General features: G+C 73.6%; 67 protein-coding genes, 1 pseudogene and 1 riboswitch (1 of these 69 running past the window's edge). Of the genes and pseudogenes, 28 read left to right on the top strand and 40 right to left on the bottom strand.

The annotated features are described in order from the left end of the window. Window positions 1-146 precede the first annotated feature (146 nt). Genes LPA42_RS19400 through rhaI form a run of 3 tightly spaced genes read right to left on the bottom strand, consistent with a single transcriptional unit; the run spans window position 147 to window position 4133 of the window. A complete protein-coding gene (locus tag LPA42_RS19400) occupies window positions 147-1163 on the bottom strand; it encodes an aldo/keto reductase (protein WP_077939672.1) in 1017 nt (338 codons plus the stop codon). Beyond that, the gene (locus tag LPA42_RS19395; protein WP_077939671.1) at window positions 1160-2959 is read right to left on the bottom strand and encodes a hypothetical protein; all 1800 of its coding nucleotides are present in this window, start codon (window positions 2957-2959) and stop codon (window positions 1160-1162) included. Before LPA42_RS19395 ends, LPA42_RS19400 begins: the two co-directional genes overlap by 4 nt. Continuing rightward, entirely contained in the window at window positions 2952-4133 is a 1182-nt protein-coding gene (gene rhaI / locus LPA42_RS19390) for an L-rhamnose isomerase (RefSeq protein WP_077939670.1), read from the bottom strand. Before rhaI ends, LPA42_RS19395 begins: the two co-directional genes overlap by 8 nt. Before the next feature lie 310 nt (window positions 4134-4443). Here rhaI and LPA42_RS19385 point away from each other — a divergent pair, with 310 nt between their 5' ends. Continuing rightward, window positions 4444-5484 carry a LacI family DNA-binding transcriptional regulator gene (locus tag LPA42_RS19385; protein ID WP_077939669.1) on the top strand — a complete coding sequence of 347 codons (1041 nt, stop codon included), beginning with the start codon at window positions 4444-4446 and terminating at the stop codon, window positions 5482-5484. Between the two features lie 26 nt (window positions 5485-5510). Here LPA42_RS19385 and LPA42_RS19380 read toward each other — a convergent pair whose 3' ends face one another. The 3 genes from LPA42_RS19380 to LPA42_RS19370 all read right to left on the bottom strand — a co-directional run bounded on the left by LPA42_RS19380 (window position 5511) and on the right by LPA42_RS19370 (window position 12571). Next, window positions 5511-6488 carry a ribonucleotide-diphosphate reductase subunit beta gene (locus tag LPA42_RS19380; RefSeq protein ID WP_228986740.1) on the bottom strand — a complete coding sequence of 326 codons (978 nt, stop codon included), beginning with the start codon at window positions 6486-6488 and terminating at the stop codon, window positions 5511-5513. A gap of 59 nt (window positions 6489-6547) precedes the next feature. Next, window positions 6548-8923 (bottom strand): ribonucleoside-diphosphate reductase subunit alpha, encoded by a 2376-nt coding sequence (locus LPA42_RS19375; protein ID WP_077939667.1) that lies wholly within the window; start codon window positions 8921-8923, stop codon window positions 6548-6550. Window positions 8924-9058: 135 nt separating this feature from the next. Then, a riboswitch (cobalamin riboswitch) is annotated at window positions 9059-9270 on the bottom strand. 166 nt (window positions 9271-9436) lie between these two features. Continuing rightward, a complete protein-coding gene (locus LPA42_RS19370; RefSeq protein ID WP_158229489.1) occupies window positions 9437-12571 on the bottom strand; it encodes a glycoside hydrolase family 2 TIM barrel-domain containing protein in 3135 nt (1044 codons plus the stop codon). 280 nt (window positions 12572-12851) lie between these two features. Here LPA42_RS19370 and LPA42_RS19365 point away from each other — a divergent pair, with 280 nt between their 5' ends. Next, complete coding sequence (locus LPA42_RS19365) at window positions 12852-13196, top strand: hypothetical protein (protein ID WP_077939665.1); 345 nt, start codon at window positions 12852-12854, stop codon at window positions 13194-13196. 12 nt (window positions 13197-13208) lie between these two features. Here the strand turns inward: LPA42_RS19365 and LPA42_RS19360 are convergent, their stop codons facing one another. Together LPA42_RS19360 and LPA42_RS19355 are read right to left on the bottom strand one after the other, a co-directional pair. Beyond that, window positions 13209-14228 carry a phosphotransferase family protein gene (locus tag LPA42_RS19360; RefSeq protein ID WP_077939664.1) on the bottom strand — a complete coding sequence of 340 codons (1020 nt, stop codon included), beginning with the start codon at window positions 14226-14228 and terminating at the stop codon, window positions 13209-13211. After that, the gene (locus tag LPA42_RS19355; protein ID WP_077939663.1) at window positions 14225-15448 is read right to left on the bottom strand and encodes an acyl-CoA dehydrogenase family protein; all 1224 of its coding nucleotides are present in this window, start codon (window positions 15446-15448) and stop codon (window positions 14225-14227) included. Before LPA42_RS19355 ends, LPA42_RS19360 begins: the two co-directional genes overlap by 4 nt. Window positions 15449-15534: 86 nt before the next feature. Here LPA42_RS19355 and LPA42_RS19350 point away from each other — a divergent pair, with 86 nt between their 5' ends. Both LPA42_RS19350 and LPA42_RS19345 read left to right on the top strand, forming a co-directional pair. After that, a complete protein-coding gene (locus LPA42_RS19350; protein WP_198956728.1) occupies window positions 15535-16188 on the top strand; it encodes a TetR/AcrR family transcriptional regulator in 654 nt (217 codons plus the stop codon). A 74-nt stretch (window positions 16189-16262) separates the two neighbouring features. Then, on the top strand, window positions 16263-17843 hold the full coding sequence (locus tag LPA42_RS19345; RefSeq protein WP_077939661.1) for a long-chain-fatty-acid--CoA ligase: 1581 nt from the start codon (window positions 16263-16265) through the stop codon (window positions 17841-17843). A 48-nt stretch (window positions 17844-17891) separates the two neighbouring features. Here the strand turns inward: LPA42_RS19345 and LPA42_RS19340 are convergent, their stop codons facing one another. Genes LPA42_RS19340 through LPA42_RS19330 form a run of 3 tightly spaced genes read right to left on the bottom strand, consistent with a single transcriptional unit; the run spans window position 17892 to window position 20778 of the window. Continuing rightward, entirely contained in the window at window positions 17892-18563 is a 672-nt protein-coding gene (locus LPA42_RS19340) for an LUD domain-containing protein (RefSeq protein ID WP_228986737.1), read from the bottom strand. Continuing rightward, window positions 18560-20008: a LutB/LldF family L-lactate oxidation iron-sulfur protein gene (locus LPA42_RS19335; RefSeq protein ID WP_077939681.1), complete on the bottom strand. Its 1449-nt coding sequence runs from the start codon at window positions 20006-20008 to the stop codon at window positions 18560-18562. Before LPA42_RS19335 ends, LPA42_RS19340 begins: the two co-directional genes overlap by 4 nt. Further along, window positions 20005-20778, bottom strand: a complete 774-nt coding sequence (locus LPA42_RS19330; protein ID WP_228986736.1) for a (Fe-S)-binding protein — start codon at window positions 20776-20778, stop codon at window positions 20005-20007. The genes LPA42_RS19335 and LPA42_RS19330 overlap by 4 nt, the downstream gene beginning before the upstream one ends. Window positions 20779-20947: 169 nt before the next feature. On the opposite strand from LPA42_RS19330, the gene LPA42_RS19325 reads away from it, so the two are divergent. Both LPA42_RS19325 and LPA42_RS19320 read left to right on the top strand, forming a co-directional pair. Then, window positions 20948-21736 (top strand): IclR family transcriptional regulator, encoded by a 789-nt coding sequence (locus LPA42_RS19325; protein WP_158229488.1) that lies wholly within the window; start codon window positions 20948-20950, stop codon window positions 21734-21736. 1 nt (window position 21737) lies between these two features. Then, window positions 21738-22595: a fumarylacetoacetate hydrolase family protein gene (locus LPA42_RS19320; protein ID WP_077939659.1), complete on the top strand. Its 858-nt coding sequence runs from the start codon at window positions 21738-21740 to the stop codon at window positions 22593-22595. 58 nt (window positions 22596-22653) lie between these two features. Here the strand turns inward: LPA42_RS19320 and LPA42_RS19315 are convergent, their stop codons facing one another. From LPA42_RS19315 to LPA42_RS19270, 10 genes are all read right to left on the bottom strand, one after another. Further along, window positions 22654-23373, bottom strand: coding sequence for a hypothetical protein (locus tag LPA42_RS19315; protein WP_228986735.1), 720 nt, complete (start codon window positions 23371-23373; stop codon window positions 22654-22656). A 111-nt stretch (window positions 23374-23484) separates the two neighbouring features. Then, window positions 23485-24417 carry a zinc-binding dehydrogenase gene (locus LPA42_RS19310; protein ID WP_043968337.1) on the bottom strand — a complete coding sequence of 311 codons (933 nt, stop codon included), beginning with the start codon at window positions 24415-24417 and terminating at the stop codon, window positions 23485-23487. 3 nt (window positions 24418-24420) lie between these two features. Next, window positions 24421-25350 (bottom strand): NAD(P)-dependent oxidoreductase, encoded by a 930-nt coding sequence (locus LPA42_RS19305; RefSeq protein ID WP_158229487.1) that lies wholly within the window; start codon window positions 25348-25350, stop codon window positions 24421-24423. 48 nt (window positions 25351-25398) lie between these two features. Continuing rightward, window positions 25399-26196 carry an SDR family oxidoreductase gene (locus LPA42_RS19300; RefSeq protein ID WP_077939657.1) on the bottom strand — a complete coding sequence of 266 codons (798 nt, stop codon included), beginning with the start codon at window positions 26194-26196 and terminating at the stop codon, window positions 25399-25401. A 47-nt stretch (window positions 26197-26243) separates the two neighbouring features. Next, window positions 26244-27836: an ABC transporter substrate-binding protein gene (locus LPA42_RS19295; protein WP_077939656.1), complete on the bottom strand. Its 1593-nt coding sequence runs from the start codon at window positions 27834-27836 to the stop codon at window positions 26244-26246. 79 nt (window positions 27837-27915) lie between these two features. After that, window positions 27916-28908 (bottom strand): ABC transporter ATP-binding protein, encoded by a 993-nt coding sequence (locus LPA42_RS19290; protein WP_077939655.1) that lies wholly within the window; start codon window positions 28906-28908, stop codon window positions 27916-27918. Beyond that, window positions 28905-29936: an ABC transporter ATP-binding protein gene (locus LPA42_RS19285; RefSeq protein WP_077939654.1), complete on the bottom strand. Its 1032-nt coding sequence runs from the start codon at window positions 29934-29936 to the stop codon at window positions 28905-28907. The genes LPA42_RS19290 and LPA42_RS19285 overlap by 4 nt, the downstream gene beginning before the upstream one ends. Further along, the gene (locus LPA42_RS19280) at window positions 29933-30823 is read right to left on the bottom strand and encodes an ABC transporter permease (protein WP_077939653.1); all 891 of its coding nucleotides are present in this window, start codon (window positions 30821-30823) and stop codon (window positions 29933-29935) included. Before LPA42_RS19280 ends, LPA42_RS19285 begins: the two co-directional genes overlap by 4 nt. Further along, on the bottom strand, window positions 30820-31800 hold the full coding sequence (locus LPA42_RS19275) for an ABC transporter permease (RefSeq protein ID WP_141723664.1): 981 nt from the start codon (window positions 31798-31800) through the stop codon (window positions 30820-30822). Before LPA42_RS19275 ends, LPA42_RS19280 begins: the two co-directional genes overlap by 4 nt. Further along, on the bottom strand, window positions 31797-34508 hold the full coding sequence (locus tag LPA42_RS19270; protein WP_158229486.1) for a family 78 glycoside hydrolase catalytic domain: 2712 nt from the start codon (window positions 34506-34508) through the stop codon (window positions 31797-31799). Before LPA42_RS19270 ends, LPA42_RS19275 begins: the two co-directional genes overlap by 4 nt. A gap of 300 nt (window positions 34509-34808) precedes the next feature. On the opposite strand from LPA42_RS19270, the gene LPA42_RS19265 reads away from it, so the two are divergent. Further along, window positions 34809-35180, top strand: a complete 372-nt coding sequence (locus LPA42_RS19265) for a helix-turn-helix transcriptional regulator (RefSeq protein WP_077939650.1) — start codon at window positions 34809-34811, stop codon at window positions 35178-35180. 67 nt (window positions 35181-35247) lie between these two features. On the opposite strand, the gene LPA42_RS19260 is transcribed toward LPA42_RS19265, so the two are convergent. Then, window positions 35248-36627 carry a hypothetical protein gene (locus LPA42_RS19260; protein ID WP_077939649.1) on the bottom strand — a complete coding sequence of 460 codons (1380 nt, stop codon included), beginning with the start codon at window positions 36625-36627 and terminating at the stop codon, window positions 35248-35250. Further along, window positions 36624-37673, bottom strand: coding sequence for an NAD(P)-dependent oxidoreductase (locus LPA42_RS19255; RefSeq protein WP_228986734.1), 1050 nt, complete (start codon window positions 37671-37673; stop codon window positions 36624-36626). Before LPA42_RS19255 ends, LPA42_RS19260 begins: the two co-directional genes overlap by 4 nt. Window positions 37674-37827: 154 nt before the next feature. On the opposite strand from LPA42_RS19255, the gene LPA42_RS19250 reads away from it, so the two are divergent. The 7 genes from LPA42_RS19250 to LPA42_RS19220 are packed head-to-tail and all read left to right on the top strand — an operon-like array spanning window position 37828 to window position 43232. Then, entirely contained in the window at window positions 37828-38487 is a 660-nt protein-coding gene (locus tag LPA42_RS19250) for a glycosyltransferase family 2 protein (protein WP_043968320.1), read from the top strand. Next, window positions 38484-39161: a DUF2064 domain-containing protein gene (locus tag LPA42_RS19245; RefSeq protein ID WP_077939647.1), complete on the top strand. Its 678-nt coding sequence runs from the start codon at window positions 38484-38486 to the stop codon at window positions 39159-39161. The genes LPA42_RS19250 and LPA42_RS19245 overlap by 4 nt, the downstream gene beginning before the upstream one ends. Next, the gene (locus tag LPA42_RS34180) at window positions 39158-39799 is read left to right on the top strand and encodes a class I SAM-dependent methyltransferase (protein WP_228986733.1); all 642 of its coding nucleotides are present in this window, start codon (window positions 39158-39160) and stop codon (window positions 39797-39799) included. Before LPA42_RS19245 ends, LPA42_RS34180 begins: the two co-directional genes overlap by 4 nt. Then, on the top strand, window positions 39796-41010 hold the full coding sequence (locus LPA42_RS19235; RefSeq protein WP_228986732.1) for a molybdopterin-dependent oxidoreductase: 1215 nt from the start codon (window positions 39796-39798) through the stop codon (window positions 41008-41010). The genes LPA42_RS34180 and LPA42_RS19235 overlap by 4 nt, the downstream gene beginning before the upstream one ends. Then, the gene (locus tag LPA42_RS19230) at window positions 41007-41498 is read left to right on the top strand and encodes a hypothetical protein (protein ID WP_144082778.1); all 492 of its coding nucleotides are present in this window, start codon (window positions 41007-41009) and stop codon (window positions 41496-41498) included. Before LPA42_RS19235 ends, LPA42_RS19230 begins: the two co-directional genes overlap by 4 nt. 10 nt (window positions 41499-41508) lie before the next feature. Continuing rightward, entirely contained in the window at window positions 41509-42219 is a 711-nt protein-coding gene (locus LPA42_RS19225; protein WP_077939679.1) for a response regulator transcription factor, read from the top strand. Between the two features lie 5 nt (window positions 42220-42224). Then, window positions 42225-43232 (top strand): sensor histidine kinase KdpD, encoded by a 1008-nt coding sequence (locus LPA42_RS19220; protein WP_096761713.1) that lies wholly within the window; start codon window positions 42225-42227, stop codon window positions 43230-43232. A gap of 33 nt (window positions 43233-43265) precedes the next feature. Here the strand turns inward: LPA42_RS19220 and LPA42_RS19215 are convergent, their stop codons facing one another. Genes LPA42_RS19215 through LPA42_RS19205 form a run of 3 tightly spaced genes read right to left on the bottom strand, consistent with a single transcriptional unit; the run spans window position 43266 to window position 46704 of the window. Next, window positions 43266-45053: a hypothetical protein gene (locus tag LPA42_RS19215; protein ID WP_077939643.1), complete on the bottom strand. Its 1788-nt coding sequence runs from the start codon at window positions 45051-45053 to the stop codon at window positions 43266-43268. Next, window positions 45050-46096 carry a macro domain-containing protein gene (locus tag LPA42_RS19210; RefSeq protein ID WP_077939642.1) on the bottom strand — a complete coding sequence of 349 codons (1047 nt, stop codon included), beginning with the start codon at window positions 46094-46096 and terminating at the stop codon, window positions 45050-45052. The genes LPA42_RS19215 and LPA42_RS19210 overlap by 4 nt, the downstream gene beginning before the upstream one ends. After that, on the bottom strand, window positions 46093-46704 hold the full coding sequence (locus LPA42_RS19205; RefSeq protein WP_077939641.1) for an NUDIX domain-containing protein: 612 nt from the start codon (window positions 46702-46704) through the stop codon (window positions 46093-46095). Before LPA42_RS19205 ends, LPA42_RS19210 begins: the two co-directional genes overlap by 4 nt. A 135-nt stretch (window positions 46705-46839) precedes the next feature. Here LPA42_RS19205 and LPA42_RS19200 point away from each other — a divergent pair, with 135 nt between their 5' ends. From LPA42_RS19200 to LPA42_RS19170, 7 genes are all read left to right on the top strand, one after another. Next, the gene (locus LPA42_RS19200) at window positions 46840-48969 is read left to right on the top strand and encodes a TIR domain-containing protein (protein ID WP_077939640.1); all 2130 of its coding nucleotides are present in this window, start codon (window positions 46840-46842) and stop codon (window positions 48967-48969) included. Next, window positions 48947-49234, top strand: coding sequence for a RyR domain-containing protein (locus LPA42_RS19195; protein ID WP_077939639.1), 288 nt, complete (start codon window positions 48947-48949; stop codon window positions 49232-49234). The genes LPA42_RS19200 and LPA42_RS19195 overlap by 23 nt, the downstream gene beginning before the upstream one ends. Window positions 49235-49341: 107 nt before the next feature. Further along, entirely contained in the window at window positions 49342-49602 is a 261-nt protein-coding gene (locus tag LPA42_RS19190) for a hypothetical protein (RefSeq protein ID WP_077939638.1), read from the top strand. Between the two features lie 191 nt (window positions 49603-49793). Beyond that, complete coding sequence (locus LPA42_RS19185) at window positions 49794-50183, top strand: hypothetical protein (protein WP_077939637.1); 390 nt, start codon at window positions 49794-49796, stop codon at window positions 50181-50183. Between the two features lie 106 nt (window positions 50184-50289). After that, the gene (locus tag LPA42_RS19180; protein WP_077939636.1) at window positions 50290-51753 is read left to right on the top strand and encodes a family 43 glycosylhydrolase; all 1464 of its coding nucleotides are present in this window, start codon (window positions 50290-50292) and stop codon (window positions 51751-51753) included. A 113-nt stretch (window positions 51754-51866) separates the two neighbouring features. Continuing rightward, window positions 51867-53237, top strand: coding sequence for a PQQ-binding-like beta-propeller repeat protein (locus LPA42_RS19175; protein WP_158229485.1), 1371 nt, complete (start codon window positions 51867-51869; stop codon window positions 53235-53237). 281 nt (window positions 53238-53518) lie between these two features. Then, window positions 53519-54097 carry a hypothetical protein gene (locus LPA42_RS19170; protein WP_077939634.1) on the top strand — a complete coding sequence of 193 codons (579 nt, stop codon included), beginning with the start codon at window positions 53519-53521 and terminating at the stop codon, window positions 54095-54097. Between the two features lie 60 nt (window positions 54098-54157). Here the strand turns inward: LPA42_RS19170 and LPA42_RS19165 are convergent, their stop codons facing one another. The 4 genes from LPA42_RS19165 to LPA42_RS19150 all read right to left on the bottom strand — a co-directional run bounded on the left by LPA42_RS19165 (window position 54158) and on the right by LPA42_RS19150 (window position 59654). Further along, window positions 54158-55387, bottom strand: a complete 1230-nt coding sequence (locus tag LPA42_RS19165) for an MFS transporter (protein WP_077939633.1) — start codon at window positions 55385-55387, stop codon at window positions 54158-54160. Between the two features lies 1 nt (window position 55388). Then, on the bottom strand, window positions 55389-56759 hold the full coding sequence (locus tag LPA42_RS19160; RefSeq protein ID WP_158229484.1) for a condensation domain-containing protein: 1371 nt from the start codon (window positions 56757-56759) through the stop codon (window positions 55389-55391). Continuing rightward, window positions 56756-59260 carry a tetratricopeptide repeat protein gene (locus LPA42_RS19155; RefSeq protein WP_158229483.1) on the bottom strand — a complete coding sequence of 835 codons (2505 nt, stop codon included), beginning with the start codon at window positions 59258-59260 and terminating at the stop codon, window positions 56756-56758. The genes LPA42_RS19160 and LPA42_RS19155 overlap by 4 nt, the downstream gene beginning before the upstream one ends. 94 nt (window positions 59261-59354) lie before the next feature. Next, entirely contained in the window at window positions 59355-59654 is a 300-nt protein-coding gene (locus LPA42_RS19150) for a hypothetical protein (RefSeq protein ID WP_144082777.1), read from the bottom strand. Window positions 59655-59804: 150 nt separating this feature from the next. Between LPA42_RS19150 and LPA42_RS19145 the strand changes: the two genes are divergently transcribed. Then, on the top strand, window positions 59805-61967 hold the full coding sequence (locus LPA42_RS19145; RefSeq protein WP_077939631.1) for a sigma-70 family RNA polymerase sigma factor: 2163 nt from the start codon (window positions 59805-59807) through the stop codon (window positions 61965-61967). Window positions 61968-62046: 79 nt separating this feature from the next. On the opposite strand, the gene LPA42_RS19140 is transcribed toward LPA42_RS19145, so the two are convergent. Next, window positions 62047-62382, bottom strand: a complete 336-nt coding sequence (locus LPA42_RS19140) for a hypothetical protein (protein ID WP_144082776.1) — start codon at window positions 62380-62382, stop codon at window positions 62047-62049. A 186-nt stretch (window positions 62383-62568) separates the two neighbouring features. On the opposite strand from LPA42_RS19140, the gene LPA42_RS19135 reads away from it, so the two are divergent. The 3 genes from LPA42_RS19135 (at window position 62569) to LPA42_RS19125 (ending at window position 65998) form a co-directional block, all read left to right on the top strand. Next, entirely contained in the window at window positions 62569-64059 is a 1491-nt protein-coding gene (locus tag LPA42_RS19135; RefSeq protein ID WP_077939630.1) for an RICIN domain-containing protein, read from the top strand. A gap of 97 nt (window positions 64060-64156) precedes the next feature. Next, window positions 64157-65635 (top strand): pectinesterase family protein, encoded by a 1479-nt coding sequence (locus LPA42_RS19130; RefSeq protein ID WP_077939629.1) that lies wholly within the window; start codon window positions 64157-64159, stop codon window positions 65633-65635. Between the two features lie 123 nt (window positions 65636-65758). Continuing rightward, window positions 65759-65998 (top strand): zinc-binding dehydrogenase, encoded by a 240-nt coding sequence (locus LPA42_RS19125; protein ID WP_077939628.1) that lies wholly within the window; start codon window positions 65759-65761, stop codon window positions 65996-65998. Between the two features lie 565 nt (window positions 65999-66563). On the opposite strand, the pseudogene LPA42_RS19120 reads toward LPA42_RS19125, so the two are convergent. From LPA42_RS19120 to LPA42_RS19080, 9 genes and pseudogenes are all read right to left on the bottom strand, one after another. Next, window positions 66564-66704: pseudogene (locus LPA42_RS19120) on the bottom strand (IS256 family transposase); the annotation flags it as partial. A gap of 52 nt (window positions 66705-66756) precedes the next feature. Then, entirely contained in the window at window positions 66757-68874 is a 2118-nt protein-coding gene (locus LPA42_RS19115; protein ID WP_077939626.1) for an amino acid adenylation domain-containing protein, read from the bottom strand. Then, window positions 68871-71762, bottom strand: coding sequence for a type I polyketide synthase (locus tag LPA42_RS19110; protein WP_077939625.1), 2892 nt, complete (start codon window positions 71760-71762; stop codon window positions 68871-68873). Before LPA42_RS19110 ends, LPA42_RS19115 begins: the two co-directional genes overlap by 4 nt. Then, window positions 71759-75196, bottom strand: coding sequence for a non-ribosomal peptide synthetase (locus LPA42_RS19105; protein ID WP_077939624.1), 3438 nt, complete (start codon window positions 75194-75196; stop codon window positions 71759-71761). Before LPA42_RS19105 ends, LPA42_RS19110 begins: the two co-directional genes overlap by 4 nt. Next, on the bottom strand, window positions 75196-75462 hold the full coding sequence (locus LPA42_RS19100; RefSeq protein ID WP_077939623.1) for a phosphopantetheine-binding protein: 267 nt from the start codon (window positions 75460-75462) through the stop codon (window positions 75196-75198). Before LPA42_RS19100 ends, LPA42_RS19105 begins: the two co-directional genes overlap by 1 nt. Beyond that, a complete protein-coding gene (locus LPA42_RS34535; RefSeq protein ID WP_158229482.1) occupies window positions 75462-77756 on the bottom strand; it encodes a polyketide synthase in 2295 nt (764 codons plus the stop codon). Before LPA42_RS34535 ends, LPA42_RS19100 begins: the two co-directional genes overlap by 1 nt. Further along, window positions 77749-80976, bottom strand: coding sequence for a non-ribosomal peptide synthetase (locus tag LPA42_RS19090; RefSeq protein WP_077939621.1), 3228 nt, complete (start codon window positions 80974-80976; stop codon window positions 77749-77751). Before LPA42_RS19090 ends, LPA42_RS34535 begins: the two co-directional genes overlap by 8 nt. Window positions 80977-81193: 217 nt before the next feature. Continuing rightward, window positions 81194-82033 (bottom strand): aminoglycoside phosphotransferase family protein, encoded by an 840-nt coding sequence (locus tag LPA42_RS19085; RefSeq protein ID WP_077939620.1) that lies wholly within the window; start codon window positions 82031-82033, stop codon window positions 81194-81196. After that, window positions 82030-82845 (bottom strand): response regulator transcription factor, encoded by an 816-nt coding sequence (locus LPA42_RS19080; RefSeq protein ID WP_077939619.1) that lies wholly within the window; start codon window positions 82843-82845, stop codon window positions 82030-82032. The genes LPA42_RS19085 and LPA42_RS19080 overlap by 4 nt, the downstream gene beginning before the upstream one ends. A 488-nt stretch (window positions 82846-83333) precedes the next feature. On the opposite strand from LPA42_RS19080, the gene LPA42_RS19075 reads away from it, so the two are divergent. From LPA42_RS19075 to LPA42_RS19065, 3 genes are all read left to right on the top strand, one after another. Further along, window positions 83334-84581: an MFS transporter gene (locus LPA42_RS19075; protein ID WP_077939618.1), complete on the top strand. Its 1248-nt coding sequence runs from the start codon at window positions 83334-83336 to the stop codon at window positions 84579-84581. A 129-nt stretch (window positions 84582-84710) separates the two neighbouring features. Then, a complete protein-coding gene (locus LPA42_RS19070; RefSeq protein ID WP_158229481.1) occupies window positions 84711-85499 on the top strand; it encodes a class I SAM-dependent methyltransferase in 789 nt (262 codons plus the stop codon). 20 nt (window positions 85500-85519) lie between these two features. After that, on the top strand, window positions 85520-86521 hold the 5' portion of the coding sequence (locus tag LPA42_RS19065; protein ID WP_077939616.1) for an MFS transporter. It continues 447 nt past the right edge of the window; the window shows 1002 of its 1449 coding nt (coding positions 1-1002); the start codon lies at window positions 85520-85522; its stop codon lies beyond the right edge, outside the window.

The following is an 86521-nucleotide window of genomic DNA, read 5'->3' as shown; positions in this document are numbered from 1 at the left end:
GCGCGAAGGCGTTCGTCGACCTGGTCGACCAGCGGGCCGGCGCGGACCACCTGTGGGACAGCGGCTACCAGCTCGGCGACTGGCTCGACCCGACCGCCCCGCCGCACGCCCCGCCCCGGCGGGCGCGACACGTGGTCGAGGGTCGGTCAGAGGCCCGGTGCGGTGGGCCGAGCCGTCCGGGGCTTCGGCTCGCGGATCTCGGCCACGTCGATCGCGTCGAGGCGGGCCAGCACCTCCGCGTCCGGGATCAGGGCGGCAGCGCGACCGGCGGCGGCCACCTCCTCGGGGTTCTCCGCGCCGACGATCGCGGCGGCCACCGTGGGCCGGGACAGCAGCCAGGCGACGGCCAGCTCGTCGGCGCGGTGCCCGGCGGCGGCGGCGATCTCCTCCACCTGCGCGGCGGCGGCCTGCTGGGACGGGGTGAACGCGCCGCCGCCCCACCGGGACTCCCCCGCGTGCGCCCTGGTGCGGGCCGCCGCCCCGGCGAGCAGCCCCCCGGCGAGCGGGCTGAACGCCACCACCGACAGCCCGAACCTGTCGGCGAGGGGGACGATCTCCGCCTCCACGCCCCGCGCGAACAGGTGGTAGCGCACCTGGAGGGCGACGGGTGGGTGCAGCCGCCGGTCGTCGCAGATCCACAGCGCGTGCACGGTCTGCCAGGCCGGGAACGTCGACAGCGCACAGTGCCGGGCCTTGCCGGCGCGGACCAGGTCGTCCAGCGCGGCGAGGGTGGTCTCCAACGGGGTGGCCGGGTCGGGATGGTGGGCGTAGAAGACGTCGACGTGGTCGGTGCGCAGCCGGCGCAGGCTGCGGTCGAGCTGGGCGAACAGGTGCCGGCGGGACAGTCCCCGGTCGTTGACGCCCGGGCCGACCGGCTCCTGCGCCTTGGTGCACAGCACCACGTCGTCGCGGCGGCCGGCCAGGGCCCGGCCGAGGATCTCCTCCGCCGACTCCCGCTCGGCCGCCGGGGGCACGCCGGGGCGGTCGAAGTGCGGCAGGTTGCCGTACGCGTTGGCGGTGTCGACCAGGTTGATGCCGGCGTCGAGGGCGGCGCCGACGACGGCGTCGGCGCGGGTGGCGTCGGGCGCCACGCCGAAGGTCGCCGTGCCCAGGGCGATCCGGGAGACCCGGATACCGGACGGGCCGAGCAGCGCGTACCTCATGGTTGTCCTCCTCGTGGCTGCCGGTCGACCACCACGCAGGGGGTGGGCGTGCCGGCGGTGCGGGCCGGTTCGCGGCGCAGCGTGCCGGCCACGGCGTGCAGCACCTCGGCGGTGGGCGGGAAACCGCTGGCGGGCGGGTCGTCGGCGAGGCAGGCCAGCAGGTCCAGCCCGCCGGCCGGGCCGCGCAGCCGCAGCCCGGTGGTGCCCGGCGGCGGCGTCCCGGGCAGCCGCCGCCAGCCGGCCGTGCCGGCCAGCTCCCGCAGCGCGAACCACAAGGGGTACGCGGCGAACGCGTCGCCGGCCGGCTCGCCGACGCCGCGCAGGCCGGTGGTGTGGCACAGCGACACGCGGGCCACCCCGGCGGCGGCGAAGCCGGCGAGCGCGGCCACCGTCCAGGCGGCATGGAACACCGACCGCTGCCGGGCGAGCCCCGGCCCCCAGCCGTACGCGGGGCCGGGCGTGGCCGCCCCCCACGAGTCCCAGTACGGCAGGTGACCGACCGGGCCGACCAACAGCGGCCGGCCGCCCGCCAACTCGGTGGCGGCGGCCAGCACGGCGGGGTGGCTGTCGAGCGACGATCGCACGGCGGCCCGGTCGACGTCGTGCGCGCAGGACGCGATCGGGAACGTGACGACGTCCAGCTCGTCGACCGGCGGCGCGGCGAGCAGGGCGGCCAGGTGGGCGCGGCTGCCGCCGCCGATCGTCACGCCCGCGCCGAGGCGGGGGCGCAGGGCGCGCACCAGCGCGGCGGAGGTGCGGGCGGTGCCCGCGTCGAACGCGAGGACGGTGGTCAGCCGGCCGTCGAGCAGGCCGGGCAGCTCGGCGGCGGGCCCGGGATCGGTGGGGTCGGCGACGAGGGTGAGGACGACCGGCACGTCCAGGGCACGGGCTGCCGTGGCGTCGGCGGCCAGCAGCTCCCGCCACCGGGGGTGAGCGAGGTCGGTGGTCAGGTGGAGGAAGGCCGGCCGCAGCTCGGCGACGGCCGCGAGGGCGGCCGACGGAAGCGCTCCCCCGGAGTGCTGCAGCCCCAGCGGAGGCATGACGCCGGCCGGGGTGGCCACGTCGGGCCGGCGGGGGCGGGCGCGGGCCGGCCCCGGGGCGGTTGGAGCGGCGGTGATCCGGAGCCGGTGGCGCAGCACGTCGCCGGGGCGCAGGACGATCGGACGGGGCGCGGCCAGCGGCGGCGTGTAGGTCTTGAAGCCGTCGTCGGACCAGTCGCGGTGGTCCTCCACCTCGAACTCGCCGCCGTCGAGTTCCAGCACGACGCCGGTGGGGGCGAGGTCCAGCTCCATCCGAGCGCCGGCGGCGAACACCGGCGACCGGGCGACGTGCCGGGGAAACGCGAACCCGGCCGGGAGCCCGCCCGGGTGCCCGCGCACCGGGCGTCCGGCCTGGTCCCCGGGGTGCAGGACGGCCGGGCCGACCCGGTTGACCCGCACCGTGCGGGTGCCGGCGGGCCGGGACTCGAACGCGACGTCGAAGCCGTCGGGGACGGCCCGGATCTCGCCGCGCAGGTCGAGACCGTGCCCCGGGTAGCGCGCCGTGAACGTGGCGGCGGGCCCGTCCCGGCCGGACGGGGCGAGGGTGTACGTCAGCGCCGCCCGCTCGGTCGACCAGTCGGTGGCCCGCACGGTGTGCAGGACGCGGGTGAGCACCCGCCGCCCGTCGAGCCGGACGTCCTCGATCCCGCGCACCGTGAGCCGGGCCGACCACCGCCCCAGCGCGAGGTCGTGCCACGGTTCGGCCGACTCCCGGTCCCCCCACGCCAGTTCGTCGGCCCCGCCGGTGTCAGGCACCCCAGCCGGCCTGCTGTCCGCCGGCCCGTTCGGCGCGGATCTTCTCGAAGTAGCCGGAGCGGGCGTATGCGCCCATCGGGTCCGGGTCCAGACCCGCGTCGGCGCGAAGCTCGGCGAGCAGCGGCCGCACGTCGGTGTGGTAGGCGTCCATCAACACCGCGTTCGCCGCGAGCACGTCACCGGCGTCCTGAGCGGCCCGCAACGCGGCCCGGTCGACCAGCAGCGCCTTCGCGGTGGCCTCCTGCACATTCATCACCGACCGGATGACCGCCGGAATCTTCGGCTCGATGTTGTGACACTGATCGAGCATGAACGCGACACCCGCCTCCGGACGCAGAGCGTCCGCGAGCACGATCTCGTGCATGATCCGGAACAGCTGGAACGGGTCCGCTGCGCCGGCCATCAGATCGTCGTCGGCGTAGAAGCGAGAGTTGAAGTCGAAACCGCCCAGCTTCCCGGCCCGCAGCAGAATCGCCACGATGAACTCGATGTTGGTTCCAGGGGCGTGGTGCCCGGTGTCGATGACGACCTGCGCCTTCGGCCCGAGTTCGAGGCAATGCGCGTACGCGGTGCCCCAGTTCGGCACGTCCGTGGCATAGAACGCCGGCTCGAACAACTTGTACTCCACCAACATCCGCTGCCCGTCCCCCAGCCGGTCGTACGCCTCCCGCAGCGCCTCCGCGAGACGATCCTGCCGGGCACGCACATCGTCCTGACCCGGATAGTTGATGCCATCGGAGAACCACAACTTCAGATCGCGCGAACCAGTGGCGTCCATGACGTCCACGCACTCCAACAGATGGTCCACCGCCTTGCGCCGCACACCCGGGTCGGGGTTGGTCACGCTGCCCAACTTGTAGTCATCGTCCTGGAAGACGTTGGCATTGACCGCACCGAGAGCCACGCCCTGCTCCTTGGCGTGGCGGGCCAGGTCGGCGTAGTCGTCGACCCGGTCCCACGGAATGTGCAGAGCCACCGACGGGGCCACCCCGGTGAACCGGTGCACGACAGCCGCATCCGCGACCTTCTCGTACGGATCCCGCGGCACACCCTCCTGCGCGAACACCTTGAACCGCGTACCGGAATTGGCATACGCCCAAGAGGCCGTCTCGATGCGCTGGGCACGCAGCGCCGCCGCCACCCGGGCCCGGGTGCTTGGGGACAGCTCAGGCATCGGGTGCCTCCCCCGGTGCGAGGGCGCCGGGGGATCCCGGGCCCGTTCCGGGCAGCAGCGGATTGGCCACCATCGCTCCGATCTCGGCAAACACGTCGTGAAACGTTTCATACACCTGTTACGCTCACGGTAGGTCGCCACGCACGGCACGTCAAGGAGTTCGGCCAACTCGCCCTGCGTGTAACCTGGGGGACGGCGTTTTTCCGCCCGACCGTAGTTGACACGTTTTAGAAGGCGGCTCCCTGCCGGGGTCGCACCGGTGCCGCCGTCCGACGGCGACCGGCTGGCAAGGCGACGAGGAGCGAGGGCGATGACGGCCAGCATCAAGGAGGTCGCGCGCCACGCCGGGGTGTCCATCGGCACGGTGAGCAACGTGCTGAACCGGCCCGACCTGGTCGCCGAGGCCACCCGGCGGCGCGTCCTGAACGCCATCGCCGAGCTGGGGTACGTCCGCAACGACTCGGCGCGGCAGCTCCGCGCCGGGCGCAGCCGCCAGATCGCCATCGTGGTGCTCGACGTCACCAACCCGTTCTTCACCGACGTGATCCGGGGCGCCGAGGCCGCCGTCGACAAGCACGGCGTGATGGTCGTCGTGTGCAACAGCGGCGACGACGACGAGCGCGAGCGCCGGCACCTGGAGCTGCTGGAGGAGCAGCGCGTACGCGGGGTGCTGATCACCCCCGTGGACGACTCGCGTGGCTCCCGGCTGGAGCAGCTCATCCGCCGGGGCACCCCCGTCGTGCTGGTGGACCGGGGAGCCGGCCGACACAGCCTGTGCTCGGTGGCGGTCGACGACGTGCTCGGCGGTCGCCTCGCCGGCGACCACCTGGTCGAGCAGGGGCACCGGCGGATCGCCTTCGTCGGCGGCCCGCTCAGCATCGCGCAGGTCGCCGACCGGCGCGCGGGCGTCACCCAGGCGCTGGAGGGCAACGCGGAGCTGATCAACGTCACGACCCCGAACCTGACCGTCGGCGCGGGCCGGTCCGCCGCCCGCGAGCTCACCGCCCTGCCCGCGGCCGACCGGCCCACCGCCGTGATGTGCGCCAACGACCTGATCGCCCTCGGCGTGCTCCAGGAGCTGACCCGGCAGGGCATCCGGGTCCCCCAGGACATCGCCATCGTCGGCTACGACGACATCGAGTACGCGGCCGCCGCGGCGGTGCCGCTGTCCTCGGTGCGGCAGCCCCGCGAGCAGCTCGGCCGCACGGCCGCCCAGTTGCTCCTGGAGGAGGTCGACAACGCCGGGCAGCACCAGCACCGGCACGTGGTCTTCCAGCCGGAGCTCGTCGTGCGGGAGTCCAGCGCACGGCCCGCGCGGCGGCGACCGCGGCAGCCGTCGATCGCCTCCTAGCGGCGGTCGCCGCCGCGCAGGCCCGGTCAGAAGTCCTCGTCGAAGCCGACCGTGCCGGTCACCCCCACCTGGTAGGCCGACACCCGTCGTTCGAAGAAGTTCGACAGCTCCTGCACGTCCTGCAGCTCCATGAACGCGAACGGGTTGCGGCTGTGGTACATCGGCTCGATGCCGAGCGTGGCCAGCCGCCGGTCGGCCACGTGCTGCAGGTACTCGCGCATGTCGACCAGCGACAGCCCGGACACCCCCTGCTCCAGCAGGTCGGCGGCGAACTGCACCTCGCACTCCACGGCCTCGGCCAGCATCTGCCGCACCTGCCGTTCCAGCTCCGCGTCGAACAGCTCCGGCTCCTCGGCGCGTACGGTGTCCACCACGTCGAAGGCGAACTCCATGTGCATCGACTCGTCGCGGAACACCCAGTTGGTGCCGGACGCCAGCCCGTGCAGCAGCCCCCGCGAGCGCAGGAAGTACACGTAGGCGAAGGCGCCGTAGAAGAACAGCCCCTCGATGCAGGCGGCGAAGCAGATCAGGTTGAGCAGGAACGCCCGCCGGTCCTCGCGCGTCCGCAGCTCCCGCAGGTCGTGGATCGAGTTGATCCAGGTGAAGCAGAACTCGGCCTTGCGGGCGATCGACGGGATGTTCTCCACCGCCGCGAACGCCGCGAACCGTTCCCGCTCGTCCGGCACGTAGGTGTCCAGCAGGTTGAGGTAGAACTGGACGTGCACCGCCTCCTCGAACAGCTGCCGGGACAGGTAGAGCCGGCCCTCCGGGGAGTTGACGTGCTGGTAGAGGTTGAGCACGAGGTTGTTGGCGACGATCGTGTCGCCGGTGGCGAAGAACGCGACCAGCCGGGACACCAGGTGCTGCTCCGCCGGGGAGAGCCGGGCGAGGTCGGCGAGGTCGGAGTGCAGGTCGACCTCCTCGACGGTCCAGGTGTTCTTGATCGCGTCCTTGAACCGGTCGAAGAACCGGGGGTAGCGCATCGGCCGCAGGGTCAGGTCCATCCCGGGGTCGAGCAGCAGGTGCCGCTGGCCGGCGGTGGAGCGGGGTTCGGAAACGGTCGTCACTGGCACGCCTCGCAGCTCTCGGGGTTCTCCAGGGAGCAGGCCAGCGCCTCGTCGGCGCTCACGGCGACGACCGGCCCGGCGGCCGGGGTGACCGCGACGGTGGCCTGCTGGATGCGGGTCGCGGGACGCGAGCGCAGGTAGTAGGTGGTCTTGAGCCCGGACTTCCAGGCGTACAGGTACATCGAGGAGAGCTTGCCGATGGTCGGCGCGCTCAGGAACAGGTTGAGCGACTGCGACTGGTCGACGTACGGGGCGCGGGCGGCGGCCAGGTCGATCAGCGCGCGCTGCGGCAGCTCCCACGCCGTGCGGAACAGGCTCCGCACCGCCTCGGGCAGCTCGGTGACGCCCTGCACCGAGCCCTCGTCCCGCTTGATCCGCTCGCGGATCGCCGGGGTCCACAGCCCGCGCGCCTTCAGCTCACGGACCAGGTACGTGTTGACCTGGAGGAACTCGCCGGACATGGTCTCGCGCTTGAACAGGTTGGACACCTGGGGCTCGATGCACTCGTAGCAGCCGGCGATCGAGGCGATGGTGGCGGTCGGCGCGATCGCGACCAGCAGCGAGTTGCGCAGGCCGTGCGCGGCGATCCGCGCGCGCAGCGCGGCCCACCGCGACGGCTGTGTGACCCGCGCTCCCCACAGGTCCGGGTGCAGCTCGCCCTTGGCGGCCCGGGTCTGGGCGTACGCCGGGTGCGGGCCGAACCGCTCGGCGAGCCCGGCGGAGGTCTCCAGCGCGGTCAGGAAGATCTCCTCCTGCACCCGGGTCGACAGCTCGCGGGCCTCGGGCGAGTCGAACGGCAGGCGCAGGGTGAACAGCGCGTCCTGCAAGCCCATCAGCCCGAGCCCGACCGGCCGCCAGCGCGGGTTAGACGCCGCCGCCTGCTCGGCCGGGTAGTAGTTGATGTCGATCACCCGGTCGAGGAACACCACCGCCGTGCGGACGGTCGCGCGCAGCCGGTCCCAGTCGACGCCGTCGGCACCCACGTGTGCACCCAGGTTGACCGAGCCGAGGTTGCACACCGCCGTCTCGGCGTCGTCGTTGACCTCCAGGATCTCGGTGCACAGGTTCGACAGGTGGATCACGTTGCCCGGCTCGCCGGTCTGGTTGGACAGCCGGTTGGACGCGTCCTTGAACGTCATCCACCCGTTGCCGGTCTGCGCGAGCGTGCGCATCATCCGCCCGTACAGGTCGCGGGCCCGGACCGTGCGGACGGCCTTCTTCTCCGCCGCCCGGTACGCGGAGTCGAACGCCTCGCCGTACAGGTCGGGCAGCTCGGGGGCGTCGGACGGGTCGATCAGCGACCAGTCGCCGTCGGCCTCGACCCGGCGCATGAACTCGTCCGGGATCCAGTTGGCCAGGTTCAGGTTGTGGGTGCGCCGGGACTCCTCGCCGGTGTTGTCCCGCAGCTCCAGGAACTCCTCGATGTCCGGGTGCCACGGCTCCAGGTAGACGCAGGCCGCGCCCTTGCGCCGGCCGCCCTGGTTGACCGCCGCAACCCCGGCGTCGAGCGTCTTGAGAAACGGCACGATCCCGTTCGAGCGCCCGTTGGTGCCCCGGATCAACGCGCCCCGGCCGCGCACCCGCGACCAGGAGATGCCGATGCCGCCGGAGAACTTCGACAGCTTCGCCACCTGGTGGTAGCGCTCGTAGATGGAGTCGAGTTCGTCGCGCGGCGAGTCGACCAGGAAGCACGACGACATCTGGGTGTGCCGGGTGCCGGAGTTGAACAGCGTCGGCGAGCTGGGCAGGTACGCCAGGGTGGACATCAGGCGGTAGAAGTCGACCGCCTCCCCCGCCGTCTGCGACAGCCCGCAGGCCACCCGCAGCAGCCAGTACTGCGGCGTCTCCACCACGAGCCGGGTCTGCGGGTGCCGCAGCAGGTAACGGTCGGCGACCGTGCGCAGGCCGAAGTACTCGAACCGCAGGTCCCCGGCCGGGTCGACGGCGTCGTCCAGCTCGCGGGCGTGGGCGGCCACGAAGGCGGCCGTGCCGTCGCCGATCAGGCCCAGGCCGTGGGCGTACCGGATGGACTGGCTGAAGCTGTCCACCTCCTGCCCGCGGACCTCCTCGGCCACGTACGCGGCCAGCAGCCGCGCCGCCAGCTTCGAGTACTGCGGTTCCTCGCCGATCAGCTCCGCCGCCGTCTGGATCGACAGCTTGTCCAGCTCGGCCGTGGTCGCCCCGTCGTACAGGCCGCTGATCGTCTTCGTCGCCACCCGCAGCGGGTCGACCTCGTCCAGGTCGGCGACCCAGCGCTGCACCGCTTCGACGATCTTGTTGACGTCCACCGGCTCGGTGTCGCCGTCCCGCTTACGGACCTGCATGACGTGCCGGCGTTGCCCCGGCCTCGCCTGCTCGCGCGTCGCGCTCATGTTCGCCCTCCTCAAGCCCGTCCCCGAGGTCGAGGGCGCGCGGGAGGACGCCGCCGGACACCCGCGACGGCACAACCCGCCGCCGCTGCCGGCTGATGGCGTCGGCCGTCCCACGCGGCCTTCGACCGCCGCACGCGTCGCGTGCGGCACGCTGGCAGGTCTTCGGACTCGCGGGCGTCGTGCTCGGTGCCTACTGGCCGTCGCTTCCCAGGCCCGGCCGGACCCAGTGCTTCGTTGACGGCGGTCGTTCCCACTCACCGCTGCGGGGCAGCCCCGGAATCACACCGGGTTCCCTCTTGCCTCGACCATCGTGGACCGATGGCCGAACCAGCTACGGGTGACACCATATATGGGCGCAAGGCGAAGATGGCAACACCAGATGATGTGTCGGGCGAGTCGCCGCGCAGCGTGACTCCACCCTCGCACCGGGTGAGCGGCGACCGCGGGCCACCGGCCGGACGACGGGCCAGCCCGCAGGTGCGCGGGCTGGCCCGGATCCGGGGTGGCGGGCGGCTAGGAGGTCTTCAGGCTCCACTGCTGGTTCGCGCCGCCGTTGCACGACCACAGGACGATCTTCGTGCCGTTGGCGGTGGCGGCGCCGCTGGCATCCAGGCAGAGCCCCGACGCGACGCCCGTGATGCTGCCGTTGGCGTTGACGTTCCACTGCTGGTTGCTGCCGCCGTTGCAGTCCCAGATCACGACCGTGGTGCCGTTGCTAATGCCCTGGCCGTAGGCGTCCAGGCACTTGTTGCCGTACACCTGGAGCTGGCGGCTCGACGTGTAGGTCCACCGCTGGTTGCTGCCGCCGCCGCAGTCGAAGAGCTGCACCTGGGTGCCGTTGGTCGTCGTCGAGTTCGGCACGTCCACGCAGCGGTTGGACTGGGTGCCGACGATGGTGCCCTGCTGGCCGTTGCCGCCGTTCGCCGGGGGCGGCGGCGCCACCACGGCCGGCGCGGCCGACACGACGGTCGCCCGGTCCAGCGCGACGGAGCCGTTGCCGACGACCCGCACCCGCACGACGTGCTGCCCCTGGGTGAGGGTGCCGCTGTTGAAGAGCGCCACGTTGCCGCGACGGGCGGACGCCTGGAAGCTGACCGTCTGCTCCGGGCCGCCGTCGACCGAGACGGCGGCCGAGCCGTGCGACGGGTCCTGCACCCCGAACAGCACCACGCGGTTGCCGGTGACGGTGAGGGTGGCCGTGTCACCGGCCGTGCCGCTGCGGGTGTAGTCCTTGCTGAAGGTCTGGTTGTCCCCGACGGCCTGCCAGCTCCCCGCGTAGGTGAAGCTCTGCCGGTCATTGACGTCGACCGGGAAGCCGAACGTGTACGCGCCGCTGGTCGGCACGATCGGGTCGGTGAACGCGGTCGTGTTCACGGTGACGTTCGCCGACGTCAGGCCCGGCGCCGACGCCGTCAGCGTCACCGCGCCGGTCTGGCCCAGCGCGCTCTTGAGGTACACCGCGCCGGTGCCGGCCTCCAGGGCCAGCGGGCTCTCCCCCACGACCGCCCCGGGCCCGGTGACGGTGAACGACACGGGGGCGCTGTTGGTGGGTACCACCTGGTTGTTGCTGTCGAGGGCCTTGACCACGACGCGGGTCATGTCCCCGCCGTCGGCCTTGATCGCGGAGTCGTCGGCCGTCAGCGTCAGCCGGGTCGCCGCGCCCGGGGTGTGCCGGGTGTCGGTGGCCACGACCTGCCCGCCGATCCAGCAGTCGGCCCGCAGTTGCCCGCTGCTCACGGTGATCCCGGTGAACTGGAACATCGGGTGCGGCAGGCTCGTGTACGCGTTGGGGTTGATGCGCCCGCGGGACGCGCCGTTGACGAACAGCTCGACCTGCTGGCAGTTGCCGCCGACGTAGACGGTGCCGCTGGAGACGCCGGGCGTCCACTGGCTGGCGATCGACACGTACGGCCCGTACAACGCCGGGTCGCGCTGCGAGGCGTACGCGGCGGCGGCGATCTTCGGGATCCGGAAGATGTCCGAGACGCCGTGGTAGCAGGTGTAGTCCTGGCAGGACGGCGGGGTCACGAACGTGGTGTTGTAGTCGAAGGCCGCCCAGCCCAGCGCGCCGGCCATGTTCGACCTGCCGGCGGCGGTGTTCTGCACGTTCAGGTGCACCCGCATCGTGTTGACCTGCGTCTGCTCCGGGTCCCACGACTTGTGCGGGGAGGTGTGCCCGACCGCCTCGGTGACCAGCCACGGCAGCACGGTCGGCGCTTCCGCGGTGCCGGAGAAGTCGTTGTAGGTGTAGACGTCCTCCAGCAGCTCGCTGCCCTTGAAGTTGCGCACGCCGCCGGTGGGACGCGACGGGTCGAGCTGCCGGGCCAGGTTGTTGGTGCGGGTGTAGAAGTTGTGGTTGTCGCCGGACTCGTTGATCCGCACCCCCCACAGCACGACCGACGGGTGGTTACGGTCGCGCATCACCATCTCGCGGACGTTCTCCACCGCGATGTCCTGCCACGCGGTGTTGCCGATGTGCTGCCAGCCGGGGATCTCCTCCATCACCAGCAGACCGATCTCGTCGGCGCGGTCGAGGAACTCCGGATCCTGCGGGTAGTGCGAGGTCCGCACGATGTTCGCGCCGAGTTCGTACTTGATGATGTCGGCGTCCTTGGCCTGGAGCCGGTTGGGCGCGGCCCGGCCGATGTAGGGGTAGGACTCGTGCCGGTTGAGCCCGCGCAGCTTCAGCGCCTGGCCGTTGATGTAGAACTTGCCGTCGCTCTTGTTGAACTGGATGCTCCGGATGCCGATCCGGGTCTTGTGCTCGTCCACGTAGGTGGAGCCGTCGCGCACCTGCGTGTAGACGGTGTAGAGGTACGGGCGGTCCGGGTGCCAGGCGGTGGGGTTGGCGATCGTGCTGGTGTTGTAGGCGAACTCGACGGCCGACTGCGCGCCGATGGTCTGGGTGGCCGTGCCGGTGGCCACGACGTTGTTGGTGGCGTCGACGACCTGGGTGACGACGGTGACCGACCGGGACTGTGCGCTGTCGTTGCGCACCCGGGTCCGCGCGTTCACCGTGTTGGTGTTCGGCGTGGTGAGGTACGTCCAGTCCACGTGCACGGGGTCGGCGACGATCATGTTGACGTCACGGACGATCCCGCCCCAGACGTAGTAGTCAATCGCGCCGCCCTCCGGCGGGATGTCGTTGCGGGTCATGGAGTCGACCTTCACCGCGATCACGTTGTCGGCGCCGCCGATGTTGAGGTACGGCGTGACGTCGTACGTGAAGGACGTGTAGGCGCCCTTGTGCTGGCCGACGAAGGTGCCGTTGACGTAGACGTCGGCGACCTTCGCGACGCCCTGGAACTCGACGGCGATCCGGCGGCCGGCGTACTGGGTGGGCAGCGTGAAGTGGCGGCGGTACCACGAGGCGGGCACCTCGAAGTCGCCCTTGGGGAAGCCCTTGTGCGGATGGGTCCGGAAGTAGGGCAGGGTCACGGGGACGAAGCCGCTCTCGTCGAGCCCCACGGCCTGCCCGGCCCCGCCGGGCACGTCACCGGAGAACAGCCAGTTGGTGTTGAAGTTGAGCACGGACCGGTTGGACCCCTGCGGAACGTAGGGGGCGGCGGACGCCGGTCCCGGCGGCCCGATCAGCACGAGCGCGGCGGCGGTGACCAGCGCCGTGAGGGCAGCGGCTAGCTTTCGCATTGTCCTCCCCATCTCTCGGGAATGCGGGTTGAAGAACCGGGCCGTCCGGGTGCAGGCAGGGCTGCTGCGGCACGTGCGCTCCCCCGCCTGGCGGAGGGTGACGGGAGCATCGCCAACGTAATTCGTATGACATCTGATGTCAATATCGTTACATGGGAGTACGTCGATGAATAGCGCAGCTCGTCCTGCGGTCCGGGCTGGCGGGCCGTACGGTCGGTTCAGGCGCGGTCACGCCGCGCCACACCGTCCGGACGTGAACGCATGTCGATCGGAGGCCCCGATGAGCCTGATCACGACAGTCGCCGCCGGCCTGGCCGCGACCGTACTGGGTGGCACGATGGTCGGCGCGCCGGCCGCCACCACCACGCTGACCGTCGACGGCCGGTGCAAGGCACAGTTCGGCATCGGCCAGTGGCGCGACTTCGACTGCACCGCGTCGGCCACCGGCGGCGACGGCGACTACCGCTACACGTGGCAGCCGCTGATCCCGATCACGGTCTTCCACGCCGACCAGGGCCCGTCGAGCAGCGGATACTGCACGGCGTACGCCGACACCGTCGTGCGGGTGACGGTCGTCAGCGGCGCCGAGACCGCCAGCGCAAACATCCCGTTCCCCTGCTTCTGAGGTGCGCCCGGATCACCCGCCGAGCCGAGCCAGCCCGGCGGCGAGCAGGCCGGGCACGGCACCGCCCACCGTCTCGAAACCGGAGCCGACGGTCATCCCCTCCACGAACCGGCGGTGCACGCCCTCCGCGATCACGGCCAGCTTGTAGTAGCCCAGCGCCTCGTAGAAGGTCAGATGGATGAGGTCGCGGGACGTGCCGGCGGCGTAGCCCGCCACCAGCTCGTCGCGGGTCGGGAAGTGGTCGCTGCCGGTCACCGGGCAGCCGTGCGGCAGCACGGGCGCGCACACCGGGTCGGTGTAGACCAGCAGCAGACCCAGGTCGGCGAGCGGGTCGCCGATCGTGGCCATCTCCCAGTCGAGCAGCGCGGCCGCCCCGGACAGGTCCGCCGCGTAGATGATGTTGTCCAGCCGGAAGTCGCCGTGCACGATGCCCGGCGCGGACTGCGGCGGCACGGCGGCCGCCAGGCGTCGGTGCAGTTCGTCGGCGTCGGCGGACGGCCGGGTCGCCACGACGTCCCACTGCCGCTTCCAGCGGTGCACCTGTCGCAGCAGGAAGCCCTCCGGTCGGCCGAAGGCGTCGAGGCCGACGCTCGCGGGCGCCACGGAGTGCAGCCGCAGCAACAGGTCGACCATCGAACGCCCGACGGCGCGCACGGTCGACGGCGCGAGGACGGCGAGTTGCCCGGGGTCGCGGATCACCACGCCGTCCACCCAGGCCGCGAGGCTGAACGGCGCCCCGATCACGGCCGGGTCCGCGCAGTACAGCACGGGTGCCGCGACCGGAACGGTCGAGCCGGCCAGGGCGGCGGTGACCCGGAACTCGCGGTGGATGTCGTTCGCCGAGGGCGCGATGGTGCCGAACGGAGGACGCCGAAGCGCCCACGACCGGTCGCCGGCGTGGACGGCGTACGTCAGGTTGGAACGCCCACCGTCCACGAAGTCCACCCGCAGGCCCTCGGTGAGGCCCGGGATGCGGTCGGCCAGGTACGCCTCCAGCGCGGGCAGGTCCAGCGAACGCAGGTCGGCGGTCATGCCGGCAGCGCTCCCCGCACCGCCGCGTCGCGCTCCTGGACCCGGCGCTTGACCGCCCGGCGGGAGATCGCCCAGCGATGGGTCTCGCTCGGCCCGTCGTAGATCCGGAACGGACGCACCTCCCGCAGGTAGCGCCCGAGCATGAGGTCGCCCGAGACGCCGAGGGAGCCGCAGATCTGCAGCGACCGGTCGACGATCCGCCACACCGCCTCCGCGACGAACGCCTTCGCGACGGAGGTGGACTGCGCGGCGCGGCCCCCGGAGTCGAGCTCCCACGCCGCCCGCAGGATGAGGGCGCGGCTGGCCTCGATCTCGATCTCGCTGTCGGCGAGCATCTGCTGGATCATGCCCAGGTCGGCCAGCGCCGACCCGAAGGCCCGCCGGTCGGCCGCGCGGTCCAGCGCGATGTCCTGGGCGTGGCGGGCCAGGCCGAGCCACCGCATGCAGTGCGTCAGGCGTGCCGGCGCGAGCCGGACCTGGGCGTTGTCGAACCCCTGGTCCACCGCGCCGAGGACCCGGTCGGCCGGGACGAAGCAGTCCTGTAGCACGAACTCGCCGTGCCCGCCGACCATCGCCTCGTCGAGGGTCTCGATCGTCCGGACCAGCTCCAGCCCGGGGGCGTCGGTGTCGACCAGGAACATCGTCGCCCCACCCCGGTCGCCGGGCTGGCCGGACGTGCGGGCCATGACGATGGCGAACGCCGCCCCGTCGGCGCCGGTGGTGAACCACTTGCGCCCGTTCAGGACCCACCCACCCGACACCGGGCGGGCCGTGGTGGCGAGCGCGCTCGGGTCGGATCCCGCCCCCGGCGCCGGCTCGGTCATGGCGAAGCAGGAGCGGATCAGCCCGGCCGCGAGCGGGCGGAGGTAGCGCTCCTGCTGGTCGGGGTCGGCCACCGCCGCCAGCAGGTGCATGTTGCCCTCGTCGGGGGCCGCGATGTTGAGCGCCAGCGGGCCGAACAGCGAGTAGCCGGCCTCCTCGAACACGAGCGCCTGCCCGCGCCGGTCGATGCCCAGGCCGCCCCACCGCGGGGGCAGGTGCGGGCAGAAGACGCCCGCCTGTCTCGCCGCGGCCTGCAGATCGCGCCGCACCTGCTCCGGCAGCGCATGGGCGCTGCCCCGGTGCTCGCGCTCGACGGCGAGCACCGTGCCCCGGACGAACGCCCGGGTGCGTTCGGCGACGGTGCGGGCCGCGTCGTCGGGGGTGAGATCCACGGCCATGGCTGCCTCCGATGCCATCAACCTGAGCTAACGCTCACTAGCCGATCCAGGGAAGCAGTCCCGCGCAGGCGTGTCAACATGTGCCGGTGGAATCCCGGAAGATGGACGACCAGGCACGCCCGCACGGCCCCGCCCCCACCCCTGCGGGCGGGCGGCCGGATCGGGGCGAGCGGGTCCGGGCCGCGGCGCTCGACCTGTTCGCCGCCCGCGGCTACCAGCTCACCACCATGGACGAGATCGGCGAACGCGCCGGAATTCGAGGCCCCAGCGTGTACAAGCACGTGCGCTCGAAGCAGGACCTGCTCGCCGGGATCATGCTGCGCACCATGACGGCACTGCTGGAGGACCAGCAGGTCGCCCTGGATGGCGGCACCGACGTCGAGAGCCGGCTGCGCCGGGCCGCCGAGGCCCACGTGCGATACCACGCCCGGCATGCGGCGGAGGCGTTCGTCGGCAACCGGGAGATCAACAGCCTGGACGAGCCGCACCGCAGCGACGTTCTCGACCGGCGCGCCACCTACGAGCGGCGGCTGCGTCAGCTCATCACCGACGGCGTCGACCTCGGCCGGTTCCGGGTCCCGTCGGCCCGGCTCGCCTCGTACGCGATTCTCGACATGGGCATCGGCGTGGCGATGTGGTTCCGGCCCGACGGCGAGTTCACCGAGGACGAGGTCGTCCGCCAGTACGGGGAGATGGCCCTGCGGATCGCGGGGCACCACCAGGACGGTTCACATATTTGAACCTGTTGACAGCATATGGAACAGGTGGAAACAATGGCCGGACTCTCCAGCCGAGCGAGACGGAACCCTCTGTTATGGCGAGCAGCGCCCGAGCGGGCCGTGCCGACCGGGACGGGCCCCACAGCAGCCTCAGCTTCGAACCCCTGACCCCGACCGCCTTCCTCGACCGGGCCGCGGCGGTGCACGCCGACCGGTTGGCGGTGGTCGACGGCGCGCTACGGCTGACGTACCACCAGTTCCACGACCGGTGCCTGCGCCTGGCCGGTGCGCTGGCCGACCTCGGCGTCCGGCCGGGTGACCGGGTCGCCGTCCTGGCACCGAACACGCACCTCATGCTGGAGGCGCACTTCGGGGTCCTCTACGGCGGCGCGGTCCTCGTCACGCTGAACACCCGGCTCTCCGCCGACGAACTGCGCTACATCCTCGACCACGCCGGCTGCCGGGTCCTGCTGCACGACCCGGATCTCGCCGGGTTCGCCGCCACGATCGTCCGGGCGCTGCCCGGGGTGCGGCTGGTCGACGGCGGCGCGGAGTACGAGCGGCTGCTCGCCGCCGCAGCGCCGCGCCGGGTGCCGGTGACCGACGAGCGGGCGCTGATGGCGTTGAACTACACCAGCGGCACCACCGGCCGCCCCAAGGGGGTGATGTACCACCACCGGGGCGCCTACCTCCAGTCGCTGGCGATGGTCGCTCACTTCGGACTGGGCGCCGGCACCGTCCACCTGTGGACGCTGCCGATGTTCCACTGCAACGGCTGGTGCTTCACCTGGGCGGTGACCGCGGCCGGTGGCACCCACGTCTGCCTGCCCAGGGTCGCGCCGGATCGGGTCTGGGAACTGATCCGCGACGAGCGGGTCACCATGCTGTGCGCCGCGCCCACGGTGCTTGTGTCCCTCGCCGAGGCGGACGCGGCCGGCGCCGTCGCGGGCCGGCAGGTCACGGTCGCGGTCGGCGGCGCGCCGCCGTCGCCCAGCCTGCTGCGCCGGTGCGCGACGCTCGGCTTCGACGTCACGCACCTCTACGGACTGACCGAGACCTTCGGCCCGGCGGCGATCTGCGACTGGCGGCCGGAGTGGGATGACCGGCCGGCTGCGGAGCAGGCGGCGCTGCGCGCCCGGCAGGGCGTGGCCAACGTGGTCTCGTGCGAGCTGCGGGTGCTGGACGCCGACGGACACGACGTCCCCGCCGACGGCGAGACGGTCGGCGAGGTCGCGATCCGCGGCAACAACGTCATGCTCGGCTACTACCGGGACGAGGCGGCGACCCGGGAGGCCGGACCGGGCGGCTGGTTCCGCACCGGCGACCTCGGGGTCCGGCACCGGGACGGCTACCTCCAACTGCGCGACCGCGCCAAGGACGTGATCATCTCGGGCGGGGAGAACATCTCGTCCATAGAGGTCGAGGCGGTGCTGTGCAGCCATCCCGCGGTGCTGGAGGCCGCGGTGGTCGCGGTGCCCGACGAGCGCTGGGGCGAGCGGCCGGTGGCCTTCGTGACGCTGCGGCCCGGCGCGCCCGCCGACCCGGACGCGCTGCGCGCCCACGTGCGGGCCCACCTGGCCGCCTTCAAGGTGCCCGACCGCATCGAGTTCGGCGACCTGCCCAAGACGGCCTCCGGCAAGGTTCGCAAGGTCGAGCTGCGCGCCACCGCCCGGTAGGGCGGGACCTGCCGGCACTCGACAGGGCCCCGCCCGGCCGGGCGGGGCCTACCGGCCCTCGGCCACCACCAGCACGTCCAGGGTGCGCGGACCGTGCACCCCCTCGACCCGGTCGAACTCGATGTCGCTCGTGGCGCTGGGCCCGCTGATCCAGGTCATCGGCCGGGTGGCGTCGAGTCGGGCGATCGCGTCCGGCACGGCCGGCACGATCTGGTCGGCACGCACCACCACCAGGTGGTAGTCGGGAACCAGGGTGACCGCGCGCCAGCCCTGGCCCGGCCCCGAGTCGAGCACGATCGTGCCGGTGAGCGCGATCGCCAGGGCGCAACCGGAGACCACGCCGTCGAAGGCGTCGAGCGCGACCGGGTCCGGTGGCGCGTCGCCGCCGACCACCTGCCAACCGGGCGCGGTCCATTGCGCGGGCAGGCCGTGGGGGACGCAGATCCGGGTCCGGCCGCGCTCGCCCAGGATGCCGGCGATCGTCGTGCCGACCTCGTCCGCACCGCACTGGTACGCGCTCGCCCGGTAGTCGGTCAGCCGTTCCACGAACAACCCGACCGGGTCGTCGGCCGGGCGCGCGCCGACGCCCCGGTAGTCCCGGGACACCCCGCCGCCGGGCGGCTGCGTCCCGACGGCGAGCCGGACCCGGCGCAGCACCTCGGCCCGCGCGGCGTCGGCGTCGCGTCCGGTCCCGCCGGCGGGCAGCATGTCGCGGCTCACCGCCGCCTCCCCCGGGCCCGGAACGGGCGGCGCGGCGGGCGGGGCGCGTCCCGCGACCTCGTCCACGCCGACATCGGCGGCGGCAACCGGCGGATCCAACCGGTACGCCGGCCCAGGACCCGCCCCAGCCACAGCGCCCGTAGGGCGGCGGACCAGCGCCCCGGGCTGGACATGAGCCAGCCGAGCACCGACATCGCGGCGGCCTCGGACGTCGGCAGCCGCCGCTGCCGCGCGCCCGCCGCCACCGCCTGCGCCCGCAGGTGCACCAGCATGCGCGGGATGTCGATCGCCACCGGACAGGCGTCGAAGCAGGCCCCGCACAGGGTCGACGCGAACGGCAGGTGAGGGTGGTCGGCCACCCCGGTCAGTTGCGGGGTGAGCACCGCGCCGATCGGCCCGGGATAGACCGAGCCGTACGCGTGCCCGCCCGTGCGCTCGTAGACCGGGCAGACGTTCAGGCAGGCCGAGCACCGGATGCAGCGGAGAGCCGCCCGACCAGCCGGGTCGGCCAGGGTCGCGGTGCGCCCGTTGTCGAGCAGCACGAGGTGGAACTCCTGCCCCTCCACCGCGCCGGTCCACATCGACGTGTACGGGTTCATCCGCTCGGCGGTCGACGAACGGGGCAGCAGTTGCAGGAACACCTCGAGGTCGCGCCAGCTGGGCAGGACCTTCTCGATCCCCATGACGGTGATCAGGGTGCGGGGCAGGGTGAGGCACATCCGCCCGTTGCCCTCGGACTCGACGACCGCCAGGGTGCCCGTCTCGGCGATCGCGAAGTTCGCCCCGGAGACGGCCACCCGCGCCGTGAGGAACCGCTGCCGCAGGTGGGCCCGTGCCGCCTCGACCAGCTCGGCCGGCTCGTCGCCGAGCGCGGGGTCCACCCCGGCCATCTCGCGCCGGAAGATGTCGCGGATCTCCCGCCGGTTGCGGTGGATGGCGGGCACGAGGATGTGACTGGGGTGGTCCCGGCCGAGTTGCACGATCAGCTCGGCCAGGTCGGTCTCGACGGCATCGATGCCGCCCTGGGCCAGGGCCTCGTTGAGGCCGATCTCGGCGGTGACCATCGACTTGACCTTGACCACCTCGGTCGCGCCGGCCTGCCGGACCAGGTCGACGACGATGGCGTTGGCCTCCGCCGCGTCCCGGGCCCAGTGCACCGCGCCGCCCCGGGCGGTCACCGCCTGTTCGAGCTGGAGCAGGTAGCGGTCGAGGTGGTCGAGCACGTCGTCCTTGATGGCGGCTCCGGCGGCCCGGAGCTGCTCCCAGTCGTCGAGCTCGGCGACCGTCTGCAGTCGCCGGCCACGGATGGTGCGGGTGGCGTGCGAGAGGTTGCGCCGCAGCTGGTCGTCGCGCAGCGCCTCGGCGGCGGCGGTCGGGAACGGCGTCGCGGCGTGCAGGTTGCCGACGCCGGGCGACGCGGTGGGCAGGCCCAGGAACACCGTCACGGTCGTCTCCTCGGGTGCGGTGGAGCACCGGGCGGTGCCCACGGTCGATCTCGGGTCGCGGCCAGGATCTCGGCCAGGTGCACGGTGCGGGCCCCCGCCGCCGCGCGGGAGAGCCCGCCGCCGAGGTGCGTGAGGCACGAGGCGTCCCCTGCGGTGACGACGGTCGCGCCGGTCGCGTCGACCGCCCGCAGCTTGTCGGCGAGCATGGCGGCGGACACCGCCGCGTTCTTCAGCGCGAAGGTGCCACCGAAGCCGCAGCAGGAGTCGGCGTCGGGCAGGTCCACGAGTTCGATGCCCTCGACCCGGTCCAGCAGTCGTCGCGCCCGGTCGCCGGTGCGCAGCAGGCGTAGCGCGTGGCACGCCTGGTGCAGCGTCACCCGGTGGGGGAACCACGCACCGACGTCCAGCACGCCGCGCACGTCGACGAGGAACTCGGAAAGCTCGTAGGTGCGTGCCGCGACGGCGGCCGCCTCGGCGGCCAGCCCCTCGTCGCCGGCCGCCCGGGCGAGCTCGACGTGCTGGTGCCGGATCGCCGCCACACACGAGCCGCTGGCCACGACGATCGCCTCGGCGTCGGCGAACGCCGCGACGTGGTTGCGGACCAGGGCCAGCGCCTGGTCCGGGTAGCCGGAGTTCACGTGGAGCTGACCGCAGCAGGTCTGTCGCCGGGGCACGGCCACGTCGAGGCCCAGCCGTTCGAGCACCGCGACCGTCGCGGCGCCGACGCGGGGCACCAGCCCGTCCACGAGGCACGTGACGAACAGCGCCACCCGGACCGGGGACGGAGCTGACGCGACGGTACGGGCGGAAGGCCCGGCATCCTGGCCCAATCGATGTCCTTTCGGCGTGCCGCCCGACCCGGTGACCCACGGGCGGCGACGAGGTTGTATGGTACCAGTATCAAAACCACGGTTCATCTACATGAACAGGGCCGTTCCTATGAGCACTCTCGTCAAGTCGGCAGACCGCACGCTGGCGATCCTCGACCTGCTGACCGAGCACCGTGACGGGTTGACCCTGACCGAGGTCCAGCGCCGCCTGGAGTTCCCCAAGAGCAGCACCTACGTGCTGCTCATGACGATGACGGCCCGGGGCTTCCTCGAACAGGACCCCGACACCCGCCGGTTCCGCATCGGCATCCGGCTGTGGCAGGCCGGCCAGAGCTACGTCGCGATCAACGACCTGGAGAAGGTCGCGCTGCCGTACATGGAGACCCTCCGGGACACGCTGAACGAGACGGTCCAGCTCGCCACCCTCGACGGCACCGACAACGTCTACATCGCCAAGGTCGATCCGGATCACCACCTGCGTCTCGCCTCCCGGGTCGGCGTGCGCCTGCCGGCGTACGCGACCGGCATCGGCAAGGCACTGCTCAGCCAGCTCGACGAGGACGACCTGCGGGACCGCTTCGCCGACACGGAGTTCGTCCCGTACACGCCGCAGACCGTCACCTCGCTCCCCGAGCTCGTCGCCGCCGTCCGGCAGGCCCGCACGCACGGGTACGCGATCGACAACTGCGAGTACACCCCGGGCGTCTTCTGCGTCGCCGCCCCGCTGAACGGCCTGCGGGCCACCACCCGGGCCGCCATCAGCGTCTCCATTCCCGAGGTCCGCAAGACACCCGAACTCATCCGGCGCACCATCGACACGCTCTGCTCCACGGCCCACCAGCTCTCGCTGCGCCTGGGCTACCGGGACGGCGCCGCACCCACAACACGAAGGGACTGACATGGAGTTGTTCCGCTTCGGCGCTCCCGGCAAGGAACGCCCGGCCGTGCGCCACGAGGGCCGGGAGTACGACCTCACCGGGCTCACCGCCGACCTGGACGGTTCCTTCTTCGAGACCGACGGCATCGAGCGGGTGGCCGCCGCCGTCGCCGCCGGCACGCTCGACCCGGTCGACACGGCCGGGCAGCGGATCGGCGCACCGATCGCGCGCCCGCCCGCCGTGGTGTGCATCGGAATGAACTACGCGGCCCACGCCACGGAGTCCGGCGCCGCACCGCCGGAGCACCCGGTGGTCTTCCTCAAGCACCCCGGCTGCGTGGTCGGCCCCGACGACGACGTCATCCTGCCGCTCGGGTCGACGAAGACCGACTGGGAGGTCGAGCTCGCCGTCGTCATAAAGCGCACGCCGCGCCACCTCACCGACCCGGCCGACGCCCTGGACTACGTGGCCGGCTACGCGCTCGCCAACGACCTGTCCGAGCGCGCCTTCCAGATCGAGGTCTCCGGCGGCCAGTGGTCCAAGGGCAAGTGCGCGGAGACGTTCAACCCGCTCGGGCCGGTGCTGCGCCCGGCGAGCGAGCTCGACCCCGGCCGGCTGCGGCTGCGGTCCTGGGTCAACGGTGAGCCCCGGCAGGACTCCAGCACCGCCGACATGATCTTCTCGGTGCCCGAGCTGATCGTCCACCTCAGCCAGCACATGCTGCTGATGCCCGGCGACGTCGTCAACACCGGCACCCCGGAGGGCGTCGCGCTGTCCGGCCGGTTCCCCTACCTCAGGGTCGGCGACGTCGTGGCCCTGGAGATCGAGGGCCTGGGCCGGCAGGAGCAGACCGTCGTCGGGCACCGAGCGGCCGGCTGACCCCGCCGCTTCCCGCTGTCCGGCCGGGCCGGACAGCGGGAAGCGCACCCCGGGCACGTCACCGCCCGGGCGGCTCGGCGACCAGCCCGTCCGGGTACGCGGTGAGCTGGTCGGCGTCGTAGAGGGTCAGCGGCACGTCGGCGACCCGTCGCACCCGCTCGTGCGCCGCCATGGCCTCGTAGATGTTCTCGCAGATCCCGATCGGATGGTCGGAGTCCAGGTTGCGGCGGGTGAAGTAGGCGTCGGTGACGGTGACGACGCCGACGGTGCTGTCGATCTCGACGGCCATCGATGCGCGGTGGTGCGACCCGGTCCACCAGGTACGGATGCCGGGCACGACCTCGTCCTCGTCGGCGAGCAGCCGGACCCGGTCCCACGCCTCGTGGGTGAGGTGGTGCAGCACCTCCGGCGACAGGGAGGACCAGCGGTCGTCGTGCGGGTGCTTCGTCGTCCGGTGGAAGTGGGTCCACCCCCGCTCGGTCAGGCAGATCTGCGCACGGGGGAAGAACGGCACGTTCGACGTGGTGTAGAGCTGCAACGGGGTCAGCAGGACGTGCGTGATGTCCTCGGGGGCGAGGCCGTGGGCGGCCAACTGGTCGGGCAGCCACTGCCCGGGGGCCCGCCGCAGGGCGGCCCGCTCGCCGAGGAAGGTGGCCCACCGCGCGTTCATCGGGCCCAGATCCCGGGCCGGGCCGGTGCTCACCAGCGCGTTGACGCCCGGGCCCTGGATCAGGACCGCCTGGAAGGCGAGCCGGTACCAGCGGTCCCAGTCCGACATCCAGTACACCTCGGGCCCCGGCACGTCACCGTCACCGAGATGAAGTAGCCGCACGCCGTACATGGCGTCCTCCTTTCCTTGGGTCGGCCGGCAGGGGTCGTCGCCGCGCCGTCACGGCCGCAGCACCGCCTTGACCACGTCCTGGCGGCCCCGCATCAGCTCGGTGAAGATGGTGGCCCCGTCGGCGAGGTCGAACGGTGAGGTCCAGTCCAGCGCGACCGTCTCCGCGAGGGCGACCGCGTGGGCGAACTCGGCACCCGTGTAGCAGTACGAGCCCACGACGTGCTTCTCCTCCCGGACGATCTGCTGTCCGTCGAAGCCGGCGTCGCCGCTGAGCAGGCCCACCCAGACGGCCGTGCCGCCCGGACGCAGGCGCTGCACCGACAGCCGGTGGGTGGCCGCGGCGCCCACCGCGTCGATGATCACGTCGAACTCGCCGGTCAGGGTCGGGCCGACGGCCGCCGCGCCGAGGCGCTCGGCCACCGCTAGGCGGGCCTCGGACAGGTCGCAGACCGTCACCTCGTCGGAGTACTGGCGGGCGACGAGCAGCGAGACCAGGCCGATCGTGCCGGCGCCCAGGACCGCGATCCGCGCGCCCTCGGCCGGGCGGGCCAGATTCAGGGCGTGCACGGCGTTCGCCAGCGGCTCGATCATCGCGGCCGTCTCGAACGACATCGTGGGCGCCAGCGGGTGCAGCGCGTGCTCGGGCACCGCCACGTGCTCGGCGAACGCGCCGGGCCGGTGGATGCCGAGGATCTGCCGGCGGCGGCACAACTGCTCGCGGCCGAGGCCGCACAGGTCGCAGGTGCCGCAGCTCAGCAGCGGGTTCACCGTGACCCGACGCCCGTCGCTCGTGGTGCCGGAGAACTCGTGTCCCATGATCAGCGGCGGGCTGCGGAAGTGGGAGTCGCCGATGCCGTGCAGTTCGCTGCCGCAGATGCCGACGGCGCGGACGGCGACGACGACCTCACCGTCGGACGGCACGGGCGGCGCGACGTCGAGCAGTTCCACCGTGTTCGGCCGGGTGAAGACGAGAGCGCGCACCGGTCAGCCCGCCGTGGTCAGCAGGTCGCGCAGGATCTCGGCGGCCCGCCGCTGCAACTGCGGCAGCGACACCGTCGACAGGTACGCGAGGTGGGGGGTCACCAGGGCCCGCGGGTGCCCGGCCAGCTTCGCGGACGTCTGCTCGGGTGGCTCGCTGGCCAGCACGTCGAGCGAGGCGAAGCCCAGCGTGCCGGCGTCGAGCGCCGCCAGCAGGTCGGTCTCGACCACGAGGGCGCCCCGGGCCGTGTTCACCAGGTGGCCGTCGGCCCCGAGCGCGTCGAGCACCGCGCGGTCGACGATCCCGCGCGTCTGTGGCGTCGCGGGCACGTGCAGGGTGAGATGGTTGACTGCGGCGGCGAGCTCGACCAGCGTCGGGTGCGCCGTGACGCCGGCGGGCACGTCGGAGACGAACGGGTCCCACACGTGCACCGGGAAGCCCAGGGCGAGGGCCCGCGAGGCGACCTCGCGGCCGATGCGGCCGAACCCGGCGACGCCGACGGGGTCCTGCCCGGGCGGCAGCGCGGGGGCGATGCCCGCGGTGGTCCACCCCACGTCGGCGCACGACCGGCTGGCCGTGGTGAGCCGGCGGTTGTGCGCGTAGACGGCCGCCATGCTGTGGTCGGCGACCTCCGCCAGGCAGTAGTCGTCGACGTTGCGCACCTCGACCCCCCGCCGGGCGGCGGCGGCCAGGTCGATGTTGTCCAGGCCGATGCCGTAGCGCACGACGGCACGCAGCCGGGGCAGCCCGGCCAGCACCCGGTCGGTGATGGGCGCCCACTGCACCAGCAGCCCGTCGGCGTCGCCGGCGACGTCGAGGACGGCGTCCTCGGTCCTGGCGTCGAACCGGTTGACCGCGAAGTCGCCGGCCAGCACGGCTCGTTCGATCGAGCCGTCCCCCAGGTTGGTGTCGGTGATGACGATGTTGGTGGTCACTGTCGTTCCTCGAATCACTAGTCGATGCGCCCCGCGGGGCGGGCGGTGCTACCGGGAGCCGGCGAAGGACGAGTCGTCCCCGAGTCCTTCGGGCCCCATGGCGAGGTAGCCGCCGTCCACCGGCAGTTCGGTGCCGGTGATGAAGCTGGCGTCGGAGGAGCACAGGAAGGCGATGGCGCGGGCCACCTCCACCGGCTCCCCGAGGCGGCGCAGCAGGTGGAACCGGCCCCAGACCGGCTCCCAGGCGGCCCGGTCGCCGCCCGCCGCCCGGGCGACCTCGGGGGTCCAGATCCAGCCGGGGCTGACCACGTTGACGCGGATGCCGTCGGGGGCGAGGTCCATCGCCATGCACCTGGTCAGCGTGACGATCGCGGCCTTCGTCGTGTTGTACGTCCACCTGGACCGCTGCGCGACGTGCGCCGAGATGCTGGCGGTGTTGACGACCGCCGCGCCCGGGGCGCGGGCCAGCAGGGGGTGGGCCGCCTGCACGACGTTGCTGATGCCCTGCACGTTGACCCGCAGCACGTGGTCCCAGTCGGCGCCGGTCACGTCGAGGCCACGGGCCAGGAACGTCGCGGCGCAGTTGACGACGAGGTCGAGGCGTCCGTGCCCCGCCGCCACACCGGCGATCACGTCCTGCACCGCGGCCCGCTCGGCGACGTCGACGACGGCGGCGGTCGCGGCGCCCCCGGCGGCCTCGATCGCGGCGACCGTGGCGGACAGACCGGCCGGGTCGATGTCCATCGCGACGACGTGCACGCCGCGGGCGGCCAACTCCTGCGCCGTCGCGGCCCCGATGCCCGAGGCTGCCCCGGTGACGGCACCGACCCGACCGATCCACTCCATGTGGTGTTCCCTTCCTCAGGCCGCCGGTCGCGCGACCGGCGGCGGCGTCAGTTCGTGACCCAGGCGTTGGCGAAGGTGGGCACGCTGTAGCGCAGCCGGCTCGGCTCGTCGTAGTCGGCGCTGTGCATCCGCTTCGACCAGATGAAGCCGATCGGCGCGCTGGTCGTCCACACCCAGGGCAGCTGGGTGGTCAGCACGGTGTCCGCCTCGTTCCACAGCTGCTTGCGCTTGGCCGGGTCGGACTCGGCGCGCGCCGCGGTCACCCGGGCGTCGAACGTCGCGTCGGTGAACCCTCCGGTGTTCAGGTCGCCACCGGAGTACAGGAACCGGTAGGGCAGCAGGTCCGGCGTCAGGAAGCCGGCCATGGTCCAGCAGATCGCCTGGTACTTCTTGCCGAAGAAGGCCGCCACCCACGCCGAGTAGTCCAGCGCGTCGAGCGTGACGTCGAAGCCGGCCGCCTTGAGCTGCGCGACGATGACGTCCGTGGCCGGGCGGATGGTGTTGCACGTGTACGAGAACGTCGCCTTCCGGCCCGTCGCCGTCTCGTACTCCTTGACCAGCGCCTTGGCTCCGGCCAGGTCGAAGCCCGGGTCGGCGGCCGTGCCGTGGAAGGCGTTCCCCTCGGGGAACAGGCTGACCGCCGGCTTGCCGAAGCCCTCGGTGGTCAGGTCGACGATCTCCTGCCGGTTGAGCGCCTTGGACACCGCCTGCCGCAGCCGCAGGTCGTCGAACGGCGGCTGGGTCAGGTTGAGGATGACGGCGTCCTGGTCGCCGCCCACCCCCTGGACGAAGTTGACCTGGCTGTCGGCCTTGGCCGTCTGCATCAGGGTGGGGTTGACCGTCGACATCAGGTCGATGTCACCCGCCTGCAGGGCCTGGTAGGCGCTCTGCGGGTCGGCGATCGTCTTGATGACGACCTGGTCCAGGTAGACCTGCCGGTCCTTGTTCCAGTAGTTCGGGTTACGCACCAGCTCGACCGGCTTGCCGGGCGACCAGGACTTCAGCTTGAACGGTCCGACGCCGGCCGCGTGGGCCGTGTAGTCGTCGCCGTGCTGCTTGAGGGCGGTGGGCGAGGCGATGTAGCCCGCGGTGCCGGAGCCGTCGTAGGCGAAGGCGTACGGCAGGCTGGCGAACGGTTCCTTCAGGCGAAGCAGCACGGTGGTCTCGTCGGGGGCCTCCACCGACTTGACCGACGACAGCAGCGCCGCGGCCGTGGAGCCCTTGGCCATGCCGCGCTCCAGGTTGAACTTCACCGCCTCGGCGTTGAAGGGCGTGCCGTCGCTGAACTGGACCCCGGTGGGCAGGGTCATCGTCCAGGTCAACTTGTCCGGGCTCGCGGTCAGCGACTTGGCGAGGTTGGGCTGGGGCTGGTCGCCGAGCTTGGGAACGACCATGAGGGTGTCGTAGATCGACGAGCCGACCAGCGCCATCGCGTTGGCGGATCCCTTGCTCGGGTCGAGGGTCGTCACCTCGACCGCCAGGGCGACCGTCAGCGTCCCGCCGGCCCGGGGCGCGGTGTCGCCACCGGTGTCGCCGGTGCCGGCCTTCGTCGTGCAACTGGTCAGGGCCACCGCCAACAGGGGGGTCAGCAGCAGGGCTGTCGCCCGGCCGAAGCGGCGGCGGGCTGGGAGAAAAGGCATGTCGGAGCCTTTCGGATGACGGGTTCGGGGGTGGTGGAACCGTGTCGCGGCGGGCCGGCCGGGCAGCCCGGAGGCTGGGTCAGACCGTGTTGGACGGCTGCGCCGCGACACGCGGGGTGGTCGACGGGAAGGGATGGACGCAGGCCACCTCGTGGCGCGGCGCGATCTGCCGCAGCGGAGGCGACGACGTGGTGCAGGCGGTGGTCACCGACGGGCACAGCGTGGCGAACCGGCAGCCGGCCAGCTGGCGGCCGTCGACGTCCTCGGCACCCGGGGTGGGCTGGACCCGGGGTGCCCGGGCGGCGGCCAGGTCAAGGGAGGGTACGGAGTCCTGCAGCATGACGGAGTAGGGGTGGCGCGGGTCGTGCGCGATGTCGAGGGCGCCGCCCTGTTCCACCACCCGGCCGGCGTACATCACCGCCGTGCGGTCGCACAGCGACGCGACGACGCCCAGGTCGTGCGAGATGAACAGCATGGCCAGCCCCTGCTCGGCGCGCAGCTCGGCCAGCAGTTCCAGGATCTGGGCCTGGATCGAGACGTCCAGCGCGGACACCGGCTCGTCGCAGACGAGGATCTCGGGGCGCAGGATGGTGGCGCGGGCGATCGCCGCGCGCTGGCACTGGCCGCCGGAGACCTCCCGGGGCCGGCGGTGGGCCAGTTGTTCGGTGATGCCCACCCGGTCCAGTTCGGCGAGGGCACGCCGACGCCGCTCGGCGGGGGTGCCGTGCCCGTGCACCCGCAACGGCTCGGCGACCGAGTCGAGCAGGGACCGCTTCGGGTTGAACGACGCCGCCGGGTTCTGGAAGATCGCCTGTACGGACCTGCGCAGCCGGCGGTCGTGACGCCGCACCGGCTCGCCGTGCAGGAGCAGGGTGCCGCCGCTGAGCGGGACGAGGCCCAGCATGGCCCGGGCGGTGGTGGACTTGCCGCAGCCGGACTCGCCGACCAGGCCGAGGATCTCGCCCCGGTGCAGTTGCACCGAGACCTGCGAGACGGCCTCGACCGGGCCCGTGCCGTAGCGGACCGAGCCGTCCCTGAGTTCGAACACCGGGGCGCTTCGCTCGGCGGTCATTCCGCCACCTCCCTGTCCTGGTGCGGCGCGACCGCCGCGTCGACCGCCGGTTCGCCGGGGTGCCAGCAGGCGAACTCGTGCCCGGCCCCCGCCGCACGCGCCGTCATCGGCGGCTGCGCCGTGCGGCAGCGGTCGGACGCGAAGCCGCAGCGGGGCGCGAACCGGCAGCCGGGCGGCGGGTCCAGCAGGTTCGGCGGCAGCCCCGGGATCGGCCTGGGCAGGACCTGCCGCGCCACGTCCGCCCGCGGGATGGCGGCCATGAGCGCGCTGGTGTAGCGCATGCCGGGGCGGGCGAAGACGTCGGCCACGGGACCGCGCTCGGCGATCCGGCCGGCGTACATCACCGCCACCCGGTCGGTGTGCCGGCCCACCACGCCCAGGTCGTGGCTCACCATGACCAGCCCGATGCCGAACTCCCGGCACAGGGCGTCGAACAGGTCGAGGATGCGGGCCTGCACGGTGACGTCCAGGGCGGTCGTGGGCTCGTCCGCGAAGATCAGCTTGGGTCGACCGGCGACGGCCATGGCGATCGCCACCCGCTGCCGCATCCCGCCGGACAGCTCGTGGGCCCGGGACCGGGCCCGCTGCGCCGCCAGCGGGATGCCCACCGTTTCGAGCAGTTCGACGGCCCGGGTGGCGGCCTGCCGGCGGGTCACCCGGGGATCGCGCCGCACCGCCTCGGCGATCTGCTCCCCGATCGGGGTGATGGGGTGCAGGGCGCTGAGCGGATCCTGGAACACCATGGCGACCTCCCGGCCCCACAGTGCGCGGCGGCGCCGCTCGCTCAGGTCGAGCACGGCGTGGCCGGCGAGCCGGACCTGGCCGGTGACCCGGGCCGCCCTGGTGCGGGTGAGGCCCATCGCGGTACGCGCCAGGACGCTCTTGCCCGAGCCGGACTCACCGACGATGCCCAGCCGCTCGCCGAAGCCGAGGTCGAGGCTGACCTGGTCGACGGCGCGCACCGGCCCGGCCGGGGTCGGGAACTCCACCACGAGGTCACGAATGCTCAGCAGGGCGTCCCCGGTCATCGCACACCGCCCGTCACGGCGTCCGCCCCGGACAGGAACCGGTCGGCGAGCAGGTTCAGGCTGAGGATCGTCAGCAGCATGAACACCGCCGGCACCACGATCAGCAACGGGTCGTTCGCGATGAAGGACCGGCCAAGATTGATCATGCTTCCCCACGAGGGTTGAGGCGAGGGCACGCCCAGGCCCAGAAAGCTCAGACCGCCCTCGATGAGGATCGCGGTGCCGATGCTGACCAGCGCGTACGACAGCACGGCGGTGCGGATGTTCGGCAGCACGTCCCGCCAGAGGATGGACCGGGCCGGGGTGCCGATCACCAGGCTGGCCTCCACGTACTCACGGCCGGCGACCGCCAGGGTCTGCGCCTTGGCCAACCGGACGAACACCGGTGTCATCGGCACGGTGATCGCGATCAGCACGTTGGTGATCGAAGCGCCGAGGAACGACGCCAGGGCGAGGGCGAGGATGAGGCCCGGGAAGGCCAGGATCACGTCCACCACGAACGAGACGACCGCGTCGAACCGGCCGCGCAGGTAGCCCGCCAGCATGCCCAGCGGCACCCCGACGAGCGCGGCGGCGGCGACCGACCCGAAGCCGATGAACAGGGAGACCCGCGCCCCGGACAGCGCGCGGGCGAGCAGATCGCGCCCGTAGTTGTCCGTGCCGAGCAGGTGCGCGGCGGACGGCCCGCTCAACCGGTCGGCGGCGGCCATCTTCTGGTCGTCGAGGCCGAGCACGGTCGGCAGCAGCAGCATCGACAGGACCAGCAGCACCAGCCAGGCCATGGACAGCTTGTCGGTCACCCGCCACCGCCGGCCGGACCGCTCTGGGGTCTTCGGCGTGGCCGGGGCGACGGTGGCCGGTGCCGTGGGTGCGACGTCGAGACTCATCGGGTCACCGCCTTGCTTCGCGCCCGCAGCCGCGGGTCGATCAGCCCGTAGATCAGGTCGACCGCCGCGTTGATCAGCACGAACGCGGCGGCGATCACCAGCACCAGGCCCTGCACCTCCGCGTAGTCGCGGGCGCTGACCGAGTGGGCGAGTTCGGCGCCGAGCCCGGGCAGGCTGAACAGGGTCTCCACGATCACGTCCGAGCCGATCAGCACCCCCACGGTGACGCCGACGGAGGTGGTGAGGTTGAGCAGGCTCGGCCGGAAGGCGTGCCGCATGGCGGCGCGGAGCGGCGAGATGCCCTTGGCCCGGGCGACCTGCATGAACTCCTGGCCGTACGTCTCGACCAGGTCGGCGCGCAGCACGCGCTGGTAGAGCGCGAACGGTGCGGCGGCCAGCGTGAGCGAGGGCAGCAGCAGGGAGCCGAGGTGCTGGCCGATCCCCGCGCTGACCGGGACGTAGCCGTTCGCCGGGTAGAGCCCGAGCTGGACCGCGAACACCCAGATCAGGACGAATCCGACGACGAAGTTGGGCGTCGACAGGACGGTGAAGACCCACAGGCTCATCCCCCGGTCCACGGCTGAGCCGCGGCGGGCGGCGGCCGCCACGGCGGCGGGAATCGCGGCGGCGATCGCGATGAGCTGGCTGAGCACGATCAGCTCGATCGTGACCGGGGCCCGCTCGGCGATGATCTGGGCGACCGTCTGGTTGGTCGCGTAGGACCGGCCGAGGTCACCCTGCACCGCGTTGCCGAGCCAGCCGAGGAAGCGTTCCAGGAACGGCCGGTCCAGCCCGAGCTGCTCGTGCAGCGCGGCCACCGCCTGCGGCGACGCGGACTCGCCGAGGATCGCCTGGGCGGGGTCGCCGGGCAGCAGGCTGAGGCTGAGGAAGCAGAGCAGCGACACCACGAACAGCACCGCCGCGAGCCGGACGAGCTTCAGCAGCACGGTACGGGCCAGCGGCCACCCGGGGGTCACGGCGCGACCAGCCCGTGCACGGCGACGGTGTGCCGGCCGGGGCTGAGCCGCAGCTCGGTGCCGCCGACGCCGCCCTGGCCAGCCGCGACGAGCCGGGCGCCCGCCGGTGCCCGGACGGTGGCGTACGCGGTCGCGGGGATCCGCAGCTCGTGCTCGACCACGTCGCCCGCCCAGCGCCACGAGCTGCCGATCGGGCCCGCCGGGCTGTCGTAGGCGGCGCGGGCCCAGCCGAGCGCGGCGGAGTACGCGGCCCGCACCGTGATCTCCCCGGTCCAGGTGGTCTCGGTGGCGTCGATGCCGGCGACGTGCTCGAACAGGAACCGGCCCACGGCACCGAGCGCGCAGTGGTTGAAGGAGTTCATCTCGGCCGTGGCGAGGGTGCCGTCGGGGCGGATGCCGTCCCACTTCTCCCAGATCGTGGTCGCGCCCTGGTCGACCATGTACAGCCAGCTCGGCATCTGCCTGCGCAGCAGGAGTTCGAGCGCGAAGTCCGCGTGCCCGTGGGCGCAGAGCACGGGCAGGACGTGCTCCACGCCGTGGATGCCGGTGGTGACGTGGCCGACCCGTTCGATGGCCGCGCGCAACCGGTCCGCCGCCTCCTGGGCCTCGGCGCCGGTGAGCAGCCCGTATCCGACCGCCTGCGCGTACGCGGCCTGGGTCGCGTCCGCGACGTCGCCGGTCGCGAGCGGGAACGCGGCACGGTACGCGGCGCGGATCTCCGCCGCCCGGTCCGCCAGCCGGGCCGCCTCCCGGTCCCTGCCCAGCCAGGCCGCGATCTGGGCGAGCTGGACGAAGGAGCGGTAGCTGTGGGCGGTGTCGACGATGGCGGTCGGGGTGGTCGAGTAGGCGCCGGTGTAGGCGTACCCCGGGTGCAGCTCCAGGCCGTCGCGTTCCGGCAGCGACAGCCAGTCACCGAAGTCGGCCCCGACCTCGTTGACCCGCAGCCCGGCCGGGTTGGCCCGGTCGACGTGGTCGAGGAAGCGGACCATCGACGCGAACAGCCGCTCGGCGGTCGGCAGGTCCCCGTACCGCTGCACGAGCAGGTGGACGAGGCGGATGAAGCCGTCGGACCAGCCGGGCGCCCCGGGCCGCATGCTGGCGGGCGGGATCGCCGGGGCGTAGTTGCGGATCTCCCCGTCGGGGCCCTGGGTGTCCGCCGCGTCCCGGGCGAACTTCGCCAGGAAGGCGAACACGTCGAAGTGGTACGCGGCGGTCGGCGCGATCGCCCCCGCGTCCCCCAACCAGCCGAGGCGTTCGTCGCGCTGGGGACAGTCGGTGGCCACTTCGAGGAAGTTGTCACGGACGGTCCACGCCACGTTGGCCGCGAGGCGGGTCAGGTGCTCGTCGGAGCAGGCGAACTCGCCGACCGGGCTGGGCAGTCCGGTGACGGAGACCGCCTCGATCGAGGTGTCGGGCAGCAGGGTGAAGTTGTGGTGCGGCAGTTGGCTGGGCAGGCCCCAGACCTCCGCGTAGCGGAACCCGTGCATGGCGAACGACGTGGCGAGCTGGTGCGGGCCGGCGTCGGGCACCACGAAGCGGTCCTCCTGGAAGGCCCCGCGCAGGTTGTCGCGGTAGACGAGCTGCTCGGGGGTCAGGATCTCGCCGTGGCGCACGATCAACTCGACCGACGGCAGGCACCTCGTGGTGAGCTTCGTCCAACCGACCAGGTTCTGCCCGAAGTCGAAGACGGCCGGGCCCCGGGCGTGTTCGTGCACGAGCCGGCCGGTGTGCACCTGGTAGGTCGTGATCGGGTCGTGGGGCTGCGGTTCGACCGGTGGCGTGACCCCGGCGAAGGGTTCGGCCGGCGCCCACCCGGCGTCGTCGAAGCCGGCGAGCCGCCAGCCCCGCGGTTCCTGCCGCAGGTCCTGGGACTCACCGCGCAGCAGGTCCGTCGCCTGCAGTGCCCCGTGTCCGGCGCGCCAACCGGTGCCGGTCGAGGCGACCGGCCTGCCGTCGATCTCCAGTTGGGCCAGCAGCGCCGGCCGGTCGCCGTAGAAGCCGGGCTCGCGCAGCAGTCCGAGGCGTCCGGCGTACCAGCCGTTGGCCAGGACGGCCGCCAGAGTGTTGCGGCCCGGACGCAGGGCCGCCCCGCAGTCGAAGGTCTGGTGGTAGACCCGGGTGCGGTAGTCGGTCCAGCCGGGGCGGTAGAGCGCGTCGGCGGTCAGCTCGACGCCGTTGAGCCACAGCCGGTACAGCCCGAGCGCGCTCGCGTAGACCCGGGCGGTGCCCACCTCGTCGACGTCGAACTCGTGCCGCAGGTACGGGCAGGGGTCCCAGCTCTCCCGCCGATAGGTGGGCACGGGTGCGCTGATCCAGGTGGCCGACCAGTCCCCCGGGTCGGTCAGCCCGACCTCGAAGGCCGCCGTCGCGCTGCTGACCGGACGGCCGGAGCGGTCGGTGGCGGTGACCCGCCAGTAGCGGCGGTCGCGCGAGGTCAGGGGCGGGCCCGCGTACACCGTCCAGGGCCGGGCGCAGGTGGTGGCCCAGGCGAGGTCCCTGTCCGACTCGACCGCCTGCCGGGAGGCCGCCACGGACACCTGGAACCCGCGATCCGGGTCGATCTCCGCACCGCCCGGCACCGACCAGGACAGGTGGGGTGCCGTGCCGGGCACGCCGAGTGGTGCGACCCGCCCACCGACCCGCATCCCGCGCGGCCCGCACCCCGGCTCGGCGGTCATCGCGCGCCGGCCGATGTCGGTTGTTGGCACCGATTGTTTACAGGGATTTTGCACACGCCCGGCATCGTCTGCCAGGCCGCGCTCGACTGTCAAGGATAAGAACATAAGTTCATATACATGAACCTCTCGCCCCGCTCCTCGCTGACCAGCGCATTCCCGAACTCCACCGGAACGTCGTCCGCGCTCCGCGACCGGACAGGAGGCGCCTCCACCATCCGACCGACCCGGCCACCCCCCGTCGCCGGCCTGTCCGGCCGGACGTCACCCCGCAGGCTGGTGCCGACACCCGAGTTCCGGATCCACCGCCCGATCGATGGTGTCGGTGCGACGATGAGGGGCGTGGGAACTCCGAGAACCGCCCCGCCCGTCGTCTCGCCGCTCACCGGCGAGCCGATCAAACGCGCCGACGCCGAGCGGCTCGCGGGGGTGCTGAAGGCGATCGCCGACCCGGCCCGGCTGCGGCTGCTCAGCCTGATCCAGTCCTCCCCGGAAGGCGAGGCGTCCGTCAGCGACCTCACCGCGCCGCTCGGGCTCTCCCAGCCGACGGTGAGCCACCACCTCCGGATCCTCACCGAGGCCGGCCTGCTCGAACGCGAGAAGCGCGGCGTCTGGGCGTACTACCGGCTGGTGCCGTCCGCGATCGCGGCCATCGCCGACCTGTTGACCCCGCCCCGCAAGCGGGCGACGCGGAAGACCCGCTGACCCTCGGTCGAGGCTCTCGGGCAGCTGGTCACGGGACGCGACGCGGAAGATCGGATCCTCCGGTGGCCTACCAGCTTGTCAGCAGCAGGTGGTTGATCGTCAGGGCCACCCCGGCCTGCACGGCGAGCCACGTGCGGCGGTCGGCGGGCGGGATTAGCGCCGCCCCGGCCAGGAGCCAGGCGGTGAACGGCAGCCAGATGCGTTCGACCTCGGCCTTGCTGTAGCCGGACAGGTCCGCCGCGACGATCGCCGCCGTGGCGGCGAGGGGCAGCAGCCAGGTCGCCGACTCCGCACCGGGCCGCCGCAGCGCGACGGCCCGCCAGCCGGCCAGCGCCGCGCGGCGCAGCAGCACGGCCGCCGCCGGCCCGGCGGCGACGACCACGAGCGCCAGGTTGGCCCAGACCCAGTAGCCGTACGCGCGGTCGGCGGCGATGCCCTGGTAGTAGCGTTCGACGACGAGGTGGTAGCCGGCGGGCCACCAGAAGCCGGCGGCCGTGAACGCGGCCACGACCGGTACCGCCCCGGCGAACGCCCAGCCCGCGGTGGGCCGGTGCCGGCCCGCCAGCACGACGACCGCCAGGGCGACCGGGGCCATCAGGACGAGCCCGTAGGAGAGGTAGCAGCCGAACGCCAGCAACGCGCCACCGGCGACCGCGCTCACGGCACGCCCCCGGGTGACGCCGTGCGCCAGCAGGGCGACGCCGGTGGCGGTCACCCCGGCGAACAGCCCGTCGGCCGACACCCCGGACCAGACCGCACCGGGGAACAGCACCGCGAACGGCAGCACGGCACGGGCCGCCGCGCCGCTGCCGAGCAGCCGTACGGTGTGCGGCACGGCGACGGCGACGAGCGCCCCGGCCAGGATGCACAGCACCCCGGCCCAGCCGCCACCGCCCAGCCCGACCCGGTCGAGCCAGACGAAGACGAGCAGCGCACCCGGGGGGTGGCCGGACACGTGCGTGGTCCAGGAGTCCGGCTGGAAGTCGAGGATCCGGGTGGTGAACTCCCCCAGCATGGCCGGGATGTCGGTGACTCCGGGGACCTCGTGCAGATACTCGTGGACGGTGGTGAGCCGCCCGGCGACGCCGCGCCGCCAGCCGTCGACCAGGGCGAGCGACAGCGTCCAGGCCACGGCGGTGGCGTAGGACAGCGCGAGCAGCGGCCGCCAGGGCAGCCGGGCGGCCAGCGCCGGCCCGCGCCAGCAGACCAGCGCGGCCAGCAGCAGCGCCGCCGGCGTGCCGGGCCCGACGTGCGGCAGCCAGTGCGCCGACAGCGGCGCCGCACTGGCGTACACCGGGCGGCCCAACGCGTACAACACGCCGCCGACGACGGCGGCTGCCGCGACCAGGCCGAGCGCGGCGGCGGCGGCGACCAGGTCGGCCCGCGGCGGACGCCGCCCCCGCTGCGTCGAGGGGGACGGCACCGCGCTCGGCAGCCGGACGCTCATCCGCGCAGCGGCGCGTGGGCGAACTCCGCGATCCCGTCGGCGAGCCCCACGGCGGCCCGGAACCCGAGTTCGGTCTCGGCCCGGGCGGGCGAGGCGACCACGTGCCGCACGTCGCCGAGCCGGAACTCGCCGGTGACCACCGGCGGGGGCCCGCCGGCGGCCCGCGCCAGCTCCGTGGCCAACTGGCCGACGGTGGCCGGGCGACCGGAGGCGACGTTGTACGCGCGCCAGCCCGTGCGCGTGCCGGTCGCCTCCAGCGCGGCGAGGTTGGCCGCCGCCACGTCGCGGACGTGCACGAAGTCGCGGCGTTGGCCGCCGTCCTCGAACACCCGCGGCGCCCGCCCGGCCTCCAGCGCGGAACGGAAGATCGCCGCGACCCCGCTGTACGGCGTGTCGCGGGGCATGCCGGGCCCGTAGACGTTGTGATAGCGCAGCGCCACGACGGTGCCGCCGGTCTGCCGGGCCCAGGCCGCCGTGAGGTGCTCCTGGGCGACCTTCGTGGCGGCGTACACGCTGCGCGGGTCCAGCGGGGCCTCCTCGTCGACCAGCCCCGGGGCGACGGCGGCGCCGCAGCTGGTGCAGGCCGGCTCGAAGTGACCGGCGGCCAGGTCGGCGACGCTTCGCGGCGCGGGGCGGACCGCACCGTGCCCGGCGCAGGCGTACGCGCCCTCGCCGTAGACGACCATGGAGCTGGCGAGCACGAGCCGGTGCACGCCCGCGCGGGCCATCGCGGCGAGCAGGACCGCCGTGCCGAGGTCGTTGCAGCCGACGTACTCGGGCAGGTCGTCCAGGTCGACGCCGAGCCCGACCATCGCCGCCTGGTGGACCACCACGTCGACGCCGGCCAGGACGCCGGCGACGGCGGGCCGGTCCCGCAGGTCGAGCCGGACGAGCGGGGCCCCCGCCACGGTGTCCGGCAGCGGCGAGCGGTGTGCGCCGGGATGGCCGGCGTCCACGACGGTCACCCGGTGGCCGGCGTCGTGCAGGGCGGTCACGACGTGGGTTCCGATGAATCCGGCGCCGCCGGTAACGAGTACGTGGGTCACGGCGCCGACGGTAGAGCCGGGACGCGGCCATCCGCCCCGGCCGCGGCCTACCGTCAGCGGTTCGTAAGAAACTCCGGGCCGGGTCACCGTTCCGTAAGACTCTGTCACCGTCAGGTAAGGATTTCCGGGCGGATCAGGTCCTAGCGTCCGCGGCATGACCGATGTGGTTCTTCCCTGCCGCAACGAGGCCCCGGCCCTGCCCGACCTGCTGGCCCGGATGCCGGCCGGCTACCGGCCGATCGTGGTGGACAACGGCTCGACCGATGGCTCGGCGGAGGTGGCCCGCGCCTGCGGCGCCGAGGTGATCAGCGTCGCCGAGCCCGGCTACGGCGCCGCCGTACACGCCGGGGTCCTGGCGGCCGACCCCGGCGACGGCGTGGTGTGCGTGATGGACGCCGACGGGTCCTTCGACCCGGCGCAGCTGCCCCGGCTGGCCGACCCGGTGCTGGCCGGCGAGGCGCACCTGGGCACCGGGCGGCGCCGCCCGGCCGCGCGGGGGGTGTGGCCCGCGCACGCCCGGGTCGCCAACGCCGTCCTGGCCCGTCGGCTGCGCCGCACGACCGGCCTCGACATCCACGACATCGGGCCGATCCGGGCCGTGCGCCGCGCCGACCTGCTGGCGCTGGGGCTGCGCGACCGCCGGTTCGGCTACCCGTTGGAGCTGCTGATCGCGGCGGGCCGGGCCGGCTGGCGGGTGGTCGAGGTCGACGTCGACTACCACCCCCGGGCGGCCGGCACCCGCTCGAAGGTGACCGGCACCGTGCTCGGCACCGTCCGCGCCGTCCGGGACATGAGCGCGGTGCTGGCCCGGTGAGCGCCCCCCAGGTGCTGGTGCTGGCCAAGACGCCGGAACCCGGCCGGGTCAAGACGCGGCTCTGCCCGCCCTGCACCCCCGGGCAGGCCGCCCGGATCGCCGCGGCGGCCCTGGCCGACACCCTCGACACCGTCGCCGCGGCCACGGCCGGCGCGCGGATCCTGGTCGTCGACGGCGACCATCCGGCCCCGGCGGGCTGGGCGCGGCTCGCCCAGCGCGGTGGCCCGCTCAGCGACCGCCTCGCCAACGCGTTCGCCGACGCCCGCCCGGTCGCCGACCGCCGCGAAACGGCCGCGGCGACCCTGCTGATCGGCATGGACACCCCGCAGCTCACCGCCGCGCACCTCGACGCCGCCGTCGGGCTGCTCGGCACGGCGGACGGGCCGGACGCGGTGCTCGGCCCGGCCGACGACGGCGGCTGGTGGGCGCTGGGCCTGCGCGAGCCCGGCCACGCCGAGGCCCTGCGCGCGATCCCCACCTCGACGGCGCGCACCGGACGGCTGACCCTGGCCGCGCTGCGCCGCCGCGGCCTGCGGGTCCACCTGCTCCCCCGCCTGCGCGACGTGGACACCGCGGCCGACGCGCACGTCGTGGCCGCGCTGTGCCCGCCGGGCAGCCGGTTCGCCGTCGCCGTCGACGCCGACGTACCGTCAGCGGCGGGGGTCGGCCGGTGAACGCCGTCGCGGTCTTCGACGCCGTGTTCGACCGGGCCGCGTCGGGCGTCCCCGCCGCGTTCACGGCCCGACACTCCAGCGGCGGCGAGCTGCGGTTCGACCCGACCGTCTGGTGCCGGGACGCGACCGCCGGGGACTCGGCGCTGCTCGCCCGCTGCACCGGGCCCACCCTCGACGTCGGCTGCGGACCCGGCCGGCTCACCGGCGCCCTGATCGCCGCCGGCCGCCCGGCCCTCGGCATCGACATCAGCGCCACCGCCGTCCGCCTGGCCCGGGGCCGCGGCGCGGTCGCGCTGCAACGCGACGTCTTCGACCCGGTGCCGGGCACCGGCCGCTGGCAGCACCTGCTGCTGGCCGACGGCAACATCGGCATCGGTGGTGACCCGCACCGGCTGCTGCGCCGCTGCCGCCGGCTCCTGGCGGCCGACGGCCGGCTGCACGCCGAGTTGGCGCCACCCGGCACGCCCGCCTGGTCCGGCACCGCCATGGTGCAGGCCCCCGGCGGCGTCGGCAGCCCGCTGAGCTGGGCCTGCGTGCCCCTCGACGACCTGCCCGCGCTGGCCGGGGCCACGGCGCTGCGCATCCTCGACACCTGGACGGCGGCGGGCCGATGGTTCGCCACCCTCGGCCCCGCGTGACCGGCCGTCCGACCCCGCTGCGGCGGTTCGCCCGCTGGTGGTCGACGCCGCTGCCGGCACCGCCCGCAGCGCTGCGGCGGGGACCCCTGCGCGCCGGCGCGTTCCCGTCCCGGCTGCGGTCCACGCGACTGACCAGCCAGCTCGGCATCGCCCTCGGCGTGGCGTTCGCCGTCTGCTTCCTCACCGGGCTGCTCAGCCACCTGATCCAGGATCCGCCGGGCTGGTTCCGGTGGCCGGCCCGCCCGGTGGGGCTCTACCGGTTCACCCAGGGCCTGCACGTGGCGACCGGGCTCGCCACGGTGCCGCTGCTCGGCGCCAAGCTGTGGTCGGCCTACCCGCACCTGTTCGCCTGGCCGCCGGCCCGCTCGGTCGCCCACGCGCTCGAACGCGCCAGCGTCGGCGTCCTGGTCGCCGCCGCGCTGTTCCAGGTGATCGGCGGCGTCCTGAACGTCTCCCGCTGGTATGCGCCGATGCCGTTCTTCTTCACCGCCGGGCACTACTGGGTGGCGTGGCTGGCGGTCGGCGCGCTGCTGGTGCACGTCGGCGTGCACCTGCCGACCGTGCGCGACGCGCTCGCCCGCCCCGCCGCCGGGACGCCGGGCGGCCGGCTGAGCCGGCGCGGGCTGCTCGGCGGCGTCGCCGCCGCGGCCGGGCTGGTCACCCTGACCACGGTCGGGCAGACCGTCCGGCCGCTGTCCGGCCTGGCGGTGCTCGCGCCCCGCCGGCCGGACGTGGGGCCGCAGGGGCTCCCGGTCAACAAGACCGCGGACACCGCCGGGGTACGCGCCCGGGCGCTCGACCCGTCCTACCGGCTGGCGGTCGTCGGCCCCGCCGGGCGGGCCGACCTGGATCTCGCCGCCCTGCACGCCTTCGCGCAGCACACCGCCGACCTGCCGATCGCCTGCGTGGAGGGGTGGAGCGCCACCGGGCGGTGGACCGGCGTGCGACTGCGGGACCTGGTGGCCCTCGTGGGCGGCGACCCGGACCGCGCGGAGGTCCTCGTCGAGTCGCTGGAGGCCGCCGGCCGGTACCGCGCGTCGACCGTCGCGCCGGCCCACGCCCGCGACCCGCTGACGCTGATCGCCCTGCGGCTCGACGGCGAGCTCCTGCACCCGGACCACGGCTACCCGGCGCGGCTGATCGCCCCGAACCGGCCCGGCGTGCTCCAGACGAAGTGGGTCGCCACGATCACCGTGCGGGAGCCGCGATGAGAGTCCGCAGCGTGCTCGTCGCCGTCGGCGTCCTGCTGATGGGGTACGCCGTCGTGGGCGGCAGCGCCGACCCCGACCTGAAGCCGGCGGGCGTGCTGCTCTTCCTGGCCGGGGTGCTGGCCGGTCACGACCTCGTCTGGATGGTCGTGCTGCTGGCCGGTGGCGCGGCGGTCGCCCGGTGGGTCCCGCGCCGGCACCGGCCCGTGGCGCGTGCCGCCGCGATCAGCGCCGCCGCGCTCACCGTCGTGGCGGTGCCGCTCGTCCTCGGCTTCGGCCGGCCCCCGGACAACCCCTCGGTGCTGCCGCTGCCGTACGGCCGCAACCTCGCCGCCGTCCTGCTCCTCGTCGCCGGCGCGGCACTGGCGGCGGGCCTGACGGCGGACCGGCGTCACCGGTCGGCGGCGGGCCGTGGGAGGGGCCGGCCGGCGGCGGACCGTAAGCAATCCGAAAGACCCGGCGGTAGCGGCCCACCGCCCGCCGGTCGGTAGCGTGGCCGGGATGGGACACCGGGTGCTGGTGGTCGACGACGACCCCACGGTCAGCGACGTCGTGCGGCGCTACCTGGAACAGGACGGCTGCGAGGTCCGGTTGGCCGCCGACGGCGCCGCCGGCCTCGCGGCGATCGCCACCCACCGGCCCGATCTCGTGGTGCTCGATCTCATGATGCCCGGCATCGACGGCCTCGAGGTGTGCCGCAGGATCCGCAGACAGCTGCCGGGCCTGCCGGTCATCATGCTCACCGCCCTCGGCGAGGAGGCCGACCGCGTCCTCGGGCTGGAGGTCGGCGCCGACGACTACGTGACCAAGCCGTTCTCCCCCCGCGAACTCGTCCTGCGGATCCGTTCGGTGCTGCGTCGCGCCAGCGGGCACACCACCGGCCCGGCCGATTCCAGCCGGCTCGTCGACGCGGAGCTGGCCGTCGACACCGCCCGCCGCGTCGCCGAGCGCGACGGCGCGCCGCTGGCGCTGACCGTCCGGGAGTTCGACCTGCTGGCCTTCCTCATGCGCCATCCCGGGCGCGCGTGGTCCCGCGCCGATCTGCTCGACAAGGTGTGGGGCTGGCAGTTCGGCGACCAGTCGACGGTGACCGTCCACGTCCGCCGGCTGCGCGAGAAGATCGAGTACGAGCCGGCCGAACCGCGCCGCATCCGCACCATCTGGGGCGTCGGCTACCGCTACGACCCGCTCGACGGGGGACCCCAGCGGTGACCGACATGCTGCTCATCGGGCTCTACGCCCTCGTCGCCGGAGGCGTCGTCGGGCTGGCCGGCGCCGGGGCGCTGCGGCTGCTGCGCGGCCGGTCCATCCTCGTCCACGTGCTGGTGCTGCTCACCGTCACCGTGCTCGCCGTGGTCGTCGGCGTCGCCACGGTCGCCCAGGCCATGTTCCTGTCCCCGCACGACCTGTGGGTCGTCCTCGTCACCGTCAGCGCCTCCGCGGTGATCAGCCTCGCCGTCGGCGCCGTCTTCGGCAGCCGGCTCGCCGCCTCCGCGGTATGGGCGCAGGCGGCCCGGGACCGGGAACGGCGGCTGGAGGCCGGACGGCGCGAACTCGTCGCCTGGGTGTCGCACGACCTGCGCACCCCGCTCGCCGGGCTGCGGGCGATGGCCGAGGCCCTCGAGGACCGCATCATCGACGACCCGGCCACCGTCGACGAATACCACCGGCGCATCCGGGTCGAGACCGACCGGATGACCCAGCTCGTCGACGACCTGTTCGAGCTGTCCCGGATCAACGCGGGCGCGCTGCGGCTCGCGCCCACCACCGTGCCGCTGCGCGACGTCGTGTCCGACGCCATCGCCGGCGTCGCCCCGCTCGCCGCCCGCCGCCGGATCCACCTGGTCGCCGCGGACAGCGGCTGGCCCCTCGTCCGCGCCGGCGAACGCGAACTCGCCCGCGTCGTCAGCAACCTGCTGATCAACTCCGTCCGGTACACCCCGGAGGACGGCACCGTGCACATCGCGGCCGGCCACGAACGCGACGCCGTGTGGCTTGCCGTCTCCGACACCTGCGGCGGCATCCCGGAGGAGGACCTGGACCGCGTCTTCGACGTGGCCTTCCGCGGCGAGCGCGCGCGTACCCCGGGCGCGGCCGGCTCCGGTGGCGGCGGAGGGCTCGGCCTGGCGATCGTGCGCGGCCTGGTGGAGGCGCACGGCGGCCGGGTCGACGTGCGCAACACCGGCCGCGGCTGCCAGTTCGAGGTACGCCTGCCCGCGGCCTGATCCGCGCGCCTCCCGTCGCCTCGCGGGCGCGCCCTAGGCCCGGCCCCGGGACCGGGCCCGGTCGAGCAGGAGGCGACCCAGCAGGCGCACCCGGTGCCAGGCGCCGAACTGCACGGCGGCGCAGCCGACGACCGCCTCGCGCAGGGTGAACACCTGCCCGGCGCGCGGGAGCAGGAGCACCCGCCAGGACGCCGCCGTCGAGCCGAGGATCTCGGCCCGGCGCTGCTGGTCGCGGTAGCGCCGGCCCAACTCGGCGACGGGTGTCCCGGCACGGTGGTTGTCCCGCAGCCGCCGGTGCTGGAAGGAGAGGGCGGCGTGCACGTTGCCGGCCTCCAGGAACCACTCCTGCGTCTCGGCCGCCTCGGACTCCGGTCGCGGCGCGGCTGCCGTGGCGTACTTCAGGCTGCCGTGGACGTCGGCGAGTCGCCGGAAGACGTGCAGCCCGTCCTGCTGGCTGGGCGTCGGCAACCAGCGGGCGACCCTGCGGCCCAGGGGGCGGCCCAGCCACCGCAGGTCGGGCACCAGCCCCATGTGCTCGATCACCCGGGCCTCGGTCTCGGCGATCAGCCGCAGGTCCCCGGCGTCCGAGGTGCGCCGCCGGTGCCACGTCAACCACGCGTACGCGGGCAGCAGCCGACCCTGCACCCACAGCGTCGCCCCGATCCGTTCGGTGCGACGCGGCGACGGTGACTGCCGCCGCCACCAGCGGCGCAGGTCGGCGTACCGACCCTCCTCCCACATCAGGTCGGATCGGGACAGGGCAAGCTCCTCGGCGGAGACGGCCGGCTCCGCCGGGAGCAGCCGGCGGACCTCGGGGACGAGACCGACCGCGCGGAAGAACAGGAAGGTGGCGGCCAGCCGGCGTCGGTCGTCGACGGCGGTGCCGACAGGGCGGGGTGGCCGCAGGACCGGCGGCGGCACCGGGTCGAACCCCCATCGGGAGGCGAGCCCGTCGAGGAGTTCGGTGGTCGGACCGCAGAGGAACTCGACGGTGGCGCCCGCCCTGCGCAGGTGCCCGGCCAGGGCGGGCAGGGTGCCGTCCGGGTTGCCGGCCTCGACCCCGAACACGGCGGTGGGCGGCTGCGGGACCGGCCGGTGCCAGGCGCAGGACGAGTGGTTGACCCAGTGGACGGTCCGCCCGTCCAGCGCGCCCGGCGGGAGGCCGGCGACCGCCACGTCCACGTCGAAGAAGTCGCTGCCGCTGTAGCCGACGACGACGATCCGGCGGGCCGGTCCCCGCAGGCGTTCGACGAACGCCGCCCGGTCGGCGTCGTCGAAGCCGCGTTCGATGTGCGCGAGGGTGGCACCCAGGCGGGCCGGATCCGTCCCGTCGGCGAGGGCGTGGTGGAAGTGGTGGATCTGCCCCGGGCACGGCGGCCGCCCGCGCCGTTCGTGGAAGGCACGCTCGACGCACAGGTCGAAGTTGGCGGTGAGCTGCCGCCCGCCCGCGTCCAGGTGGGCGGCGAGGAACTCGTGCACCGGGTTGGGCCGGGCGTCCCGCAGGTCGGCGAGGACCTCCCCGACCAGGTCGGGGCTCTGCTGGGAGCCCGCGCCGAGTGCGGTCTCCAGCCGGGGCGGCCGGGTCCGCACCGGCTCGGTCGGGCAGATGGCGCCGCGCCGCCAACCCAGCAGTTCGTGGTACGCGAGGACGGTCTCCAGGGTGAACGGCCGGAACAGCGCCGAGAAGGTGCGCTCGGTGAGCTGCCAGCCGGTGGGCAGGCAGCTCGGCGCGCCCCGGGAGACACCGGCCCCGGTCCAGAAGAGGACGCCGGCGGGACCGGCTCTCGCGAGCGCCTCGACCGCGTCGGCGAGCGCGGTCATTCCCGCTCGAGACTGCTGATGTCGCCGTGCTCGGCCAGCACCAGGCGGACGATCTGCTCCTCCAGGTCGGTGAAGGCGAGCAGGTAGACGGTGCGCACCCGGGAGGCGGGGTGCGCCCGGAAGTAGTCCAGCGCGGCCTCGACCATGATCTGGGCGGTCCGCTCCGGGTCACCACCGCCGTTGCCGGTGCCGAGCAGCGGCAGGACGACCGTGCGCAGCTGCTCGCCGGCGGCGTTGAGCCGGTCCAGCTCGGCCAGCACGTTGCGCATGCAGCCGCCGACGTCGGCGACCTGCCGGTAGCCGGTGCCCGGTGAGCCGTCCACCGAGGCGACGTGCAGGACCCGCTTGACGCCGTTGTCGTCGGCGAGCGCCCCGGACGTGGTGGTGAAGACCGTGGCGGGGGCGACCGGGGTACGCCGTGCCACCTCGCGCAGCTCGGTGTAGATGAGGTCGTCGACCAGGGTGCCGGCCGCGTCACGCCGGCCGCCCCGGTAGCGGATCGTGCCGGAGATGGTCGGCTCCGTCGGGCGGGCCATCTCCATCTGGGTGTTCTCGGCGTTCACCCAGACGTCGACGCCGGTGACGTTGGCGATGTTGCCGGTGATGATGCCGAGCCGGTGCCGGCGGTCCTGCCGGACGAACGCGAGGGTCCGGGTGGTGCGTTGCAGGCGCTGCGGCTTCTGCGCGGTCTCCACGATGGTGAGCCGCAGCTTCAGCTGCTCGACCTCCTCCCTGGCGCGGCGGACCTCGGCTTCGAGCTCGTCGCGGATGCCGGCGCGGGCCAGCCACTGGAAGGAGAGGGTGATGAAGGCGAGCACGAACGCCGCCGCGCCGCCGATGCTGAAACCGAGGGCGCGGCCGTCGGCGTACGAATCGGGGAAGATCGAGAACATCAGCAGTGCGACCGCGACCGCGTAGAGCAGCACCGACGGCAGCTGCATCGCGGCCTGTCGGCCAGCGCGCCGCGGGTCGGAGAACAGGATCTGCAGCAGGATGCCGATCGACACCAGCACGCCGGTGACGCCGAGCAGCAGGGGCGTCATCGTCGGGACCGCTTCAGGTGCAGCCAGAGAAGCCCGGCCAGGGTCTTCGCGTCGCGGATCGTGCCACTGTCGAGCAGTGCCGGAAGGTCGGCGAGCGGCACCGTGCGGCGGGCGATGTCCTCCGCCTCGTCGGCGCGGCCGCCGCCCTCGCCGACCCGCAGGCTGTCGTCGACCTCCCCGTGGAAGATGGTGACGCGCTCCGACGATCCGCCGGGCGAGGGATAGATCGTGGCGATCGGGTCGAGGGCACGGACGTCGTAGCCGATCTCCTCCCGGATCTCGCGGCGGATGGCGGACTCCGGCTCTTCGTCGGCGCGGACCATTCCGGCGACGAGCTCGACCAACCACCCCGACCCGTGGCCGAGGGTCGGGTAACGGAACTGCTCGACGAGGACGATCTCGTCGCGCGAGGTGTCCACAATGACCGCCGCGGCGGAGTCGCCCCGGTCGGCGTTGACGCGGGTGATCTTCTCGCTCCACTTGTTCGACAACGAACGGTCCGCGCCGAAGCGGCGATAACGGAGTCTGGCCTGTCGGATGGTGAAGATGGCGGTGGTGAGAAGCACATCCTCGGAGAGGATCTCGACGTTCGGCTGACTGTCGGGCACGGTGCCGCTCCTTGATCAGGAAATCAACGCGTTCGTTGAGTGTGAGCGCGGCGGTTAACCTGAGCATAACTCCGGCAGTGGTGGTCGTTGATATTGAGCGTGCTGTCGGATAGTGGCCTGAAGAGGAGCGCAGAGATGCTGGACGAGCGGCCGGCGGCCTACTTCAGCCACAGCTACGACGTGCTGGACCGGCGGGTCACCGACTTCTTTCTGGAGGCGCTCTCCGAGCGGTTCGCTCTCGCCGTCGACCCGCGTTCGGCGACTTTGTCCACGATGCACCTTGAGTTGATGATGCGACGGACCGCGTGTTTCGTCGCCGTCGTCACCCGTCGGGAAAACCAGCCACAATACCGCTGCTCGCCGTTCGCCGTGCACGAGTACGGGATGGCGGTGCTGGCTAATCGGCCGAGGCTCGTGATTCCCGAGATCAACATTCCGGCTCGCCATTTCATCGGCGCGGACGTGGCCCGTCCGTTCAACCGCAACCGGCTCGCCGCCTACCGGATGCCCCTGGAGGCGCTCGACGAGTTGGTGGCCCGCGCCCGGGAGCACGCCGACGAGGTGGACCGGCCGCTGGGTGCGGCTGCGCTGATGCTCCCGCCGACCCGCGAGTACGCGGAGGCCGCACCGGAGCTGCGCCGGCTCATCTCGCAGGCCGGCTGGCAGGTGGAGAACATCTCCGAGGCGCTGCTACGGGACGAGGTCGACGCCGCGGGCGCGGCGACACTGCTGGACCGGTACGACTTCGTCCTCCTCGACGTCCTGGACCCGCGGACGCCGACCTGGGTGCTGCCGTTCCTGCAGGCCCGTGGGGTGCCGACGGTCCGGCTGGTGTGCCACCGCGCCGACGACCACGCGGCCCGGCAACTGCCCCGGCTCGCGGTCAGCCACGCCCTGCAGGCGTCCAGCGCGGTCAACCGGCACGCCATCTGGTGGTCCGACATGGACGGCCTGCTGCCGGAGCTGAGCCGGGAGATCGGCCGGCTGCAGATGCCCCGCCTCCAGTTCGCCGGCCTGGAGGAGGCCCGCCGGTACGTCTGGAGCCTCGGCCGCGACCAGGGCCCCGTCTTCCTGAGCAGCGCCCAGGGCGACAACGACCTCGCGCAGCTCATCGCGCAGGAGCTCGACCTGCGCAACGTCGAGCACTTCCACTACCTGTTCAACAGCGATCTGCCGCGCGGCAAGGCGTGGGAGCACCGCCTGCTCGCCAAGGTCGGCGAGTGCCGGATCTTCGTGCCGCTGGTGAGCCGGCACTACCTGAGCAGCACGTGGTGCAGGAAGGAGATGGACATCGCGCTGGAGTTGAGCGGTCAGCGGCGCATGCGGGTCCTGCCGTACTTCCTCGACCACGGCGCCGGCGCCTCGGTCCCGATCCAGGGCACCTCGATCATGCACCTGGACGACGCGGCGCGGGTACGGCGCGTCGTCGACGACGTGGACCGGGCGCTGACCGACCTGACCGACCGGCGGCACCGGCCCCGCATCGAGGTCACCGTGTCCGGCGGGCGGATGGCGCCCGACGTGGACGTGGTCGTGCTCGCGACCGGCCCGACGGAGTACGCGGCGGCGGCCCGCACGCTGCGCGACCCGTCCCCGGTGGTCGGCACGGCCGAGCACCCGAACCGCTTCGGCTGGCTCGGCGGCACCGTGGCCCGCCCGGAGGGCAGCGGCTACCAGTTGGTGCTCTGCCGGGCCGGCGCGGACGGCGGCCGGGAGGCGCTGCGGGCGGCCGTCGAGGCGTTCGGGCCGGAGCACGTCGTCCTGCTCGGCACCGCGTCGGCCGTGGTGCCGGCCGACGTGGTGGTCGCCGACCGGATCTGCGGCTTCCACCGGTTCAGCGTGGACAGCTCGTTCGTGCCCAGCCTGGACCGGGACTATCCGACCGACCCCGGGGTCGCGGCCTCGGCGGAGGGGCTGCCGTCGGTGGTGCGGGGCACCCTGGCCGTCGGCGACGAGGTGGTGCACGGGCCGCAGGCGCCCGCCTTCGCCCCGGTGCTGGAGGCCTGGCCGGACGCGGTGGCGGTGGGCGTGCTGTCGGTCGACACGGTCGAACAGTTGGAGGACTTCCGGACGTACGGGCGGATCAGTCACTTCAGCGCGGTCGCCGGGGTCGCGCCGCCCGGCGCGGAGGATGCGGTCCGGGAGGCGGCGGCGGAGCGGGCGTTCGCCGTCGTCAGCCGGTTAGTCTCGGCGCACTGGCCGCGACCGCCGCGCACCGACGCGGCAGACGAGGGGGCATCCGGTGTGGCAGCCGCAGCCGATTGACACCAGCGGGATCGAGTTGCCGCAGTCGGTGCGCGACGAACGGGAGACGCTCTCCCGCCAGGCGCACGACATCTGGGCCGCGAAGCGGCTCGCGGACGGGTGGAGGCACGGCGAGACCCGCGACGACGAGAAGAAGACCCACCCGAACCTGGTGGCCTACGAGGAGCTGGACGACGACGACAAGTCGTACGACCGGGAGCTCATCGACGGGACCATCCGTCTGCTGATCAAGCTCGGCTTCCGGATCGAGCGCGACCGCGACTGAGGGTTCCCGACAGTCGTGGCCGGCCCACCCGATCGGCGGATCATCAGATCGGCGGTGCTGGATCTACGGTAGGCGAGCAGTCAGTCGCCGCTCCGGAAGGAACCCTCATGCCTCAACCGCTCCGCCGCCGGCTCACCCGCCTCGCGGTTGTCGCCACCGCCGCGGCAGCCGTCAGCTTCACGGCACAGCCGACTCCGGCCCTGGCCGTGCCATTCGACTGGAACGGCTATTTCACGACGTACGAAGAGTGCGAGGCCTACCGCATCCAGGCCAGCTACTGGGGCGAGGTAAGCAACAGTTGCGAATACCGCACGCTGCCCGACAGCCAGTACGACGGCTGGTACTTCCGGGCCTGGCTGCCGGGTTAGGCGCACCGGGCGACCGGATCAGGTAGCGGCGGCGCGGGCCGGGCTCGGACGCCCCGCGCCGCCGCCACCGACACCCTCGACCGCAGCCGGCACGATCACCTACGGCGGCGCGATCCCACCTGCTTGACCACTCAACTTTTCGGCGATAACTTTGATGCCCATCGATTGATTTCTCTCGAAGCAGGTGGGCCATGCTGTGGAAATCCATCGCCGCCGCCGTGTCCGTCGCAGGCGTGCTGGCCACCGCCCCCGCCGCCGCGGCCGCCCCCTCCCAGATGTCGACCGAGGGCTGGGGGGCCGGGAACTGCCCGCAGGGCATGCTCTGCATCTGGCCGAACTGGAACCACCCGCCGGAGGGCCCCACGTCGACTCCGTCCCTGACGACCAACAGCGAGTGGTCCGGCAACGTCCCGGCGTTCAACTTCTACAACTACACCTCGAAGAAGGCCGAGATCACCTGGTCCTACACGTATCTCGGCACGCCCCTCACCGGCACGATCTGCGTTCTCCCGGGCGGCGACGGGGACCTGTACGTCCCCATGTACGTCACGAAGGTGACCTGGCAGCCGCGCAGCTGCTGATCCCGCCGGCGCGCGGGACCTTCCGCGTACGAGCCCGGCCCCCGCGTCTTGCTCGCGCGGGCGTCCGAGGCGACCCGGGCCCGTCGACCACTCGGAGGATGCCTCGATGACCAGGTGGAACTCGCTGCCGGGGGTGGCCCCGCGGCGGCAGGGACGGCGGGTCGGGTTGGCCATCGGCGCGGCGGCGGCGATGCTCGCGGGCACTGCGGTGTTCGGCCTGCCGTCGGCCTCGGCGGCGACGGTGGACACGTCGGCGTCGTACGTGTTCGTGAACCGGCACAGCGGCAAGGCGATGGACCTCTACGACTGGTCGACGGCGGAGAACGCGCCGGTGAACCAGTGGACGCGCAACGACCTCGCGGTGCAGCAGTGGCAGTTCGTCGACGCCGGTGACGGCTTCTTCAAGGTGCGCTCGCGGCACAGCGGGAAGGTGCTGGAGTTGCCGAACGCCGCCGACGGCACCCAGTTGGTGCAGACCACCGACCGGGGCTCCGCCACCCAGCAGTTCCGGTTGCAGGACTCCGCCGGCGGGTTCGTGCGGTTCGTCAACCGGCAGTCGAGCAAGGTGATCGACCTGTGGGAGTGGTCGACGGCCGACGGGGGCCGGTTGGCCGGATACTCCAACGTGGACGGCGCCAACCAGCAGTGGCAACTGGTGCGCCTGGCCGGCGGCACGCCGACCACGCCACCGGCCTACCCGCAGCCCGGCAGGGTCGCCGGGGACGTCGGCGTCCACGACCCGACCGTGGTCAAGCGGCCCGACGGCACCTACCTCGTCGCCCACACCGGGGACAACATCGCCCTGAAGACCTCGACGGACCGGATCACCTTCCGGAACGCTGGCACGGTCTTCCCCGGTGGCGCCCCCTGGACCACCACCTACACCGGCGGCGCACGCAATCTGTGGGCGCCGGACCTGTCGTACCGCAACGGCCGCTACTACCTCTACTACTCGGCGTCGACCTTCGGCTCCAACCACTCGGCCATCTTCCTGGCCACCAGCACCACCGGCGCGTCCGGAAGCTGGACCAACGAGGGTCTCGTCATCGAGTCGCGCACGTCGGACGACTTCAACGCGATCGACCCGAACCTCATCGTCGACGACCAGGGCCGCTGGTGGCTGAGCTTCGGTTCGTTCTGGTCCGGGATCAAGCTGATCCAGATCGACCCGGCCACCGGACGCCGCCTCGGCACGTCGATGCACAGCCTCGCCAGCTACGGTCCCGGCATCGAGGCGCCCGTCATGGTCAAGCGTGGCGCCTGGTATTACCTGTACGTCTCGTTCGACCGCTGCTGTCAGGGCGCCAGCAGCACCTACCGCGTCATGGTGGGCAGGTCGGCGAGCCCGACCGGGCCGTTCGTCGACCGGGCCGGACGCGCCATGCTCTCGGGTGGGGGCACCGAGATCCTCGCCTCGCACGGCAGCATCCATGGCCCCGGCCACCAGGCGATCCTCGGCGACAGCGACGGCGACTGCCTGTTCTACCACTACTACGCCGACAACGGCGTCTCGCTGCTCGGCATCAACCGCCTCGGCTACGACGCGGCGGCCTGGCCCTACGTGTACTGACACGGCAGCCGCGCCACCCTGACTGACCGGTTGGTCGCACCACCGACGGGCCGGGCGCGAGGGTGCCGGCGGGTCCTACGGTGGGCGCGGACCGCCGACCGAGGGAGAGACCGTTGTCGCCGTCGCACCGCCCAGCCCGTTGGAGTGCCGCCGCCCTCGCCCTGGGCCTGGTCGCGGGGCTCCTCGGCTGCACCGCGCCCCGGGCCGAGCGGACGGATCGGCCATCCGTGCGGGTCGAGCAGACCCAGGAGAGCCTGCGGCAGAGGGTCACGGCGCCCGCCGAGGGCCCGCCGCCCGCCTGGTCGGTGCCGCTCCGGCGGCTCGACCAGGAGCTGGGCGAGATCGGTCCGGTGATCCTGGTCCCCGACTCGAGGGAGCTGCGGGCCGTGGACCGCGCCACCGGCCAGGAGCGGTGGCGTCATCCGTTCACCACGGGCTACCAGTACGTGATCGCCGGTGAGTCGATCGTGGCCGCCGACAGCGACGACGGCGGCATGGAGGCGCTCGACGCGGCCACCGGCGTCACCCGGTGGCGGACGGCGGGGAGCCAGGACGTCGTCGTCCACGAGCAGACCGTCTTCGCCAGGGAGTGCGCCGGCACCGGCGATTCCGCGACGTGCACGATCGTCGGCCGGGACGTGCCGAGCGGTCGCCAGCTCTGGGAACGGCCCGCCGACCGGTTCGCCAGGGTGAGCGACGTGACCCTCGGTGCCCGCACGCCGTATGCGCCGGCCAGCGGCCGGTACGTCGCGGTGCGGCTGAGCACGTCCCCCCGGTCGGCCACCTACGCTCCGGTCGCGCCCACCACCGGTCGGGTCGGCGCCGGTCGGCTGCCGAACCGGGCCTGGTACGGCTTCGTGGCCGGGGACCTGCTGGTGACCACCGACAACGACCCTGCGCGGGGTGAACGGCGTTGCACGGTCAGCATCGCCACCGTCGACGCGGCCACCGGCGACAAGGGCTGGTCCGGCGTGGTCTTCAGCGGACGCAAGGAGGACGGCGAGTGCGGCAAGCGGTTGGCCCACCACCACAGCGGGCTGACCCTGATCGGGGCCGGCACCCGGCTCGTCGCGGTCACCGCCGACGGGCGGCCGCAACTGGTCGACCTGCGCACCGGTCGGACGGTCTGGAAGGGCGCCGCCGTCGGGGTGCCGATCGACGGTGACCACCAGTCGGTGCTGGTGCGGGGCAACGCCGAGGCGGGTGAGCTGGCGTTGCTGGACCTGTCCACCGGCGTGACCCGCTGGACGGCGCCGGATCCGCTGCTGTCGGGCGCGTCGGCGAGCTGGCGGTCGGCGGTGACCGAGGGGCTGGTGGCGGTGAGCGCGGCGGAGGACGACCGGCCGATCGTGCTCGTGTACGAGGCTCGCACCGGCCGTCAGCTCGGCCGTTATCCGGGGTGGCTCGCCGGAGCCGGAGCGGACTGGGTCGCGGTCAGCCACACCGGTCCCGACGGCCTCGCGGTGGACCTGCGCGCCTTCTGACCGATCACCGGCACCGCCCAGCGAGCCCACACCGACGCCCGTCGATATTGCCAGAGCCGATCCAGACGTGTTGGAATAGCTCATATCGCCGCAGCGCGGGGGCAACCGCGCTGAGCACGGCCAGCACGGGAGCAGCGCAGTGCCGGCAGGACGCCGCTTCGGCGGACGCTCGCCTGCCACCTCGCCGGGCCATCGCCCCGATGGAGGGCCCATACCGGGCGGACGCTCCCGCCCGCCACACATGTCCCCGGGCAGGACCAGCGACGAGGTGAGAAGCGATCATGGTTTCCCGAGACAGGTTCGCGGGGTGGTATCGCCACCGCCTGGTGTGGGTGGCGGTGATCCTGCTGGCGGTGGCGGCCGGCGTGGTCGTCCTCAACCGGGCCGTCGGCCAGGAGGCGGAGCCGGCGGATCTGCAGGCGCAGATCGTGGCGCGGATGCGCACCACGCTCGAACAGGCGGACCCGGGGCAGCACAACCACGCCGGACACACCGCCCAACAGGGAGCCACCGAGGAGAAGCCGCCGGTGATCTGCGGGGTCCGCGTCTACGGCTACGAGCCGGCCGAGGCCACGACGCTCGCCGACGTCCAGAAGGTCTACGGCTTCCACCTCTGCGGAATCGCCGAGCAGAAGCGTCCCTGGGACGTCGCGGTCAAGCTGGCCGGGCCCTTGATCATGGACATGTCCACCGACCCCCTGGGCATCCAGGTCGTCGAGGCGACAGAGGGCGTCAGGTTCATCGACCGGCTGCGGCAGATGTTCCCGGCCAAGTACGCGACGTTGGCGCAGGAGGAGGCGCTGGGCGCCAAGGAGATGGCCGACCTGCGCCGCCGGTACGACACCGCAGCTGGGCTGTGACCACACCGGGCGCGGATCGTCAGGGTGGGGCGTCCGCCCCCGGCTCCCGCGATCGGCTGCCTACCCGGGCTGCCGGTCGGCCGGGACGCCCAGGCGCAGCAGCGGCAGGCAGGACAGCAACAGGCCGACCGCTCCCACCCACAGGGCCACCCGGGCGTCGGCGGCGGCCCCCAGCACGGTGCCCAGCAGCGCGCCCAGCGGCATCGCCCCGCCGAGCAGGAACCGCATGGTGGCGTTCATCCGGCCGAGCAGTTCGGGCGGGCACAGCCGCTGACGCAGGCTGACCTGGGCCACGTTCGAGGCCGTCGCGCCCGCCCACAGCAGCAGGTAGCCGCCCGCCGCCAACCAGATCCGGCCGGCGCTGTCGATCAGGGGGGTGAGCAGCGCGAACGGCGCGGTGACGAGGAGGCAGAGCCAGGCCGATCGATACTTCCCGAGCCGCTGGGCCAGGCGGCGGGCCACCACCGCGCCGAGGATCCCGCCGGCCCCGCCCGCGCTGAAGTACGCGCTGGCCGCCGCCGGGGACGCGCCCAGCTCGCTGACCAGTCGCACCGGCACCATCGTCTGCAACACCAGGGCGAACATGTTGTACGCGCCGCCGGCCAGCGCCAGCACGCGCAGCACCGGGTGGCGCAGCACGTACGCCACGCCCTCCCGGATCTGCCCGGCGAGCGGAGACCGGCCGGGGGTGGCCGGCCGCAGGTCGGCCGCGCGGATCCGGGCCAGGTACGCGGCGGACCCGGCGAACCCCGCCGCGATGAGCAGGACGGCGGGTCCGGTGCCGGCCAGCTCGACGGCCAGTCCCGCCAGCGCGGGGCCCGCGACCTGCGCCACCGCGAGGGTGGTGCTCAGCCGGGCGTTGCCCTCGACCAGTTCCTCGGGCCGCACCACCCGCGGGAGGTAACTCTGGTGGGCGACGTCGAAGAACACCGTGAGCACCCCGACGCCGAGGACGACGACGTACAACTGGCCGAGCGCCACCCCGCCCGGCGCCGCCGGCACGGCCAGCGAGGCGACGAGCGCGGCCCGTCCCAGGTCGGTGCCGATGAGCAGCCGCCGCTGCCGCACCCGGTCGACGACCGCGCCGGCGGGCAGGCCGACGACCAGGAACGCGACCGTGCCCAGCGTGCCGACCAGACCCACCTGCCACGCGGAGGCGTGCATCGGGCCGACCGCCACCAACGGCAGCGCCACCAGGGCCATCCGGGCGCCGAACTGGCTCGCGACCGCCCCGAGCCACAGGGACCGGAAGTCGTGCTGCCGGAGCAGCCCGCCACGGTGGTGCGCCACGTCAGGTCGGCGCGGCCGTGGCCGGGGCGTCGGCCGCCCGCAGCCACGTCGCCCGCAGCAGGTCGGCGGCCCGGTCGGCGTCGATGTCGGGCCGCTCCGCGAGCAGTTCGAAGAACCAGACCAGAGCCGCGCCCACCGGCTCCGCGGCCGGCAGCACCTCGGGGTCGTGGTGGACGGTCAGCTCGGGCCGCTCGGCCGACCACGTGACCGCCAGGTGCAACGCGTTGTGGGCGGGGAACCCGCGCCGGCCGGCGGGCGGGCGCACGGCGCCGCGCAACAGGCGGCCCGCCGGGCCGATCGTGGCGGAGCCGAGCGGGTGGGTGCGCTCCGCCGCCACCACGTTGAGCACGAGGCGACGCCGTTCGCGCAGGGCCTCGATGCCACCGAAGTCGGTCAGCCACTGGCCGAGCAGGGGCGGCGCGGCGGCGTTGGCAGCGGCGAGGCCACGGACCCAGCCGGCGAGCGAGGGGGCCGCGACGTCGTCCGGCGGCACGCTCACCACCGCCTCGTGCAGCGCGCCGGGAACCTCCAGGCTCTCCCGCGTCCACCGGCCGCCCCGCGCGTACAGCACCGGGACGTGCGTCTCGGCCCAGAGCCCCAGCAGGAACGACAGGGCCGCCAGGAGCAGGCCGGAGCCCGTCGCGCCGGTGAGCTGCCGGCCCCGCCGGATGGCGCCTGCGGTGTCGTCGCCCAGCCGCATCGGCCAGGCGGCGGTCGCGGTGGTGTCCCGCCACGGCTTCCAGCGCCCGCCGGGGAAGGCGACGGCGGGGACCTCCCGGTTCATCGCCTCCGCCCAGAACTCCCGGGACGCCGCCCGCCGCGGATCGGCAGCGGCGTCGGCCGCGTGCGCGAAGAACGAGGGCAGTGGCGGCAGTGTGCGCTGCGGATTCTCGTACGCCGCCGCCGCGCGGCGCACGAACCGGGTGTGCGTCGCGTGATCGGCGAAGCCGTGGTCCACCACGAGGGCGAGCGCGTGGTCGTCCGGCGCCAGCCGCACCAGGCAGGCGCCGGCCAGCGGATCGCGGCGCAGGTCGATGGGCGCGTACACCACGCCGCCGAGCACCGCACCGGCCGCCTCCAGCCGCCGCTCCGCCGGAACGTCGGCACAGTCGACCGTGGTCACCGGGAACGGCTGCTCGGCCGCGTACACCAGCTCGGGGCCCGGGGCGAACCGGGCCCGCCACACGTCGTTGCCGGCCGCGACGGCCCGCAGGGCGGCGGCCAGGCGGGGCACGTCCACCACGCCCCGGACGTGCCACAGCGTCCAGGCCCGGGGCATCGGGTTGTGCCGGGGCAGGCCGGCCTCGTCGGTGTCGCTCAGCAGCAGCAGTTCGCGCTGTGCCCCGTAGGGCGGCACCCCCAACCGACTCACCCCTGGAACGCGGGCAGCTGTGACCATGCCGGTTGGCCCGCGGCCCAGGCCGCCAGCACTCCCCCGTCGTCGGGCAGCCGGCCGTGCAGGTGCAGGTCGCGCAGCCGGCGCAGCGGCGTCACCCCGGTCGGCCAGTGCGCGAGCGACCGGCGGTAGCACTCGGCGGCCAGGTCGGCCCGGCCCAGCTGCTCGTGGACCTGGCCGGCGTTGAACCAGGAGATGCGGCCGTACGGGAACTGCAGGTGCGCGGCCCGCAGGTACGCGTCGAGCGCGCCGCCGACGTCGCCGGCCTGGTATCGCAGCTCCCCCGCGGTGAGCCAGGTCTTCGGGTCGATCGGGTCGATCCGCTCCGCCAGCTCGTCCACCAGGGCCAGCGCGGTGTCGCGTTCGCCGAGGTACGTGTGGGTGCGCACGGCGGTCTCCACGGCCGGGAAGTAGTTGTCGGCGGCGATGACCCGGGTGTGCGCGTCGTGCCCGGTCAGCTCCCGGGCGATGCCGAGCCACCGGTCCATGTCCGCGCGCAGCAGGTCCCGGTCGCCGGTGAGGAACGGCAGGAACCCCATGGCCCGGAACCATCTGCTGGTCATGATCGCGGCGTCGAACTCCGACACCTCGGGCAGTGCCGTGTACCGGGCCAGGTCCTCCGCGCCGAGCTTGCGCCAGCGGGCAATGGTCTCGGGCTCCCGACGCCGGGCCGCGTTGACCGTGGCGTTGATGGTGGTGACCACCCTCGTACGGGCGTACCGGACGTCGTCGCCGAGCTGGTCGTACAACGTGCGGAAGTGCGGCTCCAGCTCGGCCGCGTGCCCCGTGGTGAGCATCTGCTCGGCGAAGATCCAGCTGGCCAGAGCGTACGCGCCCACGGGGTCGCGCACCGGCACGTCCGGCCCGGGGAGGATCCGCTCGGCCTCGGCGTGGAAGCCCACGGCGGACAGCAGCCGGCCCAGCAGCGCCCGGTCCAGCAGCGGCAGGTCCGCCGGGTTGGCCAGCCGCTCCCGCAGCTCGGGTGGGCAGCCGTCGGGCGCCGCCAGCCAGGTGCGGTAGTCGGCCGAGGCGCCGCCGGAGGCATACCCGTACACCGCGGCCGTCGCCTGCATCTCGTCGCGGAACATGGCGGCCGTCGCCCGCTGCGGGTGGATCTCCCGGAACCACGGCTCGCGACGCTCGAGCACGGCGGCGTAGGACATCAGTGGCGTGTGGATGGCGACCGGCGGGGTGTCGACCGGGTCGAGGATCTCGCTCGGACTCAGGTCGAGAAACGGCCGGTAGCGTTCGAGTGGGAGCGGACGCGCCCCCGCCGCCGGCTCCGGCACTGCACCCGCCGGCTCCCGCACCGCACCCGCCCACCGCACCGTGTCGGCGCAGACCGTGCCACCCAACGAGGGGCGCCGCGCCACGAGAACCGCCAACCGGTCCCGCTCCTCGCGGCTATCCGAGGTGAGCAGATCGGCCAGCGCCCCCACCAGCTCGCCGGGGTCGGCTGGCGCAGTGGGACCGCCGGGGTCTGCTGGAGGGGTCGGCCCGCTGTCCTCGACGGCCGGGTTGGGGGCCACCAGGTCGAGCAGTCCGGCCAGCGCCGCGGTCCGCTCCGCCAGCCCGGTCCGGGCCGCCACCCGGTAGTGGATGCGGGCCGCCTCCCGGTCGCCCGCCGCGCGGGCCGCGTCCGCCGCGAGGAGCCGGGTCGCCGCGCCGGTCGGGTCGAGGTCGAGGGCGGCGTCGGCGAACTCCCGCGCCGGCCCGGCGTCGGTCGCGCCGGCCCCGTTCAGGGCGGCGCGGGCGGCGGCCCGCAGCAACGCCAGCGCGGCGTCGCGCGCAAGGAAGTCGCCCCGGTCCGTCGACAGGTCGCGGACGGCGGCGCGGACCCTGTCGGCCTCGGGCACCGGCTCGCCCGGGCAGCGCAGCCGCACGGCGAGGATCCGGGCCCGGGCGACCACGCCGAGCCGGTCGCCGGCCAGGCCGACGGCCAGGGACTCCGCCACGGCGAGCGCCTCGGCGGCCGGCTGCCCGCCCGTCGCGGCCTGCCCGGCCCGGGCCAGTGCGGTGGCGAGGCGGACCGGCAGGCCCGCCGACTCGGGCGGCACCGGGGGAAGCGGTTGCCGGCCGTCCTCGGCGAGCAGGAGATCCCGCCAGGCGCGCACCGGGGACGGCACGTCACCACCGAGGCGCCGCAGTAGTTGCGTGGCGTCCTCCCGGCGGCCCAGCGCGCGCATCAGTCGGGCCGCCCACAGGAGACCGGCGGGGTCGTCCGCTTCGAGCCGCTCCCGGACCTCGGGCGGCGCGACGAGGGTGTCCATCGCGTCGAGCAGACCGGAGCGACGCATCGTGCGGCGCAGGCCGGCGGGCGGCGAGTGTGCGGGCAACCAGCCGCACGGGTCGGACCGGCCGGCACAGAACAGTGCCGTCTCGGCGACCAGGGCCGGCGGGACCGCGGGATCGGCGGTCAGGTCGATGAGCGGACGCAGCGGCAACGCCGCCGGATCCCGCCAGGCGATGTCGGCCATTGCATTCCTCCCGCCCCGGACGGTTGGTGCGGTGCCGGAGGGCGGACACGCGACGATGGCACAGCCGGCGCCCGCCCGGTTGGTGACCGGCGGGTCAGTTGATGACGGCGTTGATCAGACCGACGGCGGATCCTTCGAGGTCCTCGTAACGCTCCATGCTCGACACCTCCTCCCGATCGGGCGAGGAAGACGGGCGATGACGGCCCCTGATCCCGCCATCCTCACCCGGCCAGCGATGACAGTCAATCGGTTGCGGGTGGTCGGCGCGGGTTCCCCCCGCCCCCCGGCCGACCGGAGCTGACGGTCCCGGCGGGGCTGTGCCGCCGGTGCCAGCGGTCCGCGGCGGCAGCCGACGGTTGACCGCAGCGGTGGACCGGGCGACGATCTTCGCCACGTGCCGAACCCGGACGAGGGTGCCGCCTGGCGGTCCCGAAACGTTCGGCTGACACCGACGCGCGAGGCCGCCGGGCGGGTGTGCAGGGACGCCACCCGCCGCCTCGCCGGGTTCCGCGCAGAGTTCCGATCCTCGGCACCAGGAGTTGTCATGGCCCAGCACCGTCCCGACCAGCGTCCCGTGGATTCGCGGAACGGGACCGGGCTGGTCCTGGCGGCCCGGGCCGGCGACCGGGCGGCGCTCGCCGAGTTGACGACGAGGTCGCTGCCGACCGTCTACCACCTCGTCAGGGGCATCCTGGGCGACCGCGCCGAGGTCGACGACGTGGTGCAGGACTGCATGATCCGCATGGTCCGGGGCCTGCCGGACCTGCGTGAGCCCGACCGCTTCCGCGCCTGGCTCACCATCATCGCCTACCGCCAGGTGAGCGACGAGCTGCGGCGGCGACCGATGCCGCGGGATCCGTTCGTCGAGCCGGACCAGCTTCCCGACGCCGGTGACGTCGCCGAACGCACCGTGTTCGAGGCGCTGCTCAGCGGGCAGCGCCGCGAGCTGGTCGAGGCATCCCGCTGGCTGGCACCCGACGACCAGCACCTGCTCGCGTCGTGGTGGCAGGAGGCCCTCGGCGACCTGAGCCGGGCGGGCCTGGCCGACATGCTGGGGATCGGCGAGCCGCACCTGGCGGTACGGCTGCAGCGCATGCGCGGCCGGTTGGAGTCCGCCAGGGCGATCGAGGCCGCGCTGCGGCAGCGCTCGGGCTGTGCGGAGCTGTCGGCCCTGAGCCGGACATGGACCGGCGAACGCTCCCCCGTGTGGCGCAAGAGGTTCGACAGGCACGTCCGTGACTGCGTCCGCTGCGCAGCCCACCGGGCGGAGCTGATCCCACCGGAGCGGCTGCTCCACGGCCTGTCCGTCGTGCCGGTGCCGGCGGCGCTCGTCGCGGCGGTCCGGGCCGCCGTCGAGGCGGAGCCGGGGCTGCCGGCCCACGGGCCGGCGCCGCAGCTCACGTCGCACAAACTGGCCCTGGCGGGGACCGCGGCGGCGGCGCTGGTCCTCGGGGCCATCGCGTACGCGGTCCACGTGACGCCCGACCCCGGCCCGGTGCCCGCCGTGGCCGCCCCGGCCGCCCCGTCACCGGCAGGCGCCCCGCCGTCCCGGGCGTCGGGCAGCCCGTCCCCGACCGTACGGGCGAGTTCGGCCGCACCGGGGCCCGCGCCGGTGACCGGCGTGACCGTCGCGGACATCTTCGTCGCGCCCGACGGCGACGACGCCGCCGACGGCAGCCGGCAGCGGCCGTTCGCGACGCTGAACCGGGCGGTCGAGGTGGTCCGGCCCGGCCAGACCATCGCCCTGCGCGGCGGCGTCCACCGGCTCACCCGGCCGGTGGAGATCGACACCGACGGCACCCGCGCGCAACAGATCGTCCTGAGCGGGTACTCCGGCGAGCACGCGATCCTGGATGCGGCCGGCGTGCCCTCCGGCAAGCAGGCGGTGACCCAGCGCACCAGCTTCTGGACCGTCCAGGATCTGGAGGTACGCGGCTCCCGCAGCCACGCGTGGACCTGCAACTCCTGTCGGTTCACCACGTTCCGACGGCTGTCCGTGCACGACAACCACCGCTCGGGCCTGACCCTCAGGGACCCGGGGACGACCGGCAACCAGGTGCTCGACAGCGACTTCTACCGCAACTACGACCCCCGCGCCGCCGGTAGCGCCGGCATCGGGCTGGGCGTCAAGTTCGGCGACGGCGGTGGCAACGTGGTCCGGGGCAACCGGGCCTTCCACAACGCCGACGACGGCTTCGACTTCGGCGCCTTCCGCAGCCCGATCACGATCGAGGACAACTGGTCCTACGGCAACGGCCAGAACCGGTGGAACGCCGAGGGCTGGTCCAGCAACGGTTTCGGCTTCTCCCTCGGCGGCGGTGAGACCACGCCGTCGGCGGCGCACCGGGTACGGAACAACGCCGCCTGGGACAATCGCGGCGACGGCTTCGGTGCCGAAGCCAACACGGGCCGACTCTCCCTGGCCGACAACACCGCCTATCGCAACGGCGGAGACGGATTCGATCTCAGCGGCGGCCGGGGCACGGCCGTCGACAACCTCTCCGCCGCCAACGGACAACAACCGGCCCGGATCGGCCCGGACGTCTCCGGCGAAGGAAACTCCTGGGACCGTGGCGAGTGGCGCGACTCGTCCCTACGCTCGGTCGATCCGGCGGTGGCGGAAGGGCGACGCGCCCCCGACGGCGGACTGCCCCGCACCTCGTTCCTGAGCACCAGGGAAGGCATCGGCGCCGACCTGACCGGCTGACCGGTGGGCAACCGAACTGCGTAGGCGGCACGGCACACCCGGGCGGCGGCGTGCAGAGCGCGGTCTTCCGGTCCAGTTGTCAGCTACCCGGGTAGCTGCGTCGCGCCATGGAAAAACGCTGCGACGCGTGACGGGAAAGCAGATAACACAAACCGGAGAAGATTTTCGAATGGCGCTGTTCGCGCAGGTCGGGGCAGCTCACGAGCAGGCAGTTTCCCGAATCCTGAACCAGCGCCGAAATCGACACCGAGGATTTACCGAACCGACACGTGGTGCCGCTTGTCGACATGTGTTTAGCTGTTCGGGCACGCGCCGGAGCCGGCAGCGTCACCCGTCCCCGGGATGGGTGCAGGCAAGACCCACCCTGGTCGCCGTTCGCATGGGCAGCGAACAACGACACCAGGGCAACGGGCACCGTTGAATGCCACCTTTCGTCGGCACACACCGGTGTCCCGCATGCCCAGAAATCGACTCCTCGGCCGTATCCGGCGGGGCCATGCCGGCTGCCATCTTCGTGGCGGAGGCATGGACACCGGGCACCCCGCCAGGCCGGACGGTCGAACTCGGCGATCCCGATTCACGGCCAATGAGAAGGAAGAGAATGTCCAGAACCAGATTCTCCGGGCGACGCATCGCCATCGCTTCGTCAGCCGCCGCCGCGGCGCTGGCGGCACCCGCGGCGATCGTCGCCCTGGTGACGCCGGCGGGTGCGGCGGTGGCCCCGGTCAACGGCGGGACGTACACCCTGGCCAGCGGTTCCAGCGGGAAGTGCGTGGTGGTGACCGGCGCCGGCACCGACAACGGGGCCAGACTGGCCCAGGTGCAGTGCGACAGCACGGCGGCCGACCAGCAGTTCCGGGCGGTGTCGCAGAACGGCGCCTACGGCCTGGTCAACGTCAACAGCGGCAAGTGCGTCGACGCACCCAACTTCTCCACCACCCCCGGCGAACAACTCTGGCAGTGGACCTGCGGAACCAGCACCAACCAGACCTGGACCCTCAGCCCCTCCACCGTCGCCGACCGCTACCTGATCCGCAGCAACCACAACAACCTCTGCGCATCCAACAAGGACGGCTCCACCGCAGGCAACAACCCCATCATCCAGGAACCCTGCTCCGACACCGCCCGAATGCAGTGGCGATTCAACCCGACGGGCAGCACCCCCACCACCCCACCCACCACGACCCCGCCGAGCAGCGTGCCGTACTCGAACTCGCCGGACGGGTTCGCCGGCGCGGCCGGCACCACCGGCGGTGCGGGCGGCACCACGGTCACCGTGACCAACCAGGCCGACCTGGAGAGGTACGCCAGCTCCAGCGCGGCGTACGTCATCCGGGTCAACGCGGCGATCGCCGTGAGCCCGTACGGCAAGGAGATCCCGATCAGGTCGAACAAGACGATCATCGGCGTGGGCCGGAACGGCCAGATCGTCAACGGCGGGTTCCACCTCAGCGAGGGCACCAGCAACGTGATCATCCGGAACCTGACCATCCGCGACACCCGGGTGGCCTCGGACGACCCGGACGACAAGGACTTCGACTACGACGGCATCCAGATGGACACCGCGAACAAGATCTGGATCGACCACAACCAGATCGTGCGGATGAACGACGGCCTCATCGACAGCCGTAAGGACACCACGAACCTGACCGTGTCGTGGAACGTCATCGCCGAGGGCAACAAGGCGTTCGGCATCGGCTGGACCACCAACGTCACCGCCCGAATGACCATCCACCACAACTGGATCCACGACAACAACGTGCGCAACCCGAGCACCGACAACGTGGCGTACGCGCACTTCTACAACAACTACATGCAGAACATCCGCGGCTACGGCAACTACTCGCGCGGCTACACCAAGATGGTGATCGAGAACAGCTACTACGAGAACGTCAAGGACCCGTACTACCGGGACGACAACGCACAGCTGCGCCAGACCGGCAGCATCTGCGTCAGCTGCACCGGGCAGCGGGAGACCGGCGGCTCCGCGTTCACCCCGTCGAGCTTCTACTCGTACACCCTGCACCCGGCGTCCGAGGTGCCCAGCATGCTCCGGACGTACGCCGGGCCGCAGGCGGCCATCGGCCAGTAGCGGCAACGGCCGGCGTGGGGCCGGCAGCGGTCCACGGCACCGGCCGGCCCCACGCCCCACCCCCTCAGCCATACCGCGAAGATATCGAGGATCAAGAATGTTGAAGAGTTCACTTCCGGGACGCCAGCTGGGCGTCCTGTCCACGATCGCCGCCACGGCCGTCGCCGTCCCGGTCGCCGTCGTGGCGCTCGTCGACCCCGCCGGCGCCGCCGCCCCGGTCGCCGGTGGTACCTACACCCTGGCCAGCGGTTCCAGCGGGAAGTGCGTGGTGGTGACCGGCGCCGGTGCGGACAACGGCGTGCGGCTCGTCCAGGTGGCCTGTGACCCGACCGCGTCCTCGCAGCAGTTCCGGGCGGTGTCGCAGAACGGCGCCTACGGCCTGGTCAACGTCAACAGCGGCAAGTGCGTCGACGCACCCAACTTCTCCACCACCCCCGGCGAACAACTCTGGCAGTGGACCTGCGGAACCAGCACCAACCAGACCTGGACCCTCAGCCCCTCCACCGTCGCCGACCGCTACCTGATCCGCAGCAACCACAACAACCTCTGCGCATCCAACAAGGACGGCTCCACCGCAGGCAACAACCCCATCATCCAGGAACCCTGCTCCGACACCGCCCGAATGCAGTGGCGATTCAACCCGACGGGCAGCACCCCCACCACCCCACCCACCACGACCCCGCCGTCGAGTGGCACACCGACGGTCGCCTCGGACGGCAGCGGCACGTACCGCACCGTCCAGGAGGCGATCGACGCGGTGCCGGCGAACAACACGACCCGCCGGGTGATCACGATCAAACCGGGCACCTACCGGCAGGTGGTGCGGGTGCCGTCGAACAAACCCCACATCACCCTGCAGGGCCTCGGCTCGTCCCCGTCGAACACCACGATCGTCTACAACAACTCCGCCCACACCAGCGGCACCTCCGGCAGCGCCAGCATGTTCGTCGACGGTGCGAACTTCGTCGCGGAGAACCTGACCATCTCCAACGACTACGACGAGAACACCTACGAGACCGGCGACCAGGCCGTCGCCCTGCACCTCAACGCCGACCGGGCGGTGCTGCGCAACGTGCGGCTCCTCGGCGACCAGGACACCTTCCTGGTCAACGACCGCACCCGCGCCTACGTGGTCAGCTCCTACGTCGAGGGCACCACCGACTTCATCTTCGGCGGCGGCACCATCGTCTTCAACGCCAGCACGATCCACGAGAAGCGCTCCACCGGCGGCACCATCACCGCCGCCAGCACCGACGCCGCCAAGACCTACGGCTTCCTGTTCTACCGGTCCACCATCACCGGCGCCGGCAGCAACAACACCAACCTCGGCCGCCCCTGGCGCCAGGGCGCCCAGGTGCTCTACCGCGAGTCCACGCTCAGCAACACGATCAAGAACGCCCAGCCCTGGACCAACATGGGCGACGCCACCTGGCAGAACGCCCGCTTCCTCGAATACCGCAACACCGGCTCGGGCGCGGCCGTGAACAGCAACCGCCCCCAGCTCAGCGACTCGCAGGCCGCCACCTACACGCCGCAGAGGTACCTGGCCGGCACCGACGGCTGGAACCCGATGTGACGTGCCGGTCCGACGCCGCGTACCACGGCGTCTGATCTCGTCGCCACCCGCCGCCTGAGCGGCGCGGACGGCCCGGTGTGGCCGCCGGGATCTCCTGGCAGCCACACCGGGACCTCCGCGCTGATGACGGGCCCCGGGACGGTGCTGTCGGCCGCCGACGACACCGTGCGCGAACTGGGCGGCGAGTTCCTGCCCCGCCGCCTCGACCGGGCGTCGCTGGAGACCGTCGCCGCGCTGATGGTGGACGGCACCGTCGACCCGCACGTCACGCGCGTGTTCGCCTTCGAGCAGAGCGCGGAGGCGGTAGCGGCCGTGGAGACCGGTCACGCTGCCGGAAAGCTGGTGCTCACGGTCTCCGCCTGACCCCAGCCCGGCGCCGTCCGTGCCCGGGGTGCGGCAGGCAGTCGCACCCCGGCAGGGACCGCCGACACCTGGTGTCCGACGGCAACGAGCCCGGTCACCGCGTACGTCGTCACGGGATCGGTGAGTCTCGGCGGAAAGTCGACTGCTACCTCGGGTCGTCGGTCTGCCATGGGTGGAGGAACTGCTCTGGCTGCAGGTTCCATGCTTCGAGGGCCGCGACGAGTTGGGCTTCGCCGGTGACGGTGGTGGCGCGGACGAGGATAGCGCCGACGTCGTGGTCGAAGCCGGCGATCTGGTTGGCGTCGTAGTCCCAGTGCTCCAGGGTGAAGGTGCGGTCAGGGTCGGATCTGGTCCAGCCTTGCCGTCGGGCGTCGGCGTCAGCGGCGGTCGTGACGGGGCGTATGTCGACGAACCCTCGTCGAGCGGGTCCGGCAGCGGTTACCTCGGTGACCAAACGCCGGTCCAGGCGCAGCGCGTTCAGTTTGTCGGTAGGCCACTGCGGCCGGCCGCCACCGGTGGTCATGCTGCGGCCGGCCCCGACGAGGTGGTAGTTGATGAACGTGACACCAGCACGGACCAGGGCGACGCGGTGGGGAGCGTTGACCGCCCGCCACCGGTCCTGGGCAGCCTTGACGAGCTTGAACAGCACCGCCGGGTCAGCTGCCCGGCCGCCTGGCCCAGTCGTGACGCGGGCGCGCTGCCGGACGATAGGGAACACCTTCCGCTCCTAACCATTGACCAGCCGGAACCACGACGGATCATGCCCCGGACGGCGAGGCGACGGGATCGGGGCGGCCCGCCCGGACGCCGGAGCGGCGGCGGACCCGGGCCGGCGGAGGGGGCAGCGCCCGCCGGTCGATCTTGCCGTTGGCGGTGGCGGGCAGCTCGGGCAGGAGGACGTAGCGTACCGGCACCATGTGGTCGGGCAGCGCCTCGGCGAGGAAGGCGCGCAGCGCCGGCTCGGTCAGCCGGGCCGGGTCGGCGTCGCGCTCGGCGACCAGGTACGCCACCAGGGTCGGCGCGGCTCCGAGGTCCTCGCGGAGCAGCACGACGCTGTTGGCCACGAGCGGGTGCCGGTTGAGGGTCGACTCGATCTCCCCCAGCTCCACCCGCTGCCCGCGGATCTTGACCTGGGTGTCGACCCGGCCGACGTAGTTGAGGTGGCCCTCCGGCGACCACCAGACCAGGTCCCCGGTCCGGTACACCCGCTGCGGCCGGCCGGCCACCGTCACCTCGACGAACCGCTCGGCGGTCAGGTCGGGCCGGCCGGCATAGCCGCGCGCGAGGCAGTCCCCGCCGACCACCAGCTCCCCGACCTGGCCCAGCGGGGCGAGATCGCCCCGGTCGTCGAGCACGTACGCGACGACGTTGCTGATCGGCCGGCCGATCGGCACGGTGTCCGCCGGTTCGGGCCGGCGGCACTGCCAGGCGGTGACGTCGATGGCCGCCTCGGTGGGGCCGTACAGGTTGTGCACCCGCGCCCCGGGTAGCACGGCGGTGAGCTTGTTGACCAGCTTCGGCGGCAGCGCCTCCCCGCTGCAGATCACCCGGCGCAGGTCGGCGCAGCGGTCCAGTCCCGCCTCCTCGACGAAGAGGGCGAGCATGGAGGGCACGAAGTGGACGGTGGTCACCGACTCGCGGGCGATCACCTCGACCATCTCCTGCGGGTCGCGGTGGGCCTGCGGCTGCGCCGTCACCAGGGTGGCGCCGGTGAGGAAGGGCCAGAGCAGCTCCCACACCGAAACGTCGAAGGTGTACGGCGTCTTCTGCAACACCACGTCACCCGGGCCGATCCGATAGGTATCCTGCATCCAGGCCAGGCGGTTGGCCAGCGACAGGTGCGTCATCTGCACGCCCTTGGGCGCGCCCGTCGACCCGGAGGTGAAGATCACGTACGAGAGGCCGTTGACCACCTCCTCCGGCGCCCGGTAGCCGCGCCAGTCGACCGGCGGGGCGGGCCGGTCGCCGCCGTCCAGCGGGCGGACGGGCACGGTCGGCTCGGCGCCGAGGGCGGCCTGCCCCGCCGGGTCGGCCAGCACCAGCGCCGCCCCGGCGGTGCCGAGCATGAGGTCGAGCCGGGGCCGCGGGTGCGCCGGGTCGATCGGCAGGTACGCCGCACCGGCCAGCAGCACGCCGAGCACCGCGACCACCAGTTCGGGGCTGCGCTCGGCGCAGAGCCCGACCACCGCCCCCGGCCCCACCCCGTCGGCGCGCAGCCGTCCGGCCAGCGCCGCCGCCTCGTCCAGGAACTCGCGGTAGCTGAGGTGGCGGCCGTCGCCGCGCAGCGCGACGGCGTCCGGGGTGCGTGCCGCCTGCCGGCAGATCAGCTCGTGCACGGGGGTGCGCGGGGCGGGCGTCGGCGCGGGGTTGAAGCCGAGCAGGGTCCGGCGTTCCTCGGGGCCGACCAGCGTCGCCTCCCGCACCGGCCGGTCCGGGTGGGCGGTGAGCCAGGCGTGCAGGGTGCGCAGGCGCTCCGGCAGCCACCGGGCGTCGCCGTAATGGCGCAGGAAGCGCACCGGCAGGCTACCCAGGGTCGCCGCGACGCCGCCGGCGGTGGCGGCCGATGCGGGCAGCAGCACGTCCGGCTCCGCGGTCAGCAACACGCCCGGCTCCGCCGCGGGTAGCAGCACGTCCGGCACCGCCGCGGGCAGCAGCACGTCCGGCACCGCTGCGGGTAGCACGTCAGGAACCGCCGCCGCCGGGGACAGGCTGCGCGCCTGCGCGCGTACCTGGTCGAGGGTGTGCTCCGGGCCCACGCGCAGCCGCAGCTCGCCGCGCGGGCCGTGCACCGCGACCTCGGTCGCGCCGTCGAGCCGGTGGCAGAGCACGGCCGCCACCGCGGCGGCGAGGTCCAGGTCGTCGTGGCGGGCGCTCACGCGGTCACCAGCCCGGCGAGCACGCGCGGCGTGGCGTCCGCGGTGAGGGTGTCGATCGGCACCCGCACCCCGTAGCGGCGCCGCACCTGGCTGATCATGCGGATGAGCAGCAGCGAGTCGCCGCCGACCGCGAAGAAGTTCGTGTCCGGGCCGATCTCCGGGACGCCGAGCAGGGCGGTCCAGAGCGCCACGAGCTCCCCCACGAGGCCGTCCTCGCCGCCGGCCGGCGACGCCGGGAGGTCCGGGCCCGGTGCCGGGTCGTCCGGGACCGGCGGTGTGGCGTCGAGCCAGTGCCGGGTGGGGGCGAACGGGTAGCCGGGCAGCGCGACCCGCCGGCTGCCGGTGTCGCCGCGCAGCGCCGGCCAGTCCACGCCCACCCCGGCCGTCCAGAGCGCGCCGATGCCGGCCAGCACGTCACCGGCGTCCGGGCGGGCCGTCGGCCGTGGCTGCAGGGCGTACCCGGGCACCGGCCGGCCCTGCGGGGTCTGCCGGGCGGCGCCGGTCAGCGCGCTTCCCGGCCCCACCTCGACCAGGACCGGGTCGGGCAGGCCGAGCGCGGTCAGCAGCGCGTCGTGGTAGCCGACCGGGCTGCGCAGCTGGGTCGCCCAGTAGCCCGCCGGGCGGGACAGCCCCTTGCCGAGCAGCGCCCCGTCCACTGTGTTGACCACCGCAACGGTGCGGGGACGCTGGTCCACCCGGTCGGCCTCGACGCCGAACCGCCGGGCCGCGTCGGCCATCATCCGGCTGTGGAAGGCCCGCCGGGCGGGCAGCGCCCGCCAGTGCACGCCCGCCCCGGTCAGCCGCTCCCGCAGCGCGTCGAGCTGCGCCACCGGCCCGGCCACCACGGTCAGGTCGGGGGCGTTGCGCGCGGCCACGTCGAGCTCGTCCAGGCCGGCCAGGTGGGGGGTGAGAACGGGCGGGGAGGCGAGGACGGCCAGCATGCCGCCCTCGGGTGCGTCGTGCATGAGCCGGCCCCGGGCCGCCACCAGGCGCAGCATGTCGTCGCCGGCCAGCTCCCCGGCCAGCGCGGCGGCGGCGAACTCGCCGACGGAGTGGCCGACCAGCGCGGCCGGGCGTACCCCCCAGGAGAGCAGCAGGCGGCCGAGGGCCAGCTCGTGCAGCGCCAGCACGGGCTGGGTCACGTCGGTGCGGTGCACCACGTCGTGCGGGTCGTCGTCGACCAGCACGTCGCGCGGGTCCAGCCCGAGGATCGGGGTGAGCAGCCGCGCCCCCCGGTCGAGGTCGGCCCGGAACGAGGGGTAACGGTCGTAGAGGCCCCGGGACATGGCGGGGAACTCGGTGCCCTGGCCGGGAAAGAGCAGGACCACGCTGGGCCGGCGGGCCGCCGCCCGGGCCGGGGCGCGGCGCAGCCGGGTCGCCGTCTCGGCGAGGTCCCTGGCGGCCACCGCGAGCCGGTGCGGGAAGTGCCGGCGGTACGACTGGAGGGTGCGGGCGACGTCGGCCAGCGGCAGGTCGGGGCGCTGCCGCAGGTGCTCGCCGAGCTGCTCGGCGGCGGCCCGGACCGCCTCCGGGGTACGCCCGGAGAGCACCACCAGCTCGGTGCGCTCCCCGGGCGGGACGGTCGGGTCCGGCACGTCCGGCCCGTCCCCCTCCTCCAGCACCACGTGGACGTTGGTGCCGCCGAGGCCGAACGCGCTGACCCCGGCCCGGCGCGGCGTGCCGTCGGTCTCCCAGGGCCGGGCCACGGCGTCCACCGTGAACGGGGTGGAGCCGTCGAGCAGCTCGGGCCGGGCCTGCTTCAGGCCGGCCAGCGGCGGGATCTGGCGGAAGTGCAGCGCCAGCGCGGCCTTGATGAGCCCGGCGACGCCGGCCGCCGCGTCGAGGTGGCCGACGTTGGCCTTGACCGAGCCGAGCGAGCAGGGCCGGGTGCCCCGGGTGAAGACCTCGGTCAGCGCGGACAGCTCGATGGCGTCGCCGACCTCGGTGGCGGTGCCGTGCGCCTCCAGGTAGCCCACGGTGGCGGGGTCCACCCCGGCGGCAGCGTACGCGCGGGTCAGCACGTCGATCTGGCCGGCGACCCCGGGGGCGGTGTAGCCGACCTTCAGGTTGCCGTCGTTGTTCACCGCCGAGCCCCTGATCACCGCGTAGACGGTGTCGCCGTCGCGGCGGGCGTCCTCGGCGCGCTTGAGCACCACCAGGGCGACGCCGTTGCCGGGCACGGTCCCCTCCGCGGTGGCGTCGAACGGGCGACAGGTGCCGTCGGCCGACATGATGCCCTTGGTCTCGTACAGGTAGCCGGAGTGCTGCGGCACGGCCACGCAGGCCCCGCCGGCCAGCGCGACGTCCGAGTCGCCGGCGCGCAGGCTCTGCGCGGCCAGGTGCACCGCCACGAGCGAGGTCGAGCAGGCGGTCTGCACGGTGACGGCGGGCCCGCCCAGGCCCAGCCGGTAGGCGATCTTCGCGGCCAGGTGGTCCTTCTCGTTGCCGAGCACCACCGATAGCAGCCCCTGTGCGTCGACCAGGCCGGGCCGCGCGAAGACGTGGTTCAGCGCGTAGTAGTTGAAGCCCGCGCCGGCGAAGACGCCGACCCGGCCGAAGGGCGCGTCGGTGGTGAGCCCGGCCGACTCCAGCGCGGCCCAGGCGGTCTGCATCAGCAGCCGGTGCTGCGGGTCGGTGGTCTCCGCCTCCCGGGGGGTGATGCCGAAGAAGGCGGCGTCGAAGAGCTCCGGGTCGGCCAGCATCCCGCGCGCCGGCACGTACGCGGGGTCGTCCAGCCGGTCGGCGGGCACCCCGGCGGCCAGCAGTTCGCTGCGGGTCAGCGAGCTGATGGTGATCCGTCCGGCGGCCAGGTTGGACCAGTACTGCCAGACGTCGGCGGCACCGGGGAACCGGCCCGCCATGCCTACGATCGCGATGTCGCCGTTCATGAGGGTGCGCCTACTCCTTCGGTCTGTGCGTGCAGATGCCGGGCCAGCGTCTGGACGGTCGGAAAGCGGTAGAGGTCGGTCAGCGGGATGGTCCGGCCGGACAGCCGCTCCTGGAGCAGCCGGCGGACCACGGCCAGCCGCAGGGACTCCCCGCCGACGTCGAAGAAGGCCTCGTCGAGGTCGAAGTCGTCGGTGCCCAGGGCCTCCACCCACGCCCCCGTGACCAGCTCCTCGAACTCGGTGAGCGACGCCGAGGACGAGGCCGGGGACGAGGCCGGGGACTCCGCCGCGGCGGCCGCGGTGGGGGGTGTGGCGGCGACCAGGGCGGCCAGCGCCCGCAGATCGACCTTGCCGTTGCGGTCCAGCGGAAACTCGGCCACGGTGTGCCACTGCTGCGGGCGGGCGTACGGGGCCAGCTCCGGCTCCACCGCCCGGCGCACGTCGGCCACGTCGACGCCGTCCGCGTCGGGCTTCAGGGCGGCGCACAGGCGCACCCCGGTCGCCGGGTCGCCGACGGTGAAGACCACCGCGTCGCGTACGCCGGGGCGGGCGCGCAGCCGGCGCTCGATGTCGACCAGCTCGACCCGGTGGCCGGCGATCTTCACCTGGCGGTCGTTGCGGCCGAGGAACCGCAGCTGCCCGTCCGCGCCCCAGCGCACCAGGTCACCGGTGCGGTACAGGCGCGTCCCCAGCTCCGCGGAGCGGACGAACGAGGCGTCCGTGCGGGCCGGGTCGTCGAGGTAGCCGTCGGCGAGCCCGGTCCCCGCCGCCCACAGCTCGCCGACCGCCCCGGGCGGGACGAGGCGTCCGCCCGGGCCCACGACGTGCAGGTCGGTGCCGCGCACCGGCCCGCCGATCGGCAGCGGGTCCGGGGTGGCCTCGGCGTGGTCGATCGAGTACGTGGTGGTGAACGTGGTGTTCTCGGTCGGACCGTAGCCGTTGGTGAGCCGCAGCCCCGGGCAGGCGGCCAGCGCCCGGCGCACGTGCGCCGGGGAGACCACGCCGCCGCCGGTGAAGAGCTGCCGCAGCCCGGCGAAGGCGTCCGGCCGGTGGTCGGCGACCAGGTGGAAGACGCCCGAGGTGAGCCAGGCGTGGCTGACGGCCTCGGCGCGCAGGAACCCGGTCAGCGCGCTGGGCGTCGGCTCCCCGGCGGGGAAGACCACCACGGTGTCCCCGTTGGCCAGCGGCACCAGCAGCTCCAGCGTGGACGCGTCGAACGCCAGCGGCGACAGGCGCAGCATCCGCATGCCCGGCCGGTCGACGAAGAGCCCCGGGTCGTCGGCGAGGCGAAGCACCGCCCGGTGCGGGACGACGACGCCCTTCGGCACGCCGGTCGAGCCGGAGGTGAACGAGGTGTACGCGGTCCGGTCCGGTCCGGCCGGTGCCTCGGGGCCGGCGTCGAGGACCGGGGCCGGGTCGTGGAGGTCGACCAGCGGGCAGTCGGCCACGCCGGACCGGTGCGGTGCGGGTGCGTCCACGCCGAGCCGGGCGCGGGGTGCGACCGCCTCGACCAGGTGTGCCCGCCACTCGTCGGTGGCGTCCCGGTCGACCGCCACGTAGTACGCGCCGAGGCGCAGCACGCCCAGCACCGCCACCGCCTCCGCCGCCGAGCGCGGCAGCTCCAGCAGCACCCCGTCGCCGGCCCGCACCCCGCGGACGTGCAGCAGGCCCGCCTGGGCCACGGCGCGGTCGTGCAGTTCGCGGTAGGTGAGGGTGAGCCCGGCCTGCGGGTCGACCAGCGCGATCTTCTCGCCCGCGTCGTGGGCGTGGCGGGCGAACCGGTGCCACACGTCGTCGGTGGTGTGGTGGGGGTCACCGCCGCCCAGGGTGCGCAGCCGGTCCCGCTGGGCCGGCGAGAGGGTGCCGACCTCACCCAGGGGCGCGTCGGGGTCGGCGGCGAGCGCGGCCAGCGCCGCCCGGAACGACTCGACCAGCTCGCCGGCCTCGGCGGCGGTGAGCGCCGACGTCGCGTACTCCAGGGCCAGCCGCGGGCGCGCCGACCAGGACTGCAGGTAGAGCAGGGCGTCGAAGACCGCCCCGTGGCAGTGCCCCTCGTGCAGCCGCCAGCGCCGGCCGCCCCCGGTCAGCTCGTCGGGGACCAGCTCGTGGTGGGCGGCGAAGCCGAGCTGCGCCAGCGGGTTGCGCGCCGGGTCGGCGGGGACGTCGAGCGCCGCGACGACCCGCTCGAACGGCACGTCGGCGTCGGCGGCCGCCTCGCCCAGCGCCCCGGCCAGGCCCCGGACGTGCTCGCGTACGGTCAGCGCGTCGCCGCTCGCGCAGCGCACCGGGACGACCCGGGTGCACAGGCCCACGATGTCCGCCATGCCCGCCTCGAAGCGGCCCGCCGCGGGCACCCCGAGGACCAGGTCGTCCAGCCCGGCGTGGCGGGACGCGGCCAGCGCCCAGCCCGCCATGACCACCGACGTCACGGTCACCCCGCACCGGCGGGCCAGGTCGGTCACCGCGCCGGCCGTCGCCGGGTCGAGGTGGAAGTGCAGGCGCGCGCCCCGCCCGTCGGCCTCGGCCAGCGGGGGCAGGTCGGTGGCGAGGGCCACCGTGCTCGGCGCGCCCGTCAGCCGGGTCCGGATCCGGGCCAGCGCGGCGTCCACCTCCCCGGCCGCCTCCCGCGCGGCCAGCCGGCTGCCGATCCAGTCCGGGGCGGGCGCGGGCGCGTCGTCACCGGGTGGTGCGCCGCCCGCCGCGTCGGCGGCGTAACGCGCGGTGAACTCGCGCCAGAGCAGCCCGATGCTCCAACCGTCGCTGACCACGTGGTGCACCAGCAGGGTCAGCAAGTCCCGGTCCCCGGCCCGGGTCAGCACGAACACGACCGGCGGCTCCTCGAAGGGGCGCAGCAGCCGCCCCGCCGCGGTGCCGTACAGGTCGTGCACGGTGCGGACCGCGTCGTCGCCGGGCAGCGCCTGGTGCAGCAGCCGCGGCTGGTACGGCGCGGGCAGCACGATCCGGGCCTGCCGGGGCTCGTGGACGAAGCGGGTGCGCAGCGCCTCGTGCCGGGCGGCCAGCTCCCCCAGCACCCGGCGGACGCGGGCCGGGTCCAGCGGGCCGTCCGCCTCCAGGGTGAACATCAGGTGGTAGGGCGCGTCCCGGTCGAGCAGGTGCGCGGCGAGCATGGACCGCTGGCCGGGCAGCAGGTCCCGTTCGGCGGGCCGCCGCGCGAGCACCGGCGGGGCGGTGTCGACGTACTCGACCGCGTCGGCGAGCACCTGCGCCAGCGGCAGCGCGGACAGCAGCCGACCCGCCTCCACGTGCGCCCGCAGCTCCCGCTGGCCGAGCGAGACCAGCGCGATGGCCTGCAACGAGGTGCCGCCCAGCCCGACGAAGGACTCGGCGGCCGCCGCCTGACGCAGGTGCTCGGGCGCGACGCCGAGCACCTGGGCGGCCAGTGGCGTCCAGGCGGCCAGGTCGGGGCGGTCCATCACCGCGCCTCCGCCGCCGGCCGGTCCGCCGGCACCTGGCCCGCCACCGTACGCAGGTCGGCGAAGCGGGGATTCTCCAGCACGTGACCGAACATCACCGCGAGGTTGAGCTCCTGGCGGATCAGGGTGCTGAGCCGCAGCGCGCTCAGCGAGTGGCCGCCGAGGTCGAAGAAGTCGTCGTCGTCGTCGACCGTGTCGACGCCGAGCACCTCCTTCCACAGCTCCTCGAACTCGGCCACCCAGGTCCGGTCGTCTACGTCGCGCATCAGTGGTGCCTCTCTGTGTCCAGGTGGGTAGCGGGGGCGTCCAGGTAGTGCCGGGTGGCGGCGAAGGGGTAGATGGGGGCGGGCACCCGCCGCCGCCCCGTGTCGTACGCGGGATCCCAGGGGCCGGCCAGGCCGAGCTGCCACAGCGCGCCGACGGTCGCCAGCAGCCGGGCGTGCCGGTCGGTGGGCAGCGCCGACGGGTCCGGCCCGAACCGGGGGGTGACGCTCGTGCCGACCTCGATCCAGAGCAGCCGGTCCGCGTCGGGTGGGAGCGGCTGCGGCGCGGCCGGGGCGAGCGCCGCCGCCCGCCAGCGGGTCGGATCGGCGCACTCGGCGTCGGTGAGCGGTTCCCCGCCGGCGGCCCGCAGCGGCAGCTCGGCGGGGCGGAGCCGGGCCGGGTCGCGGTCGCCGCGCAGCAGCGCCACCGCCTCCGGCAGGGTGACCACCCCGGCCACCACCGCGCCGGCCAGCAGGCCGAGGCCGGTGCCGGCCAGTTCGCGGGGCGCGATCCCCCGACCGCGTAGCGACCGGGCCAGGCCGACGCAGGCGACCAGCCGGTTGGCCCGCTCCCGGGCCGGCTCGTCGAGGGGCTGCCCGCGCAGCAGCGCCGCCCCCTCGTCGGCGGTGGCCCGGTAGACCGGGTCGGCGTCGTAGTTCGGCCGGTTGCCGGTCAGCTCGCCGGCCGCGGTGAGGTACAGGCCCACGCCCCGCGCCCGCGCCTTCGCGTCGACCTGCCGCACCGCCGGCCCCGGCACGCCGGTCCCGGCCGCCGGAGCGTGCCGGCCGGTGAGGAACGCCGCCCGCCAGGGCAGCTCGGCGCGGCCGGTGCGCAGCGTGTACGCGACGTCGGCCAGGTCGCCGGGGGCGGTCCGGGCCACGAAGTCCACCGCGCGGTCGACGCTGTCCTGGGCCGCGGTGGCCGTCTTCGCGGAGACGAGGACCAGCTCGGTGACGTGCCGACGGCGGCGGGACGCGGGGTCCGGGGCGGCTTCGAGGACGACGTGGGCGTTGGTGCCGCCGATGCCGAAGGCGCTGACCCCGGCCCGCAGCACCCCGTCGATCGGGGTCCAGGGCCGCGCCGCCACCGGCAGGTCGAAGACGGAGCCGGCCAGCTCGACCCGGGGGTTGGGGGTGCTCAGGTGGGCGATCGGCGGGACGGTCCGGTGTTTCAGCGCCAGCACCGCCTTGACCAGCCCGATCACGCCGGCTGCGGTGTCCAGGTGCCCGACGACCGACTTGACCGCGCCGAGCGCGCAGGGGGCCCGGTCGGGCCGGTCGCTGTCGAAGACCTGCCGCAGGGCCGCCACCTCGATCGGGTCGCCCAGCGCGGTGCCGGTGCCGTGCGTCTCGATCAGCCCGACGGTGTCCGGGTCGACGCCGGCCACCTCCAGCGCCGCCGAGATCACCGCCGCCTGGCCGGTGGGGCCGGGCGCGGTGAAGCCGGCCTTGCGCAGGCCGTCGTTGTTGATCGCCGACCCCCGGATGACCGCGTGCACGGTGTCGCCGTCCCGGCGGGCGTCGGCGAGGCGCTTGAGCACCACCACGCCCGCCCCGTCGCCGGGCACGGTCCCGTCGGCGGCGGCGTCGAAGGCCCGGCACCGGCCGTCGGCGGAGAAGATGCCGCCGGGCTCGTACCGGTGCCCGCGCCGCGTCGGCGGCGCCACCGTCGCCGCCCCGGCCAGCGCCACGTCGGCGTCGTACGTCAGCAGCGCCTGCACCGCCTGGTGCACCGCGACCAGCGAGGTCGAGCATGCGGCCTGCACCGTGACCGCCGGGCCCTGCAGGTTCAGCTTGTACGCGATCCGGGTGGCCGCGAAGTCCTTGTCGCTGCCGATGATCAGCCCGAGGCCGCCGGCCGCCTCGACGGCGCGCTGGTTGGGCCAGACGTTGTCGAGCAGGTAGACGTTGAGCCCGGTGCCGACGTACACCCCGATCCGGTTGCCGTCGGCGGCGACCGGTGGGTGGCCGGCGTGCTCCAGCGCGGCCCACGCGCACTCCAGCAGGACACGCTGCTGGGGGTCCATCAGCGCGCTGTCCGACGGCGAGTAGCTGAACAGCCGGTGGTCGAAGCGGTCCGCGCTCGCCAGCACCGCCCGGGCCGGCACGAAGTCGGGATGCTCGACGAGGTCCTTCGGCACGCCCCAGCCGAGCAGCTGCTCCGGGGTGAAGAAGCTGACGGCGTCGATGCCGTGCACCACGTGGTGCCAGAACCGGTCCAGGTCCCGGTCCGCGCCGGGGACGCGCACGGCCAGGCCGACCACGGCCACCGCGGCGTCGTCGTCGGGCTCAGCCACGGCCGCCTCCGGCACCGCGCCGCCGGCCGGCGAGCAGGGCCCGCCCCTGGTGACGCTGGGTGACCCGCGCGTCGGCCAGCACCGGGGCGGCCTCGCGCAGCTGCGCCGCGCAGCCGGCGACCGTGCCGGCCCGGAACAGGTCCGTCACGGAGACCTCCAGCCCGTCGTCGGCGAGCCGCTGCTGCAACGCGATCAGCGCGAAGCTGTGCCCGCCCAGGTCGAAGAAGTTGTCGTGCAGCCCCACGTCGGAGCGGCCAAGCACCTCGCTCCAGCAGGCCCGTACCCGCTCCTGGAGGTCCGTGCCGGCGGCGCGGTCGGCGGCCGGGGCCGGCGCGGCGGCCGTCCGGGCCGCGCGGGTCTCGGCCAGCAGGCGGGCGGTGTCCACCTTGCCGTGTGCGGTGAGCGGGATCGCCTCGACGGCGAGGATCCGGGCCGGCACCATGTAGGCGGGCAGCGTCCGCCGGACGTGGCCGCGCAGCTCGCGTTCGGTGTCCGGGCCGGTCCCGCCGACGACGAAGGCGACCAGTTGGTCGTTCTCGGCCGCCACCGCGCACGAGCGCACCGCCGGGTGGGTCAGGAACGCGCCCTCGACCTCGGCCAGCTCCACCCGGTAGCCGCGGAGCTGCACCTGGGTGTCGTTGCGGCCGAGGTAGACCATGGTGCCGTCGGCGCCCCACTTGACCACGTCGCCGGTCTTGTACATGACTCCCCGCCCGTACGGGTCGGGCAGGAAGCGGGCGGCGGTCAGCTCGGGGTTGTTCACGTAGCCGTGCGCGACGAGCACCCCGCCGCAGTACAGCTCGCCGGGCACGTCCACCCCGGTCGGGCGCAGCTGTTCGTCGAGGACGTAGCACCGGGCCGAGGGCAGCGGCACGCCGATGGTGCCCTCCCGGACCCGGGCCAGCTCGGCGGCGGGCGCGGCGAAGATCGTGCAGTGGATGGTGCCCTCGGTGATGCCGTACATGTTCACGAAGACCGTGTCCAGCTGGGGCGCCCCGCCGACCAGCTGGGTGAGCCGGGCCCAGCTCAACGCCTCGCCGCCGAGGACGACGTAGCGCAGCCGGGACCGCCCGCCGCCGAGCTGCCGCAGGTAGGGCGGCAGCAGCCGGTAGAGGGCGCCCGGGGTCTGGAACACCGCCGTGACCGCCTCCCGGTGCACCAGGGCGGCGAGCCGCTCCCGGTCGACCAGGTCCGCCTGGTCGGCGATGACCAGCCGGCCGCCGGTGGTCAGCGCTCCCCACATCTCCCACACCGAGGCGTCGAACGAGAAGGAGCTGGCCGCCAGCCACACGTCGGCGGCGGTGACGTCGAGACCACCGGGGGTGGGGGTGTTCAGGGCGTCCAGGCCGCCGTGCCCGACCAGCACGCCCTTGGGCACCCCGGTCGAGCCGGAGGTGTAGATGACGTAGGCCGGGTCGTCCCCGGCAGGGTAGGCCAGTGGCACCTCGGCGGCCCCGTCGAGGGTGTGCGGGTCGGCCAGCCGGATGCCCCGGCCGGCGGTGAGCGCCCCGGCGGTGTCGGCGGTCCCGGGCTCCGCCAGCATGATCCGCAGCCCGGCGCTGGCGGTGATCAGGTCGAGGCGCTGCCGGGGATACTCCGGGTCCAGCGGCACGTAGACGGCGCCGAGCCGCCACACCCCGACGATGGCCGCGATCACCGCGGGCGAGCGGCCGAGCAGCAGCCCCACCCGGTCGCCGTGGCCGATCCCCAGGTCCGCGAGGCCGGCGGCGATCCGCCCGGCCCAGCGGTCCAGCTCGGCGTACGTCACCGTCGCGTCGCGGTGCCGCACCGCCACCGCCTCCGGGGTACGCGCCACGTGCTCGTCGAAGCGGCGCAGCACCGACGGGTACCCGATCGGCTCGGCGGTCAGTGGCGGGTTCACCTCCTCGACGAGCAGCCGGTGCTCGGCGGCGTCCACCATGGACGGCTCGGCGTCCGGCTCGTCCACGATCGCGCGCAGGAAGGTCAGGTAGTGCCGGAGCAGCGTGGCGACGCTCTCCTCGGTGAACAGCTCGGTGCTGTACTCGGCGCGCAGGAAGGGGGCGTCGGTGGAGACGTCGAGGGTGAGCCCCACGTCGAACTTCGTGACGTCGACCTCGACGTCCACCTCGGTCAGCTTCACCCCGTCGAACTCGGGAAAGGCGAACGGGAAGTTCTGCACGGTCAGCGAGGTCTGGAACAGCGGCGCGTGGCTGAGCTGCCGCTCCCCCACGGTGGCCCGCACGATCTCCTCGAACGGCACGTCCTGGTTGGCGAAGGCGGCCATGCTGGCCCGGCGGGCCCGGTCGACCAGCTCGGCGAAGCGGGGCCGGTCGGCCAGGTCGAGCCGGATCGGCAGGGTGTTGACCAGGCAGCCGACCAGGCGCTCCTCGGCCTCGTCCATCCGGTTGGCCACCGGGACCCCGATCACCACGTCGTCCTGGCGGGCGTAGCGGGACAGCACCGCGGCGTAGGCGGCCAGGGTCACCGCGAACAGCGTCGCGCCGTGCTCCCGTGCCCACGCGGTCAGCCGGTCGACCAGCCCGGCGTCGACCGGCCGCCGCAGCACCGCGCCCCGGTTGCCGAGCACGCTCGGCCGGGGGAAGTCGGTGAGCAGCGCGAGCTGCGGGACGTCCCGCAGCGTGGTGCGCCAGAAGTCCAGCCCGGAGCCGTCCCGCTCCCAGTCGGCGCGCTGCCGCTGCGCGTACGCCAGGTAGGACTCGGCGGGTTCGGCGTGGCCGGCGCCATCGGCCCCGGCCAGCGCGGCGTTGTACTCGGCGGCGAGGTCTTGCAGCAGCAGCCCGACCGACCAGCCGTCGCAGGCGATGTGGTGGACCAGCACCGCCAGGGTGTGCTCGTCGGGCCCCCAGGAACGCAGGTAGGCGCGCAGCACCGGGCCCTCGTCGAGCGCGAACGCCCGACGCGCCTGCTCGGCGACCAGGGTCCGCAGGAACCCCTCCTGGGTGTCCCGGTCGGCCCACTCCCCGGCCTCGATCTCGATCTCCGCCTGCGGGGAGTCCGCCACCCGCTGGACGAGCACCCCGTCCACCAGCGCGAACGTGGTACGCAGCGCCTCGTGCCGAGCGGTGACGCGCAGCAGGGCCGCGCGCAGCGCCTCCGGGCGAAGCGTGCCGTGCAGGTGCACCCCGAAGGCCACCACGTAGGCCGGGTTGCCGGGTTGCAGCTGGTTGAGGAAGTAGAGCCGTTCCTGAGCGAACGAAGCACGACCGGTACGAACCATGCACCGATCGTGGCCGTCCGGGCACCCCGCCCGACAGAGCGGGCTTTCCCGCCCCGGCAGGGAAAACCTCCCGGTCGGCTGGCGGACAGCTCCGCCGGGCCCGACCCGCCGGCGGGCCCACGGTCACCGTCCCGGCCACCGCCGTGGAGCCAGGGCTACGCGAGGTCGGGGTGGCCCCCCGCGCGGTGCCCCCCCCACCTGACGGCCCGACCGGGGGTCAGTACTCGCCGCGCCCGAAGGCGGCCAGCTCGGCGGAGTGTGCCGGGTTGCTGACGTACGTGGCGCCGATCGGCGCGGTGACCCGGCACCACATGTCGAGCCGGTCGACGTCGATCCCGGCGGCGGCGGCCAGCTCGTCGCGGCGGCGTACCATCTCCGCGCGATCCAGTCCTTCGAGCACGTAGTCGACGGCGTCGAAGCAGGGGTCGCCGGCGCAGGCCATCGGGTCGATCGCCACCAACCCCCGGGCGCCGCCGCTGAGCACGTTGCCCAGGTGCAGGTCGCCGTGGAGCAGCACGGTCTCGGTGGGCACCGCGAAGAGGTCGTCGCGCAGCCGCTTCGACCCGGCGAGGTCGGCGCCCCGCCGGACCGCCGAGTTGAACAGCACGTCGATCCAGTCGGTGAGCTGCCGGGGCGCGGCGGCCGGGTCACCGGCGGCGTGTAGGTCGGTGAGGAAGTCGGCGTAGTCGGCGGGGGTGGGCGGCTGCGCCATCTTCTCCACCAGCGTGCCCGGCCGGATCGACTCCAGCAGCACCGCGCCCCGGGCCGCCGCCAGCACCACCGGCACCCGCCCGCTGGGCCCGAACTGGCGCAGCATGTCGACCTCCTCCCGCACCGCGTAGCTGTCCGGTGACAGCTTCAGCACCGCCTCACCCTGCGGGCCGGTGCAGCGGAACACCACCGAGGAGTTGCCGGACTTGAGCTGCTCACCGAGGTCGAGCCCCCACTCGGCGACGAGATCGGTCAGCCGCTGCGGCAAGGTGCCGGCCCAGCGGTGGGCGGCCTTGCCGAAGCGCGGCTCCAGCCGGTTGGCGATGGTCTCCAGGTCCAGGGTCATGCCGTTCCCTCCACCGAGCGCAGGCTGGCCAGTGCCGCCGGGCCGCCCGCCCGACGCAACGGCATCGCGCCAGCGCCGTGCAGCCGGGGACTCCCGCCGCCGGCCACCAGGTCGAGCCCCGGCCGGTACGGCCGCGGGCGGGCGAACCGGGCCTCGCGGGCCATCTCGATCGCCTCGTACCGGTCCGACACGTTCAGTTTGTTGAAGATCGTCGAGATGTGGTTGCTGATCGTCTTCGGGGACAGGTTGAGCCGGGCGGCGATCGCGGCGTTGCGCATGCCCGCCGCGATCAGCTCCAGCACCTGCCGCTCGCGCTCCGTCAGCTCCGGGAACATCTGCTGGTTGCGCGGCTCCCGGCCGAGCTGCCCGATGAGCAGGTCGGCGACGCGGGGACCGAGGATCACCTCGCCGGTGGCAAGGCCCCGGACCGTCCGCACGATGCCGTCGCCGGGGCAGCTCTTGAGCACGTACCCTCGGGCGCCGGCACGCATGGTGGTGACCACGACGGCCTCGTCCTCGACGGCGGTGAAGACCAGCACCGCGGTCGACGGCGAGACCCGGGTGATCTCCTGAAGAGTGCCGGCCTGGAAGTCCGGCATCGCGATGTCGAGCACGAGCACGTCGGGGCGGACCGACGCCGCGCTCCGCAGCGCCGCCTGCGCCGTTCCCGCCTCGGCCACCACGTCGATCTCAGTCGAGGTGGACAGCAGGGCGATGAGCCCCCTGCGCACCACCGGCTGAGCGTCGGCCAGCACCACCGTCACGACCCGGGGTTGTGCCCCGTCCGCGACCTCCTCCGGATCCCGACTCATCGTATGAGCCAGGTCCGTGGACGAGCCAACGCCGACCATTGCCACACCTCACCCCGTCCCCAAGCAGCCCGCGACGCCTCCCGGCGGGAGGGCGTCGCGGGAACGGATCGCCTCATCGGCATGAACAGCTACCTACATCTACTAGAACAACACATATACACGATCGGCGGGCCCCCCTGTCAATCATCCGACCTATTTTCCGAGGTCAATTACGTAAACGAAGATGGATCGCAGCTACTGTCAGTCAGAAACATTTCAGCGCCGATGGTGGATCCCAAGGTCACGACCTGCGCCTACGGTCGTCCGGCCGGCGGGATCCGCCCCGATCTGCGCCTACGCCTAGCGCAGCGGCCCCGGGTTGTCCAGCGGAAAACTTCCCGGACGGCCGGGAAGTCGTCCCGCCCGCCGCCGCCCGCAGGCCCTGTCCATCCGCCACCCCGATCACGATTATTGATGACGACCGCGCCATTACACCAGGATGTGGGAACATGCCCTTTTCGCGATTGATTGATTATTCGTTCCGTTTGGTGCCGACCGATCCGCTGCGCAGGAAACTGATCGCGATCCGGCTGGCCGAGTCGATCGGCAAGGGCGTCTTCCTCAGCGGCAGCGTCGTCTACTTCACACTCCGCGTCGGGCTCGACGCCAAGCAGGTCGGCCTGGGCCTCTCCGCGGCCGGCCTCTCCGCCTTCGTGTCGTCGGTGCTCTTCGGGGTGATCGCCGACCGGGTGGGCGCGCGGCGGCTGCTGATCGTCCTGTTCACCACCCTGGCGGTCGGCTTCGGCCTCTACACCCTGGTGGGCAGCGCGGCGCAGTTCTACGCCCTGGTGGTCGCCGTCGGGTTCATCGAGTACGGCACCGGACCGACGAACGGGGCCCTGGTCGGCAACCTCGTGCCCGCCGACGAACGGGTCAAGCTCAAGGCCATGATGCGCTCGGTGTTCAACATCGGCTTCAGCATCGGCATCGGGGTGGCCGCCGTCGCCGCCCTCAGCCAGCGGCTGCTGGTGCTCATCCCGCTCACCACCGCCGCGCTGATGGTCGGCGCCGCGCTGCTGGTCACCCGCCTGCCCGACGCGCCGTCCCGGCCGGTGCCGGTGGGCTTCAAGCGCTTCGCCGCCGTACGCGATCCGCGCTTCCTCGCGGTCATCGGCGTCTCCACGATCCTGGCCTCGCACGTCAGCGTCATCCTGGTCACCATGCCGCTCTGGGCACTCAACCGCACCACGCTGCCGCACTTCCTGGTGCCACTGCTGCTGATCTTCAACACCGTGTTCGTCATCCTGTTCCAGGTCCGGGCCAGCCGCGGCGCGGACACCGTGGCGGGAGCCGGCCGGCTCGCCCGACGCTCCGGCTACTGGCTCGCCGGCGGATGCCTGGTCATCGCCCTGACCGCGCTGGAGGACAACGTGGCGCTCGCCTGCGTGGCGATCGTCGCCGGCGTGCTGATCCTCTCGGTGGCCGAGGTGATGCAGGCCGCCTCCGGCTGGGGACTCGCCTTCGGGCTCGCCCCCGAGCACGCCCAGGGCGAATACCTGGGCGCGTTCGACCTGCACGTCATCACGCAGAACATCGTCGGCCCGGCAGTGCTCTCCGGCCTGGTCATCACGTTCGGGTTCTGGGGGTGGCTGGGCATCGCCCTCGCCGCGCTCGCCGCGTCGGCGTTGATCGTCCCGGTCGCGCACCGCAGCCAGGTCACCCTGGAGCCCGAGCCCGCCCCGGCGACCAGCCGCTGACGGGCACGGCGCCACCGCACCGTCCCACCCTTCTCCTGACCTGCCCCGATCCGTCGTCCACTCCTTGTCCACAACGCGCTCCTAGCCTTTCACCAGTGCTTCGAGCACGGTGGACGACAGGAGCTCACGGTGACAGAGCTACGCTCGACGGGTCGCTCGGTGCAGACGATCTACGACTCGATCGCGAGCACGTACGACCACGTCACCCGACGCAACGACTACGACCGCTGGGTCGCGCTCTACCTGGACCTGATCGGGCGGCACGGCGCAGCCGGACGACGCCTGCTCGACCTGGGCGCCGGCACCGGCCAGGCCGCCATCCGCCTCGCCCAGGCGGGATACCAGGTCACCGCGGTCGACGTCTCGCCGGAGATGCTCCGGCAGGCACGGGCGAAGCCGGGCGCCGAGCAGGTCCGCCTCGTCGTCGCGGACCTGCGGGAGCTGCCCGACCTCGGGGTGTTCGACGTCGCGGTGACGCTGGGCGAGCCGTTCATCTACCTGCGCGACGAGCAGGAGCTGTCCGCCGCGCTACGCGGGGTGTCCGCCCTGCTGGCGCCGGGCGCCCTGTTCGTCTTCGACCTCGGCACCGCCGGATTCCATCGGCGGCACCCCTCGCGCGTGGTCGTGGAGGACAGCGAGAACGAGTTCACCGTCGTACGCGGGGCGTCGTCGCGGCGCGACCCGCACGGCTCGGACTACCTGATCGACCGGTTCACGACCGACGACGGGATCACCTGGCGGCGGTTCCACCAGCGGCACGAGTTCTCGTACTTCGCGCCGGACGTGGTCGGGCGGCTGCTGGGCGAGGTGGGCCTGACGCACCTGGCCACCCACGGGCTGCACCTCGGCGAGCTGGCCGAGAACGCCGACGAGGAGCTGCACCGCAAGAGTTTCGTCGTCGCGCGCAAGCCGGGCTGAAAGCTTGCCCAGGCCGCCGCATGCCGTGCGGCACCGGTTCGGGGCCGGTGCCGGCGAGTCCCTGGAGGCGAGAGGAGGTGTCCGATGAAGATCGCCGACTGGAGCGAGTGACGCGCGGTCCCGTGGCGGGCCGCCTCCCGCGCCGGCCGCAGGAGCGGCCCGCCACGGACCGGGCACGCGCAGGGCCCCCGGGTGCCCCGGGAAGGGGACGCCGATGGACGCGGACCGACCTCCCGTCGCACGTGGCGCCGCTGCGGGTGCCGGCGTTCCGGCGTTACTGGGGCGCCGTGAGCGTCTCGACCGCCGGGGACGGGGTGCTCTCGGTGGCGGTGCCCGTCGCCGCCGCAGTGCTGCTCGGCGCGGGCCCGGCCCAGATGGGCTGGCTGACGGCGCTGGCGTGGATCCCGAGCGTCCTGTTCGCCATTCCGGCGGGAGGGTGGGTGGCCCGCTTCCGGCACCCGCTGACCCCGATGATCGGTGCCGACCTCGTCCGCTTCGCGGTGACCGCGTCGCTGCCGGCGGCCTGGTGGCTGGGCTGGTTGGACCTGCCCGCCCTGTACGCGCTCACCGCGATCGTCGCGAGCGCGTCGGTGGTGTTCGTCGTGGCCGATGCCGCTCTCTTCCCCACCCTCCTCGACGACGACCGCCTCGTCGCCGGCCAGTCGCTGGTCTACAGCGCTCGCACGGTGGCGTCCGTGGCGGGATCCGGTGCCGGCGGTCTCCTGGTCCCGGTCCTCTCCGCCCCCGTCGCGGTGGCCGCGGACGCGCTGTCCTACCTCTGGTCGGCCGCCCTGCTGACCAGGATCGACCGCCCTGCGGCGCGGACGCCGCCACGACGGACCGCACCGATCTCCACCACGGGGCTGCGCTTCATCGCGGCCGACCCCGCCCTACGTGGCGCGCTCGGCGTCACCACCACCGCCAACTTCTTCAACCTGATGTTCCACGCTCTCCTCGTCCTGTTCCTCACCCGGACGTTGCACCTGTCCGCAGCCGTGACCGGGCTCGTGCTCGGCGCCGAG

The organism is Micromonospora sp. DH13 (assembly GCF_020873825.1).
GTDB classification, from domain to species: domain Bacteria; phylum Actinomycetota; class Actinomycetes; order Mycobacteriales; family Micromonosporaceae; genus Micromonospora; species Micromonospora haikouensis.
The sequence above is the reverse complement of the archived record's forward strand: the minus strand, read 5'-3'. Positions and strand labels throughout refer to the sequence as shown.

Bases quoted from the DNA above. Each gene is read 5' to 3' on its own strand.
- LPA42_RS19400 (WP_077939672.1), bottom strand. From the start codon at position 1,163: ATGAGGTACGCGCTGCTCGGCCCGTCCGGTATCCGGGTCTCCCGGATC.
- rhaI (WP_077939670.1), bottom strand. From the start codon at position 4,133: ATGCCTGAGCTGTCCCCAAGCACCCGGGCCCGGGTGGCGGCGGCGCTG.
- LPA42_RS19385 (WP_077939669.1), top strand. From the start codon at position 4,444: ATGACGGCCAGCATCAAGGAGGTCGCGCGCCACGCCGGGGTGTCCATC.
- LPA42_RS19380 (WP_228986740.1), bottom strand. From the start codon at position 6,488: ATGGACCTGACCCTGCGGCCGATGCGCTACCCCCGGTTCTTCGACCGG.
- LPA42_RS19375 (WP_077939667.1), bottom strand. From the start codon at position 8,923: ATGAGCGCGACGCGCGAGCAGGCGAGGCCGGGGCAACGCCGGCACGTC.
- LPA42_RS19370 (WP_158229489.1), bottom strand. From the start codon at position 12,571: ATGCGAAAGCTAGCCGCTGCCCTCACGGCGCTGGTCACCGCCGCCGCG.
- LPA42_RS19365 (WP_077939665.1), top strand. From the start codon at position 12,852: ATGAGCCTGATCACGACAGTCGCCGCCGGCCTGGCCGCGACCGTACTG.
- LPA42_RS19360 (WP_077939664.1), bottom strand. From the start codon at position 14,228: ATGACCGCCGACCTGCGTTCGCTGGACCTGCCCGCGCTGGAGGCGTAC.
- LPA42_RS19355 (WP_077939663.1), bottom strand. From the start codon at position 15,448: ATGGCCGTGGATCTCACCCCCGACGACGCGGCCCGCACCGTCGCCGAA.
- LPA42_RS19345 (WP_077939661.1), top strand. From the start codon at position 16,263: ATGGCGAGCAGCGCCCGAGCGGGCCGTGCCGACCGGGACGGGCCCCAC.
- LPA42_RS19325 (WP_158229488.1), top strand. From the start codon at position 20,948: ATGAGCACTCTCGTCAAGTCGGCAGACCGCACGCTGGCGATCCTCGAC.
- LPA42_RS19320 (WP_077939659.1), top strand. From the start codon at position 21,738: ATGGAGTTGTTCCGCTTCGGCGCTCCCGGCAAGGAACGCCCGGCCGTG.
- LPA42_RS19315 (WP_228986735.1), bottom strand. From the start codon at position 23,373: ATGTCGGACTGGGACCGCTGGTACCGGCTCGCCTTCCAGGCGGTCCTG.
- LPA42_RS19300 (WP_077939657.1), bottom strand. From the start codon at position 26,196: ATGGAGTGGATCGGTCGGGTCGGTGCCGTCACCGGGGCAGCCTCGGGC.
- LPA42_RS19295 (WP_077939656.1), bottom strand. From the start codon at position 27,836: ATGCCTTTTCTCCCAGCCCGCCGCCGCTTCGGCCGGGCGACAGCCCTG.
- LPA42_RS19290 (WP_077939655.1), bottom strand. From the start codon at position 28,908: ATGACCGCCGAGCGAAGCGCCCCGGTGTTCGAACTCAGGGACGGCTCG.
- LPA42_RS19285 (WP_077939654.1), bottom strand. From the start codon at position 29,936: ATGACCGGGGACGCCCTGCTGAGCATTCGTGACCTCGTGGTGGAGTTC.
- LPA42_RS19280 (WP_077939653.1), bottom strand. From the start codon at position 30,823: ATGAGTCTCGACGTCGCACCCACGGCACCGGCCACCGTCGCCCCGGCC.
- LPA42_RS19265 (WP_077939650.1), top strand. From the start codon at position 34,809: ATGAGGGGCGTGGGAACTCCGAGAACCGCCCCGCCCGTCGTCTCGCCG.
- LPA42_RS19260 (WP_077939649.1), bottom strand. From the start codon at position 36,627: ATGAGCGTCCGGCTGCCGAGCGCGGTGCCGTCCCCCTCGACGCAGCGG.
- LPA42_RS19250 (WP_043968320.1), top strand. From the start codon at position 37,828: ATGACCGATGTGGTTCTTCCCTGCCGCAACGAGGCCCCGGCCCTGCCC.
- LPA42_RS19230 (WP_144082778.1), top strand. From the start codon at position 41,007: ATGAGAGTCCGCAGCGTGCTCGTCGCCGTCGGCGTCCTGCTGATGGGG.
- LPA42_RS19225 (WP_077939679.1), top strand. From the start codon at position 41,509: ATGGGACACCGGGTGCTGGTGGTCGACGACGACCCCACGGTCAGCGAC.
- LPA42_RS19220 (WP_096761713.1), top strand. From the start codon at position 42,225: ATGCTGCTCATCGGGCTCTACGCCCTCGTCGCCGGAGGCGTCGTCGGG.
- LPA42_RS19215 (WP_077939643.1), bottom strand. From the start codon at position 45,053: ATGACCGCGCTCGCCGACGCGGTCGAGGCGCTCGCGAGAGCCGGTCCC.
- LPA42_RS19210 (WP_077939642.1), bottom strand. From the start codon at position 46,096: ATGACGCCCCTGCTGCTCGGCGTCACCGGCGTGCTGGTGTCGATCGGC.
- LPA42_RS19200 (WP_077939640.1), top strand. From the start codon at position 46,840: ATGCTGGACGAGCGGCCGGCGGCCTACTTCAGCCACAGCTACGACGTG.
- LPA42_RS19190 (WP_077939638.1), top strand. From the start codon at position 49,342: ATGCCTCAACCGCTCCGCCGCCGGCTCACCCGCCTCGCGGTTGTCGCC.
- LPA42_RS19185 (WP_077939637.1), top strand. From the start codon at position 49,794: ATGCTGTGGAAATCCATCGCCGCCGCCGTGTCCGTCGCAGGCGTGCTG.
- LPA42_RS19180 (WP_077939636.1), top strand. From the start codon at position 50,290: ATGACCAGGTGGAACTCGCTGCCGGGGGTGGCCCCGCGGCGGCAGGGA.
- LPA42_RS19170 (WP_077939634.1), top strand. From the start codon at position 53,519: ATGGTTTCCCGAGACAGGTTCGCGGGGTGGTATCGCCACCGCCTGGTG.
- LPA42_RS19155 (WP_158229483.1), bottom strand. From the start codon at position 59,260: ATGGCCGACATCGCCTGGCGGGATCCGGCGGCGTTGCCGCTGCGTCCG.
- LPA42_RS19145 (WP_077939631.1), top strand. From the start codon at position 59,805: ATGGCCCAGCACCGTCCCGACCAGCGTCCCGTGGATTCGCGGAACGGG.
- LPA42_RS19135 (WP_077939630.1), top strand. From the start codon at position 62,569: ATGTCCAGAACCAGATTCTCCGGGCGACGCATCGCCATCGCTTCGTCA.
- LPA42_RS19130 (WP_077939629.1), top strand. From the start codon at position 64,157: ATGTTGAAGAGTTCACTTCCGGGACGCCAGCTGGGCGTCCTGTCCACG.
- LPA42_RS19125 (WP_077939628.1), top strand. From the start codon at position 65,759: ATGACGGGCCCCGGGACGGTGCTGTCGGCCGCCGACGACACCGTGCGC.
- LPA42_RS19110 (WP_077939625.1), bottom strand. From the start codon at position 71,762: ATGAACGGCGACATCGCGATCGTAGGCATGGCGGGCCGGTTCCCCGGT.
- LPA42_RS19105 (WP_077939624.1), bottom strand. From the start codon at position 75,196: ATGGACCGCCCCGACCTGGCCGCCTGGACGCCACTGGCCGCCCAGGTG.
- LPA42_RS19100 (WP_077939623.1), bottom strand. From the start codon at position 75,462: ATGCGCGACGTAGACGACCGGACCTGGGTGGCCGAGTTCGAGGAGCTG.
- LPA42_RS19090 (WP_077939621.1), bottom strand. From the start codon at position 80,976: ATGGTTCGTACCGGTCGTGCTTCGTTCGCTCAGGAACGGCTCTACTTC.
- LPA42_RS19085 (WP_077939620.1), bottom strand. From the start codon at position 82,033: ATGACCCTGGACCTGGAGACCATCGCCAACCGGCTGGAGCCGCGCTTC.
- LPA42_RS19080 (WP_077939619.1), bottom strand. From the start codon at position 82,845: ATGAGTCGGGATCCGGAGGAGGTCGCGGACGGGGCACAACCCCGGGTC.
- LPA42_RS19075 (WP_077939618.1), top strand. From the start codon at position 83,334: ATGCCCTTTTCGCGATTGATTGATTATTCGTTCCGTTTGGTGCCGACC.